Source organism: Pseudanabaena sp. FACHB-1998, assembly GCF_014696355.1.
Classification (GTDB): Bacteria; Cyanobacteriota; Cyanobacteriia; order Pseudanabaenales; family Pseudanabaenaceae; genus Pseudanabaena.
Genome location: NZ_JACJQA010000051.1, coordinates 1 through 115343 on the forward strand (window position 1 = coordinate 1; position 115343 = coordinate 115343).

The 115343-nt window shown below is 40.4% G+C and carries 97 protein-coding genes and 5 pseudogenes (1 of these 102 running past the window's edge); 65 read left to right on the forward strand and 37 right to left on the reverse strand.

Features of this window, described 5'->3' with window-relative positions; genetic code table 11:
• Nucleotides 1-98 precede the first annotated feature (98 nt).
• Nucleotides 99-1118, reverse strand: coding sequence for a hypothetical protein (locus H6F42_RS20055; protein ID WP_242018541.1), 1020 nt, complete (start codon nt 1116-1118; stop codon nt 99-101).
• 29 nt (nt 1119-1147) lie between these two features.
• Nucleotides 1148-1714 (reverse strand): Uma2 family endonuclease, encoded by a 567-nt coding sequence (locus H6F42_RS20060; protein WP_190401161.1) that lies wholly within the window; start codon nt 1712-1714, stop codon nt 1148-1150.
• A 193-nt stretch (nt 1715-1907) separates the two neighbouring features.
• On the opposite strand from H6F42_RS20060, the gene H6F42_RS20065 reads away from it, so the two are divergent.
• Nucleotides 1908-2498 carry a hypothetical protein gene (locus tag H6F42_RS20065; protein WP_190401162.1) on the forward strand — a complete coding sequence of 197 codons (591 nt, stop codon included), beginning with the start codon at nt 1908-1910 and terminating at the stop codon, nt 2496-2498.
• A gap of 360 nt (nt 2499-2858) precedes the next feature.
• On the opposite strand, the gene H6F42_RS20070 is transcribed toward H6F42_RS20065, so the two are convergent.
• Nucleotides 2859-3719 (reverse strand): hypothetical protein, encoded by an 861-nt coding sequence (locus H6F42_RS20070; RefSeq protein ID WP_190401163.1) that lies wholly within the window; start codon nt 3717-3719, stop codon nt 2859-2861.
• A 41-nt stretch (nt 3720-3760) separates the two neighbouring features.
• Nucleotides 3761-4723: a caspase family protein gene (locus H6F42_RS20075; protein WP_190401164.1), complete on the reverse strand. Its 963-nt coding sequence runs from the start codon at nt 4721-4723 to the stop codon at nt 3761-3763.
• 132 nt (nt 4724-4855) lie between these two features.
• Here H6F42_RS20075 and H6F42_RS20080 point away from each other — a divergent pair, with 132 nt between their 5' ends.
• Both H6F42_RS20080 and H6F42_RS20085 read left to right on the forward strand, forming a co-directional pair.
• Complete coding sequence (locus H6F42_RS20080) at nt 4856-5314, forward strand: hypothetical protein (protein WP_190401165.1); 459 nt, start codon at nt 4856-4858, stop codon at nt 5312-5314.
• Nucleotide 5315: 1 nt separating this feature from the next.
• The gene (locus H6F42_RS20085; RefSeq protein ID WP_190401166.1) at nt 5316-5705 is read left to right on the forward strand and encodes a hypothetical protein; all 390 of its coding nucleotides are present in this window, start codon (nt 5316-5318) and stop codon (nt 5703-5705) included.
• A gap of 14 nt (nt 5706-5719) precedes the next feature.
• Here the strand turns inward: H6F42_RS20085 and topA are convergent, their stop codons facing one another.
• The 3 genes from topA to H6F42_RS20100 are packed head-to-tail and all read right to left on the reverse strand — an operon-like array spanning nt 5720 to nt 9344.
• Complete coding sequence (topA, locus tag H6F42_RS20090) at nt 5720-7987, reverse strand: type I DNA topoisomerase (RefSeq protein ID WP_190401167.1); 2268 nt, start codon at nt 7985-7987, stop codon at nt 5720-5722.
• Nucleotides 7988-8024: 37 nt separating this feature from the next.
• Nucleotides 8025-8732 (reverse strand): hypothetical protein, encoded by a 708-nt coding sequence (locus tag H6F42_RS20095; protein WP_190401168.1) that lies wholly within the window; start codon nt 8730-8732, stop codon nt 8025-8027.
• A 9-nt stretch (nt 8733-8741) separates the two neighbouring features.
• Nucleotides 8742-9344 (reverse strand): hypothetical protein, encoded by a 603-nt coding sequence (locus H6F42_RS20100; RefSeq protein WP_190401169.1) that lies wholly within the window; start codon nt 9342-9344, stop codon nt 8742-8744.
• 292 nt (nt 9345-9636) lie between these two features.
• On the opposite strand from H6F42_RS20100, the gene H6F42_RS20105 reads away from it, so the two are divergent.
• Both H6F42_RS20105 and H6F42_RS20110 read left to right on the forward strand, forming a co-directional pair.
• Nucleotides 9637-10743, forward strand: a complete 1107-nt coding sequence (locus H6F42_RS20105; RefSeq protein WP_190401170.1) for a hypothetical protein — start codon at nt 9637-9639, stop codon at nt 10741-10743.
• 68 nt (nt 10744-10811) lie between these two features.
• Nucleotides 10812-12002, forward strand: a complete 1191-nt coding sequence (locus H6F42_RS20110; RefSeq protein ID WP_190401171.1) for a hypothetical protein — start codon at nt 10812-10814, stop codon at nt 12000-12002.
• A 171-nt stretch (nt 12003-12173) separates the two neighbouring features.
• On the opposite strand, the gene H6F42_RS20115 is transcribed toward H6F42_RS20110, so the two are convergent.
• Genes H6F42_RS20115 through H6F42_RS20140 form a run of 6 tightly spaced genes read right to left on the reverse strand, consistent with a single transcriptional unit; the run spans nt 12174 to nt 16574 of the window.
• Entirely contained in the window at nt 12174-12344 is a 171-nt protein-coding gene (locus H6F42_RS20115) for a hypothetical protein (protein WP_190401172.1), read from the reverse strand.
• Nucleotides 12345-12347: 3 nt separating this feature from the next.
• Complete coding sequence (locus tag H6F42_RS20120) at nt 12348-12923, reverse strand: hypothetical protein (protein ID WP_190401173.1); 576 nt, start codon at nt 12921-12923, stop codon at nt 12348-12350.
• Between the two features lie 32 nt (nt 12924-12955).
• A complete protein-coding gene (locus H6F42_RS20125) occupies nt 12956-14431 on the reverse strand; it encodes a TrbI/VirB10 family protein (protein ID WP_190401174.1) in 1476 nt (491 codons plus the stop codon).
• 33 nt (nt 14432-14464) lie between these two features.
• Complete coding sequence (locus H6F42_RS20130) at nt 14465-15298, reverse strand: hypothetical protein (RefSeq protein WP_190401175.1); 834 nt, start codon at nt 15296-15298, stop codon at nt 14465-14467.
• Between the two features lie 5 nt (nt 15299-15303).
• Complete coding sequence (locus H6F42_RS20135; protein ID WP_190401176.1) at nt 15304-16341, reverse strand: hypothetical protein; 1038 nt, start codon at nt 16339-16341, stop codon at nt 15304-15306.
• An 11-nt stretch (nt 16342-16352) separates the two neighbouring features.
• On the reverse strand, nt 16353-16574 hold the full coding sequence (locus H6F42_RS20140) for a hypothetical protein (protein ID WP_190401177.1): 222 nt from the start codon (nt 16572-16574) through the stop codon (nt 16353-16355).
• 6 nt (nt 16575-16580) lie between these two features.
• On the opposite strand from H6F42_RS20140, the gene H6F42_RS20145 reads away from it, so the two are divergent.
• The 4 genes from H6F42_RS20145 (at nt 16581) to H6F42_RS20160 (ending at nt 19240) form a co-directional block, all read left to right on the forward strand.
• On the forward strand, nt 16581-16724 hold the full coding sequence (locus H6F42_RS20145) for a hypothetical protein (protein WP_190401178.1): 144 nt from the start codon (nt 16581-16583) through the stop codon (nt 16722-16724).
• A gap of 257 nt (nt 16725-16981) precedes the next feature.
• Nucleotides 16982-17395, forward strand: a complete 414-nt coding sequence (locus H6F42_RS20150) for a hypothetical protein (protein WP_190401179.1) — start codon at nt 16982-16984, stop codon at nt 17393-17395.
• Nucleotides 17396-17525: 130 nt separating this feature from the next.
• A complete protein-coding gene (locus H6F42_RS20155) occupies nt 17526-18194 on the forward strand; it encodes a cysteine peptidase family C39 domain-containing protein (protein ID WP_190401180.1) in 669 nt (222 codons plus the stop codon).
• A gap of 44 nt (nt 18195-18238) precedes the next feature.
• A complete protein-coding gene (locus H6F42_RS20160; RefSeq protein WP_190401181.1) occupies nt 18239-19240 on the forward strand; it encodes a hypothetical protein in 1002 nt (333 codons plus the stop codon).
• Here H6F42_RS20160 and H6F42_RS20165 read toward each other — a convergent pair.
• The 4 genes from H6F42_RS20165 to H6F42_RS20180 form a co-directional block, all read right to left on the reverse strand.
• Entirely contained in the window at nt 19209-20366 is a 1158-nt protein-coding gene (locus H6F42_RS20165; RefSeq protein WP_190401182.1) for a hypothetical protein, read from the reverse strand. The two genes, H6F42_RS20160 and H6F42_RS20165, sit on opposite strands and share 32 nt — an antisense overlap.
• The gene (locus H6F42_RS20170; protein WP_094533517.1) at nt 20353-20673 is read right to left on the reverse strand and encodes a hypothetical protein; all 321 of its coding nucleotides are present in this window, start codon (nt 20671-20673) and stop codon (nt 20353-20355) included. Before H6F42_RS20170 ends, H6F42_RS20165 begins: the two co-directional genes overlap by 14 nt.
• Before the next feature lie 4 nt (nt 20674-20677).
• Nucleotides 20678-21259 (reverse strand): hypothetical protein, encoded by a 582-nt coding sequence (locus H6F42_RS20175; RefSeq protein ID WP_190401183.1) that lies wholly within the window; start codon nt 21257-21259, stop codon nt 20678-20680.
• 176 nt (nt 21260-21435) lie between these two features.
• Entirely contained in the window at nt 21436-21684 is a 249-nt protein-coding gene (locus H6F42_RS20180; protein WP_094533521.1) for a helix-turn-helix domain-containing protein, read from the reverse strand.
• Nucleotides 21685-22071: 387 nt separating this feature from the next.
• On the opposite strand from H6F42_RS20180, the pseudogene H6F42_RS20185 reads away from it, so the two are divergent.
• Nucleotides 22072-22605: pseudogene (locus H6F42_RS20185) on the forward strand (SDR family NAD(P)-dependent oxidoreductase); the annotation flags it as partial.
• Between the two features lie 23 nt (nt 22606-22628).
• Here H6F42_RS20185 and H6F42_RS20190 read toward each other — a convergent pair.
• The 4 genes and pseudogenes from H6F42_RS20190 to H6F42_RS20205 form a co-directional block, all read right to left on the reverse strand.
• Nucleotides 22629-23320, reverse strand: a protein-coding gene (locus H6F42_RS20190) for an IS1 family transposase (protein WP_242018542.1) whose coding sequence is annotated in 2 segments (ribosomal slippage) — nt 22629-22996 and nt 22996-23320 — 693 coding nt in all. Because the reading frame shifts where the segments join, the coding sequence is not laid out codon by codon here.
• 126 nt (nt 23321-23446) lie between these two features.
• Nucleotides 23447-24067, reverse strand: a pseudogene (locus tag H6F42_RS20195) (IS982 family transposase); the annotation flags it as partial.
• 18 nt (nt 24068-24085) lie between these two features.
• Nucleotides 24086-24955, reverse strand: a pseudogene (locus H6F42_RS22385) (IS630 family transposase).
• 60 nt (nt 24956-25015) lie between these two features.
• Nucleotides 25016-25288 (reverse strand): annotated as a pseudogene (locus H6F42_RS20205) (IS982 family transposase); the annotation flags it as partial.
• A 179-nt stretch (nt 25289-25467) separates the two neighbouring features.
• On the opposite strand from H6F42_RS20205, the gene H6F42_RS20210 reads away from it, so the two are divergent.
• From H6F42_RS20210 to H6F42_RS20260, 11 genes are all read left to right on the forward strand, one after another.
• On the forward strand, nt 25468-26202 hold the full coding sequence (locus H6F42_RS20210; protein WP_190401188.1) for a hypothetical protein: 735 nt from the start codon (nt 25468-25470) through the stop codon (nt 26200-26202).
• A complete protein-coding gene (locus H6F42_RS20215) occupies nt 26192-27655 on the forward strand; it encodes a hypothetical protein (protein ID WP_190401189.1) in 1464 nt (487 codons plus the stop codon). The genes H6F42_RS20210 and H6F42_RS20215 overlap by 11 nt, the downstream gene beginning before the upstream one ends.
• Before the next feature lie 99 nt (nt 27656-27754).
• Complete coding sequence (locus tag H6F42_RS20220) at nt 27755-28150, forward strand: hypothetical protein (RefSeq protein WP_190401190.1); 396 nt, start codon at nt 27755-27757, stop codon at nt 28148-28150.
• Between the two features lie 38 nt (nt 28151-28188).
• Nucleotides 28189-29640 carry a type IV secretion system DNA-binding domain-containing protein gene (locus H6F42_RS20225; protein ID WP_190401191.1) on the forward strand — a complete coding sequence of 484 codons (1452 nt, stop codon included), beginning with the start codon at nt 28189-28191 and terminating at the stop codon, nt 29638-29640.
• A 188-nt stretch (nt 29641-29828) separates the two neighbouring features.
• Complete coding sequence (locus tag H6F42_RS20230; RefSeq protein WP_190401192.1) at nt 29829-30683, forward strand: hypothetical protein; 855 nt, start codon at nt 29829-29831, stop codon at nt 30681-30683.
• Between the two features lie 99 nt (nt 30684-30782).
• Complete coding sequence (locus H6F42_RS20235; protein WP_190401193.1) at nt 30783-31898, forward strand: hypothetical protein; 1116 nt, start codon at nt 30783-30785, stop codon at nt 31896-31898.
• An 88-nt stretch (nt 31899-31986) separates the two neighbouring features.
• A complete protein-coding gene (locus H6F42_RS20240; protein WP_190401194.1) occupies nt 31987-32316 on the forward strand; it encodes a hypothetical protein in 330 nt (109 codons plus the stop codon).
• Nucleotides 32306-33151 (forward strand): hypothetical protein, encoded by an 846-nt coding sequence (locus tag H6F42_RS20245; protein ID WP_190401195.1) that lies wholly within the window; start codon nt 32306-32308, stop codon nt 33149-33151. Before H6F42_RS20240 ends, H6F42_RS20245 begins: the two co-directional genes overlap by 11 nt.
• 113 nt (nt 33152-33264) lie before the next feature.
• A complete protein-coding gene (locus H6F42_RS20250) occupies nt 33265-34131 on the forward strand; it encodes a hypothetical protein (RefSeq protein ID WP_190401196.1) in 867 nt (288 codons plus the stop codon).
• A gap of 152 nt (nt 34132-34283) precedes the next feature.
• On the forward strand, nt 34284-36056 hold the full coding sequence (locus tag H6F42_RS20255) for an ATP-binding protein (RefSeq protein ID WP_190401197.1): 1773 nt from the start codon (nt 34284-34286) through the stop codon (nt 36054-36056).
• Entirely contained in the window at nt 36049-37122 is a 1074-nt protein-coding gene (locus H6F42_RS20260; RefSeq protein ID WP_190401198.1) for a DegT/DnrJ/EryC1/StrS family aminotransferase, read from the forward strand. The genes H6F42_RS20255 and H6F42_RS20260 overlap by 8 nt, the downstream gene beginning before the upstream one ends.
• Here H6F42_RS20260 and H6F42_RS20265 read toward each other — a convergent pair.
• Nucleotides 37116-38156: an NYN domain-containing protein gene (locus H6F42_RS20265; RefSeq protein ID WP_190401199.1), complete on the reverse strand. Its 1041-nt coding sequence runs from the start codon at nt 38154-38156 to the stop codon at nt 37116-37118. The two genes, H6F42_RS20260 and H6F42_RS20265, sit on opposite strands and share 7 nt — an antisense overlap.
• A gap of 5 nt (nt 38157-38161) precedes the next feature.
• Nucleotides 38162-38893 (reverse strand): hypothetical protein, encoded by a 732-nt coding sequence (locus H6F42_RS20270; protein WP_190401200.1) that lies wholly within the window; start codon nt 38891-38893, stop codon nt 38162-38164.
• A 465-nt stretch (nt 38894-39358) separates the two neighbouring features.
• Between H6F42_RS20270 and H6F42_RS20275 the strand changes: the two genes are divergently transcribed.
• From H6F42_RS20275 to H6F42_RS20360, 18 genes are all read left to right on the forward strand, one after another.
• A complete protein-coding gene (locus tag H6F42_RS20275; protein ID WP_190401201.1) occupies nt 39359-40345 on the forward strand; it encodes an ABC transporter ATP-binding protein in 987 nt (328 codons plus the stop codon).
• A gap of 97 nt (nt 40346-40442) precedes the next feature.
• Nucleotides 40443-41774 (forward strand): radical SAM protein, encoded by a 1332-nt coding sequence (locus H6F42_RS20280; RefSeq protein ID WP_190401202.1) that lies wholly within the window; start codon nt 40443-40445, stop codon nt 41772-41774.
• Nucleotides 41764-43410 carry an ABC transporter substrate-binding protein gene (locus tag H6F42_RS20285; RefSeq protein WP_190401203.1) on the forward strand — a complete coding sequence of 549 codons (1647 nt, stop codon included), beginning with the start codon at nt 41764-41766 and terminating at the stop codon, nt 43408-43410. The genes H6F42_RS20280 and H6F42_RS20285 overlap by 11 nt, the downstream gene beginning before the upstream one ends.
• A gap of 162 nt (nt 43411-43572) precedes the next feature.
• A complete protein-coding gene (locus H6F42_RS20290) occupies nt 43573-44124 on the forward strand; it encodes a hypothetical protein (protein WP_190401204.1) in 552 nt (183 codons plus the stop codon).
• Between the two features lie 104 nt (nt 44125-44228).
• Nucleotides 44229-44756 carry a hypothetical protein gene (locus H6F42_RS20295; protein ID WP_190401205.1) on the forward strand — a complete coding sequence of 176 codons (528 nt, stop codon included), beginning with the start codon at nt 44229-44231 and terminating at the stop codon, nt 44754-44756.
• Nucleotides 44757-44769: 13 nt separating this feature from the next.
• Entirely contained in the window at nt 44770-45651 is an 882-nt protein-coding gene (locus H6F42_RS20300) for an ABC transporter permease (RefSeq protein ID WP_190401206.1), read from the forward strand.
• On the forward strand, nt 45626-46417 hold the full coding sequence (locus H6F42_RS20305) for an ABC transporter permease subunit (protein ID WP_190401207.1): 792 nt from the start codon (nt 45626-45628) through the stop codon (nt 46415-46417). Before H6F42_RS20300 ends, H6F42_RS20305 begins: the two co-directional genes overlap by 26 nt.
• A gap of 4 nt (nt 46418-46421) precedes the next feature.
• On the forward strand, nt 46422-48350 hold the full coding sequence (locus H6F42_RS20310; protein ID WP_190401208.1) for a hypothetical protein: 1929 nt from the start codon (nt 46422-46424) through the stop codon (nt 48348-48350).
• Nucleotides 48337-49836, forward strand: a complete 1500-nt coding sequence (locus H6F42_RS20315; protein WP_190401209.1) for a hypothetical protein — start codon at nt 48337-48339, stop codon at nt 49834-49836. The genes H6F42_RS20310 and H6F42_RS20315 overlap by 14 nt, the downstream gene beginning before the upstream one ends.
• A complete protein-coding gene (locus H6F42_RS20320) occupies nt 49830-50780 on the forward strand; it encodes a hypothetical protein (protein WP_190401210.1) in 951 nt (316 codons plus the stop codon). The genes H6F42_RS20315 and H6F42_RS20320 overlap by 7 nt, the downstream gene beginning before the upstream one ends.
• Nucleotides 50777-51496: a hypothetical protein gene (locus H6F42_RS20325; RefSeq protein ID WP_190401211.1), complete on the forward strand. Its 720-nt coding sequence runs from the start codon at nt 50777-50779 to the stop codon at nt 51494-51496. The genes H6F42_RS20320 and H6F42_RS20325 overlap by 4 nt, the downstream gene beginning before the upstream one ends.
• Entirely contained in the window at nt 51496-52653 is a 1158-nt protein-coding gene (locus H6F42_RS20330; RefSeq protein ID WP_190401212.1) for a hypothetical protein, read from the forward strand. Before H6F42_RS20325 ends, H6F42_RS20330 begins: the two co-directional genes overlap by 1 nt.
• Nucleotides 52654-52855: 202 nt before the next feature.
• A complete protein-coding gene (locus tag H6F42_RS20335; protein WP_190401213.1) occupies nt 52856-53293 on the forward strand; it encodes a hypothetical protein in 438 nt (145 codons plus the stop codon).
• Nucleotides 53294-53358: 65 nt separating this feature from the next.
• On the forward strand, nt 53359-53802 hold the full coding sequence (locus H6F42_RS20340) for a hypothetical protein (protein WP_190401214.1): 444 nt from the start codon (nt 53359-53361) through the stop codon (nt 53800-53802).
• A 9-nt stretch (nt 53803-53811) separates the two neighbouring features.
• On the forward strand, nt 53812-54144 hold the full coding sequence (locus H6F42_RS20345) for a hypothetical protein (RefSeq protein WP_190401215.1): 333 nt from the start codon (nt 53812-53814) through the stop codon (nt 54142-54144).
• 199 nt (nt 54145-54343) lie between these two features.
• Nucleotides 54344-55507 carry a sedoheptulose 7-phosphate cyclase gene (locus H6F42_RS20350; protein ID WP_190401216.1) on the forward strand — a complete coding sequence of 388 codons (1164 nt, stop codon included), beginning with the start codon at nt 54344-54346 and terminating at the stop codon, nt 55505-55507.
• A 72-nt stretch (nt 55508-55579) separates the two neighbouring features.
• Nucleotides 55580-56737 (forward strand): scyllo-inosose 3-dehydrogenase, encoded by a 1158-nt coding sequence (gene iolM / locus H6F42_RS20355; protein ID WP_242018546.1) that lies wholly within the window; start codon nt 55580-55582, stop codon nt 56735-56737.
• A 387-nt stretch (nt 56738-57124) separates the two neighbouring features.
• Nucleotides 57125-58087, forward strand: coding sequence for a hypothetical protein (locus H6F42_RS20360; RefSeq protein ID WP_190401218.1), 963 nt, complete (start codon nt 57125-57127; stop codon nt 58085-58087).
• A 1695-nt stretch (nt 58088-59782) separates the two neighbouring features.
• On the opposite strand, the gene H6F42_RS22390 is transcribed toward H6F42_RS20360, so the two are convergent.
• Both H6F42_RS22390 and H6F42_RS22395 read right to left on the reverse strand, forming a co-directional pair.
• The gene (locus H6F42_RS22390; protein ID WP_190401262.1) at nt 59783-60130 is read right to left on the reverse strand and encodes an IS1 family transposase; all 348 of its coding nucleotides are present in this window, start codon (nt 60128-60130) and stop codon (nt 59783-59785) included.
• A gap of 70 nt (nt 60131-60200) precedes the next feature.
• Nucleotides 60201-60368 carry an IS1-like element transposase gene (locus H6F42_RS22395; protein ID WP_347272339.1) on the reverse strand — a complete coding sequence of 56 codons (168 nt, stop codon included), beginning with the start codon at nt 60366-60368 and terminating at the stop codon, nt 60201-60203.
• 915 nt (nt 60369-61283) lie between these two features.
• On the opposite strand from H6F42_RS22395, the gene H6F42_RS20375 reads away from it, so the two are divergent.
• The 9 genes from H6F42_RS20375 to H6F42_RS20415 all read left to right on the forward strand — a co-directional run bounded on the left by H6F42_RS20375 (nt 61284) and on the right by H6F42_RS20415 (nt 75466).
• Complete coding sequence (locus tag H6F42_RS20375; protein WP_190401220.1) at nt 61284-61925, forward strand: sigma-70 family RNA polymerase sigma factor; 642 nt, start codon at nt 61284-61286, stop codon at nt 61923-61925.
• A gap of 21 nt (nt 61926-61946) precedes the next feature.
• Nucleotides 61947-63260 carry a DUF1822 family protein gene (locus tag H6F42_RS20380; RefSeq protein WP_190401221.1) on the forward strand — a complete coding sequence of 438 codons (1314 nt, stop codon included), beginning with the start codon at nt 61947-61949 and terminating at the stop codon, nt 63258-63260.
• A gap of 201 nt (nt 63261-63461) precedes the next feature.
• Nucleotides 63462-68582 (forward strand): C39 family peptidase, encoded by a 5121-nt coding sequence (locus H6F42_RS20385; RefSeq protein WP_190401222.1) that lies wholly within the window; start codon nt 63462-63464, stop codon nt 68580-68582.
• A 343-nt stretch (nt 68583-68925) separates the two neighbouring features.
• Complete coding sequence (locus tag H6F42_RS20390; RefSeq protein ID WP_190401223.1) at nt 68926-70740, forward strand: CHAT domain-containing protein; 1815 nt, start codon at nt 68926-68928, stop codon at nt 70738-70740.
• A gap of 17 nt (nt 70741-70757) precedes the next feature.
• On the forward strand, nt 70758-71633 hold the full coding sequence (locus H6F42_RS20395) for a hypothetical protein (protein WP_190401224.1): 876 nt from the start codon (nt 70758-70760) through the stop codon (nt 71631-71633).
• Nucleotides 71634-71723: 90 nt separating this feature from the next.
• Entirely contained in the window at nt 71724-73496 is a 1773-nt protein-coding gene (locus H6F42_RS20400; protein WP_190401225.1) for a vWA domain-containing protein, read from the forward strand.
• 62 nt (nt 73497-73558) lie between these two features.
• On the forward strand, nt 73559-73936 hold the full coding sequence (locus H6F42_RS20405) for a hypothetical protein (RefSeq protein WP_190401226.1): 378 nt from the start codon (nt 73559-73561) through the stop codon (nt 73934-73936).
• Nucleotides 73937-74000: 64 nt separating this feature from the next.
• The gene (locus H6F42_RS20410) at nt 74001-74420 is read left to right on the forward strand and encodes a DUF4019 domain-containing protein (RefSeq protein ID WP_190401227.1); all 420 of its coding nucleotides are present in this window, start codon (nt 74001-74003) and stop codon (nt 74418-74420) included.
• Nucleotides 74421-74635: 215 nt separating this feature from the next.
• On the forward strand, nt 74636-75466 hold the full coding sequence (locus tag H6F42_RS20415; protein ID WP_199289216.1) for a prohibitin family protein: 831 nt from the start codon (nt 74636-74638) through the stop codon (nt 75464-75466).
• Nucleotides 75467-75518: 52 nt separating this feature from the next.
• Here H6F42_RS20415 and H6F42_RS20420 read toward each other — a convergent pair.
• From H6F42_RS20420 to H6F42_RS20435, 4 genes and pseudogenes are all read right to left on the reverse strand, one after another.
• A pseudogene (locus H6F42_RS20420) lies at nt 75519-76406 on the reverse strand (serine hydrolase); the annotation flags it as partial.
• Between the two features lie 12 nt (nt 76407-76418).
• Nucleotides 76419-76715, reverse strand: coding sequence for a hypothetical protein (locus tag H6F42_RS20425; RefSeq protein ID WP_190401228.1), 297 nt, complete (start codon nt 76713-76715; stop codon nt 76419-76421).
• Nucleotides 76716-76765: 50 nt separating this feature from the next.
• On the reverse strand, nt 76766-77611 hold the full coding sequence (locus H6F42_RS20430; RefSeq protein ID WP_199289218.1) for an alpha/beta fold hydrolase: 846 nt from the start codon (nt 77609-77611) through the stop codon (nt 76766-76768).
• Nucleotides 77612-77726: 115 nt separating this feature from the next.
• Nucleotides 77727-77912 (reverse strand): hypothetical protein, encoded by a 186-nt coding sequence (locus H6F42_RS20435; RefSeq protein WP_190401229.1) that lies wholly within the window; start codon nt 77910-77912, stop codon nt 77727-77729.
• A gap of 189 nt (nt 77913-78101) precedes the next feature.
• On the opposite strand from H6F42_RS20435, the gene H6F42_RS20440 reads away from it, so the two are divergent.
• Complete coding sequence (locus tag H6F42_RS20440) at nt 78102-81548, forward strand: NB-ARC domain-containing protein (protein ID WP_190401230.1); 3447 nt, start codon at nt 78102-78104, stop codon at nt 81546-81548.
• Here H6F42_RS20440 and H6F42_RS20445 read toward each other — a convergent pair.
• Complete coding sequence (locus tag H6F42_RS20445) at nt 81545-85090, reverse strand: NB-ARC domain-containing protein (RefSeq protein WP_190401231.1); 3546 nt, start codon at nt 85088-85090, stop codon at nt 81545-81547. The two genes, H6F42_RS20440 and H6F42_RS20445, sit on opposite strands and share 4 nt — an antisense overlap.
• Before the next feature lie 308 nt (nt 85091-85398).
• Here H6F42_RS20445 and H6F42_RS20450 point away from each other — a divergent pair, with 308 nt between their 5' ends.
• The 5 genes from H6F42_RS20450 to H6F42_RS20470 all read left to right on the forward strand — a co-directional run bounded on the left by H6F42_RS20450 (nt 85399) and on the right by H6F42_RS20470 (nt 89782).
• Nucleotides 85399-86298 carry a tetratricopeptide repeat protein gene (locus tag H6F42_RS20450; RefSeq protein WP_190401232.1) on the forward strand — a complete coding sequence of 300 codons (900 nt, stop codon included), beginning with the start codon at nt 85399-85401 and terminating at the stop codon, nt 86296-86298.
• 258 nt (nt 86299-86556) lie between these two features.
• Nucleotides 86557-87615, forward strand: a complete 1059-nt coding sequence (locus H6F42_RS20455) for a serine hydrolase (RefSeq protein ID WP_190401233.1) — start codon at nt 86557-86559, stop codon at nt 87613-87615.
• 45 nt (nt 87616-87660) lie between these two features.
• A complete protein-coding gene (locus H6F42_RS20460; RefSeq protein WP_190401234.1) occupies nt 87661-88707 on the forward strand; it encodes a histone deacetylase family protein in 1047 nt (348 codons plus the stop codon).
• A 44-nt stretch (nt 88708-88751) separates the two neighbouring features.
• Complete coding sequence (locus tag H6F42_RS20465) at nt 88752-89264, forward strand: GNAT family N-acetyltransferase (protein WP_190401235.1); 513 nt, start codon at nt 88752-88754, stop codon at nt 89262-89264.
• A gap of 59 nt (nt 89265-89323) precedes the next feature.
• Nucleotides 89324-89782, forward strand: coding sequence for a glutaredoxin domain-containing protein (locus H6F42_RS20470; RefSeq protein WP_190401236.1), 459 nt, complete (start codon nt 89324-89326; stop codon nt 89780-89782).
• Between the two features lies 1 nt (nt 89783).
• Here the strand turns inward: H6F42_RS20470 and H6F42_RS20475 are convergent, their stop codons facing one another.
• Genes H6F42_RS20475 through H6F42_RS20485 form a run of 3 tightly spaced genes read right to left on the reverse strand, consistent with a single transcriptional unit; the run spans nt 89784 to nt 95602 of the window.
• Nucleotides 89784-91367, reverse strand: a complete 1584-nt coding sequence (locus H6F42_RS20475) for a mucoidy inhibitor MuiA family protein (protein WP_190401237.1) — start codon at nt 91365-91367, stop codon at nt 89784-89786.
• Between the two features lie 2 nt (nt 91368-91369).
• Entirely contained in the window at nt 91370-93652 is a 2283-nt protein-coding gene (locus tag H6F42_RS20480) for a DUF4139 domain-containing protein (RefSeq protein ID WP_190401238.1), read from the reverse strand.
• 12 nt (nt 93653-93664) lie between these two features.
• Nucleotides 93665-95602 carry a M48 family metallopeptidase gene (locus H6F42_RS20485; protein ID WP_190401239.1) on the reverse strand — a complete coding sequence of 646 codons (1938 nt, stop codon included), beginning with the start codon at nt 95600-95602 and terminating at the stop codon, nt 93665-93667.
• A 320-nt stretch (nt 95603-95922) separates the two neighbouring features.
• Between H6F42_RS20485 and H6F42_RS20490 the strand changes: the two genes are divergently transcribed.
• Nucleotides 95923-96120: a hypothetical protein gene (locus tag H6F42_RS20490; RefSeq protein ID WP_190401240.1), complete on the forward strand. Its 198-nt coding sequence runs from the start codon at nt 95923-95925 to the stop codon at nt 96118-96120.
• 3 nt (nt 96121-96123) lie between these two features.
• On the opposite strand, the gene H6F42_RS20495 is transcribed toward H6F42_RS20490, so the two are convergent.
• A complete protein-coding gene (locus H6F42_RS20495; RefSeq protein ID WP_190401241.1) occupies nt 96124-97053 on the reverse strand; it encodes a YrzE family protein in 930 nt (309 codons plus the stop codon).
• Between the two features lies 1 nt (nt 97054).
• Nucleotides 97055-98752, reverse strand: coding sequence for a tetratricopeptide repeat protein (locus H6F42_RS20500; protein ID WP_190401242.1), 1698 nt, complete (start codon nt 98750-98752; stop codon nt 97055-97057).
• Between the two features lie 235 nt (nt 98753-98987).
• Here H6F42_RS20500 and H6F42_RS20505 point away from each other — a divergent pair, with 235 nt between their 5' ends.
• The 7 genes from H6F42_RS20505 to H6F42_RS20535 all read left to right on the forward strand — a co-directional run bounded on the left by H6F42_RS20505 (nt 98988) and on the right by H6F42_RS20535 (nt 107633).
• Complete coding sequence (locus tag H6F42_RS20505) at nt 98988-100895, forward strand: M48 family metalloprotease (RefSeq protein ID WP_190401243.1); 1908 nt, start codon at nt 98988-98990, stop codon at nt 100893-100895.
• A gap of 17 nt (nt 100896-100912) precedes the next feature.
• On the forward strand, nt 100913-102304 hold the full coding sequence (locus H6F42_RS20510; RefSeq protein ID WP_190401244.1) for a hypothetical protein: 1392 nt from the start codon (nt 100913-100915) through the stop codon (nt 102302-102304).
• 109 nt (nt 102305-102413) lie between these two features.
• Nucleotides 102414-103529 (forward strand): DUF1822 family protein, encoded by a 1116-nt coding sequence (locus tag H6F42_RS20515; RefSeq protein WP_190401245.1) that lies wholly within the window; start codon nt 102414-102416, stop codon nt 103527-103529.
• Nucleotides 103530-105998 (forward strand): CHASE2 domain-containing protein, encoded by a 2469-nt coding sequence (locus tag H6F42_RS20520; protein ID WP_190401246.1) that lies wholly within the window; start codon nt 103530-103532, stop codon nt 105996-105998.
• Nucleotides 105999-106062: 64 nt separating this feature from the next.
• Nucleotides 106063-106368 carry a hypothetical protein gene (locus tag H6F42_RS20525; RefSeq protein ID WP_190401247.1) on the forward strand — a complete coding sequence of 102 codons (306 nt, stop codon included), beginning with the start codon at nt 106063-106065 and terminating at the stop codon, nt 106366-106368.
• Between the two features lie 96 nt (nt 106369-106464).
• Entirely contained in the window at nt 106465-106956 is a 492-nt protein-coding gene (locus tag H6F42_RS20530) for a hypothetical protein (protein WP_190401248.1), read from the forward strand.
• Nucleotides 106957-106970: 14 nt separating this feature from the next.
• Nucleotides 106971-107633 (forward strand): hypothetical protein, encoded by a 663-nt coding sequence (locus H6F42_RS20535; protein WP_190401249.1) that lies wholly within the window; start codon nt 106971-106973, stop codon nt 107631-107633.
• Here H6F42_RS20535 and H6F42_RS20540 read toward each other — a convergent pair.
• Nucleotides 107626-107952 (reverse strand): cupin domain-containing protein, encoded by a 327-nt coding sequence (locus H6F42_RS20540; RefSeq protein WP_190401250.1) that lies wholly within the window; start codon nt 107950-107952, stop codon nt 107626-107628. The two genes, H6F42_RS20535 and H6F42_RS20540, sit on opposite strands and share 8 nt — an antisense overlap.
• A gap of 186 nt (nt 107953-108138) precedes the next feature.
• Between H6F42_RS20540 and H6F42_RS20545 the strand changes: the two genes are divergently transcribed.
• From H6F42_RS20545 to H6F42_RS20555, 3 genes are all read left to right on the forward strand, one after another.
• Nucleotides 108139-108930, forward strand: coding sequence for a ParA family protein (locus H6F42_RS20545; RefSeq protein WP_190401251.1), 792 nt, complete (start codon nt 108139-108141; stop codon nt 108928-108930).
• 76 nt (nt 108931-109006) lie between these two features.
• On the forward strand, nt 109007-110128 hold the full coding sequence (locus tag H6F42_RS20550; RefSeq protein ID WP_190401252.1) for a ParB/RepB/Spo0J family partition protein: 1122 nt from the start codon (nt 109007-109009) through the stop codon (nt 110126-110128).
• Nucleotides 110129-110137: 9 nt separating this feature from the next.
• Nucleotides 110138-112327 (forward strand): AAA family ATPase, encoded by a 2190-nt coding sequence (locus H6F42_RS20555; protein WP_190401253.1) that lies wholly within the window; start codon nt 110138-110140, stop codon nt 112325-112327.
• Here H6F42_RS20555 and H6F42_RS20560 read toward each other — a convergent pair.
• Nucleotides 112317-115343 carry the 3' portion of a hypothetical protein gene (locus tag H6F42_RS20560; protein ID WP_190401254.1) on the reverse strand. Its footprint extends 177 nt past the window's final position, so the window shows 3027 of its 3204 coding nt (coding positions 178-3204); its start codon lies off the right edge, out of view — the gene reads right to left on this strand; the stop codon is at nt 112317-112319. The two genes, H6F42_RS20555 and H6F42_RS20560, sit on opposite strands and share 11 nt — an antisense overlap.

The window sequence follows — 115343 nt, forward strand, 5'->3', positions numbered from 1 at the left end:
CCTGCGTTATACTCTGACCAGTTGCGGATCTGATATTGCTCTTTCATTGGCTGTTTTGCCATCCTTATTTATATTTAATCTACCCTTCCATCCCTCTTTTATGCAACAACGCCAATGAGATCTGCAATCTGGTCAAACTGGTGGGGAACTATGGGAATAGAAGCACTGGCAAAATCAAAAATATTTGCTTTGGGTTTAAGCGATCGCTCGGTAAGTTGAAGTATCTGAAACTTCTTCGCCTCAGTCATGCACTTAGCAAAGTCCCAATGCAGTTTGGGTGTGTCTGCTTGCGATTGATTTTGATAAAGCTCATCGGCTGCTTCGTACCAGCGATCGCCATAACTCTGGCATTGTTCGGGTTCATCAAGGTTGACAATGAAGTTCTTGGGTAAGTAATGCAGTAATGTAGCTTTGTGAGCAACAAACTCATGCAAATCGACAGGGGCGATCGCTATGTTGGATAGGTCAGTGAAGCTTTTCGGATTAGTGGGGTCAAACTCTCTGATTTTCTCGACAGTACCGCGATTGCAGCTTAGGCGCACGGGTTGATTTCGATTAACTGGAAAAACTTCAAAACTAAATCCTTTGCGGCTCCATTGTTTTGATTCCTTTACTTCTTTGACTTCTTCATATCCTAATCTTGACAAAGCAGAAGCTAGTAATTTAACCGATTGCGAATCGCCGATATTGAGATAGATGCTATGTTTTTGGAATACTTGAGGAGATGGTAGATGGGGCTGTAGTGCATTAATAGTGGTAGCGATCGCTAGGTTATGCTGTGGTTTAGCAAGTAGTTCCGCTAATATCTCAATCCTTGTCCATGCTGTTTCTAAATCGATTTGGGCTGGTTCGTAGGGAAATGTATCAAGGGGTTGATATAGATAGACGCGCCATGACATTGACTGGAGTTGTAAAGCCCATCGGGTTGCTTCTTCGACGGTGGCGGTGACGATCAGTAATGGTTTAGTTTGTTGTTGACATAGGTGGGTGCTAATCAGTCCTTTGCCTAAACGGGATAGTCCTGATAGGGATATACTTTTGGCTGTTTTGAGTTTCTCGCCTATTTTTGTGGTGATGGTTGATCTTGCTATATTCTCTAGGACTGCTGTGAAGGTCATGGGTAGGGACTAAGGGTTCTCTATTCTAGTTAAAATACAATCCCTTCGTAGAGAAGCTCGATCGCAAACTCAAATTCAAGACTTGATAGGGTAATCGTATCGCCAGCAATATAGGGGTAGTACAGCCACATTCTGCCTTCGCCGCGTGCGTAGCGCTCTACTGATATTTTGTCAGAATTGATGAGTATATACTCTTGTAAGCTGGGGATGGTGAGATAGTTGGTAAATTTCTCACCGCGATCTCTAGCACTGGTTCCAGGGGAGAGAACTTCGGCAATTATGGTCGGACTTTGGATGAATTTACGGGCGTTGAGATCTTGAGGATCGCAACTGACAACGACATCGGGATAGTAATAGGGGCTATTGGTTGTAACTTGTACTTTGACATCGGCGACGTTGATGCGACAGCCTCGCGATCGCACTTGGGGATATAGGGTTCTATAGAGATTGAGGGTGATGTCGTTATGGGCGAGTGTGCCGCCTGTCATGGCGAATATTTCACCGTTGATATATTCGTGGCGGAGATCTTGCTGGGGTTCCCATTCAAGATATTCTTTAATGGACATTCTAGATGGTTCTTGAGATATAGCGAGCATATTTTTCTTGGTTGCTTTAGATTTTGGGTTTTAGGGAAATTTTCTTCGATCACCCGATCATTGAAGTTTTTTGTCGATGCGATCGCTGACTTCTACAATAATTTTCATGAGCATTCCTAAAGACATGGGAAATATTTCTGTTTCATAGATATAATTTGTTTGTGAATCAAATTTTGATTCGGATTTTTATTATATGAAATATTACAGACAAATCTCAACCTCTGTTTTTTTAACGCTTTATATAATGTCTCACGCATTAATTGGATATCCTTTCCAGTCTGCAAAAGCAGTACTTCCAAAGAAGATTGATCCCCCTCCAGGTCGTCCTTCTCGGCGTATTTATCCACCTCCAGATCCTCCTTCTTCTATTTATCAACTTCCAGATCCTCTTCGTCCTAGTCCTTCTTGGAATACTAAAAGTTCTGATAGTCTTTCATTGACGGATCTGAAACTTAAGGAACTAGGGACAAGTATTTTCATAGAATTATCCAAGGAGTTATCTCAAACCTATCCACAACCTAATATAACGGCTTTAGATGCTGCTACAGATGCTTTTTTTAAAGAAAACAGACAAAAAGCAATGGATAAATTATTGCAGGAGACTACTAATATAACTGCTCGTTATCGCTGTATGGGGTTTGTTTCCCTGCCGAAGGCAGGAGAACAAATCTCTGTACTTGGGAGCCAGCGGAAGGATTGCTTGTCATTGATTGTCTTCGGCTCGATCTCTATGAGTTCTGGAATAGTTTCTGGAATAGTTTACTTAGTGCAATCTAATAAGTAACTTAACTGCCTTAGTGGTGCAGAAAACTCCAGCCATTTTTAAAACCCTTATCTAGCAAGGCTTCCAAAAAACAAGTAGATCTGAATTTTTTATACAAGTGCGTGATCATAATGGCGAAATCAACGAGTATAGGTGTTTGCAGTATTGTCTTAAGCTAGGTCTCATTGTCTTATTTGAGATGTTAAAAGTTTTCTGCACCACTAAGCTTAACTGCAAAAGCAAGTAGCTTTTGTGGATTATAATTAAATGACCTATTCACAAGCAAACGGAGTATCGAATACAGATCTTTTTTTACCAAATACTCCATTGAAAGCCATTGCCCCTTCAAGGAATGGAGTCTTTGCCATCGGCAAGATTCAATCAAAAGAAAATGATTTTTTTTTGCTCTAATTGATTGATGAATTTCTCATGTTTCGTAATCTGCTCTTTTGACATAAAGCTAACGAATTTTTTCTTTGTTATCTTGAGTATTTCTAACGCCTCTCTTCTCTTGCCTGACTTTAAATATATTTTATATATGCTCATATAAGTTTCATAGTTTTCAGCACCTTTATAAAGTTTAATACTTTGATTAAAGCAGTCTAACGCCATATCATCTTGACCAGAATCAAGAAATTCTAATCCCATGTCATGATATAGGTAACTAGCCTGCTTCTCCGTCATATCGTATCTTTTGGATAGTATCATAATTTTTTTTGCAACATTACTATTAATTTCGAGATTATTGATTATTATTTCCTTTCCCTCACTTAAAAAGTTCGATAAGTCTTGATCAGAGCGTTGACACTTTTCTAGAATTTTTTGGTCAGTGATTAGTGATTCATTTAGCGATATTCCAATCCTTATCCTATCTTTCTCCAGATTTTTTTTGCATTCATCATCAATTTCGCGACATCTTGCATAACTATCATAAATTGATACACTTGCTGCGCTTTCATACTTCTTCAGAGAAGTTTTAACTGTAGGGTCTACAGGAGTTTTCTCTGTAAGGAATTCTAGTAAAACTTTTCTAATAGCTTCTATATCATTACTCTGATAAATGCGATCGCCAAAATGAATATTTTCCCCATCAGTAATATTAATATTATATTTAGCAAGCTGTACTTTAACTTCGCGATCAGCATCCTTAAGCAACCGAGATAAAACCGCCATATCTTCCTTAGTATGACTGCGTTCTAAAATGCGCTCAATAATGTTATTTAATTGCTCTGAGTCCATCATCTTAACCTTGAGATTAGAGAATTAACGCCGCTATCCAAACATCATTTGTTGTAAACGTCACCAATATGCAATCCATGCGCTTCATTAATATTAGTGATGTATTTACCGTTCTGTACAATATTATCAGCAATTTTATTAATCTTCTGACTTGCCTCAGATTTCACCTCATCACAACCCTTTTCAGACAACCCCTTACCACCCCGCAACAACGCGATCGCAAAATCACCTGTATCAAAATCAAAATGCGGCGTTTGGTCGCGATCGTAAACCTGCCTCGTCGTCTCAGGTACAGACTTACCCAGATAACTCATCAAATTGGAAACCTTTACTACGCGATCTCCAGCCTGATTACCCGCCCCCTGCAATGCTTCCAGAAAGTGAAACGTATAGATACTCAGCGATTGATCCTTGAGAATCCATGACTCTTGATGCCCTTCCGAAGAAGTAAAGACAACCCGACCCTTACCGCGTTTGAGATCCTCAATTAAACCCTTAGAAAACACCACACGCTCAAACCCATCAAACTCATCCATTAACTCAGCATCAGCATCCTTAGAAGTCGCCATTCCCGCCGCATGGCAGCTATCAATCACAACCAACAACCTCTCAGCCTCAATCTCGCGTATCGCATTTGTAAATACTTCAGCCGATAAAGCCGATACAGCCAACTTAGTAGGCTTCACATCATGCTGTAGCAAATAGTAGCGATTATCAGCCTTATCAACCCATCCATGCCCCGAATAATAAACGATCGCCGTAGCCTCACGGTCAGATTCCACCTTTTCCTTCAGCCAACTCAAACCCTGTAAAATGCCATCACGACTAGCTTCATCATTATTCAGTACCCGAATCTGCTCTTGAGGATAACCACAAAGATCGAGATCGGTTAGCGCCCCATAAATCGCTTGCGTATCCCTAACTGTCACAGGCAAAGACAACTTTTCATATTGTGACCGACCCACACCAATCAACAAAGCATAGCCATGATTAAACGTTTCAGTCATCATCTTTAGCCTAACAACTAGATTTTATTTTAAACTGAATCAACGTAGAATAGTACGTACATCTATAACTATTCTCCAAAAATAATTATTACAATTTTCCCCACGCTCAAAACCAACTGTTGACCAAAAACTATGAACTCCATTTACTCAGATGAACTAGTCACAGCCACCGAGCTAAATCGTCAACCAGGCAGAATCTTAGACAAAGCCCTAGAACATCCCATCACCATTACCCGCAACGATCAATCTTTTGCCCTACTGCGGCGAGAAGACGTAGCTCTATTTGTAAAAACCGCCCAACATAGCCGCGAAATTGTCGAAATTCTCAATACCGCCTTCCGTTTATTACTAAAACAAAAAATTGGCGCAGAGCATCCCTATGGTTGGCTCGGAGCATTTGACGCAGACGAATTGAATGAATTTATTAACGAAGTGATCTCAGCCTATCGCTCAGTTGCCCTACAAGAAACAAAAAATTTCGACAAAGCATGGAATGAATTAGAAGCAATTATCCATGAATGGTATGAGAGCGCTTTAGCGATCGCCAATCCAGACCTAGAAGCAGCCTTTACTCAAACCAAGCAATCTTGATATGTCAGAAAACATCACCGATGAGATCAACGAAAATATCGAACCACCAGAAGTAAAGCTGACAACTCCTGATTCACCTGAGACTTCTAATACACCCAAGATAGAAACTGTTTGGCTAGTAGTAGCTAAAAATCGTCGCGTAAATCGAGACTGGGAAGCCCTGATCCAGCGAAATCCTGAAAACGCCAGACGTTGCTACAAAGACCTACAGACAGCACCAATAACGAGACAGCCTGGACGGGTATTTCCGTTAAAAGGCAAAAAATATAGAGGCGTATGGGAATATGAAGTGACTGGAGGAGATAGAGTATTTTACGTTCCCGATGAAACTCAATTAAAAGTAGTTGTTTTCTACGCTGGAAAGCACATTCAACCTGCTCCAACACCTTAATGATATCCTGCTTATCAAGACAACTTTTTCGGACTAGGCTTAGCGACTTTACCCACCTGTTTCGACTTCCTTTGAGAAGTTTTCTTCTCTTTACCCGTTGAAGACTTTCTCAAATTCGGCTTAGCCGCCTCATCCAGATCGCCAAACTTCTTCGACCACCACTTCTCCTGAGAAGACCAGAAAAAGACCACATCTGCATGATCCTTGCGTTGACGCGCCTGAATATCCGCACACTTCAACATCACCTTATCTACACCATCCTTAGTATAGGGAAACTTAGCCAAAGGCTTGCCACAGACAGGACAAGCGAAACTAGTAACCTCCGCCGTCACTGCATTCTCACCGTTCGGTTGAGGAATCTCCCACTGATTACGGCGATCGCTCCAGAACATCACCAGATTCTCACAGCCATGCTCGCACTTGAGAAAGTGACCACCACTAACCTTCTTAGAAGGAATCTTACTGAGAGGATGACTACAAGCAGGACAAGCCACATCCGAAAGCTCATTTTTGCGATTACTTGGTTGTAAATCCGCACCGAGATTTGTATAAGCCCGTGCCAACATCGGCTGAAAATAGGACTGATGCCAATCAATCAAATAGCTTTGCCACTCCAACTTACCCACCGAGATTTCATCCAGAGTCGTCTCCATCCCTGCGGTAAAATCGGCTCTGAGTAAATCAGGGAAAGTTTTATGCAAAACATCATCCGTAGACATCCCCAAAGCCGAAGGTTCGAGAACCTTACCCTTAAGTAACACATAGGTTCTATCTTTAAGCGTCTTGACGATCGCTGCAAACGTACTCGGTCTACCCACACCCTGACGCTCTAGCGCCTGTACTAGCTTTGCCTCGCTATACCTAGCGGGAGGTTGAGTTAGTTTCTGCGTAAAACCCGCATTCGCCAAAGCCAAAGTCTGACCACTTGTTAAAGCAGGAATATGTTTATCCTTACTCAAGTCATTCCAATAGCGCGTATAACCCGCAAAGGTGAGAATACTGCCTCTAGTTTGCCAGAGCGTCGAACCTGCCTGAATAATCACCCGACTTTTTTGAATCAAAGCATTCGCACATTGAGAAGCAACCACTCTACGCCAGATTAACTCATAGAGTTGATGCTGTTTCGCACTGAGATGATCTCTAACGGTTTTTGGAGTAATACTCAAATAGGTAGGACGAATCGCTTCATGGGCGGATTGAGCAGTCGCCTGTTCACGATGACGAGTAGTTTTCTTAGGGACATTATCAGGATCGTGTTTCAATAACCATTCCTTCACCTCAGCACAAAACTCAGGAGCAAGACTGGTGCTATCAGTGCGGTGATAAGTAATCAACCCCTTCCGACCTTGAGGCAAATCCACACCCTCAAACAACTCTTGAGCCACCTTCATCGTCTCTTCAGGCGATAGCCCTAGTCTTACAGAAGCAGCTTGCTGGAGCGAACTGGTAATGAAAGGCGGTAATGGTGATTTCTGAGCAGTGACACCCGTAGCTTCGCGAACGACATGGGGATGATTACGGGCAACTTGAATAATTCTGGTAGCTTCCGCTTCCGACAATACCCGTTTTGACTCAACCGTAGATTCCGTATTCACTTCCGCCGCATCATCGGTGACATCATTATCATCAAGCACAGGTTCAATCTCACTGCTACCCGCATAGAAAGCCGTGAAGCCTTCAGCATATTCTGTCCATACCGACCAGTAAGTAATCGGTACAAAGGTATTAATCTCCCGTTCACGCTGACAAACGATATGCAAAGCCACCGACTGCACCCGACCCGCCGAGCTACCGCCACTTGTTCGCCGTACTAAAGGCGACACCTTAAACCCAATCAACCTGTCCAAGCATTGTCTAGCGCGTTGCGCTGAAATCAGATTCAAATCTAACTGATGAGCATTGGCGATCGCAGCTTTAACTGCCGTAGGCGTAATTTGGTTATAGACAGCGCGTTTGGGATTACGAAGATGGAGTTGCTGTTGCAAATGCCAAGCAATCCCCTCACCCTCGCGATCGCCATCGGTAGCAAGCACAACTTCTGAAGCGTTCTTCACCGCCGCCCGAAGTTTAGCGACTACCTGTTGACCTTTACCTTCGGTCAATTGATAGCGACATTCAATTTTATTGGTATCCTTGTGCATCGTAAAGCCCAAGCTATCTTCACCATCTTTGGCTAGTTCTGTAAAGTGACCAAAGGAAGCTTCCACTTGCCATTCGCTGCCAAGGATTGCTTGAATAGTTTTGCACTTGGATGGAGATTCAACGAGTAACAGCTTTTTCATGTTTTTGTACCTGTGTAAACTTTACCACCAAACAGACTTACTTATGATTTTCAATAGGTTTAGATTGTTGTACGTTTAACATCTCCACAGCCCTAGCAATATTTGCCGCATCAAGATCGGTAACGTGGGACTCTAAGATTTTCCCCTGTGACTCCAAAAGGATCGGATTAACAGGACGATCTTTTGCTTTTAAAGTAATTGTATCCGAGGCTTTTTCGAGACTGAACTTGTAGTTTCCCTTACCGTCAGGACGCTCAAAGATAAGATGATTGCCATCATCTCTACCCTTTACCTGTAGTAATTCGCGACAATCCCGCGCCAGTTTCAGATCTCGTTCTGCATCGGTAACTTGACTAGGAGAACTGGGAATAGCAGCAGTTTCAACATCTTCAGATTTACTCTCAGAGTTATCCTTACGCAGATTACTCAAACCATCAAACATTGACAGAGCCAGATTCTGAATCTGGGTTGCATAATTGCTCTGGTGCTGTTCTGGGTTAACAGCATTCACCTGTTGAGAATCGGCAGCACCTGAATTAGTATCGCTATCTTTGCTCTGCACCTGAGATGGTTGCCACTCTTCATCAAATACATCATCTTTATCAATCATCGTCAAATCCATCAAATTACTAGAAGATATTTCTCGTTCAGCGATCGCTAAAATATGGGCGCTATGCAGTTCAACAACTTGGTTAAACACAGCCATGAACTGAGCCAGATCAAGCTCTGGGTTCGCAGTAATCATTGCTTTTACCTAACGCTCTAAATCTGGGCTAGATTGCTCTAGCATGAGCTGAGGTGAATTCATCCGTTGAAATGCTTGCTGGAAGTTGTTTAAATCATTTGGAGTCATAGTATTCAGAGAGATTTGACCTTGCGTAGTCCGCAAAATATCTTCGCCAGTATGGTTATTGACAATGGCAATATCACCATCCTGATTTCTTTGAAAATCGTAATACCCACCCTTGAAAGACTCCTGACCAGTCTCATTAAGGACATTTTCAACGACCACCACACCTCTAGCCCCAGCAGGAGCCAAATCTCCTAGCTTATCTAATGCCGCGAGATAACCTTGATTTTGAGTCAAACTTGCCATATCCACAGTGGTTGTTTTAAAGGCAGTTTTAGTAAAGTCAATCTGTTGCTCAACAGTAGTCCGATCCTCCACAAACACAGCCCGATCGCTTTGCAGTTCAAACTTAGCGATCGCCTTACCATCAAGATTAGAAATCTCATAGAGATCATTCTGAGATTGAATGCGATAATTTTCCGCTTCATACTTGCCATCAACACCCAATTTTGCAACTAGGGCAACCGATACCGCCGCCATTACCTGTTGTCTGAAGTCATCAAACAATAGAAAATTAGAACTTCCCAACTCATCGCGATCGCTGAAGAGTCGCCATCAGTATAGCTACTGAGCGCGGTTAATTGCGGTTATGTGGTGATAATTAATATTACGGGAACTGAACTTTAAAAGCAGGAATTATGTATTAGTGACTACATCTGATCGCGCTTGATACAGGTATAGTTACGTCATTAATAATGCTTATAAACTTTAAAGAGATGTGGAACGGGTGAAGCCATTCTTACTTCTTTCTGACTAAAAGTTTTAATGTGATGTAACGTAATTTAGGGATGGTAGTGGCATGAGTGATAGTGACATCTCAAATCCGTTAATCGGTGTAACTGTTGGGTCAACGGTCAATAATCTTAAAGATGGTTTTGGTGCGTCGGTTTTGGAAAAATCCATCACTAAAATGGTCAATCAGACACAATCCCGTGCAGTGATGACAGGACAAAGTAGTTCTATTTATTCAAACATGATGAACCGAGGGTCGCTCGGCATTTCTGGGTCGTATGGAGTATCGGCTATTAGCCAAATTTCTGGTTCTGTATCTGGTTATGTGGGACAGTCAAACGCGGGTGATGGGAGAACAACTAAAGTTGATTATAGCGTGATTTTACAAGCTGGTGTGGAGTATATCAACTTCAATGATTTGAATGCAGCCATGCTGATATCATCTTTGGATGGTAGAACTCAGGAACTAATTACGGAAGCTTTAGATGCTTATAAAGCTTTACTTCAACCAAACTTAAAGGAATCTGAGAAACTCGTTGCTTTGCAAAACTGGACGAGGGCTCGGGAAAAATTTTTTGAGGCTGCGGGTAATGGTGTTGTTGTGGGAGTCGCCTGGGGAGCCATTGGTTCGGTTTCTATGGAGATGACTAAATCTAGCAGCTCAACAGCTTGGCAGTATGGCGGTAGTGGGAACTTCACCTATGCGGGAATTGGTAGTGCTGTGTCTGTTGCAGCTACTTATGATGGTAGTAATGCATCAGGAAAAGGTGATGTAAATATCAAAGTTTCCAAATATTATTCTGGGAATGCAATTGCTGATGATGTCAACAAATGGTATTCATCCTTTGCCGATAAGTCTTACGCTGAATTGGCTGATGTTAAGGTCATTAGTTCTCCTTCGTTTCCTTCAAGCAAGCTAGATCCACCTAGCATTCCATCTTTTTTTCAGCCAAAACCAGATCAAACCCTCAAGGTCAAAATAGAGGATCTAAAAAATCTTGAAGAACTAGACAAATTGACTAAGGAGGCTCATAGAGCAGATTTAAATAAAAAGAAAGCAGATGAAGGCATTCCAGAAATACCAGAAGAGGATTATAAACAATTGGTAAATAAGAAGGCAGACATCACTGCGTTAAATCAGCTTAAATCTAGAGTTAGATCAAATAGTATATAGTACATTTCTTTGCTTTTTACCTTTTTCTTCTTTTAATCCAATTTTCAATTAGGTTAGTCTTAATAATCATGACAGATACTAATAGCGACAATAAATCTGGTAATAATGACGGTAAATACACGCCACTGGGTGTGTGGATAGCAAACTGGAGCGATTTATTTCCTTGGTTGTCAACAGTTGCATTGAATAGTATTAGTATTGAATCCATATCGGAAGCCGAGGATCTTCTAAAGTTTCGTACCGTTATTCAGGACTTTGATACTTTAAGAAAAATATATTACATTGCCCATGAAGGAAATTTCATGTTTGATGGTAAAAAAATTGATTTTCAGAGTATTGGTGACTCATTCTCGCAGCAAATGAGTGAGCTTACAGAAAGTAAAATATTCTCTATTGAAGAAGTGACTAAGGCAATTGAAAATCTTAGTCCACAGGCAAGCAAAATTTATGACAAGTGGGCAGTTGATTTGGGTGGTTTTTTGCGAAATTGTGAGCTGGGTCTTGGTGTTATTTTAATGCCTAATCGTATGACTCGTTATGGAGAAACAGACCATGACAAAGCTTTAGCTTTAAGTTATGACAATTATGCTAGTGATGTTTATGCTGATAGTTATGGAGTAGTTGGCTTTGAAGATCATGGAATTAGCAGGAAAAAGATAAATTACTCTGCTTTTGCAAAATCAATGAAATGTATACCCCTTATACTTCCTGACACGGGAGAAGTTTGTCTAATTCGTCAGAAAGACCCAATTGCAATACTGACTTATGTTCCAGAAGATGAGAATGTTGAAAATCATATTTCCGGATTGCCTGACTCAGATGCGAATCTTTTTTTTAGTCAAAAATTTATAAAGAGGAGTGGTATCGTAGCACTTATAAGTGGTAAAGGGGTAACACCTGAAAACGCTTCATTCTTAAACGACAATTTTTTTAGTGATTCACCTATTAACTTTAGCGAGGGTTTGTTCACTGAAAACCTTATGATTCAAGCTTTCCCGATTCCCTTTAGTGCGGCAGCTGGAGTTCGGGAATGGAAAGGACGATCCGTAAGTACAAATGTTGGTTCTTTCAAAGACTTACACGAACAACTCGATCATTTTTCTGATTTATTGAAAAACCGAAAGACATATACTTTCAGCAGCGAAAACTGGTCGTCTGACCATAAAGGGGCAGAATATTATTCTCTCCGAAAACTCCGCACACAATACGTCGGAATTGTGCCTGAGGGAGGCAATGTTTTTACTAATACTGATAAATGAAGTGAAGCAAGCTATAGGTGTTGGTCAACACCTATAGCTTGCTTGCTTCCTTGAATCATAAATTCTAGTAAGGTATTACTCCACTGCAAGTTACTACATTTAAACTTTAATTCAACACGGAATCAATCGAGAAAACAGTACCTTGAACCACTCATTCTCGAAGGTACGGCTTCAGGAGAGCGAGTCACTAAAGAAATGATTAGGATGAAATATGTCAACATTCTCAGTATTTTGGACGAACTTGGGTAAAAACTGAGCTGTAGCAAAATCGCCATGGAAAATAGCGATCGCCGCTGAGGAGATCGCTAACGACGTTATTTGGATAATACGTTTATACAACATAGTTTAAGAATCCATTGAGGTTTTATTGGTCTGAGCAGGAACAATTGGTTTAAGTGGAATTAGGCGAGGAATTTGAGCATCGGGAACGACTTCCAAAATGCTGTAGGCAGGAGTGGGCACATTCAGTACTAGCTGGAATTGGTAGAGATTTCTTAGCCCACCTGCTCCTGTGGTAATCACAGTTAAGGAGGTGCGATTTCCTCTTGCTGAGGCAGGCAGATTCATATCCAAGTCAATGGGTTGAGCAAGTTGCCGTAGATTAATTACCGTTGCCCCGCAATTGCTATCGTTCGTACCGTCCTTACAAAGAGGACTGTCATAGTCCATTACCACCTTAGAAGGATTGCCCAACCACACCTTTTTGATAATCTCGCCTGTCTTGATGAAGCTAATATTTAAGGACTGTCTCGGCGATAGGCTAACGACTGAGGTTACACCGCTTACACCCATCGCTTGACTGATACCAATCTGCCGCTTGGCAGGAAAGATGGGATCGGCATGAGCGATCGCGGACAGTGACAAGACTAGAAAAGGGACTATCCCTGAGATGGCATATTTTCGACATGGGGAAAAACTCATAACCATAGAAATTAACAACTGATAGAAGTTAGTTAGAAAGTCATAGTTTGATTGACAAACACTTGCAGTTCTTTCCCTGCGGGGATAAAAAAGACATTAGGACGGGTTTTGATTTCCTCGATCGCCTCTTGACTGCGACGATTCAAAGTTTCCGCGAGAATGCCAAAGCCACCACTAATCGCCGCACCAAGATAGTTGGGCGGCGGCGCAGTACTGATCGTGGCACTACCGCCAATGGACGAGATGCTGCTGGTAGTTGTAGGAGTATTGGTGAGTTTGCCAACTTCAGCTAATGCCGAAGTAATAAAGGTTGCTGCATCCATGCCGCTAATTTCTGACCCGCGATCAAAGTACTTGTCTGCGATTAAAGGCGAACCCTCAGCACCACGCAAGGTAATCGCATTAGGTGGAGGAATCAACTCGCGACCCGCGATCGCAATACCCACCACATCCAATTCAGCAAGTCCAGACTTGGCATCAAGAGGACGAGCCGTGACGATTAAAACCGCATCCGCAGGAATTACAGGCTTACCATCCGCTGTCGTGATTGGTTCTTGAAGGGTGACGATAAATTTAGGAATAAGCCCAGGGGCGCTACCCATAGTCCGACTGCCATCGGTGGAGAACACGACCGAGGTTTTCAAAGCGGCTTTAGCAGTTGTGCCAACCAGCAAAGTATTTGTCGATGCGGTCTTTGGTAAAGATTTTTCTGCTTGCGCGAGATAGTTGGTGAGCGAATTTACAGAAGGCTTCTCAATCGTAGGAATTGAAGAATTGTTTGCGGCAATGGGACTAGCCGCGATCGCTCGAGGGATTTCCGTAGGTGCAGCCAGATTGCCATAACTACCGATGCTTGCCAAGCGCTGCCATTCTTCGGCGGGATCTTTAGCTTCAGGTTGACTAGCGGAAAAGTTGCGTGGGGGAAGCATCACAGGTGTGGGCTGTGACATTACCTGTTGCATTGGTATGGCTTGAACTGACGGAACCGATAGGTTTCTTACAGGTGGGGCGGGTAGAACATCGGCAGTCTTTTCAGCATTGGTTTCGGATTTGTCTTTGGAGTCAACTTTAGAATCTGACTTTGGTAGATTCGTTGGACTTAGTGTTTTCAACTTGCCACCCGAAAGCTGACTGCCTAAAGCTAAATCTGTCTTAAACTTGGCAATTTCCGCATCCTTCGGATCGACCATTGGGTTCAGGAAAAGCTGCGGGTCATCACTGGTAACTGTTAATTGCTTCGCATTAGATGGCGACATAATGCTATTCATGAATAGCCCCACCAGCAAAAATCCTAGGAAACCGACCCCACCAACTAAAGCAATCTTAGAAAAAGGACTACCAACAATACCCCGTATCGTCCGATGTTGCTCTGGATCTGGATCTTCACTAAAATCATCCATTGCCAAGCCCGCATCATTTACGACATCGGGTTGAAACCCAGTTAACTGAGCAAAGTCAATTTCATCGGTTACGCTTACTGATTGTAGTTCTTGAACTTCGGTAATCATCACAACTCCTTCAAGTATCAACAAAATGGAAGGTTATTTCAAATCATTTCTGGTGAGATCCCGCATGGCATAGATTTCTAGCCCAGAGGATCTCACTTTGAAAATGGCTTGCTCCAGAGGTGAAGCATCGACTTTGAGATTTGGTACATCGATCGCCTGAATGAAGATTTCCTTGTTAAAGGGAACCGATTCACCAACTTGATTGAGGGGACTAAAAGTAACCAGATTTGCGACGAGATTGACTTTCCATTTCCCTTTCTCAATCTCTTCAGGAGCCGTAATCGTCTGCGGTACGAGAATTACCTTGCTGCCCCCTGAGAATACTTCAATCGGCGTGAGTTCCGCGATTGATGAGAGCAAACCCTTACGGAAGTCTTCGGAAAAAGCAAAGCTGGCTTGCCAAGCGGTGGTGGTGATTTTCTTTTTCAAGCCTTTGTCCGCAGTAACTTCCACGCCAGTATCTAAAAGCGGCTTGCCATTTTGACTAGCCTCAGAGGGTAGTTCTCCTGTCCATGTCATCAGCGCCATCACCTGCTGAGTGACAAACTGCTTCACCACCTCAGGAGATCTGGTTTTATTGTCGCTGGCGATCGCTGTAATTGCTTTACCGCCCGACAACTGTACGAGCGTAGGTGGCTTTTGGGAAGCAAGGGAGGCATAGGCTCCAATCAGAGCGATCAGCCCTAAACTATTGAGCGCCGATAAGCCAAGTATGCCGAACAAAATCGATACCACCAGTACGTCTTTAGGAGTTTTGGCTTTACTACTGTGGGATAGACCAGCAGGAATAAAGCGATGGAAAGCATTAGTTTCATCTGTTTCTGGTTTTGGTTCAGTGTTCACTTTTGTATTTGGATATGAGTTCATGGAGATTACCTAGAGATGCGTAGACCGATATTTAAACCTGCGGAAGCGGCGGCACTTGCTGCCGAGAGAATGGCGCTAAATATTGCCATGCCCCCACCCGCCGATAGGGATAACGCCAGAATTGGTGCAAGTAGTCCAAGGACAATGGCGATCGAGAGCGTATCCATTTGTGCTGAAGCCGCGATCGCGGTGGCGGCAAGTCCCGTGACAATGTTCAAGCTCAGCTTTGCCATGCCCAATGACCAGAATCCTGTCATCCATGCATAGAGTGGCTTTGCGCCAATCGGCAGTAAGGAAGCACCAACCGCAAGCGGACCGAGTAAGCCTGTCAGTAAAAAACCAACCTCAATCAAAGCTTGAAACGCGGACTGCATTGCCACCATAAAAGTCTCGATCGCTGCCAGCATGATTGACCTTGAAATCACTGTGCCGGGGAAGAGATTGGTAACAGCTTCGAGAGGGTTTTCACTTGCCTTCGCAATTTGTTTTTGTAACTTACCCACCAATGCTCCCGCAACCGCACCGTAGTTAGATTGGTAGCTATTGAGTAGAGATTGAGCTTTGGTATTCACCTCTTGTAAGCAGACCTGCATCTCCTCATTTTTAGTGAGTCCATTGCATTGCTGACGGTAGGCAATAATTTGCTCTTGGGCGACCGAAAAATCAGCTAGGGCTGATAGGGTTTTCTCCAATTGGGCAGTTGAAGTAATTGCGCCTAAAACTGAGTTATTGGCATTGTTAATCACTGTCCGCATTCCATTGGTGAGTCCAATTAGGTTTTGACCACCATTAGTGAGCAGCACAATCACAATTACTGGCCAGATTAACTCACCAAATTGCTGATAGCTCTGGTCATCAATCAAGTTTTTGGTGAATTGGATGATCCATAGCAACAGTGAAGCCACGGCAATGATTAATCCCAGATTGGTGAGCGATTGGTAGAGAGTGCCATTAAAAGCTAGTTCCCAAGTGTTCTGCCATGCGCCTTGCACCGCTAGCGATACCTCTTCTGAATTGTTGACAATCGCTTGAGCAATCAGCATAGGTCATCTCGCTATCTTAGAAAGGTATACGGCATCCGTTGTTGAACTGTAGAGTTACGCTCAATCAAACGATCTTGGCGATCGCCCTTGAGTGAGGCATTAATCTGGTCAAGGTTGAGCAAAGATGTTGCTCCTTGTTGGGTTTGTTGCACTTGCAGCGCTAACTGTTGAGCATCGATCTGAGAGCGTTGGCTATTTTGTTCGGCTACCTGTGAGTTCTGCTCAGATAGCAACCCCAGTTGATTAGCGACATTACCGACCTGACTGGCATTGTTACCAAACTGGGAAGCAATATTCGAGAGAATTGCCGAATTGCCCGAATTTTGTTGGGCTACAATTTTCAGTACATCCTGAGTGGCTACCGCTCCTTGCGCTTGCTGTGATAGCAGATCTACCTGTTGAGCGCTAGAAAATGCACTCTGAGTAAAGCTGACTGAGTTGGCGGCGATCGCTTCGGTAGCAATGAAGCACTTTGATCTTTAATTATTTTTTAATTATCTTTTCAATTCTTTACTGAGAGAAAAGTGTGGAAATTATTACTGCTAAAACATGCATTTTTTAAAGTAAGTAACATTGACTTTTTAATTGTAGTTATCTATAGTACTAAAAAGTAGTAATTGACTTAAATACAGGAAATAATATGAAAAAGCTTATCTCGGTATTGGCAATTTCGGGGGGCTTTACTTTCGCCCAAATCGCTCCAGCTTTCGCAAATCCAACAAGTCTAAAGATTGAGAATGGTGCAACTGTGCAACAAGCTTCACCGAACTTGGTTGAGCTTGAGGGACGTTCTTTGACTGATGCTGAAGCAGCTAAAGTTGAAGGAGAATGGGTCTGGGTTGCTGCAAAAGCAGTATGGGGAGCTGGAACTGGTGTCGCTTTTCAGTATGCTCAATGTCAAGCTCGTGGTCAGTCTTGTTCTGGGCAAGATTATGCTTGGGCTGCTGGCACTGGAGCTGTAGGAGCATTTATTCCTGTACCCGCTGCTGCCAAAGGAGTTAGATTTTTTAGCAATGGTCAAAAGATTAATGGGATTAGAGTATTTGTGAGATAGGTTTTAGCAAAGTACTGGACTATCTACACCTATAAATTAATTAACCTAATCAAGCCTTACATTGTTGTTTTTGAACGATAATGTAAGGCTTGACTATATCCATATATATATTTATAGAAATCCTTAAACTATGGTTTACAACTACTCAACTACAATTCTCAAACATGTAATTTTCATGTCCCTTTATCTTGTGTTAACTGAATCTTTGAATATATCCGCAATTGCACAAAATATCACTCCATATAAAACTCTTCGCTATCAACAAACTATTGGACAAACAGACATATATACTTGTGGAGCTGCCGCAGTTGCTACTCTGCTTACACACTTTTATAAACTTTCAGTAAGTGAGCTAGAGATTCTTGAGATAGCCGAAAAAGTAATGCAGATAAGTGGTAAGAAGCCACAAGATTCAGGAATAAACGCATTAGCTCTCAAACAATCTCTAATAGCAAAAGGTATTGATGCGGACGTTAGAGAATCTACATTAGAAAAAATTAGAAATTATTTTAATCGGGGTGGCTTACCGATAGTTATTCATGTTACTATCCCTCAACCTCATTACATTCTTGCAGTTGGCATGGTAGAAGACTGGTTAATAGTTGCTGATCCGACATTAGGTAGAAGTATGTTTCCACTAGAAACACTCAATAACCAAAAAGGATTTAGTGGTATAGCAATTATCGCAAGACCATCAGAGCAATTTGAACAAGCAGCAAAGCAACAGCAGCAACTATCAAAAGACTGGGCAAGTGGGAGGTTACAACGATTTAACGCCATGAAGAGGAATGTTTTGTGAAAAAGTTTTTGCCAGCCTTGTGTGTATTGTTTATAGCTCCATCTGTGTCAGCCCAAATACCTATCGATCCGCTAAGACGATTGCAAGATGTTCAAGGCGCGTACAATTATACATTGGGAATTACCTATACCCCAAGCAGTTCACAAGGAATAGACTTTGACGAGACAGGCTTTCCGTATCGTTTCAATAATTTTAATCAAGGAACATCTTTATCTTTATCTGGTGGGTATAGCTTTAATGAATATTTCGGCATAAATAGCGTAGTTGATTGGTCATTTTCATCAACTCGTGAAAACAGAGATTTTCTTGACTTTACACGTCAAACCTTGAATAGAAGTAACTCATCTGTTGGTGGAAGCTTTGGTTTAGAATACAGAGCCGCCCCGTCTTCTTTTTTTGATCCTCGGTTTTCGGTTAATGTTGCTTATCCTTGGACTATCTCAACCCAAGGACAAATTAGCCTAGTCCGAGATCCCATGATTCTTCTTGGTTCTATCGGATATTCTCGTTCTCTGCAAGGTGTTGGAGAAAATGTCAGCATTGGAATTGGCACAGGTTTTGTCGCTAATGACGTTATTAGTTTGAGTGGATCTGCTAACTACTCAATTCCGACCGATGGTGTAAGTCTACCTGTAACATCGTTATCATTTCGTACAGGATACAACCTTGACCCAAAAGGTAATCAAGAAATTGGTGTAAGGGCAACTTTAAGTACAAGTGGCTCAGATACTCGTATAGGAATTGGCTTGGAGTTCGGTGGACGCGGAGTAATAACTGCCCCATCAAAAGATTCAGCTACTCAAGCTACAACCAGTAATGCATCGGGGGTTCCTTTAGGTACTCAGCAAACTGGTATTTTGCCAAGTCAGCCTACGTCATCCACTGCTACAAGCTCTTCTACTGTCCCAAAAAACACAACCCCATCCAAATTAGAAGAAAAGCTAGATAATCTCTCTCAAAATTTAGCTACAAGAGAGTTACAATTGCGCGATCTACAACAACAGATATTAGAAATTAAGAAAGAACTTGAATCATTGAAAAAATAGACAATTGTTGAACTTTCATTGCCTTGACCGCTTTTTGCTGTTTCAGCGAAGCATTGACGTTGATGTTATTCAAGGAAGCAGACTGCTCTTGCGAGACAATGCTCTGCTTCGTAACCCGTTGCATATTCGCTTTAACAATCGTTTCATTTGCCCTTGTGAACTGACAAAACACTTCCGTATTTGCCACAGAGTCGCGGGCGATCGCTTCCCAGAGATAGCGCATCTGTTTACCCTTAGATACCCAGCCCCCTGGTTTATCCATGAAAGTGAGTACGCCGATATATTCACCCTTCAGATGCACGAATCCGTTGTCAGCAAAGGGAATCGAATCAGGACGCTCTAACAATAATGTTTTCAAATGCACTTGGGTATTGACACGCTCTTCCACACCACGCTCGGACATTACCAGCAATTGAGGAATCGCAGGTGGCGTGCTGCTATTAAATTGTCGCCAGAGATGTTCCCATAGTTCCTGCTCAGTCAACGGTCGTAGGTCTAAACCCATGCGATTAACGAGAATCTGTTCCCAGTTCAAGAAACCATCGGTAAAGGCTTTGGCAAAAGCAATCTCATGACGCTCTTGCTCAATTTGCTTTTCCTGACCCATCAATTGCTGCGATAGCTTCTGTACCCACGCCAGTGCTTTTTCAAGACCATCATTGCCTTCAGCCGTCGAACCACGCACGGTATAGGTTGCATAGAGTCTCAGGAATTTCGGTTTGCGTAGTCCTGACTTCGCTAACTCCTGTACCCTCTGCTTTTCACCCATCACCAGAAACTTGAGCTGCGGAGTATCCGCTTGTTCGTAGAGTTCTTGGAGTTGCTGTTGGCGATCGCTATCGGAGCTAATCGAACCGAAATGTACCGTCAGCTTTTCGCGATCAGGAATATCTTTCAATCCAGACTGAATCGCCTCAAATAGTGATTCCTCCTGCTCCGTTGATAGCGTAGTGTGAATCCCCTTTGACTCCCAACCAAATACAAACTGCAACGATTCTAGAGATGATTGACCTTGCTTAAGCACAAAGCAACTGACGGTGCGACCGCGTAGCTCGAACTTGAGTAGACATTCTACGGCTAGCTCTTTCTCAAAGTGCTTATATCGTTTTTGATTAACGCTCTGCATACTTCCTAACCTCCTGCTTACGCATCCCCCTGTACTGATAAACACCGCGCGTCCATCGCGGCACAGGGATAAACTTTGATAAAAACCGATGCGGTTTTGAACCAGTCAAGATCCACCATGTCGCATCACCCCAAGCCACAATCAGCAATACCCACAACCAAGGCAGATTCAGAACTACGTAGCAAATCATGAACAGGGTAAAGCTGATAATTGCCCAAGGAATGATTAGCTCGGTGGGAAACGGTCCAATCTTCGGACTTGCACCCAAAATGGCATTGACCTTACGAAATTTGTACTCTTCGGCCATAGTGTTAGGCTGCCCCCGTGATAATGCCTGCCAAAATGTCGCCCATTGTTACGGTTACCACCAGAATTAGCGGTGTTCTCGCCATTTGCTGCCAATCGTCATCATTTCTAGCCGATTGAATTACTTTTACTAGTCCAATACCCAGATAGATTACAAACAAGGCTCGCAGCACATTGAAAATCAAAGCAACTAGTCCTGTATCAATTCCGAGGATTGCACCTGTCATCCATGTCTGAGTCCTATTGAAAAACTGGGCTTGGGCTGGCTCCACTGTAAAAATCAACAGTAACCCCAGCAGAAAGCCAAGGGCGATGCCCAATAGTAAAACGGGACTGTACTTGGAATGCCGAATCATTTGCTCGAATTTGCCATAGAGCATCAGCAATACCTTTGGGAAGGCTATCAGCAAACCAATCAAGGCTAGTAGCGCCGTGAGATACATCCCTTTAAAGCAAGCAAAGGTGATGACGATTCCCACAATTGAAGCCGTCAATGTGGCTATCTGAAGATTTTGGATTTGGCTAAGGAAGTTACTGCGGTGGGTAGTATAGGGAACTCTCATGGAATTAATTGGATAGGTTTTCATAGTTGCTATCTAGGAAAAATGTAAGACATGGGAAATAGATACACAAAAGCCAAAGGCAACAAGGCGATTCCATGGCCTTTGCACCTCTACTTTTGAAAAACATTCTGATTGATAGTTCTTTTCTCGTCAATAACCGAACAGCATACACACTGTCGATTTAGGCTGTATTTGAAACATCATGATCGCCGCCGCCGATCTGCTAAGGCATCATTTAAGCCACCTTGGAGATATTGCTTCCGTAACCGCCAGAGACGAGTTCTTTTAACCCGCAGCACTCGCATTACTTCTGAGATATCAACACCGTCATGCAGGGCTAGTAATACTTGTGCGCGATTGATGGTTGATGCATGACTATTACCTTTTAGGCATAGAGCCACGCATTGGCGATAATCGGTATTAGTGAGGGTAATTTTTAGTCTTTCCATGTTTCAAATAACGTTTTGTAAAGTGTCACTTTTTCTAGTTAGTGCCAAGGTTTGCAGGTCGAACTTTTGATGCTTTGTACTACTATTCATTAATTTGTCCGACAATTGTTTGTTAATTTCTTTGACTGAAATGTTTTGTATGATTATATCTTTCGAGAATGGATAAGTTATTCTCAAGGATGTTTGAGAACTTTCTGTCAATCTCTGACTTCGATTACTTGACCTCATTAATAACATCTATCAGCATAAGCTTCTCAATTAAGTTCTGGAAATATTTCATTGGGAAGATTCAGAATATCTTCGCGCTGTTGTTGAAGAAGAATCTGATTAGTCATCCATTAGTAAGCGATAATTGGTAATTAGTTCGCTAAATGGAGATAATTTTTCATGTCAGGAAATTTGAAAGGTAAGGTTGCTCTGGTCATAGGAGCATCGCGGGGAATCGGGAAAGGCATTGCCATTGCTTTGGGTGAAGCGGGTACGTTGGTTTATATCACGGGTCGCAGTGTGAATGCTGATGATTCTATAAATTCTATTTCGGGCAGTTTATTAGAGACTAAAGCCGCAGTGGAAAAAGTGGGTGGCATATGTATCGCCGTGACCGTTGACCATAGTGACGATCGACAGATTCAATCTCTATTTGAGAAAATCGAGCGGGAGCAAAATGGACAATTGGATTTATTAGTGAATAACGCCTATGGTGGCGTGCGATCGCTAATCTCGTCTAGTGGCAAACATTTCTGGGAAGCAGATGTAAATCTGTGGGATGCTTGCAATCAAGTCGGCTTGCGAAGTCATTATGTATCCAGTCATTTTGCTGCGAAGATGATGACTCAACGCAAACAAGGCTTGATCGTGACGATTTCTTCTTGGGGTGGATTAGCTCCTATTTTTGGAGTCGCCTATGGGACTGGTAAATCTGGCGTTGCAGATAAAAGTATGAATCAGTGACAAGAAAGGGTAGAAGGATCATGAAGATAATGAATCAGCAATCTCACAGAGTAACGCAACATATCCAATGACTTGGAATAACAGAAGGTTTTACGATGCAATCTGGCAAGATAGTGCCGTAAACGAGAGTTTTCTCCCTCAACTCTGGTCATGTAGGTTTTACTGATAATCTGATCACCATCAGGGATAAAGCTTGGATAAACAGTCCAACCATCAGTCACGTAGAAATAGCACTGCCATGCTGCCACAATTGCCCATAATGGCTCAAAAGTCTCAGCACTGTGATCACCCAGAGTCCATGCAAGAATACCTTTGCGAAAGTGGTCTACTGCTGTCCATAACCAAATCTTGTTTTTTTTGAGCCAACAAAGGTTTCTAGTTCATCTAACTCGCCAACATCGGGGACGTTTTCTGGCTCGATTGCATCGGGCAACTGCTTACCTTGTTGTCTAACCCAATGAATAACAGTGGTGTGATGTACTCCCATCACTCTCTCAATCGCCCTGAATCCCATGCCATTGAGGTACATCTTGAGGCAAGTCTTTTTTGTACTTTCGCGGAATGACTTTGTTTGTTCAATAGGATTTATAAACTGACGACCACATTCAGTACAAATATGATTTTGTTTTCCTTGCTTAATTCCATTCTTCTGGATTTGTTCTGAACCACATTTTGGACATTTCATCTCCCTTCCTTGAACTCATACTTCATTATGCAACGCCGCAATTTTTATGTATTCAGGCTTACGATTTTAGATTTATTGATATTGATTCAGCATTAATATAAAGGTACGCGATGTGCAACTAAAAAACTAGGAATCAATTAGGTCTTCAAACTGTAAAGGATGAAGAGAATTACGGTTGAGCCAAAAACACATAGTATGAGCAAGAATTTTCCGATTAAGACGACTAGAAAGATGCCAGATATCCCTAGTCCAAACCTTATCAAGATGAAAACGAGCAACTAACTGACCAATGACAGTCTCGATCAATCGACGCACCTTGACAATCAAGCGCACCCACCAGCGAAGACGAGAATCCTGCATATTTGAGCGCAGAGGCGTTTGTAAATCAATAGCAAAAGTCTGTAGTTCTTGCTTGAGAGGTTGGCTGAGATAGCCCTTGTCACCAATTAGGAAACCATGAATGTTGGAGACTAAATCCCAGAGAGTTTCTCGTTCATCACCATTAGCGGGAGTAAGCGCAAACTGAGTAATTACACCACTACCACTAATGAGAATATGACCATGAAAGCCATAGTAATACATGTCCTTAGCCGCACAGTAACCATAGTCAGCCGTATCTTCAAAGCTACGACAACGGGATGCACGAGCAAGGTAACACAGAGGTATTGGTACACTATCAATCAGATGCAGGTCATCATCTAAAGCGCCCAACTGAGAGGCAAGTTTTTCTTGCAGAATCGCTTTGTATAGCTAGCACCAAGCGTATTAGGACGCAGAAGCAAGAACAGACTCCATAGCATCCCGTAAATTATCAGAATCACGTAAGAGTTTGCGAATTCGAGACTTTAACCAAGCCCAACATTTTTCAATGCGATTGAGATCAGGAGAATAAGCAGGCAAAGAGACTAATTTACATCCAGCCGATTCAATTAACTCACGAATTTTTCCACCATGATGAAAGGTAGCATTATCGATAATTACCCAATCATTAGGTTGGAGTTTGGGGATTAAACAAGTTACTAACCAAATTTCAAAAACGGTGCGATTACAGGCTCCTTCAATAGTGAAAGGGGAGATCAGTTGCCCATCACGATAACCAGCAATCATATTGATACGCTTTTTTCTAATCCCAGTTTTAGTCCATAGATCCTTTGCCCCGACTCAGACCATCCATAACTGTGTCGATCTCGTTCATCCATACCAGACTCATCGACATAGACTAGATGCGCTGCTTTTGGGTCGGGTAGTTGGGCTAAAAAATCTCTTCGCTTTTCTTCATCTCTTTGGCAGTAGCCATAAGTTTTTTTTACGGGTAAATCCGATCTGTTTTAATGCTCGTCCTATCGACTGTTCACTAATACCACCCCACAGTTGAGCCATCTCTGCTTGGGTTTTGTCACTATTGGTTTTTACAAATTCTCGAAACTTTTCCCAGTCAGTAATTTTTTGTCTTTGTCCTGCCACTGATGTTGGCTTGGCTGCTATGTCTCCTGTTGCAGCTCGTCTCTGAAACCAAAGATTGATTGTATTTCGGCTTATGTTGAATAGCTGACTTGCTTCAACTTTTTTTAGTCCATCTAATTCAATCGATTGGATTACTTTTTGTCGCAAATCATAACTGTAGGAATTTGGCATTTTGTTTTTGTCCTTTTTTGTCTCCCTCTACTTTACGTCCTAATACACTTGGTGTTAGCTATATTGCCACAGATTAGCGGCTTGTCGGACAAAGGTGGTGCGACTTTTTAAGTCTGGGAACCATTCTTGCCAATGATCGCGAAAATATTGCCAGATCCCTACATCGGTGGCTATTCCTCGATACTCAGCGACGATTTCCATCGTTATCACTTCACTGTCACTTAGGGCTGGCGCAAATCCTTTTGCTCTGACTCGTTGGGTTGCTGTTATTTCTTTGAGTAGTTCATCGATTTTGCAAAAGACGGCAATGATAAAATATTCTATAGAAAACATAATGCTCACCGCTAATGGCGTTAGTCCTATTTTCTAACACTTTCGGCTGTGAGTTTTTTTACATCTTCTTAGTTGCACATCGCGTATAAAGTAGTAACTTATAATAACCATGACATCTAGCAAAGAACTTCGTTACCAAAATCCCTCGAAGATGAGAAATATTTAGGTAGTTGTTGCAAATGAGCCAAATAAAGCTTGGATTTGATATAACTATTATTGGTGATCCTACAGAATCAAGGGCTTTAGCTAAGGTTTTGAAATTAGAGAAACTAAATTTAGCAAAAGAAATCTATACATATCCATTAGATATTCTGCAAAGTCAAAAATCTGAATCAAACTTTCAAAACACAATCAAACAGACGAGATGGGTAATTCTGTTAGCTGATACTGATACATCTAATATTATTCAACTTATACACAGTTTAAGAAGTGATATTAAATGGGAAGGAGCCTTTATAGCTGTAGTCAGAAACAATAAACAAAAAGAAGAGCTAGAGTCTTCTAGCCTGTTTTTTCAAAGAGAATTTCGCCTTTATGGAGATGAAAACAGCTTCGGTCATGAAGTTGAATTTCGTCCTATTAAACTAGGTAACCTTGTTGAGACTATTAAAAAATCTATTCCTTGTGGATGGTCTCTTTGGAATGACACGTGGGGTTCTAAATCGGCACTGATACAGATATTAAATTATAAGCCATCATCTGGGATGATGAATCCACTAGATAAACAAACTATATTAGAAAAAATTAAGAAGATTGATATCAAGCTACTTCCCCATGAATTTAAAGATCTAACTAGCCCAGTTGAATCCTTAAGAAATTTAGACAATATTACTGATGATTCTATCAATGAATTAAAATGCCGAATAAGTCAACTCCTTACCCCTAATCAAGATGTCCAATCAGATGCCAAATAATCATAGCGAGATAAGAGATATAGAAGTTTTATTGGTAGAGGATGAGCCAAGCATTTGGGTTGTCTTGAGGGACTGGATTAAATCAGTTTTCGCTGGAGAGTACGAAGTTATCTTTTACCCAACGGACGAAGAGCATCATAGGGAGTTATGTTCTCTACGAGGAGGAATTGGCAATGCTGTTCGCGAAGAAATTGAGAGAAGAGGCAAAATAATCAAACATCGTCACTTATTACAAAAGGTATTAAAGTCGTATGAAGAGTTGGGTGAGATTGATCGTAAAGTTGAGAAAAATAAAGCAGATATATCATCACTAGAGGAAAACATATCGTCAGTAAAAAGTGAATTAGATACATTAAATGATGAAACTAACGCACAACCTATTAAACCAAATGAATTAGAGCAAATAATAGCGTCAAAAAGAGACGAATTAAATGAATTAGGAGAAAAATTAAAAAAATTAAACAAAAAAAATTTTGCAAGAAAAAAAACAGAAACTTCACATCAAGAACTTAAAGAAGCTGGGCTTAATTTGACAGAAAGTGAGATAAAGGATTTTCTACAATATCAAAGATTTTCTCTGGCTCTTGTTGACATCAACTTAAGTGAATCAAGCGCGTGTAATGGTCTTGACATTATTAGGTATTTATCACAAAATTGGGCTTGTAATGGTGCGCTTATAGTTAGTGCTTATAGGCATGATCTATCAACTCCTCTGGACGATACCATAAAAACAAGTGCAAGAATGACTTCATTAGTGGATAGAATTGTACGAGACAATTTATTTCCAAGATCAAGAATAGAAGAAATTAATAAGCCAGAAAACATGGATGTTAATGAGTTTAAGAAAAATCTTGATAATCGGCTTTACACTGGTTTTGTTAAGGACTTAGCAAAAGATCTAATTTATTTGTTTGTTGAAAGAGATGAAAACAATTGTGATTCTATTAAGCAGATAACAATTAAATTTTTAACTATTCCAACATCTGTTGATATTAAAATATCAACAAGCAAAACATACTTCAAGTTTCTTCAAAAACTTCTCAATAATTTAAAAGCAGGAAATAGGTGGATTTCTGGTGAAGAATATGATGTTCTCTATAGTAGGGAGTATCGCACTGATGTAGGCAGAAATATTTCATTTGATATTGAAAAGTGCTTTGAGGGAGTTTACGGTAATGGGTTTAATAATATTTTTGATGGCTTGAGAAATCTAATGAGTTTAGAAGAATTCAAGAAGGAGCTAGATGCGCCGTCTAAAGATAAGTTGATAAATATTTGGAAGGGACTATTACAAACCCAAATCAGGTTAGATGACGAGCAATTACCAGCAATTGTTAGCAGATATATTTCGGGGGGTAAATACGATCAATTGATTATTACTGGGACTAAAACAATAGGATGGAGATTTTCAGATTTAGTTTTTATTGCTGATCCTTATTATCCAAAATCGTAATGTTGATCTAAGTACTTACAACAAAGTTCCTACAAGACTAGATGCTGTAGCACTGTTAGGCTGACGCTGAAACCTGTTGCATGATGTGTCCTAGTTTCTATGGGTCAACTTATTTTCTTCCTATTTAATCTATATCTCCAATTGTTAGGACTTGCTATCAAAGTCCTTATTTGGCTAGTTAGAAATCCTGGATTTTGGTTGATTAGTCATCCATTCCAACTTTCTTGCGGTATTTTGGCGAGTTATTTAGTCTTTCATAGCCCATTGATGCTAAATGGCTCTGGAGTAGTGATCATGGGATTTATGCTGGGCGCAAGCGTTGCTCACTTGCTCGATCAAACTGTGTTAGCTGATGCTATGGCAATTAAAGCGATCGCTTTTCCTATGGTCGGATTAGCGGCTGGTCTTACATTTACAAATTTGATTGAGCCACTTTTGCAAGCTGCGATCGCAATTTCCCTTGTGTTTGGTTGTAATCATCAGGCTCGTGCGTAAACCCAGTCCATAAAGAGAAACAGTTCTTACTAAAAACTATGAATAATAAACAAGCCAATAAATCTAGCCATTCTACGTCAGCGATCGTGGTTTCCTCAGCCATGTCGGGAGCTATATTTGCAGCAATGTCATTTCCACAATACCTTTTGCATTCAGCATTAGGTGGTACTGCTTTGGGGACAGTCACAGCAACTGTAATGAATGAGCGTCGCCGTAAGCATCTAAAAGGACGCGAAGTGATCGAAGATAAATTTCCCAGTATCAAAAAATGCTTGCCATCTCATGCGCTAACAATGGCAGGTATTCCCTTTAATGAGTCTAAAAGTCTAAACAGTCTTGTATTGGGAAGAACTGGTGCTGGTAAGACACAAGCAATTATGGAATTTCTCAACTCGGCGCGTAATCGTCCAGATATTCGTGTTGTAGTTCTAGATCGTGGAGCCGAGTATTTACAGGCTTTTTATCGACAAGACCGAGACCAAGTGTTTAATCCTAGTGATCTCCGTTCAGTTGGTTGGATGCATCGCCAAGAACGCTTTACCCCTCTTAACATCGCTCAGGCATTAATTACGATGCCCAAAGAAACTAAAGATGAAATGTGGTACAAGACTGCACGCGTTTTACTAGTTGAGATTTGGCGCACCACTCGCAGCAACCGTGAAACATTACAAGTTTTGCGATCGCCTTTATCGGTAATTCGCGATCGTGTTGCAGGCACTCAAGCCGCACAGTCTTTTGACGATCCTAAGCTAGCTACTAGCGTGATGTTTACACTCAATGCAGCCTGTCATTTTTACGAATCACTAATGGATAGCGAACAGCAAATTAGTTTTTTTGATTACGGTGCAAGTGATCGTCCTGAATGGTTGTTTTTGCCCTTACTAGCGGGCAATGAAGAAACCTTTAAGCCTTTATATAGCATGGCATTTGACCTAATTATTCAGGGCATTCTTAGTCGTGGCGACAACAATAAAATGAAAACAATCATCATTATTGACGAACTGGGAGCATTACAAGAAATGCCCAGCCTCGATCGTTTGTTGTCTGAAGGTCGCAAGTCTGGTGGTAGTGCGATCATTGGGACTCAATCCCTTGCTCAAGTTGTTCAAGTTTATGGAAAAGAAGGGGCAGAAAATTTCTTACAAAATACTTTTACAAAATTTATCTTCGGCTGTCCTAATCCTAATGATAGTGAGCAAATGGCTAAAGTGATTGGCAAGCAGGATGTTTGGGAAGAAGCTCATGCGGCTAATTATGATTGGAAAGGACAGCAATCAACAACACGATCATGGCAATCTCAGGAAAAAGATGTGGTCTCACCTAGCGAGATCCAAACACTTCCTGATTTGGAGGGCTATTGCGTGGTCGCAGATAGTATGCAGGTAAAGAAGTTTCGGATTCATCCCCGTGACTATGGCAAGTTTAATACAATTTTTATTCCCCATCCTCAATCACAAGTAGATCCTTGGCAAGTGGATATTGGTTTGTAATTCTATCGCTCAATTCCAACAGTTTTGCGACAAGATTAAATAGATAGTGTTTGGTATTTTTTGGGAAGGAAATTACTGGAGGTAATAGCCATGATCAATCACAACACCAAAAATCTGTCAGTTTTAAAGTTGGCGTAGGTAAATGGTGGAAAGAATTCAAACAAATTATTGAATATATTAGGTGTGATATGAATAATCCAATTCACTATTCCCATGGAACAAAGCAGGAGCCTCTCAATGTCCATACTTGGAGCGATGAAGATGCTCAACAGATGCAGAAATTTCGTGATTCTTTGAACGAGAGTAAATTAGCTCAGTTTTCCGCTAAACAAGGGGAGGATTTTGGGCATCGTCATGTAGAGGATAATTTGGGCTATACGCCTGAGTTATTGGATGATGAGAAAGGAATTGCTCAAGGTCATGATGGAGTATACCGACATCCTAAAACCAACGAAATTGTGGTTATGGAGTTTAAGGGACAAGAATCGGGGCAAAGTGTAAAACAGCAAAATCCTAACTGGTCTTTGGATGTTTGCCAAGATATATTGTCGGGACGATCGCCTTACGGCAAGGCATCAGGTCAAGAAAAAGCGATCGCTGCTGAAATTCTCAAAGCATATGAACGTGGCGATCGCATTCGCTATGAAGTCGTACGGACAAAGGTTGAGAATGGCAAGATGCAAACCCAACTAGAGAAGCAGACCTATCTAGAAATGCCGATGGATGCAAAGCAGTTGGAGAGTCCTAAAATTGCTTCTATTCGTAATCTCACTGAACAAATTTTAAAGCGGCGCGGTTGGGCTAAGGAAGATGGGGTGAGAATATTTGAGGGTAATGATTATCTGATTAAAAAGGAGGGTAACACGCTCACAATTGAAGCTAAGGATGGAAGGGGGGCAGTGTTGAAGTTAGATGGTCGCGATTTGCAAATCAATCAGCTATCCAAAGACGATATAGCAAGATTTCAAGCAGTTGAACAAACTTTTCAAACGCCCAATTTACAACAAGGGCAAGAGATCTCATCCTTGAGCTTAGGAAAGTAAAGGCATTTTTGGATTACTACAAAATAACAACAAGCATCAGTAATAGACCCATTGTAAAGTCGGTATCACAACTAAATTATGCGAAGGAGGTTAAAACTGATGCCAACAAATCCTAGTGACGGAGACAAGTACGGGCAAGGAAAGAATATAAAACTCTCACCTCAGCTAGTTTTATCACTCATGATTAATGGGTTGAGATGGTCTAGAGATTTAGTATGGGTACCATCAAAAGACTTACATGGTACAGCTTATGTTTCTCCTGAGCTTAAATCTAATGCAAAGTTGGCTGCTGTAGTGTTGTCTTTAGCCAACATTCTAGATGCTTTCTTGAGTCAAGAAATCTTGGTTGCTGCGGCAGGGCCTATTTTTGGTACGTGCCTCAACTTCGGCTTAGTAGTTATCAAAAATGCTCTAGGGACATTGGTAGTCAGGAAAAGGGAAGGCACTAGAGGGACTAGAATTGTATGTCTATGTGGTTTCTCTTCGCTCAACCTAATTTCCTGTCTAGTGTCTGCCCCTGGGACAGAAATGATGCTCAACAAATCGGGAATTGCTCAGTTCAAAGCACAGCAAATTTTTCTGGTCGTTGAAGATAATGCAGCCCGATTTCAGCCTCCTAGCACTACTAAATATCAAGAAGCAGTGAAAGAATGCGATACAGCAAAAGCTGATTTAAACAGGCTTGACGGTTTACCCACTACTGATCCTAATCGTGACGCAGCTTATGTTCGCACTTATGGTATGCATCGCGAAAGAACCCAAAAATGGAATCTGGAAGAATCTGGAATTCCACGCTGTGTCAGATCTCAAATGCTGCTTGAAAAAGTGGAACAAGAGAAGCAGCAACATAAAGTTGCATTGGATTGGGATAACAAGTTGCTTAAGCGCTCTCAAATCAGTAATGACTTGATGTTTGTAAGGCAAGAATTTCCCAATCAGTATGCTCTTTATTTTGACAACAATGAGAATTTCAAGTCTGGCGTTGAAGCATTCTCAACTGCGAATTTCTCGTTTTTTGGCAAATTGTCTAAGGGTGATTTTGCTGGTGTTGCTTTAAGTCTATTGCTCGGTGGCATTAGCATTTCCACATCAATAGCTGCTTGCTTTCTGGTCGTTACTTTTGCTAATAGCAGGGATGCAAAAATGTCACACAGTGAAGCTGCAAAAATGGAGATTCATCGCATTTTACATGAGCGTGGTCCAAATCCTGACTAAAAATTTCATAGGATTTCTCATTCTAATCACTTGATTAAACCGAGAAATCCTTGGGTAAATCTTGAACTTGTATTTAGAGAAATTAATTATGACAACCTCTTCTACTTCAAATTTTGACGATCCAGACTTTGTGAAACGCGCTCGCCGTGGTGATTATTCAGATAACTATGAACTCGTTAAAGCTGCTAACGATGCTTTTGAGAAAGAGCAAGCCCAGAACAAGCAAGACAATGTAGCAATTTCTTTAAAAAAAGGTATTAAACAAGTGAAGAAACTAGCAGCTACTATCATCAAAGCCACTGCAAGAGCATATCCTCACCTTGTGAAGCGAGATGCTCTAATCAAGGAGCGCGATCGCCTTCGTCAAGCCCACAAATTTAATCAACCTGAGAATCAAAACAGCAAAAATGGTAACTAGCTTTTTTTTGGGAACTGCTCCCTTCGTTCTATTCGCCGCAATCACTTTTCTCTTAGTATCGCCAATCAGAGCGGTCGTTTCCGCAAACTTGATTGTGGCTTCCATTGGTCATGCTCTGTTGATCTGCACTGGTGTAATTGTCCTAGCTGCAATTCTCAGTGAAAATACTACTCAACCTGAGCGTTTGCCTAATCCCCATAGTTCATATCGTGGATTGAGAAGAGTTTTTTATAATTTGATCAACTTTATCAAGAGATTTCCCGTTTGGAATGTTATCTCTGTGGCATTATCTATTTTTATTACTGTATTTTGCGTATTGAGTAGTCAAGAGAGATTGAGTATATCTTTGTTAATTGGCTCCATTGTCTTACTTTCTTCCCTTGCAATTTGCTTCGGTGGTAAGGGAGGTTTATCAGGTATTCAGTATCTCTACTTCTTAATTCGTGACGCATGGTTAAGTTTACGGATTGTTTCTGAAAATTTACAATTGTGGCTTCCCAGTCGTTTGTATAGAGTCGAAATTACCCTTCAAGAATATATAAATCTTGCTAATCAATACACAGGAGATGATCGCAATAAGCTTCCATTAGGTCCTTTCACTGAAGCTACACAGAGGGTCTTGGAAGTCTGGTATGGTTACAACCCATTTCCTTCAACGCCGCCAATTCATGCAACACCCATCATTTCAGTAGATCGTATCGAGCCACCTAATCAGTCAGAATCGATGGAGACAGAGCAAAATTTCAATACATCAGAATCCGATCAACTCGGAGCTGATGAGTCTTTTTCTAATCCAGTTGATCGCCGCATTCGGGATGACGAGAGTGAAATTTAATTCAATTCAGCTTAGTGCTATGCGGCTGTAACGTCCTATAGCACTGGGCTGAATTGAATTTTATTGTTCAGCTATCTAACTCATAAATTAACTTTTAAGGAGAATTGCATATTATGTCATCGCTAACTAGTTCGAGAGTATCTGGCGTTGTTACAGGAACTGCGATAAGTGTAGGAGTTGCTGCAACAGGAATTTTGGCTAAACTGGCATTTGCTGGTTTTAGCGCTGCCGCTAATGCTGCTGTTAAGACGATCGCGGCTTCATCCAACCACCAAGGTAAAGTGCTTGCCAACTCTGAGCTACGGCTCAAGCAATCTGCGATCGCTTCTCAAACACAAGTACAACTCAGTCAATATGGGTTAACTGGTATTGAAGCGCTTAAGGTTGAAACGTTCGCTACAGTTGTGAATACTGGCTATGCGATCGCCGATCAGCAGCAAGTCATGCAAAATGTTCAGCAGATCATCACTGCTTCTACTGTTCAGCAAGTAAATTCTCTCAGACAGCAATGCACGCAGGTGCTTGAAGCAAATAACAAACAGGTTTTAGTGCAGTCTCTAACGATTGCTTGTCAAAATGCTTCGCTGAAGACGGGTTTTTCGCAAATCACTACCCAAAATCGTCAAGGGAAGATTCGTGTGATTGCTAAAAACTATACGGGACAGGCTCTTGTCTCGGAGATTGATGTGGCTAATCAAGTTCAAATATCTACGGAAACGGTAGGTATCACTGATGGTTCTTGCAACGCAATCATCGCGCAGTTCGAGAAGGCTCTGGAGGAAGAAGGCGTAATCCGTCAAGGTACTCCAGATCGCAAGTTTACTGGCGGTATTTGTAAGCTTAGTGCTAGCCAAGAATTTGCACGTAATGGTGTTGCGCCAAAACAAGCGGACTCTGACAAGACGGCAAAATCTACAAAGGCTAACGCTGAAGTTCCGCGCCGTCAGACGCAGTCAGTAGAGAAGGCTCGTCAGCACTAATAAATCCTATGGCAGCTTTCAGGTTCTCTTAAACCCAAAACTGCTTTTGGCATACTCCAGAGTATCAACAATGAATGCTTTGGAGTATTGGCATCAACAAGAAGTTAAAAGTTAAATAATTTCAAGAAATTAAACGTTGTACGGAGAAATCTATGGTGACTAGAGAAATGATCTTCAATCCACATACACAAGAGGGGCGACCTGCTATTTATCTGACAGGGCGATCGCTAGATGAATTGGCGCTGGCAGAAGATGATAAGATTCGTCCTCTACGCGAGATTATCAAACGCTATGCCAAAGATTCTCTCAATATGGTAGTGATTACATTCAGCTTTGCAAGTGGGCTAGATTGGGGAAGGATTGATGTTAGTAACTCTGCCGATCAAAAGGCAATCGAAGCCATTCTGAGAGAGAGTAAGCTCAATGATTTGAAGCCAGATGAACACGAATTCTCCATGGTGATTAGAGGGATTACTTTACTTTTGGTTCGGAGTTCTGCTGAAGGGCTAAAATGGGCTAATGGTCAGCCAATGAAATTTCTGGTTCTGATTGAATTTGCTGAACATAAATTTCCTTGTGTTCAAAATGGTAACCAGACCAGAGAACAATTGATGGCGATCGAGTCGCTCCATCTTACCTCTCAGAACTTGGCAATGCGTAAGAGTGGTAATCTTCTAATCGTACATGGTCGAGAAGGGATGATCGATGATTTATTGGTGAGTGGATTACATCATGTTCGCTTGCCACAGCCAGATAAAGCCGAGATTCTTGCTGCTCTGCCAGCTTTACGTTCAGCTTATCTCCAAGCTATTTTTGATACTGGCTTGGACGATCAATCTATTGCTAATCTTGTCAGTGGTATGCCTTTACGTCCTCTAGAATCGGCAATGCGGGCCTCTCATTTTAGTGGCAAGAAGATCACAGCCCAAGAACTAACTACAGGTAAAGAGCATAGTATTATTACTCTTTCAGAAGAAACCCTATCAGCTTTAAATACTGCGCGAGTCAAGGATGTCAAACTGCAAGGGCGAAACATTCAAGTTCCATTTCAAGCAGTGCAAAAGTTCGCACAAGCTTTAAAGAATGCGAATCCATCCATGCCTGCAAACCTAATCTTTGTGGGTGCACCGGGGACAGCGAAGACTGACCTATCGCTCAAAATCGCTAGTGAAGCTGATGCACCTGCCTTTGAGATGCAGAGTCCTAAAGGTTCTTTGGTCGGTGAAACAGAGAGAAAGATGCGCTTGATGAAACAAATTCTAAGTGGATTTTCACCACATATCATTTTTATTGATGAAATCACAGAAATGTTGCCTTTGCAGAGATCTGACTTTGATGGAGACTCTGGCGCTAGTAAATCTGTAACTGCGATTTTGCTGAGTATTCTGTCAGATGAAAGTAGAAGAGGTAATTCTCTCCTGATCGGAACTACGAATTGTCCTTGGCGAATTGGAGCAGCGATGCAGAGTCGTTTCGTATTTATTCCTGTTCTTCATCCTTTAGGTACTGATTTTCCTGCGATTTTGGTGGAGACGGCTGGTCGCGTTTCTAATATTAGCTTTGATGTTCAAGATCCGCAGATTCAAAAGGCAGCAGAAATCTTTTATCTCAAAGGGGCTAATGCCCGTCACATTCGTGGCGCGATCGCTCAAGCGTCTTTGCTGATCAATCCACTTACTCCTGAAGCTATTCTTTTTGCTGCTAAAGACTTTTGTGGATCATCAAATCAAGATTCAGCCATTTATGCTGATCTTTGGGCAATTAAGGTTTGCTCCTATCAGTCTTTTCTACCTTGGAGTGACGATCCTGCCAGCTATCCTTTCCCTCCGCATTTACAAATGATTGTCGATCCGTTGACTGGTGATATCGATCATCAGGAATTAGACAAACAAATCGAAAAATACGAACCTAAAGCCAATGTTTAAGAATCCGATCGCTGCGATTACAAATTATTTTCTCGAAGCTCAGTCTAGTTCGACTTTGCAACAGATGTCTTTATTGGGTGCTGGCGCGATCGCTGAGCTAGAAGAGAAGCTAGAGCGTCATTATGGGATGAAATATGCCTTATGTGTCAGCAGTGCTACTATGGGGTTATGGGCGATCGCGATGGCGTTGGAACTCGGCGACTCTACTTTTGTGACTACGCCTTATACCTATGGTGCTTCGTTATCCGGATTTTTGCAAGTTGGTTGTCAGCCTATATTTGCAGATATTGATCATACTCTCACCTTAGATCCAGACTCTGTAAGAAAGGCGATCGCGCCAAATACAAAGGCTATTTTAGGAGTTGATTTGTATGGTGTACCCTGTGATGCTTTGACTATGAGAGCGATCGCTGATCGTTATGGCATTTTTTATATAGCTGATGCGGCTCAGAGTTTCGGGGCATCTCGCAATGACTTACCAGCGAGCGCATTGGCTGATGCTTTGGTTGTTTCCTTTACCTTTGGTAAATCTCTATTTGCTGGTGAGGGTGGTGCGATCTTGACTAATAATGAAGATCTTTATCGCAAGTTACTTTGGTGGACGCAGCACCCGATGCGCCAGAGGCTGGAATTAGGACTCGATCTGGATAATGAGTTTGCAACTAATGCGAGAATACATCCTCTGGCGGCTATATGGGCAAATGCTGTATTTGCGGAGTCATTGGAGTCTGTGGCAGAGCATCAGGTTGAGTGTTTTGAGCTAATTGATGCACTCAATGAAATTGGATTAACCGAGCCCATTGATTTTCGTGAATGGGAGATCGTGCCTAGTTTTTTCCGCATGAGTGCGACATGGAAGGATGAACCTCAAGATGAAGCTTTACTAAAAGCTTTAGGTGATCGCGGTTTTTCTGTAAGGTTGGAGTCGCCGCCTGTAAGACTTATTTACCAACAGCCTGCATTTTTAGCGCAGTATGGGAATAAATACCAGTCAATTAGCCCTCATCAACTTGATCAACTTGAAGCTTTGATAAAACGCTTATTCTGTCTAATCTCTCATCATTGATCGACTTGAATCTCTGCTTTCAATGCTTCTAAAGATGTGAAATTGTCAGTTTCCACTGCATCTCTTAGTCCATGCTGCTTGTTTAAAATTCCATAAGCCATTATCTTTCCTTTAAAGTTCAGTCTATTTAATTCCTCAATCGTAAGTCTAAAGCTTCGATCTCCAGTCACAAGAATGACAATATCGTATTTACCATAATTTTCTGGGCTTACGACATGTATTGCAATTAACTGATCTAAATTGGCAACTGTACGCGCCTCGGTATGGAAAACCCAATAACCAAAACCAGTAATATCTTCCAAGCTTGGAGTGCCAGCATTGATTCGACTTTCTTTTCGATTTACTGAATAGTAAAAGAATAGGTCGCATGTTGCAGTATCTCGTTTAAAGTGATTAGCAAGTTTTTGATAATCTATAAAAAAATCTATTTCATTCAAATCACCTTTTGTGCCCTTTTCGCTAGATATCTCAATGTTATTTGCATCAATATAAACAGCTACACGAGGGAGAAGTGATTCGAAAAAGAGACTTTGAATTTTACAACGATTAAAGTCTGGTTCATATTTGAGGAGTTTCTCTTTAAGCTTTTTAATGGAGTCGCCAATGTCTGGGGTCTTGTAAGAAACTAACCTCCTCTCTCTTGTTGGAAAATTTTCTTGGACATGACGTTCTAGTGCTGAATGGTCTTCCATTTTCTTTTTAGGATCGCGAGTAAAAGCTGTTGAAGTAAAAATGATTGCGCCTTTACAAGCATGGTTTTCATGAGCCCATTTAAGGATGTCATATCCATTACCTCCATCGCCCAAATCGATGTCAACTGAAATTAAATCGTAGCAATTTTTTCTTTTCTCAAGTAGTTCGTCGATAATATAATCACAAAAACTTCCTTGATAATCTGGGAATGCTTTTGTGTGTCCTTCATATCGAGTTATAGCAGAAATAATTTCTAGATCGTAGCCAATATCTTTAAGAACTTCTTTATACATATTATAAAGTGCCGTATCAACTAAAGAGTCATTTTCTATGAGCAACATTGACATCATAAATCACCTCTGCTTTGAACACGAAAAATATATGCAGCGTTATCAAAAAACTCTTTAAGATTATTTTTAGACAACTCTTTAATGTGAGGAGCTATACTCTGTAATTCTTCTAGCCTATGCATTCTCTCATGTCCTAAGCGAACATCCCATTCTACAGAGCTGTAGCCAAACTCATTTATAGTTTGATAAATTCCTAATGCTTTATTTTGATTACTTGCTATGTCTTTCTCGTTAAACTTTTCTATAGCAATGCAGATCTGATCTCGTAAGGGCTTTAAGTTTTTATATCTAGTCCAATCACTCTGAGATGTCCTACCTAGTCTAGATATAGCTCTAATGAGCACTGATAAGTTTATCGGATGAGAGATAAACTTTATCCCTCTAGGTTCATCCATCGAAGCTTTGAGTATTTGCCTTAGCTTTTCTTTCACAGATTTTGATTTATCTTCGGAGTTTCCACATATTGATATGAGCTTAGTCCCTTTCCATAGAAGTGTTTCATAAAGCCAAAAGATAATTTTTATAGAAGCTTTACGATTTGTATGATGACTGCCTATGCTGACTATCAAATCGTATTTATTAATTATTGTTTTATATTCTTGTACTTCAGGTAGTTGAGGGTAAGGCAGATTTTGAACATTTATATCTTTTGGGATGATAAGTAGGCTGAGGACTTGTTGAAGCGCTTTTTCTTGAAATTTGTTACCTAAAATTAACCAGTTTTTCATTTTTGTAGTGCGCTTGATCTAAATATCTAGAAATATTTTAGCAATAATTCTGTTTAGCATAGGGACAAAATATCTTTACAGAAATATACCATGTAAAAAACTACATTTTCCCAACAAAGTATGTAGCGATCACTCTGTTATATTTTAGTGAACTTGTATAAAAATACTGAGATTACAACAGAAGTAAGACAGAGCAATTACTTTACGTATTCAATTTATGTAGCTTTAACAACAGTTTCGACCTATCCAAATGATAATTAATCCAACATATAAATTGTAACCTAGTTACAAATACAAAAAAGCTATAACCACTGTGGTTAATGGATTTAGAAAGAAAATCTGAGAATCAAATATTTCTGTAACATTAACGTATATAGCGTAAATTAAAAAATTTGGTAAGTATTGGCAAAGTTGTAAAATAACCATTCTAAAAAACCAAAAACAGTGTGCCAGCACATGAAAAAAATGGACAATAGTTCAAGTTTAATCGTTGATGATCTGCGAGTTCAGTTTAAGTCAAATGGTAGGCAGCTACTGACAGCGGTTGATGGTGTCAATTTATCTGTTCGCCCAGGAGAAATTACTGGTTTGGTAGGGGAGTCAGGTAGTGGCAAATCAGTTACTTGTATGTCAATCCTCCGATTACTTCAAGAGAAGTCTTGCTATATCAAAGGTCATATTTTGTGGCGAAACAGGAGATTGTTAGATCTTGATGAAAATGAGATGAGAAAGGTTAGAGGGCGAGAAATTGCTATGATTTTTCAAAATCCTCAGTCATCGCTCAATCCTGTTTACACAATTGGCGAACAGATGATAGACATTTTGCAATTACACCGCAACCTGTCTAAAAAGGAGGCGCAGGAAGAGGCGATCACTCTTTTAAGGTCGGTTCGGATACCTGATGCAGAGAAACGGATTCATGACTATCCTCACCAGTTTAGCGGAGGTATGTGCCAACGTATTGTGATCGCGATGGCGATTTCTTGTCAGCCAAAGTTACTCATAGCTGACGAACCAACTGCGTCACTAGATGTGACAATCCAAGCACAAATCATGGATTTGCTGATGGAACTTCGACAAGAGTATGATATGTCTATCCTTTTGGTGTCTCATGATTTAGGACTTATAGCTCAAATGTGTGATCGCGTTTCAGTAATGTATCTGGGGCGAGTTGTCGAATCTGCGCCTGTAAAATCTTTATATGCATCGCCTCTTCATCCTTATACACAAGCGTTACTAGAAGCTATTCCAATGCCAGACCCAAATAGCAGAGGGCGACCTCACCTGCTAGGAGAAGTCCCTAAGTGTGGTCAAATCCCAGTAGGGTGTAGATTTCAGCCTAGATGTCCAGTAGCTTTTGACAAATGTATTGAGATTGATCCTGAAAGTTATAAAATGGATACAGATCATTTCGTTGCTTGTTTGAATTTTGCAGAAGGAAGAAGAGAATAATGCAACTATATTGGAACTATATGGTTGCTATTCAAGTCTTAATTGTTAGGAATTTAATCGATCCATCAAAAAAATTAGTAAAACAGGAGAAAAATATATGCCAGTTGGAGGTTCTAAAGGAGGTATCTTTTCAAGCTTTGAAGACCCACAAGGATTTGACATTCCAGTTGTAAAGGCTTGGAAAGACATTGGAAGCAAGAAAGTTTCAGGTGTGAGCTTATTTAGCACAATTGCTCAAAATGCTATTCCAAAGCAAGTAGAAGTTGGAATTGGAAATACTTGCGGATTGCAATGTAAACAATGTTTTTTGGGGTATGAAGCAGGTCAAATGAGTGACAGCCTCATTCCCATGCCAAGATTGCTAGAAACTCTTACAGAATTTATTAATGACTTAGGTACAAGGATAATTTGTGCGACAGATAGAGATGCGCTTACCCCTGGTCGTTCTATTCCTATGTTTGAACATCTTCAGGAGCTTCGCTCTATTCATACAGATCTAAAATTTGGTGGCGTAACTAATGGCTTAGCAATCCATAAGTTTGCTGATGATTTGGCAAGGATTAAACTTGATTACTTGGACATCTCAATTGATGGGATGCAAGAAGAACATGATGCAATGCGTGGTCTGGGTACATTTAATGTAACCATTGAGAACTTGCGAATAGCAGTAAAGCGACAAATTGCAGAAAGAATTATGGTGTCCACAACACTCACTCGCTTTAATACTCAGTCAATCATCGATCTAATTTGTTCTTTAAGTACAAAAGAGCAAGTACAGTGGTTTAACGTTGCTCCTCTGATGGCAGTAAAAATGCAAGAGTATCAATTGGGCAAATCTGATATTCCAAATTTTTTGGATGATTTGTTTGAGAAACTAGCTTGGTTAAAGCCCGCTAAGCCTGTAACTATCTACTTGGAAGTTCCTTCTTACGGAGGCGCATTTCTTCCCTCATTAATTGAGTCGCGATGGTTAGTCCCTGAGGAAATTCGGCAAGATTCCTATGGTCATCTCTATCAAGAGATTTGTGTTAACGATCTAATTAAAGTTGTACTTCGTCCCGAACTAATCCCAGAGTATTGGCGACACACACTCCGTATCTCAGCAGATGGTTTTGTTATTGGTGGTTGTGAGCCTCTTACGCAATCTAACTATCACCAGTTTGCGATCGGTAACATTAAAGATGAGACAGCGCAGGCTGTGTATGCCAAAGCTATTGCATTGGGGTCACCATTGCATAAGATGATGATGGCATACGACTATTCAGAATGTCGCAATAAAGCCTGCTTCCAGCATTGTCTAGGCGGAGATCCTTTACTTGCTAAAGCAGTCTACGGTAACTATAACGTTAAAGATCCCAATTGTACTTGGGATGAATATCAATATAAAACAATCAGCAAATCAGCAAAGGAGGTAGCTCTTGTTCGTTAAATTTTTTTGGAAGAATGTAAAATTAGTAGTACTGCTTGCGTGTTCTCTTGTATTATCCATAATTCTGAGTGGATGTCCATCTACAACAACACAAGCACCTGAAATTCAAAAGGTTCTTAGTTATGCTGTCAGTACTGATATAACTTCTCTCGATCCTGTTTTATTAGCAGAAAGCAATCCAAGGCTTGTTTCTGCTCAGGTTATGGAAACTCTTGTTGGTTACGATGAAAATCTTAAACTAATTCCTCTCCTTGCTCAGTCATGGGAACCTCTTAAAGCAGGGCAGGAATGGCGCTTTAAAATTAGAGATGGCGTATTTTTTCACGACGATCCTTGTTTTAAAGGCACTGCTCGTAAAGTAGTTGCAGCAGATGTAATTTACTCGCTGCAAAGGATGTTAGATCCTAAATCTAAAACTCTTGGAGCTTTTACTTTGTCTGATGTAGTACAAGGTGCTAATGAGTTTATGGAAGGTAAAGCAAAGTCTGTCTCAGGCATTGTTGCTGAGGATGATACGACTGTATTAATTAAATTGACTAAACCATATGCACAACTTCCTGCAAGGTTGTCTTTGGCGTTTGCTTCTATTATTCCTAAAGAAGCTGTAGATTTTTATAAAGAACAGTGGGGTAGCCATCCTGTCGGTACTGGAGCGTTTAAATTTAAGTCTTGGAACACTGGATCTGGAGAAATAACTCTAGATAAAAATCCTAAGTATTGGCAGCAAATTAGCACTAATCTTAGTGGGGTTACATTTAAAATTATTAAATCAGATGCAACTCAACTAACTAACTTTGTTCAAGGGCAACTAGATGTATTTGAGGCATCCCCTGCTCTTGCAAATCAAGTAATCGATCCTAGCGGAAAACCTCAAGGACAGTTTGCTGAATCTCAAGTGATTCGCCCAGTCACTTTAATTACTCACTACCTTGGGCTTAACTTAAAAAACAGTGTTGTAAAAGATAAGAATTTTAGGCTGGCGCTAAATTATGCAGTTGACAAAGAGAAATTAATCCGAACAGTTCTCAATGGATTAGCCAAGCCTTCTAATGGGGTTCTTGCTCAGTCAATGCTTGGGGCAGACAATAAGGTCGTCTATGCTCAGGATCTGGAAAAGGCGAAGCAACTATTGAAAACTTCAGAATATAAAGGGCAAGAATTACTTTATATGACTGATAACTCAACAACCAGTATTGCTGTGGCTGAGTTTCTTCAGAGTCAGTTTGCAACTATTGGTGTGAAAATTCGTATTGATAAGAATCCAGAATCGGTATGGATAGATAAGCTTGTCAAAGGGCAGTATGACATTGCTAAAGTGTACTTTGGGTTTGACTTCCCTTCTCCAGACAATGGATTTTCTCAGTTTGTCACAGCTAATTTTCCACCTGGAGGTAACAACTTTTATTTCTACTCAAATGAAAAGTTTGATGCTCTCTACAGTCAATCATTAAAAGAGATAGATCCAACCAAAGCATCTGGATTATTTGGACAAATGAATCAAATTATCCGTGATGACGCTCCTTGGGTTTTTCTATATTCTCCTGAACGTGTCATAGTCGAAAGAAAAGGAATTGAAGGGTTAAAGGTTAACTCACTTAGTTTTTCATTGATTTTGAACGATGTGAAAAAATCTTAGTTCTTCACAGAGTATTATAAGGATGTAACTAAGTTACATCCCTATAATACCTAAAAGTCTTTACAGTAAGCTCTTTTTCTGTAATTTGTATGCTTATCCTTAATTCTGTAATCTATATATATTTTGTAAGGATTTTCTCAAATTAATTTGTGGAGTTGGTTTATGACTATTGAGGAGCTAAAAAACTTGACAACAGCGAATGACGCAAAGAAGTTGCAAGCTTTATGGACTATTTTGGATCATTACAAATGGGGAGTACTTGCTTCTCATCAAAAAGATGAAGCTAATAACGATATTGCGGTTCCATCTTTCATTTTTTTTGCCAGTTTAAATAACCTGATTTTGTTTGTTACTCCTCCTAATGCAGCATTCCGTCAGTATGAGAATGTAGTTGCTGGCAAGGTGTTCTCTTTTTTGGTAGCTAATACAGAATTGTTTGACTCCGATCCTCAACAATATGCTCGATTTTTAATTCGGGGTAAAGTTGACCCATGCGAAGACATGAAACGGGAGTATTACTTGTCTATATGCCGTCAAAAGATTCCTAACAATCCTGTTTTAGGCACAAATCCTGATGTTTTGGTGCTAACTCCAACCTTTGTACAGCATGGTTTACGCTCTTCTGTTTCGGAAGGCTATGAGGCTGTAACAGTTGAGGTCACTCTTCCTGAAGGATCTTTGGACTTAGAGGGCAATTACGTCGAATTTCTTTGAATCTTACCAAGATGGTTTCCCTTATTAAAGGAGATCATCTTAAGTGATTATAAGCATCCTCCAAAGAACGAAATTGGTATTGCCTTGTAGGCTAAGAGAATAAAATGGCAAAAGATATAAGAAGCAGTTTGAGTAAATGTTGGGAGTTTGCAGATAATTTAGCCCCTAAATTCAAATGGGGATTGCTTGCTTCTGCTTCCTATCTTGATGAAGTTGAAACTTCGTATTTCTATTATGTCAGGCACAATGATGCGTTGTTAATGACAATTGCTAAAGGTTGGCGGCAGTTGAAGAATATTGAAGCAGATAGAACGTTCAGTTTTCTAATCTCTAATCCAGAAGTACTTGGTGAAGATCCTGAGTCATATGTTCGACTCTTCCTCCGTGGAAAGTTTACAAAGGTTTCCATTGACTCCTCAATATTTCGCCATCTTTATCCTATCTATATTGCAAATAATTGGGATGTTGCTATTGATTCTTTAGAGTATTTATGTGTTTTCACACCAATTTATCTTGAATATAGTTATAAGACTGCCCTACCAGAGTTTAAGGATGTTAAAGGAATTCTTAATCTCGACAAACAAAAGTTTGATTTGGATGGTAACTATATTGATGATTCTTTTATAGGTTAGTTAGGTGATTTTGATGCTTACAATTCGTTCACATATTATTGAGGCTTTTCTTGCCATCATTCTATCTTTGATACTAATTGGAGCATCAGAGTCCATTATTGGTGTAGACGTGGCGCGTACTCTATTAGGCACAAAACCTTCACAAGCAGAAGTGGTGGCTCTGGAGCGTGAACTAGGACTAGATCGACCTTTCTTTGAGAGGCTTCTAGTTCGGACGGTAAAGGCATTTCAGGGAGATTTAGGAGAGAGTTACACTTTTCGTCAACCTGTTACACCGCTTCTTATTTCATCCGCAAGTAATTCACTAAAACTAGTATTACCGTCGTTACTAATTGGTGGTGTGTTGGGAACAATCTTAGGAATTGTCGTTGCATACTATCCAAAGCAGGGAAAATTTTTACTAACAGTAGGAGCCTCTTTTGCACTTTTGCCTTCGCTAGTGCTTAGTACCTTGGTTGTTTACGGATTAGGATTTCAATTAGGATGGATTAAGCCATCTTACTCAGTAGCAGTAGTACTTTTGTCACTCGTACCGCTTTTTATAGTAGCCCTAACCGTTTACCAAGAATATGTGCAAATTTTGTCTAGTAACTACACAAGAGCATCTCGCTCATGGGGCTTTCCTGAATGGCAAGTGGCCCTTTATTCGTTAAAAGTTGCGGCAGTTGCTTTGGTGACTAGCCTGACAAACTTGTTGCTTTATCTTTTGACTGCTACAGTTTTTATAGAGATTTCATTTTCTCTGCCTGGTTTAGGTACTTTGCTCTTGAACGCTACCGAACGATTGGATTATCCAATTATTACAGGTATTTCTTTTGCGATCGTACTTGTATTTAGTTTAATGAACGTTCTGTCAGCCATTACTTTATATGCTCTCGATCCTCGCACTCGATAAATTGCCTCAAAAAAAGTTGCTTGTATGCCTCTTTGCAGTAATAGTGGTATTGTTACCATTATTTTATTTGCCTGATCCTCTAGTTCAAAATCCTGATTTACGATTTTTGCCTATGCGCTTGCCATTTTTTCTAGGTACAGATAATTTAGGTCGAGATTTAGCGTCTAGACTATATTTTGGCTTTGGCAGATCGTTGGGCTTAGTGGCTTTGACTATGCTAACCACTTTATTGATTGCAATTCCTGCTGGTTTATTAGCAGCAAAAGATCGTTGGGCTGGAAGTGTTTTAGAAGTTATTTCAGGGGCGATCTGGTCAATTCCGACTTTTATCGTTGGATTAATTGTATTTATTGGACTCAAAGGTGATTTGGTTGAGATTAAGTTTGCGATATTGGGCTTTTTCAATTGGGTACCAATATATCGTTCCGTGAGAGATATAACTAAGCAAGTCCAACCATCTAATTACATTTTATTCTCTAGAGCAATGGGAATGAGTGAATGGAATCTATACAAAAATCAAATATTACCCAATGTATTGCCTTTTGTATTTCCAATAGTTCTTCTTAACCTAGTTTCATTATTTGAAGCTGAATTAGTACTTGCCTTTCTTGGACTTTCGTATCCAGATCCTACTCCAACTTTAGGGGGAATATTACGTCAGGGAATAGCTTATCTAAATACAAATATGATTTTGTATCCATCCATTTTATTGGCGTCAACAACATTTATAGTTATATTACAGTACCAAAATATTAAGGATAGATAGAGTTATGCAACAAAAACATGATCGCGAATCTGAATGGCAGACTTTTGTGGATCAAGCTTACGAACTTACAAAAATAGTCTTGGGAGAAGAAGAATCAGCAACTGATATACGTTTAATTCTGGAGATTTTTTCCCATTTAACTGGTTCTTATAGTATAGCTTTACCACTTAAAGTAATTGAATCAATTAAAACTGAAGTAGAGGTAGAAGATATAAATTGGTTTTTAGATCGACCTCATCAGTGGAATTTTACTGTGTCTGGTGGAGTATATCATGCTTGGAAAAGAGGAACGATTTCCGAGAAAAGAGCAGAAGAATTATTGATCAAAATTCCAAAAGGTTTCGAGAAGAATTTTGATGATTTATGGGATTGCTCAACCGATTTTATTATGAAGCTTTGTAATGCCAATTATGGTAGCACTGAGGGAGATTTTATCGTAAATTGTATTTTTAAAAAACAAGAAATTATTAGTCATGACGAATTGCGATCTATTGATCTGGAAGAAAAAATTGTTCATGGTGGCGGAGAAGTTAATAAATATGATAAATATCACTTATATATTGTTCCACTAATACAAGATGGACTCTACTTAGGTTTAGGTTACTTTAGTGTGAATTGTGAAGATAAGTCCAAGAAAGTAGTAAAAGAAATAAAGAAACTAGAGAAATTACTTCAAAATTTTGTCGTTCCTAATCTTGCTAAAGAGCAAATGAGTCGAGCAATTGAAATCCCAGAATGGAGAACAGAACTGGCAGAAAATGGTGATTTTGAATCCTACGCTAGAAATATATTAAAAAGTGCATTTCATCTACCTTTAGTGGAAGAAGATTATCCAAAAGGTTACACTGACGAAATGGTTGAATGGGAAGTAGAATACAATAAATACAAATTTAATTTTTGGGTTCCAGAATGGTTCATTAGTAACGAAAAATTAAAAGATTGCACAAAAAAAAGACTAGTAAATGATTACTTAAATCCAATTCAAGAAATAGAAAAAGATTTTAGTACAGCAAGAGAACATGCAAAAATTAGGGCTGATAATGATAAAGAAAGATCTATTGCACATATGCAAAAATCTTTGTATAACTCTCTTGCCTTAAAATTAAATGAATATATTAGTCAGACTTATATCAAAAAGAGTAAAACTCCACCAATCAACTTGATACGGTCTGAATCTATAGCTTATTTTATAAGCTTTTCTAATTTAATGAGACAGAAAGGTAACTTCAATTTCGATTCTAAAAAATCTGAGGTTGATTCCGCTTTTTATTTTGAATATCCTATAATTTATTTTATTAAATGTATTTATCTAATAACATTTGTTATGATAGACAATGAAGATACAATTAAATATGAAACTTCACGAGACTTGATTGAATCAATAAATAAGTTTGTTGATTCGATAATTAAGGAAAATGACGACATATACATTGAAGATGCTTTTCATAAATTATATTCCGATGTAGAATCCGATATGCTAGCTAAGTCTTTGATTGAATCTAACTTAGATTTTCATACTTTAGAAGAAATAAATATTAGAATACCTTCAAGTAATAAAAGTATATTCTTCCCATTATTTTTATGTTTCTTTGAACTTTTCTCAAATATTAATAGACATGCATGGAGATTTAAAAAGACAGATGTTTTATTTAAGGTCAATAACAATGAGCAATACATCATCTTTAGCTCGTCGAATGATGGTGAAACTCCTCAAGAAACATTAAGTATTATTGACTTTTATAAGTCTAAAGAAAAATATCAAAATAAATGTGTGTTAAGGATTATTGACGAAAACATATTATCTTTATTTTCAAGCCATCTTCGAGTAGCAGTTAGAGAACCCAAAGGTGGAAGAGACCAAGGGGGATTTGCGTCATATATACTTTTTAGTGATAAATTATTTACTGTAGGACGAAATAATGAAACAATTTAAATGCTTTATTGTTGATGATAGGGATGCCACATATGGATGGTATAGAATTATCAGAGATTTTTTTCTTCTTCGAGATTACGTAAGTGATAATGTCAATGTTCGCAATCCTAATCCTGATAAAACTTCAATATTGTTTGAGATCTGCCGTCCAAATTTTATGGGTGAAATAAATAGAATTGATCAAAAACTTAGTGATGCTTTTACGTTATTAAAGAATAACAGATATGATTTTTATGTTATAGATCTCGACTTGTCTGAAAATGAATTTTACGATTTACCTGACAGAGAAAAAAATGCTAAATATGGAGGTCTAAAATGTTTTAGTTATATAAACAACGATTCTCCTAAAGTTATTTATTCTGGATCAGATGAAACTAAGATATTATTTGACAACATAAAAATATTAAGTCCATTGTTTGAAAGACAAAAAGATATTTCTTTTATAAGAGAAAAAGTAATTGAAGATATTGTCGGCTTTGAGAAAAAAGTTGACCAATATCTTCTTAAAAAGCAGATTGAAGTTATTAATCGTCAAACTTATGAGTTAAGGCAAGAGCTTTACCTCAATGTTAAAAATAGTGAATGGCAAAACTGGGACGATGAGGCAGTTCCTGATAGCAGAGAAGATGAAGTAGATATTCAAGATTATTGGACTTTGCGATCATTATTCCCAAAGCAAGTTACTAAAATCACTCAGAATTCGGAGGATAGTGATTCGCGTGACTATATTAGTAATATTTTAGAATTTGATTGGAAAGTAGCATTTAAATATATTTGCGATCATCCTTACAATGTTGAAAGCGTAGCTAAGTGTAAGATTAGTTCAGGAATCTTGGAAGCTTTAGAATTTAACGGAACTGGCAAGGGTTGTTCTTATCAGCCAATAACATCTATTTCTGAAAATTTTGTCTTTCAAGAATCATTTGACAAATTAAATTATCTTAAGAATGATGTTCTTTCCAAATTTAGAATAGAGTTTTCTGAATTAAACTTCTGTGGAAAAGCTCCATCTGAAGAATCATCACTTGGATATATGAGAAAGTTCGGAGAAACATTTGGATTTTATTCTGGAGATTTAGTTTATCTAAACCAGATAGCCGCGCGTAATAGAATTCATGTCTCTGATTGTCTTCCTTGCCTAAATATTAACGAATCTGATAAAGAAATTATATTTACTTGGAGATATTCTGATGTTGTTGCAGAAACCAAAAAATTCAATCCAAAGCTCCTGAGCAAATTAGATCTCCAAAAAGTAGATGTTGGCAACTTATACATTCTTGACGATGAAGGGATGAGAGATGCTTCAAAAATTGTTTGTCTAAGATACAAGGGTAAATTAGAGTTGCAAGCAGGTAGAAACTTAATTTCTACTGAAGGGAAAAATCCATCTTTTGTTAAAAATGCCGAAGGGTGTGAAAATTGCACTGAACTTAGAATTACAATACCAAGACCTAACTTCAATCTTAAATCCTGCGAAATATGTTAAAGATTAGAATTTTTGACTCTAAAATTGGATCTGGCTCTAGAGGATTTACAATCTCACAACTTGCGAAAAAATATAATCTTTTAGAATATTCTTTACTTGCAAGTAGCTGGCAAGATGTCGATAAAACAAGATTAGTTGATGAATCTAGTACTTGTCCAAATATCTTCTTTATACATATCAGCGATCAGATACTGGGGATAGATACTCCTTATGTTGAATTCTTTAATTACATTGTTGAAACCTTACCAAGCTCACTTGTAGTGATTTACTCGGGTGGTACATTAATTAAAACCGAAACAGACGAAGGATTTGAATTAAATGTAGATCGCTCCTCTACTATTTGGAACCTAAAACTAGAGCAACAGACTATTTCCAACTTTTGTGTAATTCAATATCCTGTTTCTAATGGGAATGAGATGAACTTGGAGATGGCTCTTGAGGCTTATACATTAGGAAATAACAAAGAAGAGTTCTTTCAAATTTTGCAAGGAGAAAAGCTTGAGATTCTTCCTGCACTTTCTATTCTTTGTCAGGGTTATCTAGCAGTTCATACTGATTTTGATAACCATGAAGTTACAACAGCTTTAGAAAAAATGGGATGGATAGATTTTAACAACTCAAGCGAATATTCCTCAATAATTAGTCAAGATGTTTTAAATAAAAAATCAGTAGTTCAACAAATAAGTTGGTGGTTATACCCATTTGCAGAAATGAATTTACAAGGTTCATCTATTCTAGATGAAATCAAGAAGAAGATCGAAAAAGAATGGAATGAGAAGAAATGTGGAAAAGTTTGTGATTGTATTCTCCAGCTCTTAGATTTACTGAAAGGAAAAAATCTTGAAGATCCATTAATAGTTGCTCGTGCCTATGTTTCGATCGCCAATAGACTTGAAAATAAATATCAAGTAGTTAACTTAACAGGAATCGCCCCTCTTCCATGACAAAGCCGAAAGCAATATTGACACTCAAAGGTGATCCTGTTAGTACGTCAGCAATCGTGACAATATCAGCTTGTCTAGAAATAGAGCAACAAGCGATCTTCCCTGCCGATGTAATAAATTTGAGTCGCTATTGTAAACTATCCCCCTTAATTATCACTACCAACCAAATAAAATATCTAGCCTCGCTTCGTCTCCATGGATTTGGCGGTGGTATTCTTGTCTTATCCGCAGAATCCTTCAGTAAACTGAAAGAAAAGCATCGTATCTTACGTTGGAGTCAAGGCAGTCATGAAGCCTGTCAGTACCCCTACCAACTAATAGATATCCTCACCAAGGTTCTAAACCTACAACCATTATTAGATACTAAACTCAAACAGCTTCAAAAAGAACTAAAAACTAATCCTAAAGCAATACTAAAAACTAAAATTGCTCCTTGCTTAAAGCGCCTTACTGAACCTAATCATAATCTAGAGTACGAACTTGATACCCTATCGATCGTTATTAGAGATATTTGCGATCGCACCCCCGCTGCCCGCCATGCTCGCATAGAAATTAACCAACAAACTGCCCAAATTCAAGAGCATTTCCGTTACTGGATCGAAACCGTGCGCTCAGAACAAACTTGTAACTTAGAACAGATAGCAATATTACAACAAGTTTTCAATGGTTGGGGTGATACGATCTCGCAAAATGGTGAAGCGTTGAGTTTAGACTAATGGCAATAATCCTCATTCTCGAAGACGAAGAAATCTGGTTAGCACGACATAATCTCCGACTCACTCAAGCTGGGTTTAAATGTCGCTACACAGCACTTGCCAAAGAAGCGATCGAACTTGCAAAAGATCCCGAAATTCGTCTTATCCTAATTGACGAGATTCTTTATGTTCCACCCGTACCTAATGATGAGTTAAAACGTGAACTTCAACGCTGGAGTGGCTCTGATGTCATCCGCGAGATCAATAAGTTCAGATCAGACATGCAATTTATTCTTGTTACCTCTGCTCCCCGACTACGCAGTCAAGGCAACATTGACACCCTCACCCACGAAACTGCAAGACTACGCCGACTTAAAGGCGTAATTGATGTCATCCATAAGCACTCAATTGACATCGATCCAGATTATGAATACGGTTGGCTAATCAAACTTCTCAAAGACTCTCAAAAATCGCCATCTGACGGACAAATAACTACTCCTCGTGTTCTTGTTGGACTGGGCGTTCCCGATGTCATGCTTCAGACTTTTCGCGATCAATATAAGCAGAAACATCATAAGGAATATCGCAGTAATCGAGTATTTCTCAATCAGTTCTTCAGAGAGATCGGGGTAGATGAAGTAAGGTTAGGCAAATCTGTCAGAGACTTCCTAGTAAAACTAGAAAAAGGTAATCAGGCGATCGAAAAGAAAATTTTTATTGAAATGGCAGGCTCCAAACAGCTTGCCCCCACTGACATTAAATCTCATACGAGTGCTTTTCAGATTCTCATGCAGCTTGCCCAGCGCGCTGAGTGTGGTGAAGAGCTTGTATTTAGAGAACAGGATTACGACTATAAACCCCGTAAAACTAATTTCGATGGGGCGATCAATCCAGATCTAGATTCACGTGTAATCGAAGATTTCAGCTTTGCTTATGATGAGGGAGGCAGAAAGCGCTTACATGAAGGGGTACAGATCGAAAAAATCCTCCCGAAGCAATCGCCACTTAAAACTGAAATTTCCCGACTGCGTAATAAACTCGCCACTTTAAATATTGCCCCTGCACGTCAGGTTTTCCCAGAAGGTAACGACGGGATTTATCGTCCTGCTTTTGAAACGGGGATTTTTTTATACAAAGCAGAAACTAAAAAACAAATAAAAAAACAAATTTCCAACTAAAGATTCTACATTGAGCTTGTTATTCTGGCTGGCATAGGAAAAAACAAGTATTAATTTACTTTTGGATTCAACTTTGTAATCTAGTTTCTTCCGTGGCTAACCATTTATGCTTACGGACTCTAAATTTTAGCCATATCAACTTGTTTTTGTAACTTATTAAAAATTAGAACCCCACAAAGTTAATTTTTTAGGACATAACACTATGCTAGCTGAAGTTTTTGATCGACGTTCTAGCTCTAGGCTTAATCAAAATTCGTCATTGCAGACTATTGCCAATGTCGTTCTTGACTACAAGGCAACGAAAACACATCAAGATGTAAGCGATCTAATTTTACAGATGTCCAGAGAGAAATGTCCCCTAGGTATTCAATCTCTCGATATCTACGAAATGCTTGTAGGAGCAGGGATCGGAATCAAAGCTATTGCACCCTGTATAGTCAATCTGAGAATTTTAGTTCTCCACGGTGAAGTTAGACTTTGCTCCTATCTTCGCATAGATGAAGACTGCGATCTTCTATCTCCATCCTCAGAAACGACTATTAAAGCTGGTCAACTAACTCATCTTGTTAGTGAAGTAGTGACAATTGAAGCTGTCAGTAATATGTCATCTCTTGTAATCGGCTCTTTTATTTATTTGTAACCATACGTCAAGCCTTGAGAGATCTCTACAGAGCTTTCAAGGGTGAGTTTCTAGAGGATTTATTCATGAGACAAAGACATACTTATGACGAAGATAATTATGATCGTGGTATTGATGATAGCCACAATATTAATGTCTCCGTATCTTCAGGCTTACTAGGTGATCATATAGAACAGATAAAAGTACCTAGAGATAGCGATCATCCCTCAAATCAAACGACAAGAAAGTTAAGGAGGCAATTAGATGTTCCTCCCTTCCCAGACTTTATTGTTGTTTTAACTGTCCGCATGGCAGCTTCCACATTTTTAACCTCAATACTAATTGAGATTATTAGAAATGACGTAAGCGGCAATTTTGTATGGATTGTAGGAATATTTACAACTAGCTTTTTACTTTCTCTATGGTTTTATTGTGCCCGAGCTATCCACACACAACCTAACCTTAAATGGGGCGTGCTTTATCTCTGGGTAGCAATAATGTTTGGCGCAATTTTAGGAGCTATTTTTTAGGAGTTATTTATGTCTAACAATTTGTCACAACTTAATGCACAAGAGGCAAGATTACAATTAACAATGGCAATGTGGGGCAGTCTAATTGCCACTATTGGTATCTATTGTGTTGGTATTTGTTTAAGCTGTAATAGTAAAGCCTCTTGGGTAAAACCAACTTGTTCCGCCCTAGCCGTAATTGCTGGCAGCTCTGTTCTATGCTTACGGCGCATAGTAAGCACTGATGAATATATCCGTCAGACAGACAAGGACATTTTGATGCAGAAAAGGCAGGACTCGATGTATCAGCCTCAAAGCATACCAAGAATGATTCCTTCTTCTCTCAAGCATTTTGATATTTAAATATGAAAGCCTGTAAGCAAAAGAATCCGTTGTCTAGACTAGTGATAGATAGGGCTTCGACAACGATTGCTTCATTTTTACACGAATCGTTGCCATACCCATTATAGACACTAGACCTGTTGGGTAATAACACTCAAATACCCAGATTGCTTTCAAGGTTTTTAAGCTTATTATCAAATAAGTCTACTATTGAACAATAGTGTTAACATTACTTAATTTAAGAGATGAGGAGAATTTGGTAGAACAGGTTACAGTTTGCGGGAATATAAAGTTTAGATACTTAATAGAGTTTGAGAGAGATGTTTTCTCACTTGGCTCGAAAAAGCTCACAGAGTATTGTGAAGGTAGAGATGTATTGGTAGTAGTATCTTCTACTGTCTATGACATTTTGGGATGCGTTATTGAAGAATGTTTCTCAAAGCGTTCTGCTTCAGTGGCAACGAGAATTGTATCTATTACAGATTCTGAAAATGATAAAAACATTGAGCATGTATTGGGTCTGTGTAAAGTAGCAAAAACTGTAGGGATTGATCGAAAGGGTATTTTTATTGCAGTTGGAGGTGGAGTGTTAATGGATATGGTAGGCTTGGCAGCATCTATTTATCGTAGAAAAGTCGATTATATTCGAGTGCCAACCACTCTACTTGGTCAAGTTGACGCTGCAGTAGGGATTAAAACAGCAGTCAATTTTGATGGGCATAAGAATCTAATTGGCTCTTTTCACCCTCCTATGGCAGTTTTCAATGATGTGAAGTTGCTAGCTTCTCTTCCTGTTTATCAATCTAGGTGTGGGCTTGCTGAGATCGTAAAAATGGCGATCTCGCTGGATAGAGGTTTGTTCAATAAAATCGAACCTAGAATGGATTCTATCATAAAGCCCAAATTGGATAATGACTGGAATTTCCTAGAAGAAGTTATTGCAGAATCGACCATTTCTATGGTTGAACAAATTGAAAGTAATTTTTACGAAGCGGATCTGGCTAGATACGTTGATTTTGGTCACACTTTTAGCCCCGTTATAGAAGAGGATTCGCAATACCAAATTGGGCATGGTCATGCTGTTGCTATGGATATGGCACTATCAACACAATTATCTTTTGATAAAGGATGGCTAGCTCAAGAGGATAGAGATCGAATAATTAAAGTTTTAATGCGTATTGGGTTGGAGGTCAGATTCGATCTGCTGGATGAAGTGGATAGGCTTTGGTACGCAATAGAGAAAATCATGGAGCATAGAGGGGCGTTGAATTTGGTGGTACCTGTTGAGATAGGTAAATCAACGTTCATCCGTGACCTTAAGACTATTGATAGAATTGATCTAGTTAATTCGGTAAATGGATTGAGGAAATTCTATGAAAATTAAGTCTTTATCAATTTGTGTACAGTATACTTGTTTAAGTATTAATAGTGAATTATTGAGGTGTTTGTGAAAGGAATGTTTTTAAGTGCGGACTGGGATCCTAAAGAAGGGTATGAACTCGCCGAATATGAATTAACAACTAAGAAGGCTCTTTACTCTAACAATGTATGGCGTAATCCAAAACTAGAACTTAAAGAACTAGAGGTGCCTTCTCCAAATAGTAATGAAGTGCTTGTAAAAGTTCGCGCTTGCGGAATTTGTGGTTCAGATCTTCACTATGTGGAACATGATGAGCAAGGTTATATTTTATATCCAGGTCATGCTAAACTAAATATAGTGATTGGGCATGAGTTTTCTGGTGAAGTCGTTGAAGTTGGTAGTGGTGTAGAGGACTTAGTTGTGGGCGATCTAGTAACTGTAGAAGAGATGTATTGGTGCGGTAAGTGTATTTCTTGTAAGAACGGACATCCCAATCAGTGTGAAAGACTTGAAGAGCTTGGCGTAACAATAAATGGTGGAATGGCAGAATATGTAGCGGTTCCAGCAAAGTTATGCTGGAAGATCAATGAGTTCCGTAATTTGATAAGTGACGACCAGAAATTGTTTGATATAGGAGCGCTGGTAGAGCCAACAAGCGTTGCTTATAACGCCATCTACAAGAGAGCGCAGGGTTTTAAGCCAGGTGCTACAGCTGCAGTGTTTGGTGGTGGACCGATTGGTTTACTTGCGACTGCATTGTTGAAAGTGGGGGGGGCTTCTCAAATCATCGTTGTAGAACCCCAAGAAGAAAGAAGGAAGATAGCAAAGCTTATGGGGGCTGATATATGTATTGATCCTACATCAATTGAGAAAGATTATATCTCAGTAAGTAGATTGTTAATTGAAATTACTAAGGGTTACGGTGTAGATGTATTAGTTGATGCTGCTGGCGTTCCAGGGGTATTGACGGAAATAATGAGGTCAATGGCTGTAGCGGCGAAAATTATCCCCGTTGCAATAAGTGGAGACACATACTCGATTAATTTTACGAGTTTTCAGGCAAAAGCTGGGCATATTTTTGGATCGATGGGTCACTCAGGTAGTGGAAATTTTCAGAATGTTATACGTCTAATTTCTTCTGGAAGATTGAATATTGAACCAATGATCGGGAAAAAATTTCCTATTGAGCAGGGGCTTGAAGCATTTAAAATAGCTATGCGGCGAAGTGCATCTAAAGTATTTATTAATTTTTAGTTAAGGGTAAATCAGTTGTTTCACATGTTCATAAATGTATTTAAACATTTGAATTTATAATCACTGACCAGTAAGCATTTCAGGATAAAATTTATGTGTGTCTAATTTCGATTATTATGAATATCTGCAACGCCGTGAATCAAGTGGTGGGTCTTTTGTCCATATAAGATTCAAATTTTGGTTGCTGTCACCCTCTGATCGGTCTAAAACTCATCTTCAAAGCATTTCAGCACTTAAGAGCAGTATTCATTTAAATCAGATGAGATAATTTTTATAAACCTTACTGAATAAGGTTTATAAAAATTATCTCATCTCTTCTATAGAGTTATTATAATAAGATATTTTAACGAAGACCCTTTCAAAAAAACCGATATTGGTGTCATAAAAATGGAATACTGGAATGTAGCAAATCAAGGAGAGTTAAATAAAATTGGAAGATCCTATAAGTTGTATTGGGGCGAAATATATTCGCCTTTATATGGATTTTCGATACGAGTGTATTGCGATGATCTTTCTTTTATAGACCATCTTAGTAATGAGTATTCCTTGACAAATAAAGGGACAGGATTCCAAGGCTTGAAAAGTCCTTCTCTTGCTTTTATTACCGAGCCTGCTCTTGAAGAGCAAAAATATTTAGAAAAATATGATTTAATCGGTCTCTTAAGCGAAGGTGAGGACTTTATTGTTGTACTTGGGTTAAAGCACTACGGGTGGTTCAAAAGCTATCTTCTGGGGGCATTTGGATATTTTGATGAAATTTTTAACTCATCTGTATCGCTGCACGCAGGATTGGTGTCACTAGGTGGGTCAGGAATTTTGATCGTGGCACCTAGTGGGAAAGGTAAATCAGCGATCTCCCTCGGGCTGAAAAGCCAACCCGCTTATTCTTTTATTAGCGATGATTGGGTAAAAGTTATTTCACCAGAGGGTTTACGGGGTGATAGCTCTCTTAGAATGGTCGAGTCAGACTTGGGATATTACCCTAATGGCAAGAACATTCTCTTTCGTCGGCACGCGACGGATAACAAGATAGAAGTATCCTTAAAGGATATCGAGGGACTACCTACTGCAAACAGTGCTTTAATTGAGCATGTGGTAATTTTAGACACAGGTTCTGTCGAAGTGGATTCTGTTATTGCACGAATTATGCAAGCATCGCCACAAACTCCTTTCAACGATATCTGTATTAACAATTATACTAGTGAGTGGGACTGGGTAAGGGAGATTCAATCTAATAGGTGGGAATGTCTGATGGAAATGCTAAATTCAGCGCAGTTACTTGTCCACAACCCTTTTGCATACGATCTCAATGAATCAATAGATCATATATTAAGAAAGCTGAAGATTTAATACCTGATATAGTCTGTTTAGGTTTTGGTATTAATTAGACCTGTTGGGAAATAGCCAGCAAAATCGCCGAAACCCTTGCGGAGATTATCTTTCAAACAGAAATCCCTTAAACCCTTAGTCAGAATAGCTTCCAAGACTTTTTGAGCTTATTACCCAACAGGTCTATTACTTTCTGCTGATTTTGGTTCGAATTTTAAGACGAGTTCTTTATATTGTTTGAACTTTGTATTATTGCGACAGTACCCACTTATCGATTCGTCGAGCTTTAATGCTTCTGTATATGCCTTCGGTAGTTTTCTAATTCGGGATTTTTCTTTTTCAGGACAATTCGTAAAGTGAATCTTCTCGGTGAGTATTAAACCTAGTCCATAGGGGGCAAGGTTTCCATAATGGTGAACCGAGTGATGAGTGGTTTCTAGTGTCGTCACGAAAGGGTATACGCCTGGTATATATTGATGATTATTTATATCGGACTTTACAGTTCTATTATGTATAAAGAATGCTGCTACTGGATTTAGGAAAGTTGTTGGGTGTCCAAGAGTGTGGCGTAAAAACCCTTCCAGAAATCCATTTCCTGCAACACCTATGAGACCGCTAGGTATAGTATCGTGGTGGTTTCCATGAAGGTACACAAAATCAAATTCAATGTGATGGCTGAGCCAGTGGTCTCGATAGTACCAATCACTTTTAGTTTTATAGAAGTGTTGATGTATCAAACAGCTTAGAAAGAGAGTTACAGGGGCAGATATTAATGAAAAGTACAGAAGGTTGATCGTCATATACCAAGGAGTAAGAGTGATGATGTGAGTGAGTAGACCGGTAAGATATGCAAATATAATTTCACTTGTTGTTGATTTTATAGTGCTGGTTTGTTTGCTATATACAGATTGCTCCAGAACCTCCTGTATATGAGGTATTTTTTGGAGATGTCGAAAGAGTATTAAAGTTCGATATAGAGAAATGTACACAAGGTGGATATAAAATAGAGATAGCGCCACATACCTCATTAATTGAGAGTTGTGTGGAAGATTTGGTGTTAGAAAGATAAAACAGTTATCACTCAACATGAGTACTATGGCTAAAACCCATGTGGATTTTATATTGACTATTCTATATAAAACAGATTTTACAGATTCAAGTGGTCTTCTAATTAGTATAGGGGCTGATAGATTGACTCCATGACGAATAGGAAACATTACGAGCATATATGCACATATTATGCTCCCCAAGAAACCTACTGGATTGTGGATAGAATAGGATATGTGCAAAAGAAAAAAGCATAATGTAATCATTATGCAGTAGTCGACATAATCTTTTTGTTTGTAGAAAACGCGAGTTCGCTTTTTGTCGAATAGCCAGTGGTATGTCTTTGGCGAGGTCTTCATGTCGTCATTTTCGTTTTAGATTAAGAAGTGGATTCTGATTGTCACTCATGACGGTTAGCTCTAATAGAGATTGTTTTTCCCTTAAGTGCAGGTTTACGAGATCACTCTCTTCAGTCAAAGAGCTTATTTAGTATCCATACTAGTTAACCCGTCGTAATTGAGTAACTTGATGTTATTTATTGCGTTCTACCAAACCATTTTTAGCAGAGCTTTTTCAGTTGGTATATGATAATTTTAGTAAATATAGATTACCAGAAATGTTAGTAAGCGACACATAACTTTATATTTTTAAACGATTGTTGGTAATGTTTCACATTTGTTGGAAGCTATGATGAGATTGGATGCAAAATTCGTATTTATTGATAAACAAACCGATGACAATATCGTGCATCACAATGGATTTAGAAAAGCAAATCGTCTTTGTGGCTAAACGCTTAATCCGAGTTCTCAAAGTTAAATGCTTGCGTTCAATTTTCTGAGTATTTTTCTTGCCGATTAGATAAGTGCTAGGGTCAAGAATCCTCTCGTATGCACCCCACGCATCCGTGAAAAATCGCTTGATGCCAAATGGTTTAAGGAGATCTACTAACTTAACTAAAGCTTGATCTTGATGTGGTGCTAATACATAAGCTAAAACTGCTCCAGTTGTATGATTGATCGCGTGCCATAACCATCTTTACTATTGTTTGCTACCAACAAAAATCCACATTTCATCCATCTCTTCGGATTCAACTTGATAAAGATCGACATCCACTGCCTCTAGATCCAGTTGCTCTGGTAATGGATAGTTGACAACTTCTATATCTTCCTACTTTTTTTAATTCGTTGATTACTGTAGTGGGGCTGATACCTAATACTCTGCCTGTATCTCTGACACCACTGCCATTAATTGCCATCTCCGTGATTTGTTGTTTTACTGTTGCCAGATGACTTTTGTAGGTGTAATCAAAAATACAGGTCAGACGCTTTTTCCGAGAGTTCAACTGATGTTTAACCTTGACTACTTACCTATACGAGTTACCCCCATCTCAGGTTTGTTTTCCTCGTCCTTTTCCCAGCTTCACTTTCAGAGTTTTTTTCTCTGTCCATGTGGGAAGATTTGGCTTCACACCATTCCTAGTGGGTGAGACTTGTCTACTTAATTTTGACGCACTCACACTAATCTGAAGTTACCTCTATTTTCTTTATGGGTGTTTAACCCAAGGCGGTGTAAAGGCTCTGATCCCCTATCCCTTTCGGACTAGTTTCGCAGAAACGAACCGCACCACGTATCCTGATTACATGCCTATATATAATGAATATCAGCCTGACAAGGACCGGCGGTATTAAACCATTTTTGCATAACGACAGCTAACTAACGGGCAGATACCCTTTCAATATATAGCAACGCGCCGAACAAAGCCGTGAAACCTTAAAAACACGTCAGCCAAACTAAGTATAAATACTCATTGGTTTAAATTTAATGGCAAATAATTGATGATTATTTGCTCTAAGATATTTCTATGACAAGTTGGGTCTTAGTACTACTATAGTTAGCCTTTTGTGATTACGATTTTCAGCAAGCTTATTCTTGTAATTCAAGGCTTTCGGCAACTGATATTTCCATATAGGGGACGACTTTAAGGAAACCCAACGCTGTTATCAGTATTTTAAAACCGATAGTGACAAGTTTATGATATGGGGGGGTGGCAAGCATAGAGTCAGAATCATACTAAAAGCAATATTGTTAGATGCATAGCTAATATTTTCTGAGAAACAATAGATCATACATAGAGAGTTATAGTAAAAAAAATTCATTGTCGGCATACAAAATGATCGCTTTAGAGCAACAATTAAAGCAACTTGTCTTAGAAACTTGTCAACATCCTCATAAGAGTACAGCCCGACAAAGAGGATTAACCTCACTTATTAGGCTAATTAATCACTCGCAAAGGCTTTGGAAAGATTCTTCTCCATATTATGAAGATGCTTTGCAGCTAATGTGGCTATATTTTTGTCGAAATCTTTGCGAAGCTCTAACGGCAAAGTCTGCATACGATTCTGAGCGCAGCAATGTGATTACCTGGCTAAATGCTTACCTCAAACACCGCCTACAAGATATGTATATCGAGAATCTACAACAACAAAAGAAATCTGTACTAGAAAATAGAGATATAGTTGAAACAAATCATCCAATCAATAATATAGTTTCCCCAGAGCAGCCATCTGATTTACTGGAGCGAGTGCGGCAATGGGTGGAAATAGACAAGACTAAAGTTTTACGACAAACATATATTCGCGATCGCGCTGATGTAAATGCTCAGGTTTTGATTCTCAAGCGATTACCACCTGAAACTAATTGGCAAATATTGGCTCAGGAGTTTTCGCTCCCAATCTCAACACTCAGCAGTTTCTATCAACGGAAATGCATTCCTTTATTAAAAGAATTGTACGAACAGCAAAGATTTATATAATTGAACTCGGGAATAATACTAATGAATAATATTGAAAACTACTTTCTATCTCTTCCAATATCTACTCCATCTCTTAACATAGCGCGATCGCTTGCATCTCAAGTGTCACTTCCCTCGGTGGGAGATCGATTAAAGCATAATACTTTAGCGGTTTTGGTAATACGAGACTACTTAGAAATGATGGGTATTTCGACAAATCTAGAGGGAAGTGACAGTTGGAATCCTGTTGTAAGAATATGTGCGGATGTTGCTGATTTAGAGATTGAGGGAATAGGCAAACTAGAATGTCGATCGCTACGAGCTGGAGAAACAAGCTGTTATGTACCACCTGAAGTATGGGAAGATCGCATTAGTTATGTAGTTGTGCAATTTGAGGAAAATTTGCGATCAGCGACCTTATTAGGTTTTGTTCGACAAGTATCGACGGAATTTGTTTCGATTGATCGCTTAGAGCCTATTGAGAATTTGCTGGAGGCGTTAGAAGAGATCGCAACTTTGCGAAAAATCACCTCGTCACTCATAGACGAAATCCGTACTCCCATGAATGGTATATTAGAAATAGCAGAAGTTCTTCTGGATATTCCCAATCTTACGCTAGAGCAAACAGATTATGTGGAAACCATCAAACGAAGTGGGGATAAAGTTTTAGAGTTATTCAATGATGATAGAACTTTAAAGATAGCTAACAAAAGAGAATTTCTAGTGTACATGAATCACGAAATCCGTACTCCCATGAATGGCATATTGGGAATGGCGAAAATTCTTCTGGAAACCTCTCAGCTTACTCCACAGCAAGCAGAATGTATAGAGGTAATAAAGTATAGCACTGAGTCTCTCTTTACGATTGTCAATAACATTTTTAATTTCTCATTGATCGCGCATCTCAGTAATTGGTTGCTAGATGTTTTTGATTCAGGCTGGCAAGAGTTAGAAAATTTACTAGATGGCAAACAAACTCGATATGCTTATCGTACTAGAGATATCTCAAATTCTTTTCGCGGCAATCCAGACGATTCGCAGGAAGTGCGACGGGGGATGTTGTTCAATCTCGGCTTTGAGATGCCAAATAGTCAGTTAGTTATGATCGCGGGTATTTCACGTATCTCAGAAAACGAGATGAATATTCGTTTAGCTGTTTATCCTATCTCAGATATATTCTTACCTGAATTTCTCAAATTAGTGGTTTTAGATGAGTCAGGAAATACTTTCCTCCAAGCTCAAGCTAGAAGTATCGATAATTATATTCAGCTTCAATTTAGAGGTTCGATAGGAGAACGTTTTAGAGCTAAAGTCTCTTTTGAAAATGCTAATTTGACAAACAATTTTATTATTTGATAATTCGATAGGTAAAGTAAATAATTAATAGTTTGTTTTGTAATGCATAGTTACGCGATCGCCTAGAACTAAAAAGTACTAGAACAATAGATACATTTAGAAAAAGTCATGATGTCTCTGAGTGGGCATTCATAATTGCTTTTGGATTGGTAACTTTGATTGCCGATCTCTAAACTGTAAATTATCGTATGAAGTGAATCCATGAAAATTAGCTTAGAGCAACTAGAAAAAGTCAGCAATTTATACGAGCGAGGTTTATTCTTACAAGCCTATAAGATCGCAAAAAACTATGCGCCATTAAATCAATGGCAAGGAATCAGAGCAAAAATTTTTGCGGGAAGATTGGCTTGGCAATTAGGATCTCCAAGGTTAGGAGATGCTTTGATTTTAAGGGGGTGGCGCGAAAATCGTGAGGATAGTGAAGCAAAATATTATTATGCGAGATATATTTACAGGCGTTACGGAATTTTAAGAGCTTGGGAATATATCCAACAGATAGAATATCTCAGCGATCCCACCCCCCGTCGTCAAGCTGATTGGTTGAGTTGTCGAGTTCATTTATTGTCGGAAATGCGAGACTTTGAGGCTGCTGAAATGTGGTTGGAGCAAGCCGATCGCCTTGCTCCCGATTATCTGTGGCTAGATGTCGAACGGATCTATCTTTTAGAAATGGAGGATCGATATGAGGAAGCACTAACAGTTGGTCAACATCGTTTATCGTTAAATCCACATTATTCTCCGTTGATTGGGGCTGTTGCCAATACTCTGGTAATGCTCGATCGCGATCGCGAAGCCTTAGAGCTTTTAACCAATGCCTCTGTAAAGTTAGAATGTGGGTCGATAGTAATTCAACTAGCTCAGTTGCAATCTGAGTTAGGAATGTATACGGAAGCAGAACAAAGCTATAGACGCTATGAAGAACTCTCTCCTTTAATAGATAAAGATTATCGTCAATGGCTCACAGCCAAGCGCTCTGAAACTGCTTATTACAATAATGACTTTTCCAAAGCGATTTCCCTTGCGGAGAATGTGGGAACGCCGTTCTATCAAAACTTTGATTTGCAAATTAGTCAAGAAGGGGAACGAGTAATACTGCCTGTCGGATTTATTCGTCAACATCATATGACCTGCGGACCTGCCTGCTTAGCAATGCTGGGGCGATTTTGGTCTAGACCTACGGAACACCTCGAAATTGCAGACAAGATTTGCTATGATGGCTCGCCCGCACAAAGTCAGCGTCAATGGGCGATTGAGAATGATTACTTTGTCAAAGAATTTACAGTTACTTGGGAAAGTGCGATCGCATTGATCGACAAAGGGATACCATTCCTATTGACCACAGTGGAAGCGACTAGCTCTCATGTACAAGTCATAATTGGCTATGATAGTCGTCTCAAATTGTTGATCGCTCGCGATCCATACCAGCGGTTTATGGTCGATTTTCAAGCAGATAAAATGCTTGAATTTCAAAGAGCCTATGGTCCACGAGGTATGGTATTAGTACCAACTGATGAGACTTATAGATTAGATGGTATTGAGCTGTTAGATGTCAATATCTACGATCGCTTTTATTTATTGCAACAAGCTCTATTAAGCCACGATCGCCAGACAGCCGAAGGAATTTTTAATACAATGACTGCGGAATTTCCCGAACATCGTTTAACTTGGCAATCATTTCTATCTTTAAAATCCTACGACGGCGATCGCATTAATTACTTACTTGGAATCGAAAAACTTCTAGAGAAATTCCCAGATAATCCGAATCTCCTAGTCATCAAACTGTATTGTTTGGATGATTTGGCTCGCCGCGATGAAAAAATGCGGATTCTTAAGGAGTTATGTAGCAAGCCAAATCATCCAGTTTTCCTGCAAATGTACGGTCAGGCATTGAGCGATGATGCTCGCGAGCAAGAGGAATCGATTAAACTTTTGCGAGCAGCGATCGCCTTTATGCCTGCTTATGCGGAGGCTTATATCAGCCTTGCGATTGTTTATTGGAAGCGCCGACAGTTTGAGGAATCCCTTCAGCTATATCGATTTACAACCTGTTTAGAAGATAAAAGAGAAAGATATGCAACCGCCTATTTCTCAGCATCACTCTACTTCAAACAAACCGAACCAGCCTTACAATTTCTCACTAATCGTTTTACAAGATTTGGCAAAAAATCTAGCCAATATGCCCAAATTCTTTTCTGGGCCTACGAGCAAATCAATAGGACAAATGAAGGATTTGCAATTTTGGAAACTGCTCAAAAACTGTTGCCAGAAGATGGAGAATTGTTACTTTACTGCGCCACCAACTATGCTCGATACGGGCAGTCCAACAAAGCGCAAATTTTGATCGATAGAACTCAGGGCAAAGTGTCTCAGGCTGCATGGTTGCGTTCGGTTGCTGAAATAGTCTTATATCAAGGAGAACGTGTTCGGGCGCTATCAATATATCAGGAATTAGTAGACTTAGAGCCATTATCGATCGATACCTATCGTTCAGTAGCAAGGCTTTTAGAAGAGTTACATGGATATGAATCTGTATTATCATTTTTACAACAATCCATTGAAAAATTTCCCTATAGTTTTTCCTTACATCAGTTATGGAGCGAATGGATCTACGAAAATAATCCTCAACAGAATCTAGAAAGAGCAGAAAGTGCTTTACGCAAACTTTTAGAGATGAATCCTATTGACTATCGCACCTATAGCAGATTGGCAAAGGTTTTAGGAGAACAAAAAAGATTTGACGCAGCCTTTGCAGCAATCGAACGGGCTATGGAAATCAATTCCAATAATTCATTTCTATTGTCAATTCATGGAAATCTCTATATCGCTGCCAATCGATTAGTCGAAGCAAAAAAAGTACTGCGTGAATCGATTTTGCTTTCTGTTGATATGCAATCAGCAATTTTAGACTTGATTTCAATTGCTAATACTGAAGCCGAACGCTTAGAAGTACTAGAGTTTGTCTATCATGAACTGATGCGTCAAGTCAGCTTTGGGGATGGATTGATTACCTATGTCTACTGTGCAAAACAGAATCTCACCTCCGACATATTAAATCAAAAACTAAGGAATCTACATCAAGTACATCCTGCACTTTGGCAAGCTTGGTCATCACTGATTGATCAGTTAAAAGAGACAAATCATCTCGATGAAGCTCTTGACCTTGCAGATCGTGCAACAAGTCAATTCCCTCTATTACCACGCACTTGGTACGATTTGGCTCTGGTCTATCGCGATAAACAAGATATTGATGGCGAGCTTCGTGCTCTGCATCAGGCTCTAGCGATTAATCCTAGCTATGCAAGCGCTAGTCGCGAACTAAGCTCTGTTTACGAACGACAAGAAAACTTAACGGAAGCACAAAGTATATTGGAGCAAGCGATCGCCCGATCGCCTCTAGATCCGTATAACTACGGCTGTCTTGCTGACATTCTCTGGAAACAGGATCTTAAAGAATTGGCGATCGCTAATTTAAAGAAAGGAATAGAACTCGAACCTGGTTATACTTGGGCATGGCAAACCCTCAAGGTATGGTCGGCACAGCAACAGCAAAGCGATCTCGTAATTGATATGGCACGTAATCTCACCCAGAAACGTAGTGGCGAGGCGCGTTCTTGGTTGATTTTAGGTGAATATCTCACAGTTGATTTGGAGAAAAACCTTGTCGAAGCTGTTGAAGCAATGGATATGGCGATCTCTCTAAATCCCCAATGCTGGGATGCCTACGATCTTAAAGCTTTAACTTTGACTAGAGTGGAACGTTATGACGAGGCGATCGCTGCTTGCAGTCCTCAGATCGAACGAGAATTACCTCCTCTGCTTCGCACTCGTGCAGCTTGGATCGAAAAACAACGAGGAGAGCTAGAAGCTAGCTTACAAAAACTACATCTAGTTTTCCAAACCGATCCCAGTTACTATTGGGCAAGAGAGCTTGCTGCCCAGATTTATCGACAACTCAAAGACTATCCGAAACTTCTTTATACAGCTTGCTGTCTCGTAGGCTTGGCTCCTCATTATGGTTATGCATGGGAATTTCGCGGTGATGCCAAGCTACTATCAGGCGATCGCGAAGGTGCAAGGTTAGATTTTCAGAAAGTGATCGAAATAATGCCAAGCTCTAAATTTTCTGGCTTATTGTTGTTCGATCTGCAATTGGAAGATGGCGAGTTAGTAGCGGCTGAAGAAACGCTTAAGATATTACAAAAATACCATACTGCTAGTCCTGAATACTTGCTTTATAGAGAAGTGCAGCTTTGGGCAAGTTTAGAAAGTTTGCCAAAATGCCAGAAAAGTCTGCAAGAACTCTGCTTGACTGCTACGAGTGATATAGATCCGCTTAGTCAAGCGATCGAGGTGATGCAGAGAAATAAATTTGGCAAACAAGCCGAAGAAATTCTGGTTTCGGTGTTAGCGGAATCCAACGTTAATCCTTTTGTCGGTCGGATTTTGATGAAAATCTACGCCGAGAAAAAGCAATGGCAAAAGTGCGAGTTACAGATCGACAAATTGCAAGCTGGCAGCAAAATCTGGAGGGAGTCAATTACGTCTTATTTAACTAATTTAGCAACAACTCTTCAGGATTCCAGAAACAATAATTATATCCTAGCAAAGCGATTGCAAGAGTTTCGATTCAGGAATTACCTCAAAAAGCACAGAAATAATTTGCGATCACATACTTATACTTGGGGATATGTAGGCTATACTCTAATACAAATTAATGATTTACCTGCTACCATCAAATGGCTATCTGATTGGAAAACTCGTAATGAGATAGAACCTTGGATGCTATCTAATCTTGTTGTTGCATTACGCTGGACTAAACGAGATCACGAAGCCCACCAAGTTGGTAAATTTGCGTTAACCTTATCTCCCGACTATACAACAGATGAGCATCGGTTATTTGTGGCTATGGATGAGGCATTGGGAGGGAGAATTCAAGTTACTGAATCTTATCTTAAAGCAATTAAGAAATCATCTCTCAGTCTACGCGAACTCTTTCAATATGAACTTGTTGAGATAATTGTTAGCATCCGCTCCACTCCAATTGCCCAACAATTTGATGTGGGGCGATCGCAACTAAAAGGAACTATCCAAAACTATCCCCAATTTGTAACCGATAAACTTCTTCGCCGAATTTATACTCAAACTATTTGGCAAATAGCTAAAGAATGCGGTAGTTTTAATACTAAAGTTTGGGCTATTTGGAAGTACATTTGCTTGATATGCACAAGCGATGGAACCTCTTCCCACAGTGGTGCATCTATAATTTTTGCAATCAGTATACTAATTTTGAGTCTAATTCGTTTTATTACAGGCTGGCGCTAATCGGAAAGGCAGTATCAATAAATTACTGGTATGAGGCTTGGAGAATTATTACTTGAAAATGAGGAAATCTCCAACGTCCAACTGCAAGAGGCTATCAAAGAACAATATTGGCGGAAGAATGGATTTTGGATTATTGATAGATTAAGTTTTGTTAAGTTCTACGTAAGTTGGCTGTTTAAGCCTGATGAGTAAGTAAATAGCTTTGGTGCTGCATAGTTCAGCGATTACCAGAGCTACGGGCAACTAAGTATCCATTTTTATTTTTGCAAAGGAGATTTAATGACAAACCTTAATAAAACGTGCATGATGATTTTGTAGATATTTTGATGGAGCGATCGCCATTATGGGGAAGCTAGTAACCCTAAAATTTAATGACGGTAATTTTGAACAAGGATTTTCTGTAACGATTCAGATCGGTCAAGAAGGAGTTCAACCTTCATCAGAGATTTCAGCAGTTCTACCTCCATCAACTGATTTACCCAAGCTATACGATGCTTGGCAATCTATCTATTTAGCAATTGGATCGCCAACGCGACTTTCTGCTGATGCGAATGCTGTTACTAATGTTTCTTTTATTGAAGATTGTTACGATGCAGCCGAAAAACTAGCAGAACAGTTAAATGAGTGGCTCCGATCTCAATCCTTTCTGCCTGCAAGAGAGTTACTCTCTGACAATATCCATAGAACAGATGAAGTGCGCGTGCTTTTGCAATCGGGAAATCCTTATTTGCAGAAAATGCCTTGGCACTTATGGGACTTATTTGACCGTCGCTATACTAAGTCTGAAATTGCGATCGCGGCTCCTGCCTACTCCAGTATCGAATCTGTCAAAAAACACTCTGACAAGATCCGCATTTTGGTAATTCTCGGCAATAGCGAAGGTATTGATGTGGATACTGATCGCACTATGTTAGAACAATTACCAAATGCTAAAGTAACTTTGTTAGTGGAACCGAAGCGACAACAACTGAACGATCAATTGTGGCAACAGCAATGGGATATTCTCTTTTTTGCGGGGCATAGCTCTACACAAGAGGATATCGGTCGCATCTATATTAACGAGACAGAGAGTTTAAAGATGGAACAGTTGCGCTATGCCATGAGGACTGCCGTATCTAATGGTTTGAGATTAGCGATTTTTAACTCCTGTGATGGTTTGGGCTTGGCGCGATCGCTATTTGACTTGCACATTCCCCAAGTGATCGTCATGCGCGAACCGATCCCCGATGAAGTAGCCCAGAAGTTTTTGCGTTACTTTCTCGAAGACTTCTCAAGCGGAACTTCTTGCTATTTGTCAGTACGGAGAGCAAGAGAGCGCTTGCAAGGTATGGAAGATCGTTTTCCCTGTGCGACATGGTTACCCATCATCTGCCAAAACCCCGCCGAAACACCTCTAACATGGTCAATTCCCAAGGAGGAGAAAGTGACTACACCTCTACAAGCACCACCGAAACAATCAATACCAGTAGTATCGCCAATGATAGAAATGTCATCTTCACAACCGCCTAGTCGAAGAACTCAAAGGACAAAGTTATTCCAACTGCCACAAACCTATCTCCTTTTGGCAGGAACGGCTTTGGGTTTGGCTGTTTTTGTAGCGGTGCTGCGTCCACGTCCGATTGTGCTTGCCAGTGGTGGCGCGATCGCGGCGATCGTATTTAGTACTTGGTCTTGGCAGATTAAGAAAGAGTTTGCTTGGTTAAATGAAAATAATTTGCTTGATCGCTATGTATTTGCTTCAAAATTGGATGCGTTGGAACGCAAATCTCTATCTACTGGGATGCAGTGGCGCAGGGCAAAGGCATGGGCGAGGGAGATTCATGCTTATGCCGAAAAAATAGTTGAGAAGGAGCCAGATCTAACGGTGGATATCTTGGAAACTCTGATCACTGTTTTGGAATTGGCTGGTCAGGTTGCTGATGCGATCGCTACTATCAGTCAGGTGAAGTCTGAGAATTATCGTGTGGTGGCGCAACGCCGCTTACAAGCTAGTTACGATCGCCTTCAAGCTACTCATGAACTTTTACAAAACTTACAAGATCAAGTTCTTTTACTTTCGCTAGATCGCAGTAGTTCTAATCTCAAAATGGAGCTTCCTGCTCAGTTGAGACTAGCGATCGATACAAACAAAATCACTTTGCAAGCAAATGAAAACTAGACAAGAACGAGAAAATTATGATTAGCAATCCTGCAAATAAGCTTGTGTTTTCAAATACTTCAACAGTATCCATTTTATTCACAATGCTTCTTTCTTCACCTTTTATCTTTTTTGGAATATACCTTACATTTGGCGATTTAATAAGCTCTCTTAGTCGATTGAATAAAGCGAGCTTAAATTGTAGCCGAGATAAAAGCGAAATATATTGTTCGCTTACTGGTAAAAATTCGTATGGCAATATAGAACAGGTCATTTCTTCCAAACAAGAGAAATGGATTGGAATAAGGAGGGAGATTTCTGATAATGAGAATGAAATAGATGATTTGATAGTCTTGGTAACAAACAAAAAAGAGATCTTTCTTTTTACACAAAAATCTATTATTAAAGGTCAGATAGATCAATTAAATAGCTTTTTATACAATCCAACACAGAACTCAGTAAAGATAGACACAAGAAGATCGGATGAACTTAATATTTTCTCGAAGTCACTTTTTTTGGCAGCTTATTGGGACTTTTGTTGTGTGATAACTATTGTATTTATTATTAAAAGCATAGTCAATTCTAAAAAATATACTTTTGACAAAGAAAACAATAGAATTACGATTAAAAGAGTTTTGAGGAAAGATTTATCTTTTGAGATTGAGTTTAAAAAAATTAAACAAGTTAATTTGGCACTTGTAATCAAAAGTGATGAAAATATGAGTGAGACAATACTTCTTATTGATAATAATGATTTTGTTTTACTGTCAATAGATCTATATTACACATCCAGAGTGCATTACACATCTATAGATATGCGTTACACATCCAGCTCGGCAAGTTCTGCAATTGCTGATTCAATTTGTTTATTTTTGTACCTTGAACCTTATCAAACGACAGTAGTTCCACCTTAAATATTTTTCAAGCAATCTTAAAGAATATTTTATTATTTCGAGAAAAAGATTAATTTGCCAACCCATGAGAACAATATTATGTTTGCCAATATGCTAAACAACAAATCACGAAAACTAACCAATCGCCTATTCAAAAAGCTCAAAACTTTAGGATCGCTTTGGTTTGCGATCGGGCTTAGCCTGACATTAATTATCGCTTGTGGAACGATCAAAATTGACTCTTTTGAGACAGCCAGCAAAGCGATTCAAAATGATTTTCTACCTAAGATTAGAATTGAGCAAGCATTAGTTTCTGATGCGGCGGCGGCACGATATTCTACGGATAGCATTAAGGAACCATTGCCAAAGATTGAAGAGTTTCCTTTGTATGGCGCTCAGCCGACCAATGATCCCAAACAAGTCTACATTGAAATTTATAGCTCAGCAGAAAAAGCTAATGCTCAAAAACAAGATGAGCGATGGATAGTAGATGTTGCGGAAGCCTTCAATGTCAAAAATGTTACGACTAGCTCAGGGCAAATCATTCGAGTCGGCATCAGGAATACTCCCTCTGGTTTAGGCGAACGCTTGATTGCATCTAAAACGTTTAAGCCTGCCGCCTTTAGTCCATCTAGTGACCTTTGGATTGAAATCCTCAAAAGCGATGGAATTACCCCAACTGCGATCGCATCAGTATTACAGCCTAATGGTACAGGTTTTGCCTTGAGAGGAGATACCTATCAGGAACTAGCCAAAGGTGGAGAGGTAAACTTTGAGAGATTGCTAGATGCCATCACCACAGGCAAAATTTCGATTGGCTACCCCAACCCCTATTCCAGTTCGACAGCTTTAAATCTGCTTTATACAATTCTCTGGCGAGCCGCAGGACATGATCGCGATAAACAACCCCTGACAGTCCAAGACTTAAAAGTTCCCCAAGTTAGTTCAGTATTTGATGCTTTCCAGAAGCAAGTGATCGTCACATCAGTTACAACTTTAGAACTAAAAGACATCTTTGTGCGCGATCAGCAAAAGATGCAAGCTTTTCCCCTTGATGGTGTTGCCTTCAATACATTGAAAAAGCTACCAGGATTTGAGCAGGTTGCCTATGTGCCCTTTGGGTTGCCCCATAATGCACCTTTAGTTGGCTTCGAGTGGAATACTCCTGAACAGCAGGAAGCATTAAAAAAATTCGCCGAATTTGCAACTAGCGAACCGATGCAAAAACTAGCTTTTGCAACACCTGAAATTTTGGCACATCTCAAACGCAAAGATCTTCCTGTCACTCCTTCAGGAGAAGTTCTCAAAACAGCACTCACTTTCTGGAAACAGCGTAAAGATGGTGGTCGCACTGTTTATATGATGCTAGTGATTGATACTAGTGGCTCCATGACTGGAGCAAGAATGCAATCTGTTAAGGAGGGCTTACGCATTGCCACTAAGGAAATTAACGCAGGTAATCAAGTTGGTTTAATCACTTTTAGCGATCGCGTCAAGAATGTGGTCAATCTATCACCCTTCGATGGTCTTCAACATAAGCGTTTACTAGCCGCGATCGATGCTCTCGAAGCCGATGGTAACACTGCTCTATATGATGGCGCGATCTCAGGTTTAGCCCCGCTCATGGAACGCCGCAAAGCCGATCCTACGGGCGTATTTCGCTTGCTATTACTAACTGATGGTGAAGTAACTTCAGGACTTAAATTTGAGGAGGTCAAGGATCTAATGAAGTTTAGCGAAGTGCGGATTTATCCGATCGCCTATGGCGAAGTCAATCAACAAGAACTAAAGGCGATCGCTGCTTTGCGAGAGTCTACAGTCCAAGTTGGTACACCCCAAAACGTCCAAAACCTTCTCAAAGAAATCTTTCAAACTAATTTATAAACCTAGGAAGTAAGGATAGGCGGCGCTTTGCGCCGCCTATCCTTACCATATTTTAAAAATCTATGAATAAACTCAATCGTAAACTTATAACTACTCTTGGTTTGGGATGGTTAGGATTTGGAATTGTGGGCAGTGCGATCACCTTTGCTTTACCACCTACACAAATTACCATTCTCATTGATCGCAGTTTTTGTCCTCAAGATAAATGGCAAGCGATCGCCTCTACTTACAACGATATTTATCAACAACACCAAAATCGCGATCTCCAAATTAAGGAAGTGATAACCTTCAGTGATATTGGACAAGAAGTTTTATCGGCAATTCCTACTCCCGATGCTGTGCGATCGCTCAATACCTATGGGCGATCGAATCAAGAACGACAAAAGCAATTGCAAACTAGCTACCAACAAGCTAAATTGCTCTCTTGTCAATCTCAATAGTAGATATTGCATAGCTCCATTATTCCTAGAGATACAAGCATTCAGTTAGTTGTGAAAGCTTGATATGTATAGACAAGTATCTCAATCTCTAGTTACTTCAATCCTAGCAGCAATTTTGCTGTCATCTTGTAGTTTTATAACTGGAATGATGAAAAGCAAAGAAATCGCAGAGAGCGCAATTGTGGAATTCCACAATCGTTTGAATGCTCAACAATGCAGTGAGATTTACGAACAATCAGATAATCGTTTTAAGCAACAATATGAGAAAAATACTGCAATCAATGCATGTAAAACTATCAACGAACGTCTTGGACAGGTAAAGAACTCTAGTTTATTAGGATTTAATATCCAGTCCACTCCTACTGAAACTTTAGCGACTCTAAAATATACTACTGAGTTTAGCTACGTTAATGTTACAGAAGAGTTTGTACTGGTCGTCGAAAGTGATCAAGCAAGAATCGTAGGCTACAATCTCATTCAATAGTCGTCTCCATCTCGAAAGTTTTTGGATTGAAATTTATAATCCAAAATAAAGTTCTGTAACAAAATGCGTATTTCATTTTAGTTTCAGTGAGAAGTAATTAGAAAAACATCAATTTGAAAAACTTTGAGGCAGTCATGTTTAGTATTAGGCTGGGTGAAACCCTTTGGTCGTTAAATAAAAAACGGTATTGGGTTGGAAGCATAATTTTTGTAGCTTTGACTGTAATTCTCCCTAAATCCTTTGCGGTGATTAATACAGGAGAGCGCGGCATCCTCGTAACCTTTAACAAGGTGCAAGACCTTGTATTAAATGAAGGCACTCATCCTATAGTTCCTTTTGTATCATCAGTCAGAGTTATGAATATCCGTATTCAACGAACAGATGTTGAAGCTAATGCTCGCACAAAAGATTTACAACGAATTACCACAAAGGTTGCTCTCAATTGGCAAATTTCACCAGATAAAATCCAACAAGTTTATCAACAATTTGGGAATAATGAGGAGTTGGTAGCCAGAATTATCACTCCTGTTCTAGAAGAAATTGTGAAGGCGCGTATTCCCGCAAGGAGTCTTGAGAAGAATTTGATAGAACGTACAGAGCTGAAACAGGAACTAGAAACAAAGGCGAAACAGAGATTAGAGTCCTATGGCATTGTGATAACCGATCTATCAGTTTTGAATGTCACTGCCTCTGATGAATTTAATAAGGCAACGGAAGAGAAACAAATTGCCGAGCAAAAGTCAATTTCTGACAAACAAATTGCTGAGCAAAAGGCACTTTCTGACAAAATGGTTGCAGAACAGGAACTGCAAAAAGCAGACTTCGAGTCTAAAAAAGCAGCCAAAGATGCGGAAACAGCGATCGCTCGTGCTAGAGGACAAGCAGAATCTCAAAAGTTGTTACAGACATCTTTGAGTCCAGAAATTTTACAGAAACAGGCGATCGAGAAATGGGATGGTAAATTTCCAGTGGTAATGTCTAGCAATGGAGCATTGCCATTTATCAATGTCAATGCTCCCACTAGTAATCCTGAGCCAAACAAATGATTTTGGCGATCGCTCTAATATAAAATCCTTCTAATTCCTTCTAAATTAAAATTTAGAAGGAATTCGCGATCGCCCTTAAAAGTGCAATTGTTTCCAATCGTATCTCACTAGTTAGGGATTTCTCTGCGGCGCTAGTTTTGACTATTACTACTTGACGCTTCGGATTAATGTAAAGAAACTGTCCACGATGACCTTTGGCAACAAAATCTCCATCGGTATTAGGTGGAATCCACCATTGATATTGATAGCCAAATCCAGCATATTCCTTAAAATCTGTAGCCCCTGCTTGCATATCTGGGCGATCGGGGATAGTAGATTCTTTAATCCAACTTTGAGGAATAATCTGTTTGCCATTAAGTTTACCTTCATGGAGATAGAGCAGCCCAAATTTGGCATAGTCCCGTAGAGTCGCATTGAGACCACAAAAAGTAACTTCCGTACCGTACAGATCGGTTAACCAAGAAGCATCAGATTCGGCTCCGAGAGGTTGCCATAGCTTTTCTTGAAAGTAATCAGCAATATTTCTTCCTGTAGCACGTCTGATTAATAATCCCAAGACATGAGAATCTAAACTCATATAGTGAAATTCTTTGCCAGAGGCTTTTTCTGATGGAAAGTCAAATATGGCTTGATCCATCGGACGGGCATAGAGAAATAACTTAGGCAGAAGTTCATTAATATCGGACTTTGGATTAGAATAACCTTCATCAAAGCGAACGCCTGAGGACATTTGGAGAATATGCTTAATGGGAACGTTGTTATAGCCAGAATTAACTAGTTCGGGAACATACTTCGTGATCGGATCGTTGATGCTATGGATTTTACCTTCCGCGATCGCAATACCAACTAGTGCGGATATAAATGATTTTGCCATCGACCACGATGTATTCCGAGCGCTCGCCGAGTTGCCTCGAAAATATTTCTCATAGACGATCGCATCGTTTTTAACAACTCAAATACCAGTGGTAAAAGTGCGATCAAGCAGATCGGGCATTGCGTAGTTTTTGCCATTGAATTTGTAGGAAATATTTAATTCGCTAATATTCTCTTGCAGTTTGTAGGGTTGCGTAGATTTTGCGATTGGTCTACTAGGAAAAATGGTTTCCATCGAACGGAAGTTCTCAGCTATTTTCCTAGGCTGAAATAAGGTCTGTTTTGGATAGAGATAGAATTTCCACCAGCAAAATCCAGATGCCGCTAATAGAAGAACTACAAAACTAGAAATTAATTGCCATTTTTTTATTAACATGTCTATGACTCTATTATAGTAGGATCGGTAAGTTTTCATACAAGCAAATTCTATTTCAGATTCTGATTAAAGAAATCAGAGACTTTTCTAATGTAAGTTTGGGGATTTGTATTGTAGCTTTCAGCATGTTTAGTTGCAGATGTCTCCCAATAAATTGAGCGAGGATTTGCCGACTTCAAAACATAGGCTTGATTTACAGGGGTGAAGGGATCAGATTTGCTATGAATAATCAACACAGGACGCGGAGCAATCTTTCCAATTTCATTAACTGGCTTAGACAGGGTGAGATCGTAACCAGTAAACCAACTTCCAAACATCATTGTGGATGGCAAAAAAATATTGGGAAGTCTGGAAATATTGCTCCAATTTTGTTGCATTACTGGATAGACCTCTGCATAGGCGCTATCTGTAACCAAGGCTCCAATATCAGAGTCTTCTGCGGTTGCACCGATCGCGGTTGATGCTCCCATAGATACGCCAATCACGCCAATTGCTTTGGACTGATAGCCTCTACGTTTTAACCAATTCACCGCCGCAATCACATCTCGTCTTTCAGTTATCCCAAATGTAAACCTAGCATTTCCGCTTTGTCCGTGACCACGTAGGTCAATCATCAAAACCGTAAAACCTTCGCGATTCAATCCCGCCGCAAATTCTGGGAAATGTCCACCAAATTCGGCTGTACGACTGGAATTCATTCCATGCACAAGGATTATAGCCTTCTTATTAAGTTTTGAAGGAAGAAACCATCCTGTTATTTCCACTCTATCAGAAGTTGAGAAATGAACGTCTTCTGGAGGTGTACTAAAGACTGAGACTGCTTTGGAATCAAAAATTCTCTGAGGGGTCGAGAGGAGATTTGCAGCAATAACTGAGATTCCTATGTATATTGTCAAAAGAGATGCTGAGATGCCAAGAGTAATGTTGACAAAATTCTTTCTAATTGGATTAGTAATTTAAGTTTCCTCAAATTTGAATATTATTTCTAGAATATTATTTCTAGAATATTTTTTACCAACGCCAGCGCATTGCATTAGCAAAATCAGCGATTGAGTAGGAATATTTTGGCACTTCTAGAGTGGAATTGACTCGGCGATCGCTATAGGTTTGTGCCATGACGACGACTGGTAATGCTAACGACAGCGAGATGACGATCGCTTTAACTTGAAAACCCTTGAGCCAAAAATTCTTGTTCATGTCTAACTCCAATTATCTATAAATAACGCTTGTCTAATAGGATGCCTGAGCTAACTTGGGCGAAAGACTCACTTTTAGGATCAGTTGCAGGATCATGAATAGGATCGTCATTTTGCGATCGCTATTGCCGTGACCTGTAAAATAGGGCTAGTAAAGAGTGCTAGCCCTTCAGAACTATGGCGAAAAAATATGGCAAAGGCATCTAAACGAGGACAGCAGCTACTCAAGGACAAATTACGTCAGATGGGACTGTCCCAAACGGCTAGCCAAGTCTTAGAAAGGGCTGGATCGATTGGTGTGGCTAAGCGTTTTTTTCAGGGGGATGATATTCGTCAAGATACCTTCACGCAGATCTGTGAATTTTTGGGCGTGGATTGGCAAGAAGCGATCGCAAGGACTCCACAAGTCGATTTAAAGGAAGCGCAGCAGGTTGGTAATTTCTATGGACGTACTGCTGAACTGCAACAGTTAGAGCAATGGGTAATCAGCGATCGCTGTCAGATTGTCACCCTTTTGGGCATGGGGGGCATGGGCAAAACTTCCCTAGCCTTGCAACTAGCCCATCAATTAAAAGAAGAATTTGAATTTACGATCTGGCGATCGCTACGCAATGCCCCATCTTTTGAGAGTATCCTCACCGATATTTTGCAGTTTCTCTCTCATCCGCAACCGCTTGAACTGCCTGATAATTTACCCGCACAGCTTGACCTACTGATGCGCTATTTAGATGCGAGGCGATGTTTGCTAGTAATTGATAATTGGGAATCGATTCTGAGCGATCGCTATTACTATCGCTCTGGTTATGAAAACTATGGCGATTTAATTAGATATATTGGCGAACGTCACCATCAAAGTTGTTTGGTGATGACCAGTCGCGAAGCCCCGCCAGAACTATCGCGATTGATGGGAGACAAAGTGCGATCGCTAAATTTATCAGGCTTATCACAACAGGATGGATTACAGATATTTGCGCGAGAATCTATTGCAGCAAATGATGCGGAATGGCAGGAAATCATTACGCATTACGCTGGCAATCCTCTCGCCCTGAAAATTGTCGCCGCAGGGATTCGTGATTTACTGGGCGGTGATGTTGCTCAAATGCTAGCTTTAATGCGGGAAGGTGGGCTTACCTTTGGCGATATTCAGGATTTGCTGCATCGGCAATTTTTGAGGCTATCGGAAGCGGAGCAGGAGGTGATGTATTGGCTAGCGATCGCCCGCGAACCAATTTCGGCACTCAGTTTAAAAGAGAATCTACTATCGCGAGAATCTAAGCAAAGACTAATTACAACTCTAGAATTATTGAAAAAGCGATCACTGATCGAAGTTACGGTTACAGGATTTACCCTTCAGCCTGTGGTGATGGAATATGTCAATTATCAATTCATTGAAAAGATTTGTCAGGAGATTAACTGCGCTGAACAGAAGCTAAATTTACTGCATAGCCATGCGCTCATCGAAGCCACAGCTAAAGATTATATTCGTGATGCTCAGACTCGCTTTATCCTCCAGTCTATTGCGGATAAGGTAGGCTCTCAAGCGATCGCTTTGGCGCTAACGAGACTAAAGGCAGAAGTTCCACTGAAGCAAGGCTATGCAGGGGGTAATTTGCTAAATCTTCTCTGTTATCTGCACATCGATCTGACGGGTTACGATTTCTCTAATCTATCAATTTGGCAAGCTGACCTTAGAGCAGTGGAACTGCATCGAGTAAACTTCTCTAACTGCGATCTGTCTAAATCTGCTTTTCGAGTGACCTTTAGCAGTGTGATGGCGACTGCCTTTAGTCCCGATGGCAAGATTTTAGCCACTAGCGATGTCAGAGGCTGGATTTATTTTTGGCTAGTTGCTGATGGTAGCCAACTCTTCAAAACTCAAGCCCATAGCGAATTTATATTTGCGCTTGCCTTTAGTCATGATGGTCAGATGATGGCAAGTGGTAGCCTCGATCGCAAAATCAAGCTATGGAATGTGCAGACAGGAGAATGTCTCCTTGCGATGGAAGCCCATGCTATTGGAGTTGCAAGTCTTGCCTTTAGTCCTGACGATCGCCTGATTGCAAGTTGTGGAGGCGATCGCACCGTCAAGTTAACTGAAGTCAAGACGGGTAAATGCTTAATGACCTTAGAGGGACATGAGCAGATCGTGCGATCGGTTGCCTTTAGCCCTGATGGTCAAACGGTTGCCAGTTGCAGCTTGGATCACACCATTAAGCTATGGAGTGTACAAACGGGAGAATGCCTGCGAACAATTGTAGATTCTAGTGCGGTCTATTCCCTAGCCTTTGCACCACAAATCGATGCTCATAGTTCAGAAGGACAGCTTGCTACTGCTGGCGAAGATTGTCTGATTAAGATTTGGGATATTCATACAGGGCAAATCGTGAGTGCGATCGCAGGACATCAAAAACAGATTTGGGCGATCGCTTTCAGTGCTGACGGTCAAATGCTTGCAAGTGCGGGTGACGATGAAACTGTGAAGCTGTGGTCAGTGAGTACGGGTGAAGTAATTAGAACTCTGTATGGTCATAAAAATCGCATTTGGTCTGTTGCCTTTAGTCCCGATGCGAAGGCGTTGGTGAGTGGCAGCGATGATCGGATTGTGAAGTTGTGGGATGTAGAGACGGGTCAATGTATTAGAACGATTCAGGGCTATCACAAAGCTACTAAGCCTGTTGTCTTTAGTGATGATAGCGATCTTCTCTTCTCCTTTAGTTATGAAGAACAGAGCGTCAGAGTTTGGGATGTTCAGAATGCAAAATGTTTAAGAAATTTTGATCTCGGTACATCGGGAGTGATGCAAGTTGCCTTTAGCCCTGACCAGCAAACCTTTGCCTGTGGTAACTATGACCATACGATCAAAATTTTTGATACTAAAAATGGAACCTGTTCCCAAATCCTCCAAGGACATTCGACTTGGGTGAGATTTGTGATTTTCTCTCCTAATGGTGAGATGTTAATTTCAGGCAGTGGCGATCGCACGATTAAGCTTTGGCATCTGCAAACAGGAGAATGCTTACATACTTTGTGCGGTCATACGAGTCCGATCCAAGCTCTAGCGATTCATGCTAATGGTGAAATCCTTGCTAGTGGCAGTTGGGATGGCACGATTAAAATTTGGGATCTGCGATCGCCTGAATGTCTAATCACGTTAGCAGGACATAGCGATCGGGTGGAAAGTTTAGCCTTTAGTCAAGATGGAATATTGATTAGCGGCAGTATGGATTACACAGTTAAGTTCTGGGATCTGGCAACTTTTGATTGCGTGAGGACGCTGCAAAGTCAATTTCCTGTTTGGACAGTTGCCCTAAGTCCAACTTCGCCAATCCTAGCGATAAGTGGCAATACTTCAGAGATAAAGCTGTGGAATTGGAATACTAATAATTATTTAGAACATTTAGAGGGAGAGTTCGGTATTGGCTACATGGGCGATCTGATTTTTAGTGCTGACGGACAGATTTTAGCCAGTGGCGGCGAAGATGGGACTAATCGGCTTTGGAATATACAAACTAAAAAGAGCTTCAAATTATTGAAAATCCCTAAACCCTATGAGGAGATGAATATTAATGGAGTCAAGGGCTTAACTGAAGCTCAAAAGTCCACCCTGAAGGCATTAGGGGCAGTTGAGAATTTTTAATTGATCGCACCTAAAGACCTTAATGAAATCTTCTGTGCTTCTGATAAACCGCTAACGGATTGAATATTCATGTCCTCATAGGGACGAGATAGTTGCAATGTCTTGATACATTGATCATTCTTAAGGTTCCAAAGTTTCGTAGAACCATCACTACTGCCACTGGCAAGAATTCCCTTATGGCTGAAAACTATTGAGCCAATTTGACCAATATGTCCTGTTAAATTCGCGACATTTTCACCAGTCGATACTTTCCATAAGCGAATCACTGTATCTACGCAAGCCGCAAGGATCTGACCATCAGGACTAAAGGCGATCGCAAAAATATTACTTGAATCTAATTCTAACTTTCTCATACATTTACCCGTAACCGTATCCCATAAAGCGATCGTCCGATCTTGACTACTGCTTGCCAGCAAATTGCCATCGTCATTAAAGGCTAGAGATAAGATGCGATGGTTATGGGCTGGGATGACTAGCTGACACTCGTAAGTATGAATATTCCATAATCGAACCGTTCCATCCCAACCACCACTAGCTAGTTGTCCAACTCGATTAAAGGCAACACATTGAATCGGTCCAGTATGTCCGCGTAAAGTTTGCAAGCATTTTCCCGTTAACACGTCCCATAATCTTACAGTTTGGTCTTCGCTGCCGCTTGCTAAAAAATGTCCATCGGGGCTAAAGGAGACCATTCGTACCCAAGCAGTATGACCTCCAGCCATTTTTCTGATGACTTCACCATTCTCTAAATTTAAAATCCCCACGCTATAGTCTAGTTCTGCGGTGGCAATCATTTGTTGATTTTCATTTAGGGCAACTTGCCAGAAACCTTTGGTATGCTTGGATAAAGTTTTAAGACATAGCCCTGAATTAATATCCCAAATTCTGACTTTTTGATCATCTCCGTGGGTAAATAGGCGATCGCCACTAGCATCAAAAGCAAAAGGTATCATCCCACAGTGATAACCCTGCAATCGTCTTAGACAATAGCCCGTAGCTGCTTCCCAAATTTTGAGGGTGCGATCTTCGCTTCCTGTCACAAGAAATTGACCGTCGGGACTAAAGGCAAGCGACCAAACAGAGCCTTGATGTTCTTGCAATGTTTTCAAGCATTGACCAGTATGCACATCCCAAAGCTTAACGGTTTTGTCATCGCCACCACTCGCCAGAGTAGTTCCATCAGGACTGAAAGCGAGCCACCAATTGCGATCTTGATGTCCATGCATAGCTTTCACACATTTTCCATTATCAATTCGCCAAATCTTAACGGTGGGATCGTCACCCGTACTGGCAATAAGCTGACTATCTGGACTAAAGGCAATGGTAAGAATTCCATTGTTATCTGACAAATTTTGAAGGCAATTACCACTGGCAATATCCCAAATCTTAATTGTGCGATCAGAACTACAACTTGCTAACATATGACCATTAGGACTAAAGGTAACAAATCGCACGATATTTTCATGTCCTTCGAGAATCAAACATTCACCTGTTTCCACATCGGTTACTTTAACAGTGCGATCGCCACTACCACAGGCAAACAAGCGCCCGTCAGGACTGAAAGCACTAGTAGAAACCCCTGCGGTATTTTCTTGCAAAGTTTTCAAATACTGCCCTGTGTGGGCATCCCAAAGTTTTGCAGTTTGATTGAGGGAATCACTAGCGAGGGTCTTACCATCGGGGCTAAACGCGACAAACATACACCAATCTTGATAAGCCTCAAAAGCTAATAACTGCTTGCCATCACTAACTCGCCACAGATAAATCCATCCTTTACTGTCACTAGCAGCAATGCGATCGCCTTCGGGATGAAATGCGACACTAGTAATACTGCCAAAGGTTTCCGTAAAGACTGATTTTGCTAGATTTGCTCCCCTAAAGTTAACTTTCTGTAGCTCAATGTTACGCAGATCGGCTTGCCATAAAGTTAAATTAGAAAAGTCACAGCCCGTTAGATCAATTGGAAGTTGGCAAAGCATATTTAGCAGATTCCCACCAGCATAACCAGTTTCAAAAGTCGATCTGTTCTGTAAGGCTGAGATTCTTTTGAGAAGTATATTTTTTACATTATCTACAGTTTCATAAACGCTTAATAGATTCTCGATTACTAGTTCTAAAATCACCCGAATTTGTGCTTGCCTGATGTAATCCTGAGCTTGCACTTTCACCAGAGCATGACGTTTGAGAAGATCGAGTTTATCCGTTGCAATTTCTTCACAAACCTTGGCGATCGCCCGATTGCTGACATACTCCATAATGACTGGTTGGAGTGTAAATGCTTTTAGGTTATCATCAGTAATTATTTCGATCAGCGATCGCTGTCTGAGACTTGCTAAGGTGCTAACAAGATTTTGTTTTGAGCGAATCGATAGTAAATCGGCTTGTAATTCAGTAATAGAAATCGGTTCCCGTGCGATCGCTAAACCATGCATGACTTCTTTTTCTAGGTCAGATAGGCGATCAAATTGGCGTTGCAAAAGATCTTCGATATCTCTAAAAATGAAATTGCCTTGCTGTAGGAGTTTAAGAAATTCGGATATGTCACTGCCGAGTAAATCTCGCACGGATGCAGCTACCATTTTTAGAGCCAAAGGATTTCCAGCATAATGTTCTAAAATCGCTTGCATCTCGACTTCAGAAGTATCAATCTCACCAATTTTAAAGAGAAGTTCTCGTCCTGCTTCTGAAGATAGCCCCTTTACAGATAGCGATCGCACCTTTTTACCACTTAGTCTCGAAAATTCTGGTATTTGTTCTCGGCTGGTCAAGATCAGGCAGCTTTGATGGCGTTCTTCGGCAATTCTCCTGAATAGATTGCCATAGTTTGCATAACCCTCCCAATAATGCCCCGTATCACTGTCAAGAATTGATTCAATATTATCAAGTACCAGCAAACATCGATGTTGGCTCAGGGCTTGCATGATTTGCTTTAATTGGCGATCAATATCATCGGATATTTCCGTTTGTTCAGGTTGTGACAAAAAAGGAATCAGTTCGGACAAGATTTCTTCTAAAGGTGGTGCATCCCGCAGCGATCGCCAAATAAAGCGATCAAATTTATTCTGCAATTGGTCAGATAGTGCAACTGTTAAAGTTGTTTTGCCAATGCCTCCCATACCTAAGAGCATCACTAACTTAGACTGCTCAACAACTATCCACTGTTCTAGTTGAGTTAGTTCCGCTTCCCGACCATAAAAACTTTCAACATCTGGAGCTTCGCCCCAATCTTGGTATTCTAAAAGTTCGCCAGATGACTCTCTTAGAGCCATCAAGGATTGACTATTATCATCAACAGGTATATCAACAATCGATTCCCAATCTTGGATGCCGACCGCTCGACAAATATCAATAAAAGTCTGGCGACCGATCTGATGTTTTTCAGGATGCCAAAAACGCCTCAAGGTCATTCTTGAAGAATTAGCCTCGATCCACCAACGGCTAGTACTCGTTTTAGTCCAACCTTTTAGCTTTAGAAACCGCTCGACAATTTCTAGTCCTTGCTGAGAGGCTCTAAGGGTAGGTGCATCGTGGATATAGCTCATATTAAGCATCCCATTAGTTCAAACATAAATTTTCCCAAATTTAACCTACGCAATTGGCTCACTTTTTCGCTCATTTGCAAGCTATTTACCGAGTCCTAAACTGAGCCTTAAATTTCATCGCGATCAACTAAATTCTAAAAACAAATAAAAATGCATACCTCATAGTATTAGAGAAATAGATACAACTAAAGCAATTTTTGTAGATGCGATCGCAATGGGCAAACGTTATGAAACTAGATAATAAAATCATGAGAAATAAATGGAGAGCTTTCCTACTTATAGTTCTTCTTTTTCTAGGAAATGGATGTATGGCAAAAAAGAATGAGATTATCCTTGAACAAGGAATATCGAAATTAGATTCAGGTGATTCTCAAGGAGCAATTATAGACTTCAACGAAGCTATTCGCATTAAACCTGACTATGCCGAAGCCTATGTCCGTCGAGGAAATGCCAAGTCAGGTCTAGGAGACGATCAAGGGGCTCTTGCTGACTACAATGAGGCTATTCGTATCAAGCCTGACTATGCACGTGCTTACTCCAATCGAGGAAATTCTAAGCAAATTTTAGGTGACATGAATGGTGCAAATACTGACTACAACGAAGCTATTCGCATCAAACCTGACTATGCCGAGGTTTACATAAATCGTGGGAGTCTGAAAAGCAACTTAGGAGATAATCAGGGTGCAATTGCTGACTTCAACGAAGCTATTAGACTCAAACCTCGCCTCGAAAGCGATCTTGCGCTTGCTTACACCAATCGGGGAATTGTAAAGTCCTCTTTAGGAGATATTCAAGGAGCGATTACAGACTACAACGAAGCTATTCGCATCAAACCTGACAATAGCGAAGCCTATACTAGACGAGGAAATACGAAATCTGATTTAGGCGATAAGAAAGGTGCAATTGCAGATTTTACAGAAGTTATTCGCATCTGTCCCAGATGTAGCGGTTATTATAATCGCGCACTTGCAAAGTCCTCTTTAGGCGATAAGAAAGGTGCAATTGCTGACTATGACAAATCTATTAGCTTCAGACCTGAGACAGTTGCACCATATATGAATCGTGCAATCGAGAAGCAAGATCTAGGAGATAAGCAAGGAGCTTTAGCAGACTTTCGTAAAGCTGCGTTACTTTTTCAGAAGTATGGGAATACAGAATACTATCAAAAGGCAATTAAGCATATTAAAGAGATAGAAAAATCGCTTTGATGTTACTCAAATTTTTTTTGACGCATCAGAGAACCATTTTCTGAGCCAAATACTGAGCCTTAACTTTACTCTTGATCGTACAAACTATACACAGCTAGTAAAAGCCGAACCAAAGAAATGTTTAAAGGCAAAAAAGTGTATATATCAATAGCTATATTACTGCTCTTAATAATTATTGGAATCTCGATCTATTGGAGCTACATTGCCCCAAAGATAGGATTATTTGATGATGGTAGACGTGCAGAAAACTTTCGTTCTATGCAAAAGATATTTCCTGCAAAGGTCATCCATCGCTCTAACAATCCCTATATATTAAAAGAGAATTTACGCAATCTCAATGTAGCCTACGAATTTGACGGTAGACAGCACAAGATGTCCGATCTGCTTGAGCGCTCTGGAACTACTGGAATCCTTGTAGTTAAAAATGACACTATCGTTTACGAGAATTATTTTCAAGGTAATACGAATCTAGATAAAAACACCTCTTGGTCGGTAGCGAAGTCATTTGTTTCAGCACTTGTAGGCATTGCGATCGCTGAAGAACACATCTCTAATGTCAACGATCCGATTACCAAGTATATGCCCGAATTAGAGCAATCTGGATATCGCAATGTTCCCCTCAAACATATCCTTCAAATGTCCTCTGGCGTTAAGTTCAGCGAAAAATATAGCGATCCTGAATCGGATATTTTTCAAGTTATTCCTAAACTTTTCTTTTATATGCGATCAATGAAAGATCTTGCACGTAGTTTTCCATCAGAGGGTGTATCAGGGCAAAAATTTCATTACAGCAGCTTAGATACGCAAATATTGGGAATGCTGATTGAACGAGTCACTGCACAGAGCGTATCATCCTACTTGCAGCAAAAATTATGGAATCCACTGGGCGCTGAGTCAGATGTTTTTTGGTCAACGGATAATTATAATGTAGAACTATCATTTTGTTGCTTGAATGCCACTTTACGCGATTACGCAAAGTTTGGATTGCTCTATTTACATGATGGTTACTTTAACGGAAAGCAAATTGTTCCGAAGTCTTGGGTGAAAGAATCAATCACTCCTGATAGCCCCCATTTGCAAGTTGGAGCTACTGACGAAAAAGAATATGGGAAATGGGGATATCAATATCAATGGTGGATTCCTACAGGTTCTCATGGTGATTACTGTGCGGTAGGCATTTTGGGACAGTACATTTACATCGATCCTAAAAACAATGTAGTTGTTGTCAAAACTAGTTCGGGTTCTCTGTCTTCAACAGCAAAGGATGACGATGAAGCGATCTCACTCTTTCGCACCATTATTAAAGAACTGAACTGAGTCAAATTAAGCCAAATAGTACCAAAACGATCTAAGGCAAGAAAAATGCAAGTAATTTACTCAGATACGCATCGTAAGCATCATCCATCCATTCAAATATTTGGTGGCGGCGAAAAAGTACCATCTTTTGAAAGTCCAGAGCGATTGGACAGCATTATAACTGCACTGACACAAACCAACTGGGCAGAATTGCGATCGCCTGAAGAATTTGAGCTAGAGCATATCCTCGCCGTTCATGCTCCTGACTATGTGAATTATCTACAAAATGCTTTTAACGCATGGAAGACCTATAAAGAGAATCTTGGTGAAACATCGCAAAATTCATTTGTGATGAGCGACACTTTTCCCCCTCGACGCTCAAACCGCAGACCTACATCCATTGTTGCCCAAGCGGGATATTATTCTTTCGATCTATGCTGCCCGATTGGAGTTGACACCTACGAAATCGCCGTTACTTCAGCAAATTGCGCCCTCACTGGAGCAAAACTTTTGCAAACTGGAGAGAAATCTGCTTTTGCTCTATGCCGTCCCCCAGGTCATCACGCAGGTCGAGACTTTGCAGGCGGCTACTGCTACCTGAATAATGTAGCGATCGCCGCTAAATACTTATCTGCTCAAGGAAAAGTTGCCATTCTTGACATTGACTATCACGCAGGAAATGGTACACAAGATATCTTCTATAGTTCATCGGATGTGCTGACTATCTCTATTCATGCCGATCCAGCATTCGATTATCCCTACTTTGTCGGTTATGCTGATGAAACAGGCGAAGATTCAGGACAAGGTTATCATCATAATTTTTCGCTTCCGTTAGGAACTGGTGATGAGACATATTTCAAGATCCTTGAAAAAGCTCTAGAACTGATCAAAAATTTTATGCCAGAATATTTACTAGTTTCCTTTGGTGCTGATACATTTCAGAGCGATCCACTAGGAAGCTTTGCCATCACTACTGAGGGATTGCAAGCGATCGGAGTTCAAATTGCTAGCTTAAATCTACCTACCTTGATCGTAATGGAAGGCGGATATAATATTGAATCTCTAGGACTGAATACCTGTGCCATGCTTTCAGCTTTTGCTCGTCGAGCATAAATGAAAGCATCTGCCAAAAACTTAACGAATTCAAATCATACTTTATGCAAATCAAACCACTTTCTCAAACCACACTCTCATCTGCAATTCAACTAGCAAATCTAGTATTCCCCCATCAAAAACTATTAGAAAAAGCTAGCTTTGCTTTTCGGCTAAGCCTGATGTCTGGTTGGTTGCCAAAACCACTTCTGAGCTTAAGGAGTATTGATGAGGCTCGTTATTGGGTCGCATTGAATGAAGATGAAGAAGCGATCGGGGTTACAGGACTTTATAAATATATTAAAGATGAAGATGACTCACTCTGGTTGGGCTGGACTTGTGTTGCGCCGACCGCACGCGGAAAAGGTATTGGCGGGAAACTAGTAGATTTTGCGATCGCCCAATCCATCTCTGAAGACAAGAAATTCCTTAGACTCTATACCTCTAACGATCCGAATGAATCCGCCGCACAGCATCTCTACGAACGGAGAGGATTGCGCGTTGTTGGCGAAAAAGAATTGCAGGGAAGCCCATTCAAAAGAATTTATCGTGAACTTTCTCTCGTAACGTCTGCATAGCTCTCTGATTGTCAGATGTATATGCCTAATAGCATCTGACAATCAGAAAACAGCAAATTATGTTTAAACTCAATTCAGTAAAAAATAATCGACGATCGCTTTTTGGTGTATTTGTAGCCCTAGCGATCGCGATCGTCCCCACAAGAGTATCAGCACAATCTGTAAACTGTCCCAATTCTTGGGTTAATCCTAAAACTGGTCAAACCGAATGTTTATTAATCTACAATGGTGCTCTATTAAGAAATCCTCAGCAATTTCTAAACACATCGAAGACTGTCTTGGTATATGGCACACAGTCATGTGGTTGGACTCAACAAATGCTTGCGGAACTCAATCAGTTTGGGATTCCCTATCAATTTAGGGATATCGATAATGACGCAATCTCAAACGAGATGTGGACTATGCTGAGGATTTCTGGACAAGATTCGTCTTCTTCAGTCAATTTACCTGTAATTTCCGTCAATAAACAGATAATGATCCGTCCCGATGTAACAGATGTAATGGCAGCAAGAAAATAAATTAAAGCCCTTCTACATCTGAAGCCGCTGAAATTTTGTAGATTAGGTTAACCTTAGCTTGAGAATAGGGAGGTAGTTGCAAATTCCAAGTACAGAAACCATTGAGATCGGGCTGGACGCGATCTCTAGTTTCATCTTGTACGACTTCAATCTTGACTTTCTCTAATTCGGAGACAGGAACTCGTTCAGTCATCGTAATTTTTCTAACTTCATCACCAATATTCGAGAGAAATATATTGACGGTACTAATAATTGTATTCCATTGGGTGAGGTGATTTTTATCGCGCTTTTTGGCTGTAGTGCGCTGTACTCTCATCGTCGCATCGGTTCCCCACCCAAGGGCAAATTTTTCCTGTGGGGCGATAAATGATACAGTCGTCCGACCGACGTATTCCGTAGACCTCACAAGATCGACAGGACCTGCCAAAATTGGTAAGTTTGCCCTATTAGTTTGTTCGCTCTTGAGAACGACTTGTAGCGCAAGTTCGGGCATGAGAACGCGCTCAATTGTAGCGGAGGATTGAAATTGAAATAGCGGTATGCGGTAGGGTCTGCCATCGGAGGGAACGTTGGCTTTGCGAGAGGCGCGGATCGAACGAACCTCACCGCCATCATCAACTGATGGTAAATCAATCGTATCGGTTGTCCTCGTTCCCGCGCCTAAACCCGTAGTTTTGACAGTTTGATCGCGCAGTTCTATGGCAATCTTTTTTGATTTCTCACGGATGTTGAGCAGATCGTCGGCTAGCAAAGGTGGCTCTGTGCCAAGGGAAGCGCGGGCTGTGGAAAAGACTAAATCCACATTTTGCCAATCTTCGCCTGTATTTTGCCAAACGCAGCCATCGGTACGGAAGGTTAGCTGTGAATTATCGCCCATTTGCAACTGAGCTTGGTGGTATGGTCGCCAAAGCGCATTGGGAACGACATAATCAAAGGCAAGTTCGTATTCACCTGTTTGGGCGATCGCTAAATCTGCCTCCAAATTAGCAGCATATATCTTGTCAGGGCTTGCTTCGGATTGGATGCGTTTGACTAATCGGGCGATCGCCTCTTGAAGTTGGGTTTGGGCGTGGTAAGTATTGAGGATTTCACCACGAATGTCGCGCAATCGTAGAAAAATTGGCTGTAGTTGCGATCGCCATGCCATCGGATCGACCTGTCCCCAAGCGGCATCAATGGGTAACTCCTGCAAGGCTTTTGCCAAAATCGTGCCAATTTGCTCAAATTGTTCTTCGAGATATTGTCGATCTTCAGTGAGAACTTGGTACTGATCGTATTGCGATCGCCATTCTCTTTTTAACTCTTCTACTAATCCTACGCGATCGCTCTCCTTGATTAGCATCCGACGGCGCACGCGCACATCATTGACCCTTGCATTAACAGCACCTGTAAATTCAGCGTCTGTAAATTCAGCGCGAAGAGACTTATCGGAAAGTACGGGTGCAACGCGATCAACACTCACTCGCCACAAACCCGCCGTTAAGGTTGCTTTACCAATACGTTGTACTTGGGCACGATCTTCCAGCAGGGTAACGGTTGTGACGGGAGCGTCGAGAATGAGGGTTTGAATTTCCGTTAATTGCATAGCTATTCCTCTCTCCGATTACCGTTAACTAGTTCATTTTCTACAAAAGTTTTGATGGTGTAATCAGCGATTAATTCCCTTTCACCACCTGCGGGAACTTCGATTTGCCAGCGATAACCACCTTTGATTGGTGTATTCCGTTCTTGTTGCTCGTATTTTTCCCATGGGGGGGTTACTTGGGTGACACTGACATCAACCTTTGCATCAGGTTGCGGGATGGGGATACGTTCGCGGACTTCGATTTTAGCGACTCTACCCATACGATTGGCGATCGCAATATGAATGCTGTGACGCAGTTCATTAAAGGACACAAGACTCATACCCGATCGCACTTCTTTGAAAGAGGTATTACGAGCAACCTTAATTGACTGCTCTACACCCAAAGCTAATTCCATTTGCCCTCTCGGTGGCACTGTTGCGATTGTCTTTGAGAGAATATATTGTCCATCCACATAGATGTCGGCAAGTCCTAAAAGCAATGGTGCATTCAGAGGATTGCGGAGTTGGGCAATACGAAAGACATTGGCATCTTCTCTAGGTACGACGATATAGCGAATATCAATTTCCGCATTCTCTTGCAATAGAGCAACAGAATGATATTGACCATCGGAAGGCACATCAATCCGTCCAGTACCTAGATAAACAAAGTCAAAATTACCAACTTCCTTGCGAATATTGCTTGAGCCAAAACGTGGGAGGACTTGATTACAAAAAGTGCGATCAAAAGCCGTTTGTAAGACTGTCTCGATTTCAAAATTAACTTTCATCTGCCAACGCAGAAGGGATTCTAAATAGAGCGTTCTAGGATTAGGAATACTCAGCTTTCCGCGTTGTCTAGTGTTGCTAGGTTCCGCTAAACGCATTAGTCCATAATTTTTAATATCTGCACTAGGATCAAAAATCGGTTCGGGAATTGGATCACCGCCTCTACCTCTATATTCATCCGCTTGAGGAGCCATCCTTACTGCCTGACTACCTATACTCCTAACCATCATTGGGGATTTAGGAGATGCAGATCTCTCTCCTCCCTGAGGTGCAACATTTTTGCTAAATGAGGCGGTTATCATCATAGTTTCCATGTCGTCAAAACTATCATTAACGGCTGATGCAGGTTTAGAAACCTCCCCCAGCAATGTCTCTAATTCAGAGAAAGATAGCTCTTCTCTCCTTTCTAAGTGGGTGACTATCCGTTTAAAAAATGGAAATTTTGGTATACCTATTAATTGATTAATAGTTGGTATCTCCATGGGTTCACCCGTTAGATCGCTCAACTGCACAACCTGTTCGTTGTCTTGAAACTGTTTTTGGTGATCGTAGTCTTCAAAGAGAAGTTCTGCACCTTTAGGAGGATTGCGCCAAGCCTTTTTACGCGGCAAAGTTTGCGATCGCCCTAAGCGTAAAGAAGGTAATTCGGGCAATTCGCACCAACCCGTAGGCGTGGCTGTAGAAAGCTCGATCTTTACGCCATTCCAATCTTCCCCTGTACGCTGAGCTATCAATGCTCGCACAGCGATCGCGGCGGTATTGGTAGCACTATTGAGGCGGCAAACATAGGTAGGAGTCCACCTTGCGCCATCGATAAAATACTCCACCACCAGTTGCAGGTTGTCAGGGGAGGGCAGCGCTGGGGTTTGGATATTGCCAACATGGAGACGCGCAATAATGGTTTTGCGGAGTTCGTGTTCTTTGGCAACATTAGCATTGGAGGCAAGAAATTGTTGCTGTTGAAGGTCGGCGAGATGTTCTTGAGCCTTGCGTAATTTTTCTTGTAGCTCCCGCTTTTCTAAAACGCGGAGTTGCTTTTGTTCGTCCTTAAAATTTGCTAAGGCTAGTCTTGCTCCTGTTGGCGATGGTGGTGGTGTTTTGCCTTCTTCACCGATGGGGCGATCAGGGACGTGCAACTCATTCAAAATCAGGATTTCTAAATCGATCGCGCTCCTCAAATCCTCTAGGCGATCAACCTCTGCTTTAGCGGTTTGGATTACTGCTTCTAGCGATGACAACGAGACTTCGGGCGGTGGTGAGACACTTAAGCCAACCCTTACATCTGCCACTATTACCCTATCAGCTACAAAATCAGCACTCACATTTTCGTTCGCTGCACTAGATTCAACGCGCACGCGCACGCTGGCATCATCTATGGCTAGAGGCAATCCTATAATCTCCACTTCAATGCTTTCGCTTTGCCATGAAATCGCCGACAGACTTGCCAAGCGAGTCACAGTTGAGCCTTGAGCATATACTTTCGCCTTATCAATTTTGGAGGTAAGCTGAACAATTGACATAGTTTTTTAGGTTTAGGGTTGGGATTGATAAATTGATTGTTCGGCGACTTTCTTTAAATAATCTTCTGAAAGTACATATCTAAATTCTTCTTTATTGAAACTATTGTCAGATGCAAAGACAGTTACATATGTATAACATTTAAACTGAACTTCCTTGACGATTTTAGCGATCGCTTTGCCTTCTTTCTTTAAAGCTCTAGAACTCAAACGAAACTTTGTCCAGAAAGAATGCTTGCATTTAATTGCTAAAACGTACATGGGCTTTTCAGGAAAATGGATTAAATGCTTGCGAACGAGATAAGCAGATTCGATATCTTTGTAAAGAGCTAATTGTCGTCGCAATTTACTAATCTCTTCTTGCGAAAGATCGTGATTTATAAGAGCATCAAAGCAGCTTACCATTTCCCTCTCTTGTTGTGCTAAATAAACCGTTTGGTAATGAACCTCTATCTTTTGGCGATATTTCTGCGCCTCCCCATTTTTACCCTGTTGTTTAAAAAATCCGTAGATTAATTCGCAACTCGGTAAAACAATATCGACATCTCCCTTCATTCCCAATTCTAAATGCTCGATACCTTGTGGATTTTTATCTTCAAGTAGCACTCTTCCGACCAGATAATTCGCACCCGCATGATCTGCTTGCATCGCAATTACATTATGAGCGAGGGGCAAAGCTTCGCGATCCCCCATAATTTCGCTAGTCCATAAGGCTCGATTCCATGCATCGGTAATGTTTAGCTCTTCAGTTTTTACTTTTTCTTCAATAGTTTGAAGCGAAGTGCGAATGCATTGAATATAGGTAAAGCGATCTTTCCATGATGATTCGATTTTGGAATACCAATCTCGATCAAATTTTTCAGTCAAATCGACTAGGGCGTTACCAAGAAATTTTTGTGCCGATGTGACGGGAAGGAAGCCCACATCAGGTAACGATGTCGAAGTAAATCCTAAAGCTTGCAACCGATCGAGCAAACAAGGATGCGTATCACTGTTATCAGTTTTTAGGGCTAGAGATCGCTCTAAAAACTTTTGATGGATCGCTGTATCAAGTTGACCTTGGAGAGTTTGCCCAAGTTCTATAAATGCTGAAGTAGGAGGTTCGGGACAATCATTTACTTTTTGAAAAATGTTTTTCCAATAGGCTTCATCAACATACCGACCTTTGACATTAACTGAAATTAAAGCTTCGGCTGTATGGCGATTGCCAACGGCTTTTGCCGCACAACGATCAGCTTCATACTCGTTAGCTCTAGCTAATACAAAGGAATAAGCATTTAATAATGGAGAATACCAATTGATAAAACCATAGAAACTAAGAGCGACAAATTCAGATCCCTGCTCGGCTTGAAAGCGTTCTAAAATTTGCATCCAAGTTTTGCGAACGCGATAAATCCATCCTGCAAAGTGACTATGATTTCCCGATAGATGTCCAATTTCATGGGCTAAAACGGCTTGAAACTGTTCTGGTGATAAAGCTTGCATCAATGGTAAACCAAGAATTAAATAGTTTTGTTGCCAACCGAAGATACCTAGACGAGGATTCTGTACCACACAGGCATTAAAGTCTGAAGTAAGTAGAATCTGATGAAAGTTCGGGGCTTGTAGGGATTTAGTCAAGCGATTAATCAACGCAAAAAGTTCGGGAACTTGCTTTCGCTTTAGCTCAGTTCCAGTAGGCGCGGGAAATGCCACCCACAACGATCGCAAAAGTATAAATGTTGGCACGATAAATATTGCAAAAAGCCATCCTGTTAATTTGTTAACGAGGTGTCCTTTAACAGCTATTGTGGCAATCAAAATTGAAGTGCCTAACAAAAATATAATTGCAGCAAAAATATATACATAACCATAAGCCGCTAATGCTGCTACGCGCAATTTATACATATGTGGATATTGCTGCGAGTAAGCTTCTAACTGCTTTATTAAATCGTCAAATTTCTCTTGAGTCATAACTTTATGAACATATATATTGCTCTAGTTTGATCAATATCTCTAGGCGATCGCAAAGTATGCATTTTCTTCAAACACAGCAAAAAATAATTTTAGAATTAATGCTTGCTATTTCGAAAATTGTAAACTTTTGTAACTATCTGCGTAAGATCTGGTTTGAGAAGTGACAAGTGCGTAAAGTGAATTCGTTTTGTTTATAGAATCTCCAAAGCTTGGCTATACCTGTAATCTCAACAGGTGAGTCAAAAACTGAGTCCATAAATGAGCCTTTTAAATTCATTTTTTTCGGCAATCTGTTAGATATCAGTTGAGGAAAAAATATGCGCCACTTCTCAGAAAAAGGATTCATCGCGTTAGTGACGATCGCCACATTATTTAGCAGTCCCTTAGGGGCGATCGCGACAAATTCTATGCACGAACAAAGTAGTTCATCAAAATTATTTAGAAGTTTTTCGATCACCTCTTCGATTTATCACAATGGCAATCCGCATCTGCCTCGCCCAAAAGGAAGTAGATGATATTTATATCGTCCGCATCTGCTTTTTGAGCGAAGCTTGTCTAATACAACCGCCTGCGATCGCTACAGGTATCGTGAGTAGGAGTGACATAGTTTGTAATGAACTTGGTGGAATGGATTGTGGGTTTGTATAGGTCATCAGGCATCCAAAACTAGTTGATATCACTCCCGCAAGTGCAGAATTGAGAATTCGATCATGCTTAGCACAGTGGGCAGCCAGAAAGCCTCCTGCACCCGAAAAGAGTAATCCTAACGATGCATATATGATCGAAAAATAATTGTTAGAAAGCTCGGTCTGAATTTGATAGTAATTTTTGCCCTGCATGGCCAGTATAAAACTAAAAATCATTGTCAGCAGAAATGAAGAACATTCCGAACCAATTACATCCATTAAAAATCCATAGGCGGCTGAGCGGATATTAAATCGCCCTAGCAATTGGTGCAAAAAATGGGATTTGCTGACATCTCCAGTATTTTTAATATCTAGATTTTTATCTATATTTTTTGGAGGTTCTACGGGTAACACCTTAGAAATATCTTTCAAAGGTGTTACCCTCAAATCACTATTTTCCTTTATGGAGTTTGTATTGAGATGTGTGTGCATAGTATCTTCTTGATATTGTTGATCGACTATTGCCTTATCGAGAGTTACTTTTTGACTCCAACTTGGGATCTCATTTCCCAATTGTTTCCCGTAGATCTCTAAACTATGAATATTGGGAATCTCTAATTTATGCACACCCATCCAAATCATCGAAACGAATGTTGATTGGCTGGGAACTACAGATGATTCCAATAAAATTTGTAAGCAATTGCCTTTAGTTGTGACAAAGGCAGTTACGCCTCGCCGATTAAAGGAGCGATTCATTAAAGTAGCGATCGCTTGAGGATCGCCGCCTTGGGCTTGTTGCTTAAGTGGAATGGTTTCTGTCATTTTAGATAGCTCCTTTTTGTTTTAGTTTATTGAGAATTTGCTGTTTAGATGCTTTTACGACTTGCCAATCTGGATATAGGGCTAGAGCTTGGTTATAAGCAGTTAGCGCTTCGCGATCGCGTCCTAGTTCTGCTAAAACTAAGCCTCGACTATACATAGAGCGAGCGTATTGAGGATCGATTTGTACGGCTTTTTCGTATGAAGCGATCGCCTCAGGATACCTTTGTAGCTCATACATAAGATCACCTCGATGATGCCAAATATATGCATAATTGGCGAACTGGAGCGCAGTATCTACTGCTTTTAAAGCTTCTTGCTTTCGATTAAGATATGCCAATGCCAAGCTACGGATATACCATGCAAACTCATACTGAGAATCGATTTCAATCGCGCGATCGGCTGAAGCTAAGGCTTCTGAAAATCTGCCTAAACGTCCTAATGCATCGCCACGATTTGCATAGATATCAGCAAGACGTTTATTGCCTTTACTTCCCAAGTCTCCTTTAGCTCGAATGGCAAGATCATAGTCTGCTAAAGCTAGGGTGTAATTTTTTTGATAGAAGTACGCCTCGGCGCGATTGTAATACGCTAATGCATACTCGGAATCAATTTCAATTGCGCGGCTATAACTTTCAATCGCTCGCTCCAAATTATTGAGTCCATAATAGGCAAGTCCTTGATAGAGATAAGCTTTAGCATTTCGGGGATTCTTGCTGAGAATGCGATCGCAGTCAGAAATTACCCCCGTATAATCACCATTTCGATATTTGAATTGGACTTGAGAAATTGCATTTTCGTCATTGCTAACAAAGGATTGATAACCAGTACTTTTCCTTCCTGCCACTTGACCGAGGCTTTGGGGAATCCAATAACTGGAAGCGATCACTGCGGCAACTGCCGTTATCCAAAACAATGGAGAATGGGAGGGCAATTGCCACCAAGTCCTGCTAGATTTGCGCGATGTTTCCTTTGTTGAAAGGTGAGGTTGGAGATTTTTAAAATATCGAATTGCATAAAAAATACTAAGCCCTTGACCAATCAAGACAAGCAACCCACTAAGCCAGGTGTGCATGAACAGTAAAGAGTTATAGGTTCCATGCAAGAGAATTGCGGCTAGGAGAGCTTTGATTGCTATCCATTTGTGATGTTTAGTCTCAGTTGTTGTCTGAGCGAGGATACTACCCATGACTAGGGCAGCGATCGCGTGCATTGGCAAACTCATAAAAGCTCTAGCCTGAGCGATCGTGTGACCCATTTTGCTATAGAGCGTAAACACGTACATAACGTTCTCAATACTGGCAAAGCCCAAGCCTATGCAAACTGTCAGCATGATAATATTGATTCTGGACTTGAAAGATTCGCTCTTTCTAAATACAGCTAATAAAATCCATAGTTTGAGACTCTCTTCCACCATCGCTGAAAGCACAAACCCGCCTAGTAAAACTTCTGGCAAAGAGAATGTAGGAGTACTCGTCATATCATTCATGTGACCGAAGTAATCAGACATCTTATTTCCAGAAAAGAAATAGGCACCAAGTCCCTCGATAAAACCCGCAGGAATTATGCAGGCAAAGCCCATCAAAAATGCTTTTAGCTTGTCTTGATAGGATTCACCACGACTGCGATCGCATTCATAGAAGTAACAAAGAATCGCGATCGCAGGTGATACTGAAATAAAGAAGCCCCAAAATAGTGTCATGAAATTCACCTATAATGCGGTTTTTGGGAGATGACTAGAAGTAATTAGGCAGACAATGTAGATTTGTAAGATAGATAACTCTAAGTAATTAAAAGCTATGCAGTAAGGAATATTTAGCTTTAGTCCTGTTGTAGTGCATAGCTCGTTAATATTCAGATATAAGTACTGGAAACGAGTATTAATAGTTTTTTACTTATTTCTTTGACTTATCCCAAAAGGAGGTACTGCGATGAATATGTCCAAAGCGCAATTTGAGAAACTTATAAAAGATCTTGAGCAGTTTGCTCGTCAACACCCCAATCAATATAAGTTTCGGGTAAAACTGCTTGCAAATGTAGGATATGCCTATGTAATTTTTCTAATTGTTTTTTTAATTGGATTATCGATAAGTTCAACTTACTTTGGGTTATTCTTTCCTCTGCAATCATCCTCGTCAAGTATCAACATTTTTTATATTGGTTTTGCAGCTATCCCATTTACTTTTGCCACGATCATTTTGATGTCTCTGAAAACCTATTTTTCTAAACCCAAAGGGATAGAAATGAATCGGAGCAATGCTCCAAAACTATTCCAATTCATTGATGACCTAACGTCAACATTAAAAGCTCCCAAATGCGATCACCTTCTCTTAACAGCAGAATTAAATGCTGGAGTAGTACAATTACCAAGCTTTTTAATGTTTCAAGAGAACTATCTACTATTGGGACTCCCTTTAATGTTTACTTTATCATTAGAGCAGTTTCGAGCAGTAGTAGCCCATGAACTTGGACATTTATCTAATAAGCATAGTAAGCAAAGAAGTCAAATATACCTAATCCGACAAACTTGGTATCAAGTATGGGAAAAGCTTCAAGTAACCAGTAAAGGTTCTACATTTCTCATCAATATATTTTTAAATTGGTATGCTCCTTTTTTATATGCCTATTCATTTGTACTTGCCAGATCTGACGAGTATGAAGCTGATCGCTATGCTGTAGAAATCACAGGAACCAAGAATATCGCTGAAGCCTTAATTAGCCTTGAAATTAATAGTAGATATCTTACAAATCATTTTTGGAAAGACTTATACAAGCGATCGCATCAGCAAAATTTAACTCCTAATACAGTTTATACAAACTTACTCAACTCCTTGTCTACAGATTTTTCAATTGAAAATAAACTCAAATTTCTTGATTTAGCCTTAGATTCAAACACAAATTATACAGATACTCATCCTTGTCTATCGGAACGGCTCACAAACATAGGTTACGATCCATTAGATCAAGGTGATTTAATAGTCCCTGAATCTTCCCAAACTAACGCTGCACAATCTCTTTTTTTTAATAGCGATCTAGAATCATACATAAACCATTTTAATGCGCAATGGCAGTCTAAAATATCTGTCCAATGGTATGCATGGTATCAAGAATCTCAAGAATTACAGATGCGTATCGAACATTTAGAGAGACAAACTAAGAACGCATCATTAACAATTGATAAAGCATTAGAACTAGCTAGTTTAATACTTGATTTTAAAGGGAAAGAAGAGGCAATTTCCAAGTTTAGAGTAGTTCTTGATATCGACCCTAAAAATTCAGAAGCTAATTATGCAATTGGAAATATTTTCTTAGAGCAAGGAGACGAGCAAGGGGTGTCACATATGGAAATAGCAATGGAGGAAGATTATACAAAAGTTGTCTCAGGTTGTGAGATTCTACGGAGTTTTATGAGGCAAACTAGAAATTTTAAAGCAGCAGATTTCTATAGAGATAGAGGTAATCGCCATTATCAATTACTTTTATTAGATCAAGAAGAACGTTCGATTATTAAAGCTCAAGATAATTTCATACCCCATAATTTAGCAAATAATGTACTGAAATCTCTATCCAACAAATTATCAGATTTTTCTCAAATGCAAGAAGCGTATATAGTTCAAAAAGATCTCAAATATTTCCCTGAAAAACCTTTATATGTTCTAGGTATTGTCAGAAAGAAAATTTTGTACGATGAGTATGCAGAAGAAAGAGATCGAGAATTGTTTCACGCTCTTTATTCTGACTTGGAGTTTATTAAGGAATTACATATCGTTCATCTTAACTTATCTAAATGGAATCTAAAACGAGTTTTATCTCGCATCCCTAAATCAAAAATTCGCCTTTATTAAAATAGAACAATATAGTTATGAAAGCAAGCCATTATTGGCAATTTGTGAGGTTAAAGGCAACAGGGCTATGCATTCGCGAAACGATCGCTAATGCTAGAGAATTTTTCTTGCAGCAATTTCCTGTAACAGATGCTCTTGATGCTGTTGCTGATTTAACAGATTTACAAGTTCAAAGGCAGCTATGGCAATTGTCGAAAAATGGTGAATCCCAAGCCGAAATTTGCTTGCGGTGTTTTATTTCCAATCAAATCGAACAAACTTGTTATCAGATCGCAAACCAGTTTGGAACTGATCGCGGTTTTAGACATAAGGATTTATTAGTGTTTGTACTGAATGATGTACTTGAAATACCACGCAATCGCCAACCAATCCAAAATACCTTTATCTCCGTAGCTCGTGACATCCTCAATAGCTTTGAGCCAGAACGAAGTAATCTAGCGACATGGACAAGCCGCAAAGTTAAGCAAAATCGTGAACTACATGGTTTTTTGCTAGAGCATGGCATTTACCTAATTAGTGATTGGGCGATTCTCAACGATACATCACCGAAGCAATTAGAGCGCATTTATACAGAGTTCCATCAAACTGCACAATATTCCATTCAACAGGCAAAAAACCTACTAGAAGCCTATCATGCTATCTATAGAGCAGATCGATTGCGATCAAAGTTAAGTGGAACAAAAGGTCAATGTCCTCCACCCACAAGTGAGCAGCTACAGAAAATCAGTACATATTTAGCTACAAATTTTGCAGAAAATCTTGATCCAAATAGCATTTTGTATCAATTGCAAGAGATAGCAAACAAGTTGCGCCAATATCGCATTCAAGCAAGAGGTGGCAAATCCCGTCAGGTTTCCCTCGATCAGCCAAATCTTACAATTAATCCTGAGAAGTTATTAGATCGAACTGACGATGAACAAGAGCCTTTTGCTTTCCTAGCCGCCTATCGCCAACAATTTGAGCAAAGCTTAGAGAATGCGATCGCCAAAGTTACTGATATTCGCCATAGCAAACTCAAACAGCGATCGCCCCACAGTGCAAATAATTTTCTAACAGGACTGAGTTTATTTCACTGTCACGGGCAACCAATGGCGGAAATTGCGACTGCGGTTGGGTTAGAGGCTCAATATCAGGTGACGCGCTTGTTGAAATTAAAGGAGTTGAGATCGGACGTGCGCCGAGAGATGTTAGGTGGATTGAAAGAGCAAGTGATCGAGCTAGCCAAGTTCTATACGCTTCCTTCACAATTAAGTGAATTAGATCGTAAATTAGAAGTTGTTTTACAAGAGTTAGTTGAGGAGGAAATGGAACGAGCCGAGGCTGAAAGTATTAAGAGTAAGGGAATTCCTCTCCGCAGTCGCTTTGCAATCAAGCTTTGTAAGTATTTACAGAGAGTTCATAAATGCTAAATCCTTTTGCATAACTGTTAACAAACTAGCGCTATGAATAGACAACAAGTTAGAATAGATAAACAACATAATGAAGACAATCAATCTTCTCAGATCGGGGGGAACTCCTATGATTAGCGAATTTGACGCAATCCCACTCGAAGCGATCGCTTTGTCTCCAGAAACGATTCGTCAAGCGATCGCTTTATCTCAGACCAGTACTGTTAAGAATCAGTGGCAAGCTTATTTAGATGCGATCGCCTATTTGAGTGTAGAGGAATGGTTGCGCGATCGCTTACCAAATTATCTTACGGAAATCACAAATTTCCAGTGTCTGCAAGTTCATGGCTTTACTATCCATGCTCTAGCAATTACGCAATCATCATGTGATTTTGTCGAAATCCCTCTAGAGATTCTTCAACTTCCTAATAATCAATCTAAACCTGAAAGTTGGTTGGGCAATTCCTTTATAGTAATTGTGGAGATCCAAGAAGAAATTGAGCAAGCATTAATTTTAGGATTTAGTCCTTATGCTCAATTAGTCAGAGATGTTGCCAAATTAGAAAGCGATCGCATGGAGAATACTTATCAAGTACCATTATCTCTATTTGACTCTGAACCTGAGCGCTTATTACTTTATCTCCAACATTTAGAGCCAGTCCTCGAAACTAAGACAGAGGCGATCGCGGAAGCACCTCAAGCGAATATCACTGAGCTAATTCTCAATACAGGGCTATGGCTTCAAGAGCAACTGGATGATATTGCCCAAAACTTGGCTTGGAGCTTATTACCAGCATGGCAACCCTCTGCATCAGCAATGCGTTCCCTAGTCATGTATTCTCCTGAAATGGAAATGCAAACAGTCATTAGTGAATTAGCCCGTCTGACTGTTGAGGTTCCCCCTGATGCGAGATCAGCTTATCAAGAATTTCAGCTTGGCGATCGCCATTTACGACTATTTGCAACTGTTTGGACTGAGCGTAATGATACCGAAAATCCTGAATGGTCAATATTGTTTGTTCTCGGCTCGCAAACGGTTGGTACGATTCCCTATGGAGTAAGAATGCAAATTCGCGATCAACAGCAAGTTCTGGTGGATAAACGACTAGAGATCTCTAGTAGCGATCGCTATCTCTATGCTGTGGTTACAGGCTATTACGATGAACTATTTTCAGTCTCGATTTCTTTGCCCAGTGGTGTTATGTTAACTTTACCTGCTTTTGCATTTTCCCCCAATGCCTTCTAAATGCCGACTTACCCTTTAACTTACTATCTTGAAGTTGAGAAGATCGCCAAGCATTGCCGATTTCTTTTGAAATGGGGAAATAATCAGCGCTTGCCTTTAGTGGCGATCGCCTATTCGGAAAACTTAGCTACTAGCTATCGTGAATGGCAGCTTGCCTATCTCAACTACTATAATCATATTTCTATTAATAAATCCTTGCGAGGACGGGTACAGGGTAGCGGAAGTTTCTCAGTTTCTAATGTGGATTGGTATGAGAAATTGCGCGAAGCAGAAGAGAAATTAATTCGTGAGTTTAACTTTTGGCTGCGTAGCCCTGAGCTTTATGAACTATGGGAAGAGATCAAGCGATCGTCTCGTTTCGTATCCACGCAATCTCAATCAACGAATACTAGTTCAATCCATATCGATCTTCTGATTTCCTGCTCTGAAGAGTTACGCTGTCTGCCTTGGGAGCTATGGAAACTGCAAGATGAATTTGCTTCAATTGATACCGTGAGAGTTGCTAGATTAGTCTATTCCTGTGCGGAAGCTTTACCGTCTCCACAACGTCAGCGACCTAGAGTATTAGCAATTTTTGGAGATGAGACAGGGCTAGATTTTCAGCAGGATCGCCAAGCAATGCAGATCCTCTCCAAATTAGCAGAAATCCATACAATTCGTTGGGATGCTGATACAGATAGTGAAATCAATCAAAAGCAGAAAATCTGTAAGGCGATCTCCGATCCGCAGGGATGGGACATTCTCTTTTTTACAGGACATAGCGACCAGACTAATTTAACTGTAGGAAAGTTAATGGTTGTGCCAAATAGTTCATTAACGATGAGCGATTTAGAACCCTATCTATTACAAGCAAGAGAACGTGGTTTGCAAATCGCTATTTTTAACTCCTGTAATGGTACAGAGATCGCCACATGGGTAATCTCTAAAGTCGGAATCCCGCAAGCGATCGCTATGCGTGAACCGATCCATAATCAAGCCGCCCAGAGCTTTTTAGTACAGTTTCTGCAAAATCTGGCGCAACATAAAGATGCTCATACTTCAATGTTTGAAGCCTGTCGGTATTTGCAAGAAGAACACCTCACATTTCCATCTGTTTATCTCGTCCCTTCCTTATTTCGTCATCCTGCTGCCCAGCTATTTAAAATCCCACCGAAAGGTATAAACACATTTATAAGGCGAGTTTTGCCGACACCGTTACAGGCGATCGCTATTAGTGCTTTGCTAGCAACTAGCCTATTTCCTCCCTTGCAAGAATGGATGTTAGATCGGCGCGTTTGGATACAAGCAATCTATCGCCAACATACTCAGCGCATTCCTAAGGAGCCACCTCCTGTTCTTTTAGTCCAAATCGACGAAGCTTCGTTACAAAAAGCGGCGATCGCCGATCCGCATCCAATGGATCGCACTTATTTAGCCAAATTAGTTGATCGCCTTGCCAGCGAAAATGCGAAAGTTATCGGCATTGACTATTTACTCGATCGCTCCCATCGCAATCGTAAGGATGCTAAAGATGACGGGCAAAGCGATCGCACTAGCGATCACATTTTAGGGAAGTCCATTCAAAATGCTGTCGAGCGCCAAACAAACAGCACAAATGGAACTTGGTTTGTTTTGGCTTCTGTCTATAGTGAAGGTGATTGGCTAGAAACTTTACCTGAAATTGCTAGCAAAAATGGCAGCATCGATGGTCATATTCATATGTCGGTGCAGTATTTGCCCCTATTGCAAGCTGATGTCCCAAAGTTACCCTTTTCTTATCTGTTAGCAGGAGTGGCGAAAGTGAGAGAATCTAAAACCTTGCGATCGCCTTTGGCGGAGAATGAAACACTCTTCGCACAAATATCTGACACCCTACGTTTTCAGGGTAAGACTTTCCACAGCTTAATTTCCCAAAAAGCACAAATGCTGACGATTACAGATTTTGCTCAAGATAAATTCAGCCAATCCTGGTTACATCCGATTGTCGATTTTTCGATTCCACCCGATCGCATTTATCAAACTATCCCCGCTTGGCAATTGCTAGAAAATAAGCCGCAAATTCCTGACTCCCAAATTGTTCTCATTTCCGCTAACTACTCAGAAGCAGGGGTATTTAAACAGGGTGAGGATTCCTTTATGCAGCCCACTGCTATTTATTATTGGCTTCAGCAATCGCCACTAACTAGACAGAGGGAAACCTATACGGGCGGTGAAGTACAAGCCTATGCGATTCATCATTTTTTGCGCGATCACTATGTCGTTCCGATTCCAGACTCTTGGATGATGTTGTTATTTCTTGCGGGTGGCGCAATTCTGGTGGGATCTTGGCAGCCGCAATCGCGCCGACAGGTTTATATTACACTAACTACAAGCCTGAGCTTATATACCCTAGCGAGTATCGAGATTTATATTTCGGGCGGGTTGATTTTGCCAATTGTATTTCCTGCGATCGTGGCGATCGTTTACTGTTTACCTAAACTCTTACGCTAATCTGAATATGCAGGTGAAACAAGAAAATTAGTGCATAGCTAAGTGCTTACTAGCGATACAAGGAATGGTAAAACTGACATTCCAAAATAGTCCTAACATCTATCTTAATGTTTTCAGTTCAGGAGTTGTAACCAAAGATAAAATTGTTTTTAATCAATTTTCACCTATTCAAACTTTCTTATTGGCTACAATCACTTACACTGGAACTATTAGTGCCGATGGCAATAAAATTGTAGGTACAGCTATTTGTAAACCTTTTATGAGTTCGCAGATTATTCAGGAAAAGTTTCAGCTCTCAAGACGACCTGATTCTCAGGTCGATATCATAAACCTGCTTGCTCTTTTTTCTAGTTTTCAGAGTTTTCCCTAGCTTCATGTTTAGATGTATTCATTCTGGGTTTGTTACGGTGGCGATCGCCTTTTGATTTAACCATCAGCGATCACAGTCACAAAAAATTACTCAAATATGACTAAAGGTATCCCCGAAAAGTGTAAAAAATGTGCGATGCTTTCGGCTGCTCAAGCTCAAGAACTACATGGTGATTTGGGCGATCGCTGTTGGAATCCTGCGGTTTGCTATAGTCGCCGTTCCTATGCTCGTCATCGCGATCGCCATAATCTAATTCGCTCCCGCAAACGTAATAATTCACATGAGAACTTAGTTGTAAACACTGATGAATTTGCCTCAGTATTTTGGGCTGTACTAGTGGTTTACCGACAAGCAGGAACTGATACACCAATTCATGCGATCGCAGTTCAGATCTGGAAAGGTCAAGAGAAGTTTGCGGAAATTACGCCGATCCATTGTGCGGGAGTGGTTGCGACTCAAGTGCATACTTATGTGCAGAAAGTATTGGTTTTGCTAGAGTCAAATTATGGAATCAAGAAATTTGCCAGCCAAGAACGTCTCGATCCTTGGCTTTGTCCTGTGCGTCCATGTCCTTGTCATTCCAATTAATTTTCGGTGTGACAATGAAAGTTAAACAGCTTGAGTTGGATTTATGGGATGTCATTTCAACGGCAAGACAGACTCCTGAAGATGCGAATTTGCCAAAGGTGTTTAAGCTTTTGGATTTGACTCTGGTTGATCTCGATACGCGATCGCAGTTACGAGTGGCAGGAGAAGCTGTATGTCAGATTGCGGATTTGTTTTGCGATCGCTCTAGTTTTTTATTTGAGGAGTTACATTCTCGTGCAGTAAATGGTGAGCCGATCCTGGCTGATGATGCTTTTGATCGCTATGTGCGACAGTCGATGGTGGTTGATTTTGACCAGTTTATTGAGCCGTTGCCAAGTTTGACTAGGAAGATTCCTGAGCAGCAAAAAAATGGTAATTCGATGGTTGGCGCAATTGATAAGGAAGTTTTGATTCAATCTTTAGAGCAGGAGAGTTTGCTTAGCTTTGAGGAGAAGTTTGAACAAGCGATTAGTACTGCTCATGCTGAGGATGTATCGAGTTGGGTTGAGGCGATCGAGCATTGCATTGCCAATAGCTTTTCTCCTATGCGCTTGATAGATTTACAAGCTACTTTGCCTTTACCAAGCGTGGAAATATGGCTAGGGTTGCTTTGGGGTGATTTCAAACTTGAGCAACGAGGAAGGTTTTATGATTCAAGCGAGATTTGGATTAGCTAGGGACAAATTGCCCATGCACGGCAAGCCAAATACAAGGTGGATCGATACTGGTATATTCCACACGATGCTTTGTATGGGCGGGAATTAGCAGATAATCTCCTGCTTTTAGTTTTATTCTCGAATCGTCTGCATAGGAAAGCTCAGCTTCACCTTGCAGTAAAATCACCCATTCATCGGTAGTTTGGTCATACCATTGTCCAGAGGGAGTAGTTTGTCCTGTGGAAATGATGCGCTCAATCTGGATGTTTTTACCAGAAACAATTTGCTCAAACTTTTCTAGTTGATTTAGTACTTGAGGCAGTTCATAGATATTTTGCATGGTTAAGTACATCCAAAAATTTATGGGAAAAGAATTCTTAGTATGTCGTATTTTAAAATACGACACCGCATAACTACCAATCCAGCATCCAACACTCAAGGAAAATTATGGCGCACACTTCGCGTACTCTATAAATTTCTTGAGGCTTTATGTCGTATATTAAAATACGACATCGCTGGCAATGACATGAGCAAAAAACAAATCATCATTGGAATCGTTGCAAATGCAGGAGGAGTGGGGAAATCAACTCTTGCTGTCCACCTCGCCTATGAATTGAACAAGCATAAAGTATCTGTTGCATTAATCGATCTCGATCCTCAACGAGCATTAGATGTTTTCTGTGGACTTCCTCCAGCCACGCCAGAAACCTCCATAGTAGGCGCTTTATCTAAAGAATTTACAGGCGATTGGACATTGGTTCCTGCTTGGGATATGCCGAACATTGAAGTCTGTCAAGGGCATCCGAGTATGGCTAGATTAGCCGACGATCTAGTGATTCGCCGCCGAGGCGAATATGCTCTCGCCGATCGCTTAAAAAGTCATCCCCTCCGTCATGATGTGGTGATCTTAGACTGCCCCGCCACAATGGGCATAATTTGTGAGAACGCGATCGCGGCTAGTACAGGCTTACTTGTGCCGATCCAGCTAGAAATGAAGTCTATCTCTGGAGTTGCGGATTTAGTTGAATGGGCGATCGCTATCACAGATGATCTCAAACTCGATCCTTCTCCTCAGATACTTGGACTAGTACCGAGCCTCTATGACAGTAGTCGTGCGATCCATCGACAATATTTACAACAGTTACCAGAAATAACTGAACAGTTAAGGATCAAACTCTATCCCCATATCCGTGATTCATCTGAATTCAAAAACTGTAGCGCTAATGGATTGCCATTACAAAAATATCGACCTAATCATCCTGCTTGCAGTGATTTTCAAGCGATCGCCAAAGACATCATTAAATTATTAAAAGGCTAAATTATCAAAAGGTTAGGATGGGCGGCGCAAAGTGCCAACCATGTTAGAACAAATAAATTTAAACAGGAAATATCTCATGGGCAAAATTCCATCAATTTCACAAAGATTTACTGGCGCAATCCAAGCAACAGATCAAGCGCAACGTATTACCGAACTACAAACTGAAGTAGAAAAGCTGCGCTCTTCTCAGTCTCCTGTCCTCGAACAGCAAATTGAAACTCTCCGCTCTCAGTTACAAGAACAGTCTGGGGAAAAAGATATTGAGGTAAGCAAGATCCAAGCAAATCCTCATCAACCGCGTCAGACTATTACCAATGAAAGTATCCAAATCATTGCTAGAAGTCTCGAAAAAGATGGGCAAATTACACCATTAATTGTGATTCCTCAAGATGACAACTATCTCCTACTAGATGGTCAACGCCGTTGGGAAGCAGCCAAAATCTTAGGATGGGAAACATTGCGATCGGTCATCGCGATCATGCCAAATGACTTACATCGCAAAGCGTTACTGACATTTATTCACCATGAGGATCTTAATCCTCTTGACAAAGCCGAAGCAATCTTTAAAGAAGTTGCTGATGCTACCAGCATGGGAACAGAGGAGATATTGACAGTTCTGGGAACTGTATTGAAACGTTTAGAAAGACAAAAACAAACGAGTCAACTTACCAGTCTTGTCACTGTCAGCACAGAAGAACAGATCTCAGGACTTCAAAGTTTAGGCGTGAATGAAGTTGAAGAAAAATTACTATTAGTGTTGCTAGGATTGGCGCTCAACCCAACATCAGTAAAAGCAAATCTGCTGCCAATGCTGTCCTTGCCTAATGACTTAAAGCAATCGATTAGGGAACGCGGACTCAAGGGCGCTCATGCTTTAGCGCTTTCTATACTATCCGCTAAGACCTTAGAAACTTCAGAAAAAATAGCATCGAAAGAACGGATTAAGGCAACTGAGCAGGTATTATCACAGGATTTCAATGTAGCCAAGACTAGAGAACTTATTGCTCAAATTAAGTCTAAATACATTAAGTCAGAGCATAGCCCGTCAAGAGAAATTACAGCAATACAACGTAGTGTAGAGAAATTATCTAAGGAAAATATCGCCAACATCGATCCACAACAGCTAACAGATCTACGCACACTTTTTCAGCAAAAGCTAGCAGAAATTGAATCTATCCTAGAAATTACCAATGGTTAAGCAAAAATCTTGAACCTATTCGAGAACCACCGCCAACAAATCACCGCATCGGAAGCACCGCTTGCCGATCGCTTACGTCCGCGCAACCTCGATGAATTCATCGGACAAGAGCATATCCTCGGACAAGGAAGACTGCTCCGCCGCGCCATTCAAGCAGATCGCCTATCATCACTAATCTTTTATGGTCCCCCTGGTACAGGCAAAACCACCCTAGCAAGGATTATCGCCAACACCACCAACGCTCACTTCATCGCCATCAATGCCGTCCTCGCAGGTGTAAAAGAAATAAGGGAAGCGATTGAAACTGCCCAAACCCAACGGGGCTATCACAATCAGCGCACAATTCTCTTTGTCGATGAAGTCCATCGCTTCAACAAATCCCAACAGGACGCATTACTGCCTTGGGTAGAAAATGGCACAATCATTCTCATCGGTGCAACTACTGAGAATCCCTTCTTTGAAGTAAATAAAGCCCTAGTCAGCCGATCGCGATTATTCCAATTAAAGCCATTAACCGAAGCGGATTTGCGGCAAGTATTAGAGCAAGCACTTAGCGATCGCCAAAGAGGTTACGGCAACCTCAAAGTAAAAATTGCCGAAGAAGCGATCGCCCATTTAGCCAATGTCGCTAACGGTGATGCAAGGTCATTGCTTAATGCACTAGAACTGGGAGTAGAAACAACAGAACCAAATGAAGATGGGGAGATCACCATTACTTTAGGCGTAGCCGAAGAATCAATCCAACAAAGAGCCGTTCTCTACGATAAAGAAGGTGATGCTCACTTTGATACGATTAGTGCTTTTATCAAAAGTGTGCGTGGCTCCGATCCTGATGCTGCTCTCTATTGGTTAGCCAAAATGGTCTATGCAGGTGAAGATCCCCGTTTTATTTTGCGACGATTATTAATTTTAGCGAGCGAAGATATCGGACTTGCCGATCCGCAAGCAGTGGTAGTGGTGAATGCTTGTGCTGAAGCCTTTGACCGCATCGGCTTACCCGAAGGTCGCTATCATTTAGCCCAAGCTACGCTCTATCTTGCTAATGCCCCCAAATCAAACAGTCTCATGGGCTTCTTCGATGCGATCGCCGCTGTCGAGCAGGAACGTCAATCCGATGTTCCTAATCCTCTCAAAGATGGTAATCGTGATAAAAAAGGATTCGGTCATGGTGCTGGCTATCTCTATCCCCACGCCTATCGCGACCATTGGATCGAGCAGCAATATTTACCCAGCAGTTTACAAGGACAGGTATTCTATCAACCTTCAGATCAAGGTGCAGAAGCCGAGATTAAGTTACAAGTGGAACGCCGCCGCGAGGCACAATTAGCAGCAATGGTAAGTGGTGTAGTCGTAGAATTGCCTGAAATCCTTACCTTTAGCCCGACGGATACCAAAAGCGATCGCTGGTTACAACGCACCATTGGTCAGTCTGGAGAAAGATTAGCAAAAATACGCGATCGCCTATTCTCCAAGTTATCGCTACAACGTCATGATGTAGTTCTTAACTTAAATGCCGCCACAGGTTTAATGATATGGGAAGCATTGCGATCAGTTCCAGAAGGCGGAGTCTATGCAATTACTTATCAAGAATCTGAAGCGATCGCTTTGCAAGAACAAGCAGCAAGTTTACCCGAACTTTTGCGCCCAATTGTTTTGTATGGTTCGTTAATAGAGATTCCTAATATATTAGCCTCTATGCATTTTGAAGCGATTATTGGCTATAACACTCTGATGCGGGAACCTGACAAATTAGCTTGCATTCAGCAATTAGCCAATCTCTTACAACCTGATGGCAAAATCGCTCTTTATGAATCAATTCCCAAACACACACAGCGAATTTATGAGTTGATCGATTTACCCGATGAATTTGGCGATCGCTGGATGCAAGCAGAAGAAGCAATCTATAGCAATCCTGATGCCCCGATGACAAATTGGGATATTGATGATTTGCGATCAGCTTTTGAGGAAGTTAGTTTAAGCGTTGAAATAGAAATAGAACGCATCACTACGCCGATGCAAATTTCTATGGCTTTATTAAACCATTGGTTTAGCAAGTCTCCGACAAAACCATCCTATGCCAGCCATCTTGCCAACTTTCTCTCCGATGATGAAATTGCGATCGCAAAACAATTACTGACCAACAAACTATTGAATAAAACAGTCAACTGGGCAAGTACAGCAGCAATGATTATTCATTAACCGCTAAGACAGCCAAAGATGAGAACAACTTATGACGAGCATTATCAGAGAGCCTAGCCAGCACATAACTATGCAAATAGTTGGGGATATGTTCCGCAAAGAACTCAAATATCCCAGCCAAAGTCTCATTTATCGGAATCTCCTCAGCCAAAAACACCTCAGTTATACCAGCCCAAAGAACAACAATTTCGAGATCCTGAGAATCCGTAAGTAAAACCAGATTTTCATTAAAACATTGGATCAAGTTGTTATATAGGTTATCTAATAACGGATTGATCCAATCAAAATGATGTAGTAAAGCACCACGGGAAATATCAAAATACTGGCATAGCTGACGCTGAGAAGCACTGAGCAAATCAAAACCACCATCGGTCACAGAATTAATCACCTGCGCCACCCTGAGTTGTAACAGCTCCAAATTCGACATTGCCTTGGGCGTGATATCACCAGACTTGATCAGCGTATGGGGAATATCACCCAGATCAAAATCTGATAAGAAATAAATAACATCACCCTGATTAAAGCGATCGCCAGCCTTCCTGCCAAAACACTGCTGGACAGTAGCTAAAATATGGCGATCGACAAAAGCCGCAAAAGCAGGATCTTTATCAATTGGATGCAGTCCAGTCATCGCCACATAATCAGCACGTAGCATCGCAATATTGGCACAAGGAGTCCCGACAATCACAAAGGTTTTGGCATCTATAAAATCATTAGAACCACGAGAATCGCGAAACCAAAAGCCATGAGTATCAGAATTAGCAAACTTCTTAAAATCAATCACCCTCGTAGTCGGATCAAGACTAGTTAAATGAGCAATAATCGCCTCAACCTTAGCCGACTGCCCGTCACTACGCTGCAAGCCCAAACGCCCCAGATTATGCACCTGAAAAATCTGCGGCATCACCAAATCACCCGACTGCTTAATCCTATGCACAGGAGCATCAAGACGCATTTGTAGATCTGTCACATCCATCGTCGCATCGAGATAAAGATTAGCCGCCGACCTATGAGCAATATCACGCAAACGCGAATCACTCAAAGAAACCGTGAACTTCTCATACTGAATATGCAAATCCCCGTGAGAAATAACCCCAGAGAGAATATCCAAAAACTCCACCAACCACTGCTTCAACACCTCACGGTCAATCTTCTTCTCAATCTCATAACTATTAAGAGTAGTCGATTGCTTCAGCAAAGCATTAAGCCTCGCTAACTCACGCTTATCCCTACCCTTAACATTATTAAATTCAGCATCAGCAACACCATCAACCGTATTCAGAATTGAAAGATCAGGCTTCAGCAAATCCGCCAGTAAAGTCGTATCAATAATCTCAGGAATCGCCAACTTAATCCCATGAAAATCGAGACCATGATAAGACTTATCACCCAGCAAGCCATGTAACTTATTCAATACATCAATAATTTGCTGCTTATATTCAAGACTAGAACGAGAAATAACCGCGATCGCAAAATCCACATCCTCACGACCAACCGAAACCTGACGCATCGTTGTCAAACTTTCTGATACTTCCTCCCAGACCAATAAAGTCTTGGAATAATCAAACTCAGTGGGACTAGGTAAACTAGCAGGATGCGATCGCAAAATCTTAGAATTAAAAGCGATCGCCCTTTGATGCCTGAATCCAAACCCATCACCCGAACTGCCACGGCAAGCATTGAGCAAAGGGCAAGTCTCACAAATGACCTTAGTATCAGTAACACCCTTATCGCGCAGAGCCGAAATCGCCCCAGTCCGCGAGCAATTCGCTTGAGCATGGAGAGCTTCCCCTGACTTAGCACGGCGCAACTTACCCGACTTATTAGTCAAGCCATGATGACGCGCAGGCAAAATCTCCCAATCCTGCAAAGTAGAAGTCGTGACATTACGCGAATCATTAGATATATAGATAATCCGCTCAACATCATCAAAAAACTCAGGACGCAAGCGCCCCGCATCATAACTTTTGCCCGTACCAGTTGCCGAAGCATCAAGAATATGTTTATTCGTTAATAGCAAATCGCGCCAAGTTTCAATCCTTGCCCCAGCCTCATATACAAATTTAGGTAAGGTGGATTGAGGCGATCGCCTCGCTTGAGATTTATTAGCAAAACCATTAGCCGCCTTCTTGGGAAAAAGTTTATCTTTTAACCATTGGAATGGCGAAAACTTTGGCTTTGGCTGGTAACTAGCAATCTGGAAAAACTGCTCAACCGTCAAAAGCTGAATCGCTGCATCACTGGATAACTCATCAATATCATCATCAGTTTTAGCAACCTGACCCCACCAGAGAACATCAACCGCAAAATCTAGCTCACTTAGAAAATCAAGATTTTTCTCATGGCGGCGCATTACAGATGGATTAGCAATATCACCTGCATCGATCGCATATTCCAACCTTGTCAACTCAGGCTTAGCCCCAATCGCGTCAAAGTAAGTTTGCAAAGTTTCTTTACTAGCGACAAACTGACCACCTGAAGCACCGATCGCTACACAACCACGCAACTTAGCAGCAAGATAGGGTTTAACACCAGTACCCTCGACCAAAACTACACGCTGACAATCAACCTGAATGTCACCATGAAAAGCCAGAGGCAACTCACCATTTTGTTGTTGAGCGGAGATTCCAAAAGGTTTATGCCAACGATAGCGTCCTGATGAAGCACCGCGTAAACGGATTTGAAAACCAAGAATCTGACCCAATGGATTACGAATAGGCAGAATATAGCCAGAATTCGTTGATTTAGCGCCTAAACGTTTAATCTCAGCATCAGATAAACCACGACTGACTAAATCAGCCCTATCTAAACTATCTAAATTAAGTTTTTGTAAATAATTTTGATAGAGGCGATCGCGCTGAGATGCATCAGGCAACTTCGCTAGCCCATCCCGCTTTGCCTTTTGTTGAGCCATCCGCAGTTTTAAATTTCTGTCACGACGCTCTAGGCGATCCGACTCTGACTCAGGAAGTTTGCGGACATACTTACCCGCAAAGTAACTGCCATTGGTTTCACC

What these genes read in the sequence shown, in the direction of transcription:
- H6F42_RS20395 (WP_190401224.1), top strand. Translation starts at nt 70,758, where the DNA reads ATGATTAGCAATCCTGCAAATAAGCTTGTGTTTTCAAATACTTCAACA.
- H6F42_RS20315 (WP_190401209.1), top strand. Translation starts at nt 48,337, where the DNA reads ATGAAACAATTTAAATGCTTTATTGTTGATGATAGGGATGCCACATAT.
- H6F42_RS20330 (WP_190401212.1), top strand. Translation starts at nt 51,496, where the DNA reads ATGGCAATAATCCTCATTCTCGAAGACGAAGAAATCTGGTTAGCACGA.
- H6F42_RS20085 (WP_190401166.1), top strand. Translation starts at nt 5,316, where the DNA reads ATGTCAGAAAACATCACCGATGAGATCAACGAAAATATCGAACCACCA.
- H6F42_RS20405 (WP_190401226.1), top strand. Translation starts at nt 73,559, where the DNA reads ATGAATAAACTCAATCGTAAACTTATAACTACTCTTGGTTTGGGATGG.
- H6F42_RS20270 (WP_190401200.1), bottom strand. Translation starts at nt 38,893, where the DNA reads ATGAAAAACTGGTTAATTTTAGGTAACAAATTTCAAGAAAAAGCGCTT.
- H6F42_RS20520 (WP_190401246.1), top strand. Translation starts at nt 103,530, where the DNA reads ATGCCGACTTACCCTTTAACTTACTATCTTGAAGTTGAGAAGATCGCC.
- H6F42_RS20490 (WP_190401240.1), top strand. Translation starts at nt 95,923, where the DNA reads ATGCGCCACTTCTCAGAAAAAGGATTCATCGCGTTAGTGACGATCGCC.
- H6F42_RS20055 (WP_242018541.1), bottom strand. Translation starts at nt 1,118, where the DNA reads ATGACCTTCACAGCAGTCCTAGAGAATATAGCAAGATCAACCATCACC.
- H6F42_RS20115 (WP_190401172.1), bottom strand. Translation starts at nt 12,344, where the DNA reads ATGTTGTATAAACGTATTATCCAAATAACGTCGTTAGCGATCTCCTCA.
- H6F42_RS20410 (WP_190401227.1), top strand. Translation starts at nt 74,001, where the DNA reads ATGTATAGACAAGTATCTCAATCTCTAGTTACTTCAATCCTAGCAGCA.
- H6F42_RS20280 (WP_190401202.1), top strand. Translation starts at nt 40,443, where the DNA reads ATGCCAGTTGGAGGTTCTAAAGGAGGTATCTTTTCAAGCTTTGAAGAC.
- H6F42_RS20530 (WP_190401248.1), top strand. Translation starts at nt 106,465, where the DNA reads ATGACTAAAGGTATCCCCGAAAAGTGTAAAAAATGTGCGATGCTTTCG.
- H6F42_RS20540 (WP_190401250.1), bottom strand. Translation starts at nt 107,952, where the DNA reads ATGCAAAATATCTATGAACTGCCTCAAGTACTAAATCAACTAGAAAAG.
- H6F42_RS20345 (WP_190401215.1), top strand. Translation starts at nt 53,812, where the DNA reads ATGTCTAACAATTTGTCACAACTTAATGCACAAGAGGCAAGATTACAA.
- H6F42_RS20150 (WP_190401179.1), top strand. Translation starts at nt 16,982, where the DNA reads ATGAAAAAGCTTATCTCGGTATTGGCAATTTCGGGGGGCTTTACTTTC.
- H6F42_RS20290 (WP_190401204.1), top strand. Translation starts at nt 43,573, where the DNA reads ATGACTATTGAGGAGCTAAAAAACTTGACAACAGCGAATGACGCAAAG.
- H6F42_RS20105 (WP_190401170.1), top strand. Translation starts at nt 9,637, where the DNA reads ATGAGTGATAGTGACATCTCAAATCCGTTAATCGGTGTAACTGTTGGG.
- H6F42_RS20225 (WP_190401191.1), top strand. Translation starts at nt 28,189, where the DNA reads ATGAATAATAAACAAGCCAATAAATCTAGCCATTCTACGTCAGCGATC.
- H6F42_RS20485 (WP_190401239.1), bottom strand. Translation starts at nt 95,602, where the DNA reads ATGACTCAAGAGAAATTTGACGATTTAATAAAGCAGTTAGAAGCTTAC.
- H6F42_RS20275 (WP_190401201.1), top strand. Translation starts at nt 39,359, where the DNA reads ATGGACAATAGTTCAAGTTTAATCGTTGATGATCTGCGAGTTCAGTTT.
- H6F42_RS20125 (WP_190401174.1), bottom strand. Translation starts at nt 14,431, where the DNA reads ATGATTACCGAAGTTCAAGAACTACAATCAGTAAGCGTAACCGATGAA.
- H6F42_RS20255 (WP_190401197.1), top strand. Translation starts at nt 34,284, where the DNA reads ATGGTGACTAGAGAAATGATCTTCAATCCACATACACAAGAGGGGCGA.
- H6F42_RS20495 (WP_190401241.1), bottom strand. Translation starts at nt 97,053, where the DNA reads ATGACAGAAACCATTCCACTTAAGCAACAAGCCCAAGGCGGCGATCCT.
- H6F42_RS20305 (WP_190401207.1), top strand. Translation starts at nt 45,626, where the DNA reads ATGCTCTCGATCCTCGCACTCGATAAATTGCCTCAAAAAAAGTTGCTT.
- H6F42_RS20120 (WP_190401173.1), bottom strand. Translation starts at nt 12,923, where the DNA reads ATGAGTTTTTCCCCATGTCGAAAATATGCCATCTCAGGGATAGTCCCT.
- H6F42_RS20235 (WP_190401193.1), top strand. Translation starts at nt 30,783, where the DNA reads ATGCCAACAAATCCTAGTGACGGAGACAAGTACGGGCAAGGAAAGAAT.
- H6F42_RS20390 (WP_190401223.1), top strand. Translation starts at nt 68,926, where the DNA reads ATGGGGAAGCTAGTAACCCTAAAATTTAATGACGGTAATTTTGAACAA.
- H6F42_RS20525 (WP_190401247.1), top strand. Translation starts at nt 106,063, where the DNA reads ATGGTAAAACTGACATTCCAAAATAGTCCTAACATCTATCTTAATGTT.
- H6F42_RS20060 (WP_190401161.1), bottom strand. Translation starts at nt 1,714, where the DNA reads ATGCTCGCTATATCTCAAGAACCATCTAGAATGTCCATTAAAGAATAT.
- H6F42_RS20075 (WP_190401164.1), bottom strand. Translation starts at nt 4,723, where the DNA reads ATGACTGAAACGTTTAATCATGGCTATGCTTTGTTGATTGGTGTGGGT.
- H6F42_RS20165 (WP_190401182.1), bottom strand. Translation starts at nt 20,366, where the DNA reads ATGCAGAGCGTTAATCAAAAACGATATAAGCACTTTGAGAAAGAGCTA.
- H6F42_RS20400 (WP_190401225.1), top strand. Translation starts at nt 71,724, where the DNA reads ATGCTAAACAACAAATCACGAAAACTAACCAATCGCCTATTCAAAAAG.
- H6F42_RS20385 (WP_190401222.1), top strand. Translation starts at nt 63,462, where the DNA reads ATGAAAATTAGCTTAGAGCAACTAGAAAAAGTCAGCAATTTATACGAG.
- H6F42_RS20300 (WP_190401206.1), top strand. Translation starts at nt 44,770, where the DNA reads ATGCTTACAATTCGTTCACATATTATTGAGGCTTTTCTTGCCATCATT.
- H6F42_RS20295 (WP_190401205.1), top strand. Translation starts at nt 44,229, where the DNA reads ATGGCAAAAGATATAAGAAGCAGTTTGAGTAAATGTTGGGAGTTTGCA.
- H6F42_RS20210 (WP_190401188.1), top strand. Translation starts at nt 25,468, where the DNA reads ATGAGCCAAATAAAGCTTGGATTTGATATAACTATTATTGGTGATCCT.
- H6F42_RS20545 (WP_190401251.1), top strand. Translation starts at nt 108,139, where the DNA reads ATGAGCAAAAAACAAATCATCATTGGAATCGTTGCAAATGCAGGAGGA.
- H6F42_RS20080 (WP_190401165.1), top strand. Translation starts at nt 4,856, where the DNA reads ATGAACTCCATTTACTCAGATGAACTAGTCACAGCCACCGAGCTAAAT.
- H6F42_RS20065 (WP_190401162.1), top strand. Translation starts at nt 1,908, where the DNA reads ATGAAATATTACAGACAAATCTCAACCTCTGTTTTTTTAACGCTTTAT.
- H6F42_RS20505 (WP_190401243.1), top strand. Translation starts at nt 98,988, where the DNA reads ATGTCCAAAGCGCAATTTGAGAAACTTATAAAAGATCTTGAGCAGTTT.
- H6F42_RS20240 (WP_190401194.1), top strand. Translation starts at nt 31,987, where the DNA reads ATGACAACCTCTTCTACTTCAAATTTTGACGATCCAGACTTTGTGAAA.
- H6F42_RS20460 (WP_190401234.1), top strand. Translation starts at nt 87,661, where the DNA reads ATGCAAGTAATTTACTCAGATACGCATCGTAAGCATCATCCATCCATT.
- H6F42_RS20130 (WP_190401175.1), bottom strand. Translation starts at nt 15,298, where the DNA reads ATGAACTCATATCCAAATACAAAAGTGAACACTGAACCAAAACCAGAA.
- H6F42_RS20500 (WP_190401242.1), bottom strand. Translation starts at nt 98,752, where the DNA reads ATGACACTATTTTGGGGCTTCTTTATTTCAGTATCACCTGCGATCGCG.
- H6F42_RS20340 (WP_190401214.1), top strand. Translation starts at nt 53,359, where the DNA reads ATGAGACAAAGACATACTTATGACGAAGATAATTATGATCGTGGTATT.
- H6F42_RS20325 (WP_190401211.1), top strand. Translation starts at nt 50,777, where the DNA reads ATGACAAAGCCGAAAGCAATATTGACACTCAAAGGTGATCCTGTTAGT.
- H6F42_RS20515 (WP_190401245.1), top strand. Translation starts at nt 102,414, where the DNA reads ATGATTAGCGAATTTGACGCAATCCCACTCGAAGCGATCGCTTTGTCT.
- H6F42_RS20475 (WP_190401237.1), bottom strand. Translation starts at nt 91,367, where the DNA reads ATGCAATTAACGGAAATTCAAACCCTCATTCTCGACGCTCCCGTCACA.
- H6F42_RS20470 (WP_190401236.1), top strand. Translation starts at nt 89,324, where the DNA reads ATGTTTAAACTCAATTCAGTAAAAAATAATCGACGATCGCTTTTTGGT.
- H6F42_RS20170 (WP_094533517.1), bottom strand. Translation starts at nt 20,673, where the DNA reads ATGGCCGAAGAGTACAAATTTCGTAAGGTCAATGCCATTTTGGGTGCA.
- H6F42_RS20250 (WP_190401196.1), top strand. Translation starts at nt 33,265, where the DNA reads ATGTCATCGCTAACTAGTTCGAGAGTATCTGGCGTTGTTACAGGAACT.
- H6F42_RS20220 (WP_190401190.1), top strand. Translation starts at nt 27,755, where the DNA reads ATGGGTCAACTTATTTTCTTCCTATTTAATCTATATCTCCAATTGTTA.
- H6F42_RS20245 (WP_190401195.1), top strand. Translation starts at nt 32,306, where the DNA reads ATGGTAACTAGCTTTTTTTTGGGAACTGCTCCCTTCGTTCTATTCGCC.
- H6F42_RS20550 (WP_190401252.1), top strand. Translation starts at nt 109,007, where the DNA reads ATGGGCAAAATTCCATCAATTTCACAAAGATTTACTGGCGCAATCCAA.
- H6F42_RS22395 (WP_347272339.1), bottom strand. Translation starts at nt 60,368, where the DNA reads ATGGCAATTAATGGCAGTGGTGTCAGAGATACAGGCAGAGTATTAGGT.
- H6F42_RS20380 (WP_190401221.1), top strand. Translation starts at nt 61,947, where the DNA reads ATGAATAATATTGAAAACTACTTTCTATCTCTTCCAATATCTACTCCA.
- H6F42_RS20265 (WP_190401199.1), bottom strand. Translation starts at nt 38,156, where the DNA reads ATGTTGCTCATAGAAAATGACTCTTTAGTTGATACGGCACTTTATAAT.
- H6F42_RS20375 (WP_190401220.1), top strand. Translation starts at nt 61,284, where the DNA reads ATGATCGCTTTAGAGCAACAATTAAAGCAACTTGTCTTAGAAACTTGT.
- H6F42_RS20180 (WP_094533521.1), bottom strand. Translation starts at nt 21,684, where the DNA reads ATGGAAAGACTAAAAATTACCCTCACTAATACCGATTATCGCCAATGC.
- H6F42_RS20480 (WP_190401238.1), bottom strand. Translation starts at nt 93,652, where the DNA reads ATGTCAATTGTTCAGCTTACCTCCAAAATTGATAAGGCGAAAGTATAT.
- H6F42_RS20455 (WP_190401233.1), top strand. Translation starts at nt 86,557, where the DNA reads ATGCAAAAGATATTTCCTGCAAAGGTCATCCATCGCTCTAACAATCCC.
- H6F42_RS20465 (WP_190401235.1), top strand. Translation starts at nt 88,752, where the DNA reads ATGCAAATCAAACCACTTTCTCAAACCACACTCTCATCTGCAATTCAA.
- H6F42_RS20175 (WP_190401183.1), bottom strand. Translation starts at nt 21,259, where the DNA reads ATGAAAACCTATCCAATTAATTCCATGAGAGTTCCCTATACTACCCAC.
- H6F42_RS20155 (WP_190401180.1), top strand. Translation starts at nt 17,526, where the DNA reads ATGGTTTACAACTACTCAACTACAATTCTCAAACATGTAATTTTCATG.
- H6F42_RS20110 (WP_190401171.1), top strand. Translation starts at nt 10,812, where the DNA reads ATGACAGATACTAATAGCGACAATAAATCTGGTAATAATGACGGTAAA.
- iolM (WP_242018546.1), top strand. Translation starts at nt 55,580, where the DNA reads ATGTTTTTAAGTGCGGACTGGGATCCTAAAGAAGGGTATGAACTCGCC.
- H6F42_RS20440 (WP_190401230.1), top strand. Translation starts at nt 78,102, where the DNA reads ATGGCAAAGGCATCTAAACGAGGACAGCAGCTACTCAAGGACAAATTA.
- H6F42_RS20435 (WP_190401229.1), bottom strand. Translation starts at nt 77,912, where the DNA reads ATGAACAAGAATTTTTGGCTCAAGGGTTTTCAAGTTAAAGCGATCGTC.
- H6F42_RS20260 (WP_190401198.1), top strand. Translation starts at nt 36,049, where the DNA reads ATGTTTAAGAATCCGATCGCTGCGATTACAAATTATTTTCTCGAAGCT.
- H6F42_RS20070 (WP_190401163.1), bottom strand. Translation starts at nt 3,719, where the DNA reads ATGATGGACTCAGAGCAATTAAATAACATTATTGAGCGCATTTTAGAA.
- H6F42_RS20310 (WP_190401208.1), top strand. Translation starts at nt 46,422, where the DNA reads ATGCAACAAAAACATGATCGCGAATCTGAATGGCAGACTTTTGTGGAT.
- H6F42_RS20230 (WP_190401192.1), top strand. Translation starts at nt 29,829, where the DNA reads ATGAATAATCCAATTCACTATTCCCATGGAACAAAGCAGGAGCCTCTC.
- H6F42_RS20335 (WP_190401213.1), top strand. Translation starts at nt 52,856, where the DNA reads ATGCTAGCTGAAGTTTTTGATCGACGTTCTAGCTCTAGGCTTAATCAA.
- H6F42_RS20215 (WP_190401189.1), top strand. Translation starts at nt 26,192, where the DNA reads ATGCCAAATAATCATAGCGAGATAAGAGATATAGAAGTTTTATTGGTA.
- H6F42_RS20425 (WP_190401228.1), bottom strand. Translation starts at nt 76,715, where the DNA reads ATGTTAATAAAAAAATGGCAATTAATTTCTAGTTTTGTAGTTCTTCTA.
- H6F42_RS20095 (WP_190401168.1), bottom strand. Translation starts at nt 8,732, where the DNA reads ATGATTACTGCGAACCCAGAGCTTGATCTGGCTCAGTTCATGGCTGTG.
- H6F42_RS20535 (WP_190401249.1), top strand. Translation starts at nt 106,971, where the DNA reads ATGAAAGTTAAACAGCTTGAGTTGGATTTATGGGATGTCATTTCAACG.
- H6F42_RS20510 (WP_190401244.1), top strand. Translation starts at nt 100,913, where the DNA reads ATGAAAGCAAGCCATTATTGGCAATTTGTGAGGTTAAAGGCAACAGGG.
- topA (WP_190401167.1), bottom strand. Translation starts at nt 7,987, where the DNA reads ATGAAAAAGCTGTTACTCGTTGAATCTCCATCCAAGTGCAAAACTATT.
- H6F42_RS20450 (WP_190401232.1), top strand. Translation starts at nt 85,399, where the DNA reads ATGGCAAAAAAGAATGAGATTATCCTTGAACAAGGAATATCGAAATTA.
- H6F42_RS20360 (WP_190401218.1), top strand. Translation starts at nt 57,125, where the DNA reads ATGGAATACTGGAATGTAGCAAATCAAGGAGAGTTAAATAAAATTGGA.
- H6F42_RS20445 (WP_190401231.1), bottom strand. Translation starts at nt 85,090, where the DNA reads ATGAGCTATATCCACGATGCACCTACCCTTAGAGCCTCTCAGCAAGGA.
- H6F42_RS20135 (WP_190401176.1), bottom strand. Translation starts at nt 16,341, where the DNA reads ATGCTGATTGCTCAAGCGATTGTCAACAATTCAGAAGAGGTATCGCTA.
- H6F42_RS20320 (WP_190401210.1), top strand. Translation starts at nt 49,830, where the DNA reads ATGTTAAAGATTAGAATTTTTGACTCTAAAATTGGATCTGGCTCTAGA.